This is a genomic window from Paraburkholderia caffeinilytica, assembly GCF_046030355.1.
Lineage (GTDB): Bacteria > Pseudomonadota > Gammaproteobacteria > Burkholderiales > Burkholderiaceae > Paraburkholderia > Paraburkholderia caffeinilytica_B.
In genome coordinates, this window is the sequence record NZ_JAQQCQ010000030.1 from 1 (window position 1) to 90,976 (window position 90,976).

Below are 90,976 nucleotides of genomic sequence, written 5' to 3' on the forward strand. Positions count from 1 at the left end.
TCCGCCGTGAGCATCCCGTTTCCGAAAACATCATAGCCGTGAGAACCCTGTCCGGTGCAGCTCCCGTTCTGCCACAAAAAACAGGCGCCTCACTCCTTCCCGATTCGCAGCGCGTTCGCGTAACCCGTCAGCTCCAGATAAGCACGTCCGGCATTCACGCCATCGCGACTCACTCGCACAGCACCTTCCCAATACACTGCGCCGGTCGATTGGCGGGAATCGAGTTCCTGGTCGTCCATCAACGGATCGAGGCGCCACGTAAGCGCGCCGGTTTTGAGCATCATCGAGACGGGATACGACGTGTTCGTGCGCGGCGAACGCCATGTGCGAACCGGCGTGAAATCGACCTGATCACGGCCGAACGTTGTCACCTGACCCTCGCGATTTCGTAGTGCCGCATGTGCCCACACTGCATGTCCATCGCGACTACGGACCTTGAAAGCCATCAAGGCTGAACCATCCGTCAGGTTGGCGCCGAGCCAATCCCATCCAACCGCATCGCTATCCAGCAGCGTGCTCGACCATTCGTGATCGAGCCATGCCGTGCCGGTGACGGATGTCTCACCCGTCGCTTTACTGCCTGCTACGACCGGCCGAACCACGCTGCCGCTCACGTGCAATTGAGGCTCGCTGTAGTAATAGCTCGCCTGTTCGGGGCGCGGACCTTTGCGTGAGTAGCCGCCTTCGCCCTGCACCAAAGGCGCTTGTGTCGGTGTCAGCGCGAGGTGCAGCGCGAATCCGTTAGCGTCCACTGTAACGTCGTAGTGACCGTCGGCGGCACGGACGATTTTCCATGCATCAAGTTTGACGTCGGTATTGGCTGGCTTCGCATACGCTAGCTCGAAGCCCTGACGGGCAATGCGCTGATCGTGTGCAAGATGCCCAAGTGCAGGATCACTTAAGGCGGCATGCGCGATGATCAACTGTGACGGAGCGAACGCACTCGGATCCGCAGGATCGTGACCGGTTGCCGAACGGAAGAAGGTGATCTGGAAACCGAGGGGCTGATTGTCCGGTGTCGTTAACCAGCCCGTTGCATACCACCACTCGGTGCGAAACGCGGCGTGCGCACCGGTGTCTCGCGGAAGATCGATCGGATGATCCGGCGTGACCGCAGTGAACTCGGGCGCCGCGGCGAACGCCGGCGCGATAACGAAAAAGCCCACACAAAGCCATGCGTTTAGCCGCCGTACACTCACGACGCGCGGCACCGCAGTGGGTGACGTGCGCGAGGAATCGGCCATCATCCAGAAGCGACTCGCACAACAAAAGCGAACTACTCGTTCAAAGCACGCCCCTCGACAATCTCGCACCGCACTCTCGCGCGTCGACGTCAACTCCTCCTTACGCGGCAATCTCCCCATCACCAATCCTCCTTCACCGCGCGCACCGCATCCAACGATACCGCGCCTCGTCCCGCAATCACCGCAGTCGAACACGAGGAAGCGAGCATCACCAGCGCCACCGTGCCGAGCACTGTCCATGGAACGTGCAGCGACATGCTCCAATGAAACGACTGCGGATTGACGACGAACACGAGAATCAGACTGATCGCGAATCCGAGAACGAAGCCCATCGCAATGCCACAGGCAGTGAGCATTCCGCCCTCAAGTGCGAGAATCGCGAGTACCTGCGAACGGGTCACGCCCACATGCCGCAGCATGCCGAACTCACGAGCCCGCGCGAGAGTTTGCGCAGAAAACGTTGCCGCGACGCCAAACAGGCCGATTACGATCGCGACGCCTTCGAGGAGATACGTAACGGCAAAACTTCGATCGAAAATAACCAGCGTACGCGCACGGATTTCACCTGGTTGCGACAGGCTCAGCGATGCACCGAAGGGCAGCGCACGCAGGCCGGCCATCACGCGTTCGACACTCGTCCCAGGTTGAACGGTGACCGCAACATCCGTCGCGCCGGTGTCGTCGGTCAGACGCCGGTAGTCCGCAAGCCGTATCTGGATCGCGCCGGTCTGACGCACGTAATCACGCCATATGCCGGCGACAACGAACACGTGACCGCGCTCGCCGAGCGGCAACTGCACGCGCTGAGCAAGCTTGTATCCGTACAGATCGACCATTGCTTCGGATACCCAAACAGGTATCTCATCCTTACGCAACGCAGAAGGCGGCAGAACCGGCCCGGTCATCTGCAGATTCGCACCGGGATCGGCGGCATCGATTTCACGGGCGAGCACGGCGACGTCCGGCCGTGCAGGGTCTAGCGTGAGATGCGAAGTGCGCGCAAACGCTGCGGTTTTGATGCCGGGTACGGCGCTCAGCAGCGTCTGTTCGTCGGGGCGCAAACCACCGGTGTCGCCATTCGGCGCCACACGAACGTATAGATCGGCCGAGAGCAGGTGGCCCAGCCAGTCTTCGACGGAAACGCGGAAGCTGGCCACCATGATCGCCATCGCGACGATCAGCGCGAAGCTCGACAGCACGCCGCCCATTGCGATCGATGCATGGCCCGGTGCATTCGCAAGACGCGCCAACGCCAGCGTGCTCGCCGCGCCGGCGCGCCGCCACGCGCTGAGAGCACGGCTCGCTGCGCCAAAGATCGAAGCGGTCACGCGCGGCATCAGCGCAATCCCGCCGACCAGCAATAGCGCAACGGCCAGATAGCCGCCGATAGGCGCATCGAACAACGGCGGCACCTGCGTGAGCGCAGCGGCAATCAGCAGGCATACCAACGCGGGCCAAGGCGTCGCGAGCCGCGCCAGCGCGCCTTCCTCGGAGCCGGCTTTGAGTGCGGCTGCCGGTCGCGCACGCGCAGCCTCCAATGCAGGTGCAAGACTGCCTGATACCGACACGGCGATGCCAAGCATCAGAAAGAGTGCGGTCGCCAGCGGTTCGAAGCCGACCTGCGGTTGCACGCCGGGAAAGTAGCCGCCACCCAGGTCGCTGCCGAAAAAGCGCAGCGCACCACTCGCCAGCGCATAGCCAAGAGCGAGCCCGGACAGCGAACCGAGCAGGCCAAGCAGCGCGCCTTCCATCAGGATCTGGCGCAACAACTGACCACGTGTCAATCCCAGCACACGCAGCATCGCAAACTGTGCACGGCGCCGCACGACACTCAGCGCCTGCGTCGAGAATACGAGGAAGGCGCCGGTGAAAAGCGCCACCAGCGCGAGCACGTTCATATTGATCCGATAGGCACGTGACAGACGATCGGTGCGGCTTTCGGCGTCGCGTGTTTCGGCGATCACCCATTGGCTGCCGAGTTGCGCTTGCAGGTCACGCCTGAAGCGTTCGCGATCGACACCGCGTTCGAGCTGCACGTCGATGCGAGACAGCTTGCCGACCTTACCGAACTTCCACTGCGCGGCGGCGATATCCATCACCGCGAGCCGCTGCCCGGGCCGCGTTCTCACGAGACCGCCGGCCACGCGCAAGTGCACGATCGACGTGCCGTTTTGCAGGGCTACGTCATCGCCGATTTTCACGTTCAACCATTGCTGCGCGGCCGACGAGAGAAACACCGTATCGGCCGCGAGCGTATCGAACGGCCGTTCCGGGGACGGCACGCCGATCAGATCGGGCGCAATGCGGCTTGCCTTGAAGACGTCGATGCCGAGCACGGGTAGCGCGGCGCTCTGATCCGGCACGGTGACATCGAGCGCGAGCACGGGACTCGCCAGCGCCACACCTGGCTCAGTCGACAAACGCGGATAGATGGATTCGTCGAATAAAGGTTGTGCTCCGCGCACTTGCAGATCGGCCTCGCCCGACAGGCTGCGCGCCGCCGCCGAGAATTCATTGAAGGCCGCGCTGTTGATCAATTGAACGGCGTAGCCAAGCGCGACACCCAGCGCGATCGTTGCAATCGCAACCAGTGCGCGCCCGCGATGACTGCGCCATTCGGCGCCCAACAGCCAGCGCGCGAGTATGCGATGACCTCGCCTTCGCTGCAGCGGGCGTGGGTCAGCGTGCATCATCGGCGGAACGGGCAGGGGACCGGGCGTCAGGGGCTGAGCCGGCAAAAGCGTTGTGTCCAGGCGATGCGTGCAAGCCGCCGTCGCGCAGAATCAGAATGCGGTCCGCTACTGCCGCAGCGGCTTCCGAGTGCGTGACCATGATGGTGGCCGCACCGGTTGCCTTGCTTTGCGTGCGAAACAGGCCGAGCACGTCGTGTGCGGTATCGGGATCGAGGTTGCCGGTGGGCTCATCGGCGAGAATCAGTTTTGGGCGGTGCACGAGCGCCCGCGCAATCGCGACGCGCTGCAATTCGCCGCCTGACAGTTGCCGCGGAAAATCATCGCCCCGGCCGCTCAAGCCGACGGCCGCGAGCATATCGAGCGCGCCGGCTGTGGGTAGTTCGTTTAGCAGCAATGGCAGAGCGACATTTTGCGCGAGCGTCAGATGAGGGAGGACGTGAAACGCCTGGAACACGAAGCCCAGTTTTTGCCGGCGCAACCGCGTCGCCGCGTTGTCGTCCAGACGCGAGACTGTACTGCCGTCGATGATCACGTCGCCGCTATCCGCGCTGTCGAGTCCTGCGATGAGATTCAGCAGCGTCGATTTGCCGACGCCGGAGTCACCCATGATCGCGACGAATTCGCCCGGCGCGAGCCTGAAATCGAGGTGCGCCAGCACGATGCGGCCGGCGCCGTAGGTCTTGCCAAGCCCGCGGCATTCGAGTGCGGGAACGACACCATCATCACGAAGCACCATGCGCTATCCGATAAGTCTGACCGGTGAGGGCGGCGTCCAACCGTGCGAAGAACTGCCGTGCTGCACACGCGCGTCGGCCCCTGAACCGCCGAAGTATATTCGGGTTCTGTAAGGCTCGCAGGTGAGCACGGTCATCGCCTGATATCTGCCTCGCAGCAGACAGGCAGGCAGATCGCTCCGTATTCTCGAGCGTGCGCCGGTACTTCTTTAGAGTGCTGGAACAAAAAAATTTCCTGTTCGCGGACACGCTAAATTTTCGCTGACCGCTCGAAATCGGCCTCGAAAGTATCAGAGGCGCGTGCGTGATTCATTCCACTTCAACGGTTGCGTGGAAGTGTTTCTGCAAGAGTGCTCAATCGCCAGCCAACTGCTTTCTTCTCCATGCAAAAAGCATGAGGGAAATCCCTCATAAGCGGCTTTGTGCATCTGCACATTTTTTTCCGTTTCGCAAGGGCAGACGGGGCAACAATCCATTGCCAAAGGCTCTGCAGTATTGTTGCGCTGCAAAAGTATTCTTATCTTGGTAATCTCCCACCCTTGGTCATTCGACTGCGGGTAAACGTGGAGCGGGCAGCACCGCTTCGACGTCAATTTCAGCGAAATCCAGCCTACATATCCATTTCAATGCTTTCGTTTTGAAGGCGTTGATGCGGCGTTTTGTATTTCAAGTTTTCAACCGAACACATGCCCTTGCCTCCGCTTCTTAGCCTACTCATCTGGATCCCTATTGTCGCCGGCCTGGTGGTTTTGCGTGCCGGATCTGACGCGGCACGCAGCCGCACGCGATGGCTCGCGCTGATCGGCGCGGTGGCGGGTTTCCTGCCGGTGATTCCGCTCGTGTCGAATTTCCGCAATGACGTGACGTCGATGCAGTTCGTCGAGAACTTCCGCTGGTCGCCCACGTTCGATATTGCGTGGCATGTGGGTGTGGATGGGATTTCGCTGTGGCTCGTCGCGTTGACCGCGCTGACCACGATCATCATCGTGGTCGCCTCGTGGGAGTCGATCACCGAACGCACCGCGCAGTACTTCGGCGCATTCCTGATGCTGTCGGGTTTCATGCAGGGTGTGTTCACGTCGATGGACGGCATGCTGTTCTTCATTTCGTTCGAAGCGACGCTGATTCCGTTGTACCTGCTGATCGGCACGTGGGGCAATTCGAACCGCTCGTACGCCGCGGTGAAGTTTTTCTTCGTCTCGTTCCTCGGCTCGCTGATGATGCTGATGTCGATGCTGTACCTGTACGCGCAGACGCACAGCTTCGACCTCGCGCTGTGGCGTGAAACGCGCCTCGGCACCTGGCCGCAGGTGCTGATCTTCCTCGGCTTCCTTGCTGCGTTCGGTGTGAAAGTGCCGATGTGGCCGTTGCATACGTGGCTGCCCGACGTCCACCTCGACGGCCCGACCGGCGCCGCCGTGATGATCGGCATGCTCAAGCTGGGCGGCTACGGTCTGCTGCGCTTCGCGCTGCCGATCGCTCCGCAGGCCAGCCATTTCTTCGCGCCGATGATGATCACGCTGTCGCTGATCGCGGTGATCTATTCGAGCCTGCTGGCACTCGTGCAGACCGACATGCGCCGCCTGCTCGCGTATTCGACGATCGCGCACATGGGTCTCGTGACGCTCGGCCTGTTCGTCTTCAACCGCATCGGCCAGGCCGGCGCAATCGTGCAGATGCTGTCGTACGGCGTGGTGTCCGGCGCGATGCTGCTGTGCACGGGCATGCTCTACGACCGCACGAAGACCGCTTCGATCGCCGAATACGGTGGCGTGGCGAACACCATGCCGCGCTTTGCCGCGTTCGTGATGCTGTTCTCGATGGCCAATATCGGCCTGCCGGGGACCTCGGGTTTTGTCGGCGAGTTCATGGTGCTGATGGGCACGATCCGCTTCAATTTCTGGATCGGCGCAATCGCCGCGACCACGTTGGTCCTAAGCGCGGCCTACACGCTGTGGATGTACAAGCGCGTGATTTTCGGCGCGATTGCCAATGCACGTGTCGCGAAGCTGCAGGATCTCGGCAAGCGAGAGTTCGTGTTGCTCGGCGCGATGGCGTTGCTGGTGCTGGCCATCGGCATCGATCCGAAGCCGTTCACCGATGCGATCGACCCGTCGGTCGGCACGCTGCTGGCTCAATCGGAACGGAGCACGCATCCGTCTGGCGTCGCACCGGCTGACGGTGGTGAACATCTGCAGGCTGCAGCGCCTGCTACCGTCGCGGCACGCACGCCGGGCTGACCGAAACGAGGTGCGTATCGCAGGTGCAGCATCCATCGCCTGGATGCTGTCAGTGCGGACGCGCTTTTTCGCATCGCTATACACGTCCTTGTCGAGCATTGAGCGCAGCGTAGCCATTCAGGTTGCGCTGCGTTTTAACGCTTGTTTATAGGGACTTTTGTGATCTGACGACTCTGCCGTTACTTCGCAATAGCGCATTGCGGAGCCTCATATGCGGACAGACGTGCGGCAACATGTCACACGGTGTTGCGACGCAATAGATCGTTGCGAAATTGTGTGTTTATATCCCCTTGACGAACCCCTATTATGCGATCGCTTATAAAAAGGAGAGCGGTCGAATGACGTTCGTTGAAGTCGCAAAAGAAAGGCAAGGGCTATGAAAGGAAAGACTCTGCGAGGGTCGATCAGTTTCCTGTCCACCGGCCTCATGTTGTTGCTCTCGGGTTGCAGCAACCTCGATATTTTGAATCCGAAGGGGAGTGTGGGTCTGGCCGAACGTGAGCTGATTGCCACGTCGGTCTGGGCCATGCTGATCGTGGTCGTTCCGGTTATCGCGCTCACGCTGCTGTTCGCATGGCGCTATCGCGCGTCGAACAGGAATGCCGAATACAAGCCGGGCTGGGTGCATTCCACCGGTATCGAAATCGCCATCTGGACGATTCCGACGCTGATCATTCTGTTCCTCGCCGTGTTGACGTGGAAGAGCACCCACGAACTCGATCCGTATAAGCCGCTCGAGTCGCAGGTCAAGCCGATCAACGTCGAAGTCGTCGCACTCGACTGGAAGTGGCTCTTCATCTATCCCGACCTCGGCATTGCCTCAGTGAATCAGTTGGCATTCCCGGTCGGCACGCCGGTCAACTTCGTCATCACGTCCGACACGGTGATGAACTCCTTCTTCATTCCGCAACTCGGCGGCCAGATCTATGCAATGGCGGGTATGCAAACGCGTCTGCATCTGATCGCTGACGAGGCCGGCAACTACGCAGGCACCGCGGCGAATTTCAGCGGCAAGGGTTTCTCGGATATGAAGTTCCGCGCGCTGGCCTCGTCGCCTGAGGAATTCAATGCGTGGGTCGCCAAGGTGCGTGCCTCGTCCGACCGTCTCGACATGGACCGTTATCACGCGATGTCGGCGCCTACGGAGAAGGAGCCGGTGCGCTACTTCTCGTCGGTCGATCCGAAGCTCTTTCACAACATCATTGCCCGATACAACAACGGTAACGTCCTCGACAACATGAACGACGCTAACTGTGCGCCAAAGGGTAAGGGGTAACGCATGTTCGGAAAACTCTCACTAGACTCGATTCCGTACCACGAGCCGATCATCATGGTGACGGCTGCCGGGATCGCTCTTGGCGGTGCGCTCGTTCTGGGTCTGATCACCTATTTTGGCAAGTGGCGCTACCTGTGGACCGAATGGCTCACATCGGTCGACCACAAGAAGCTGGGCGTGATGTACATCGTGGTTGCGCTCATCATGCTGTTCCGCGGCTTTGCGGACGCGATCATGATGCGTACCCAGCTAGCGTTGTCGTATAACGCGCCAGGCTTCCTGCCACCGCATCATTACGACCAGATCTTTACCGCGCACGGCGTCATCATGATTTTCTTCATGGCGATGGCGTTCATGGTGGGCCTGATGAACATCATCGTGCCATTGCAGATCGGTGCCCGCGATGTTGCGTTCCCGTTCCTCAACTCGTTGAGCTTCTGGATGACCGCGATCAGCGCGATCCTGATCAACATCTCGCTGGTGATCGGTGAATTCGCGCAAACGGGCTGGCTGGCTTATCCGCCACTGTCCGAATTGCAGTTCAGTCCAGGTGTCGGGGTCGATTATTACCTGTGGAGTTTGCAGCTCTCCGGTATCGGCACGTTGCTGACTGGCGTGAACTTCTTCGTGACCATTGTGAAGATGCGCGCCCCAGGTATGACCTGGATGAAGATGCCAGTGTTCACGTGGACCGCGCTTTGCACGAACGTGCTGATCATGGCCTCGTTCCCGATCCTGACCGTCACGCTTGCGCTGCTCGGTCTGGACCGCTACCTCGGCATGCACTTCTTCACGAACGACGGCGGCGGTAACGCCATGCTGTACCTGAACCTGATCTGGGCATGGGGTCACCCTGAGGTGTACATCCTGATCCTGCCGGCGTTCGGTATCTTCTCGGAAGTCGTGGCTACGTTCGCGAAGAAGCCGTTGTTCGGCTACAAGACGATGGTGTGGGCAACCTGCGCGATCATGGTGCTGTCGTTCCTCGTGTGGCTGCATCACTTCTTCACGATGGGTTCGGGCGCTGACGTCAATGCGTTCTTCGGTATCGCGACGATGGTCATTGCTATTCCGACCGGCGTGAAAGTGTTCAACTGGCTGTTCACGATCTACAAGGGCCGTCTGCAGTTCACGACGCCGATCCTGTGGACCCTAGGCTTCATGGTCACCTTCACGATCGGCGGGATGACCGGCGTGATGATGGCGATTCCCGGCGCGGACTTCGTGCTGCACAACAGCCTGTTCCTGATCGCTCACTTCCACAACGTGATTATTGGTGGCGTGCTGTTCGGCTACCTGGCCGGTTTCAACTACTGGTTCCCGAAGGCCTTCGGCTTCAAGCTGAACGAGAAGTGGGGCAAGGCGTCGTTCTGGTTCTGGCAGATCGGTTTTTGGGTTGCGTTCACGCCGCTGTACGTGCTGGGCTTCATGGGCATGACGCGCCGTCTGAATCACTATGACAATCCGGATTGGCATCCGTGGCTGATGTTCGCGTGGGTCGGTGCTGTGCTGATCGCCATCGGTATCGCTTGCCAGGTGGTGCAACTGGTCGTCAGTATTCGCGACCGCAACCTGCCGCAGAACCGCGACGTTACGGGCGATCCGTGGGACGGCCACACGCTGGAATGGGCAACGAGCTCGCCGCCGGCGTCGTACAACTTCGCGATCATTCCGGACGTGCGTGAACTGGACGCATTCGCCGAAATGAAGTTGCGCAAGAATCGGCCGAAGCCGGTGTATCGCGACATTCACATGCCGTCGAACACGTCCGCGGGTCTGGTTGTAGCGATGTTCTCGCTGGTGCTGGGTTTTGCCGCTGTGTGGCACATCTGGTGGCTCGCGATTGTTGGGCTGGTCGGCTCGATCGGTACTGTGATCATTTACAGCTTCCAGAAGAACGAAGGCTTTTACATTCCGGCTGCCACGGTAGCGGCGATTGAACAACAACGCTCCGGCGCCGGTGCGCAGGTCGCGATTGAAGAAAAACGCCCGGGCGCTGATGCGCAGGTCGCGTTGGAGGTGGATTGATGTCAAACAACACTCTTGCGGCGAGCTTGCATCATCACGATGCGCATCATGCCGATCACCCGCCGTCGCATTCGGTATTCGGCTTCTGGCTGTACCTGATGACGGACTGCATCATCTTCGCGTCGCTGTTTGCGGTGTTCGCCGTGATGCAGCACCAGTTCGCGGGTGGCCCGACCGGCAAGGATCTGTTCGAGATCCCGGGTGTCGCGCTTGAAACGTCGATGCTACTGCTGAGCAGCATCACGTACGGCTTCGCGATGCTGGGCGCATACAAGAACCGGAAGGGCGTGCTGCTCTTCTGGCTCGGTGTGACGTTCCTGCTGGGTCTCGCGTTCCTGGTACTGGAAATGCGCGAGTTCTCGCACCTGATCGCAGAGGGTGCGGGCCCGGGCCGTAGCGCGTTCCTGTCGTCGTTCTTTACGCTGGTTGGCACGCACGGTTTGCACGTGACCTGCGGCCTGATCTGGATGGTGGCGCTCGCCGTGCAAGTGATGCGTCATCGCGATCTGACCGAACGCGACATGATTCGCCTGACGTGCCTGAGCCTTTTCTGGCATTTTCTGGACGTCGTATGGATTGGCGTCTTCACCTTTGTCTATCTTGCGAGCGTGATCTAAATGGACCATAGCCATCACTCACATCTGGCACACCCAGGGGAAGGACACGGAGGTGAAAGTCACGGCAGCTTCGGCAGCTATACGGTGGGTTTCATTCTCTCGGTCGTGTTGACTGTCGCGGCCTTCGGCCTCGTGCTGAACGGTACGTTGACGGGTGAGAACGCATTGCTCGCGATTGCAGGCCTCGCGTTTGTGCAGATCGTGGTGCACCTGATTTTCTTCCTGCACATGAACGCGTCGTCGGCACAGCGCTGGAACGTCATGGCGTTCGGCTTTACGGTGCTCACGGCTGTGATTCTGATCGTCGGCTCGTTGTGGATCATGCATAACGTCAGCATGCACATGATGTCGCGATAGACGGTGAGCGGAGCAGGTTGAAGGGAGACCCCGCAAGGTGAAAGTCTTGCGGGGTTTTTTTATCTATTGTGGTCGATTGCCAGACGGGTGGCCGACAAATGTCGACCTTGTGCATTTTAACGTTTGCGAGGACGGCGAATCCAGAACATTGCAGCGTTCTAAACACGAATGTCATATTGGGAGCCTGCTGAAGCTGCCTTGACGGCGCCATTAAAACAACGAACGGCACACAAGGTATGGGTTGGATAGATGCGCAATCTCAATATTTCTAATATACTCGTGGCGACACGCTGCAGAGGAACGGTTTGATTGTTCTGAGTCGAGAAGACCTAATTCCATAAGAGATAGAATAATGATGAAGACCTTGATTGCTTCGGTGGTTGCATTGGCGTTGGCCACGCCTTCACTTTCGTTCGCACAGGTAGCACCTGCGCCTGTAGCAGCCGTTACTGCGGGTGCGACCGGTACTACTGCTGGCGCTGCTGGTGCCGGTGTCGCCGCTGGCTTCGCGGGCATGAGCGTCGGTGCACTGGCAGCTGTCGGTGCGGGCGTTGCTGTGGCAGCCGCTGTTGCTGTTGCTGCCAGTACGGGTGGCAACAGTTCCACTGGCACTACGGGTACCACTGGTACGCACTAACGCTATTGCGCTTATCTGCTCGGCTGAATGCAAAGGGCCCCATTGGGGCCCTTTGTTTGCGTCCATTTGTCTGCCGTATTCGAACTAAAACATGCTGGCGCGTCTGCTTTCGCTTTGCTGCATTACATTGTTATGCAGTTGCTCGACCTCGATGCAGGCCATTGTCGATGTCACCAATCTGTTTCGCCATGCCAGTGACCGTCAGATCGAGAATATTCAACTCGACAGCGAATACCGTTATCTGCGCGTGTCCATTCGTGGCCGCGCGACACTCCTGATTCTCGGCTATATCGACAACGATCCGCTTGGCCCGGTCGAAACCTGGTATAGCGGCGGTGGCAAGGAAACGGTACGACTTCAGAATGGCCGATTCGTGGGCGGCACGGGGCTGCCCGTCGAATGGGTCAGTGTCGGTCTCTCGGCACAGCCTGAATGGAGCACGGTGAAGCAAGCGGTGCAGATATCGCGTCGGCGCGACGTCATGCCCGGCTACGAGTACGGGCTTACCGACACGCTCACCGTCACGCCGATCGCCGCGCCGCGCAGTACGAATTTTTCCGGCAAGGCCGGCGACAGCGTATTGCAGTGGTTCGAAGAGTCGTCGTCCGGTAAGGCGGCGCTTCCAGCATCTCGTTACGCGGTGCAGATCATCGGCGGTGAATCGAAGGTGATCTATGGCGAACAGTGTCTAAACCAGTCCTTATGCATTAGCTGGCAACGCTGGCCCGCCAATTCATAGCATGTCCAAAAAGAAAACTGCGAGCCGCGACTGCCGCGGCTATGCGTGGCTGTCCTGCGTCTTCGCTTGTGTGCTGCCGGTGCATGCACTGGCTGGCGTGACCGAATCTGTCGTCGCCCCGGTTTATCTCGGCGAATGGCTCGCCGCCCGGCAGGCCAGCATACCGTTTGCCGTGCAAAGTGAGAAAGCCGGCGCGCTCTACGGACCGGGTTTGAGTTGGCGGTCCGGCAAGGAAGTGGACGTTCAGGAACAACGCCGGCAGCGCCTGCTCGGGCAAATCAACGCGTTGCCTGCGTTGAAGCCCGCAGCGCTTGCCGCACGCGATCGTGTTGCTGATCTGATTGCCGCTCGCCAGGCCACGGGCCGCGTCGTCGTGAAAAGCGCCGACGCACGCTGGCTGCAGACCAATCCCGCGCAAGATCCGTATCTGGAGGACGGTGACGTCATCGTCATTCCTGATCGTCCTGCGACCGTGACGGTTGTTCGCACGGACGGCACGCTATGCGTGCGCCCCCATACGCCGGACGTAGAGGCGTTGCAATACGTACTGGCATGCGACTCGGGCGCGGCGCCCGACATAGCCTGGATCGCCCAGCCCGATGGCACCGTGACGGCAAACAAGGTGGCAGCATGGAATCGCGGCGCGCAGGATCTACCCGCGCCGGGCAGCTGGATATGGGCGCCCGACCGCAGCAGCATCTGGACTCCGGATGTGTCACTCGCCATCGCAGACTTCCTCGCGACCCAGGGCGTATCGGGTTTCGACCCGGCCGGCGCACCGCTGCAACCGTCTGGTCCGGCGCCGCGTCAGCAGACGGAGTTTTTCTTTGACACCCCCACGCGCTCATCCAGTTTCCCTGTAACCGGTAGCGATTGGGGCACCGTCGGCATTCTGCAGACGCCGACAGCGCGGATGAACGAAGCAGGCGAGGCATCGATCAGCGTGAGTCAAGTCGCGCCTTATACGCGGCTCAATTTCACGCTTCAGCCGCTCGACTGGTTAGAAGTGGGTTTCCGCTACACCAACCTCAGCAATCAGCTGTATGGCCCGGCGTCGTTGAGCGGCACGCAGACCTACAAGGACAAGAGTATCGATGCGAAATTCCGGCTTTGGCGCGAGTCTGCGTACATTCCGGAGTTCTCTGTCGGTTTCCGCGATATCGGCGGAACGGGGTTGTTCTCCGGCGAATATCTTGTCGCAAGCAAACGCACCGGTCCGTTCGATTGGAGCCTGGGACTCGGTTGGGGCTACGTCGGCGCGCGCGGTGACTTGCCAAATCCTTTGTCGGTATTGAGCAGCAGGTTCAGTACACGCACAGATGATGCGACCTCCAGCGGTGGCTCATTCAGTATTGGCAGCTGGTTTCGCGGCCGTACGTCGCCTTTCGGCGGTGTGCAATACCAGACGCCATGGGAACCGCTGGTTTTGAAGCTCGAGTACGACGGCAATGATTACAAGCACGAGCCATTCGGCACTGTATTGCCAGCGAGATCGCCGATCAACATCGGCGCCGTGTATCGGGCGACCCGCAATATAGATTTGACGGTCGGATACGAGCGCGGTGAACGCGTGATGTTCGGCGTGTCGTTGCATGGCAATCTCGCTAATGCCGCGATGCCGAAGATCGGAGATCCGCCGCCCATGCCAATAACCGCACCCGCGGTCGGCGCGTCGGCGCCCGTGGTGGCGCCTTCGCCGGCGGATAGCCTGTTGTTGCCGATGTCGCGCACCGTTCCAGCCGTCTCGGAGCGGGACTGGAGCGGCACGGTCGCCGATCTGCAGAAGCAGACCGGATGGCATGTCCAAAGTGTGCGTGAACTCGGGCCTGAATTGATCGTCGAGTTCGACTATGTCGACGCTTTCTATCTGCAGGATCGGATCGACCGCGTTGCCACTATTCTGAATCGCGATGCGCCGCTCGAAGTGCGCAGCTTCCGGATCGTTCCGCTTAAGTACGGCGTGCCGGTGGCCGACTACCGTGTGCAGCGCGCACAATGGCTCGCGAGCCACACGCGCGCATTGATCCCGCAGGAGCAGGGCGTCGTCGTCACGAACGACGTGCCGCTCTCCCGTCAATCGATCAATATGCTGCCGCCGGTGTTCGAGCAGGAACCCAAGCGCTTCAATATTTCCGTCGGTCCGGCCTATCAGCAGACACTCGGCGGACCGGATGGCTTTCTTCTGTATCAACTCTCGCTGAATGCGCTGGCTGAGTTCCGATTGACGCGCGACGTCTGGCTGAGTGGTGATCTGAATGTCGGCCTTATCGACAACTACGACAAATTCAAATACACCGCGCCCAGCGATTTGCCGCGTGTGCGGACTTATATGCGCGAGTACCTGACGTCATCCCGAGTGACGATTCCGTTCCTGCAGGCGACCAAATTCGGCAAGTTCAGCAATGACCAGTACTTCAGCGTGTACGGTGGTTTGCTCGAAAGCATGTTTGCGGGCGTAGGCGGTGAGTGGTTGTACCGCCCGCAAGACAGCCGGCTTGCCATTGGCGTGGACTTGAACGCTGTGCGCCAGCGCGGTTTCCGGCAGGACTTTGCCATGCGCGACTATCAGGCGCTGACGGGTCACGTAACTGCCTATTGGAATACGGGTTGGCAAAACGTGCAGGTGAATCTGAGCGTCGGGCAGTACCTTGCTAAAGACAAGGGTGTCACGCTGGACGTTTCGCGGCACTTTCATAACGGCGTCGTTATGGGTGCGTACGCTACTAAAACGAATGTGTCGTCCGCTCAATTCGGGGAAGGAAGTTTCGACAAAGGTATCTACGTGACGATTCCGTTCGACGCGATGATGACGCGTTCGAGCGGTGGTACTGCGGACCTCCGCTGGTCTCCCCTGACGCGTGACGGTGGTGCGAAACTTGATCGCCAGTATCCGCTCTACAACATGACCGACATGAATGATCCACGCAGCCTTTGGTATGGGCCTGCCGGTGAAGCTGTCGCGCCGTAAGGCGACAAGAGTATTCAGTTCAATTTCCCTGCTGTAGCGGCATTAAATTGAGTAATTGGTGAATTGCAAACGTTTGCGTTATTGCAGCCACAGATGCGTGCTTAATTTATTGTCCAAATAGTAACAAAGAGTTACGTTTGGGAATTTTTTTGATAAACTTGCTGCACTCATTTTTGCGTTGTCGAGGCAACATAAAGCAGTAGAAAGTAATTGACTGAGAGCGTCTACATAGGCTTCGACGCCGTCTTTCTTCAGACACCCGGCATGTTATTTCCCGGACGATCCGTACGGATCGGCGGGAAGCTGTGCGCATCCATTCTCGCGGTGGATGGCATGCCGTAACTTTGCTCGGCCAGGCATTGTTTTAAGGTGAGTGCGGAAATCCGGATCGGGGGCGCAGCTGCCAGGCCGTGCTGAATGGCATGTTTTGTGGCTGAGGCAGGCGAAAAAGTAATCATAAAAAAGAGTCGTTCGATGATCGGCATAGGATTGGCATTTGCAGCATCGTTTATTGTGACGTGGGGAGTCGTGTATTTTTCGCCGCAATTCGGACGATTTCTATTCGACCACGATCTTGATGGCGTGCAGAAATTCCACGTCGCGCCAGTTCCGCGGATTGGCGGCCTTGGTATATTTATCGCAATTGTTGTGTGCGCCGGCGCGGCCGCTATGGTCGACAAGGGGCCCGGCGATGAGTTGTTCTGGCTCATCTGTTGTTCGCTGCCCGCATTCGGCTCGGGCTTCATTGAGGATCTGACCAAGAAGGTCTCGCCGCGTGTGCGTCTATTGAGCACGATGCTCGCGACGCTGTTGGCCTGCTTCGCCTTTCACGCGGTTGTCCGTCGCCTCGATTTGCCGCTCATCGACGTCGCGCTCAGCGCGGCTCCGGTTGCGTTTGGCTTTACGGTCATCGCCGTAGCAGGCATGGCCAATTCGATCAATATCATCGACGGATTCAACGGCCTCGCATCGACCGTGTCGATGATGATCTTTGCTTCGATCGCGTTTGTTGCCTATCAGGTTGGCGACCCGCTTGTGCTTATGATCGCGCTCACCATGATTGGCGCGATACTCGGATTCGTGATCTGGAATTTCCCGGCCGGCGCGATTTTTCTTGGTGACGGCGGTGCGTATTTCATTGGCTTCATGCTCGGCGAATCGCTCGTGCTACTGATCGTTCGGCACCCGGAGGTGTCGGCGTCGTATGCCATGGTCGCGCTATATCCGCTCTTCGAAACACTGTTCTCCATCTACCGCCGAAAGTTCGTCCGCGGTACTTCGCCTGGTGCGCCGGATGGCGTGCATCTGCATACGTTGATCTATCGGCGCGTGATGTTGATCGGTGCGGGCGCCTCCGTGCAGCGCACACGTACGCGCCGCAACTCAATGACGTCACCCTATTTGTGGGTGCTGAATCTTTTTGCGGTAGTGCCCGCGACATTGTTCTGGGACGATCGGGCGTGGCTTCTTGCTTCCACGGCTCTCTTTGTCGCGCTGTATGTTTCCCTGTATTCGTCCATTGTCAAATTTCGCACGCCGTCGTGGTTGATTGCACGGCGCCGACCGCCGTCACTCGTCAAGCGTGTATTCCAGGGTGGACCCGGCGAAGAAAGCCGCGAATCCACGCTCTGTGACTCCGAGTGCGTCGCCGATAAGCGATAACCCCGAATCACCCGTCTACATAGAGTGCGCGGTTGTAACGTCAACCGCGTCGCGGTACCTGCAAGCTGTTGCTTCCCACTAAAAGTTTTTGTTGTCCGAGCGATGATCGTGTTCAAGAAGCCCCGCGTTTTGCCGCATGTCCGTTTTTCCCGCCAGATCAGTCGCTTTGCAATCCGCGCGCGAATCGTCCTTGCGGTCACGCCTTGTCTCATCGCGCCTTTGTCGTATGCGCAGACTGCTGCGTCTGGAATTCCAGCGTTGCCGCCGCTGCCGGCGTCGATGCAAACCGGCGATGCGTCTTTGGTGGGGAGCGTGCCTGCCGGATTGCCGTCTATCGCACGCGATGCGCGTGCCAGTGGATCTCAATCGCCGGGCGATGGCGTCGTCAATTTAAACGATCCGGCTGGCGACAATGCGCGCTTGACCGCGCCATCGGTGGCGGAGGCGGACGCGCACCGCACGGATTGCGTGAATGGCACGAATGGCGTGAATGGCGTGAATGGTGCGGCGGCAGGATGCAAACCGGCATCCGCACCGAATGCGCCGGTGTCGCCACCGACCGAATTCGAAAGGTTCGTTACCCAGAATACGGGCAAGCGGTTGCCGTTGTTCGGCTATAACCTTTTCTCGCGCGATGCTGCGGGATACGGTGCTGTCGAGAACATGCCGGCGCCGGCAGACTACACGGTCGGACCGGGCGATGAAGTATTGCTGCATGCCTGGGGTGGCGTCGAAGGCGACCTGCATCTTGTCGTGGACCGCAACGGACAGGTCGCGATTCCCAAGGTCGGCACGGTGATGCTTGCCGGCGTGCGCGCGTCCGAACTCGATGGCGTGCTCAAGAAACAGATCGGCCGTTATTACACGAACTTCAGCGTCAACGCGACGCTTGGCCATCTCCGATCGATTCAGGTGTACGTCGTGGGGCAGGCCATGGCGCCGGGCGCCTACACCATATCGAGCCTTTCGACGCTGATAAGCGCATTATTTTCGACCGGTGGTCCCGCTCCCACGGGCTCCATGCGTGCAATTCAGTTGCGTCGCGGCGGAGCGGTGATTGGCACCGTAGACATGTATGCGTTTATCACCCAAGGCAGTGCGGCAGGCGACGTGCATCTCCTGCCCGGCGACGTGATTGTCATTCCTCCGGCTGGACCCCGTGTTGCCGTGATGGGCGCACTCGATTCTCCCGCGATCTACGAATTGCGCGGTCAAGGCGAGTCGTTGCGCGGTCTGCTCGGTTATGCGGGTGGGACTACGGCACTGACCACCCCGGACAAGGTCCAGATCGAACGGGTCAACCAGGCGAATCCTGCTGCACCGCGCTCGGTCGAAGAACGCAAGCTCGACGAACAGGGCTTGGCCAGTACTGTCAAGGACGGGGATATCGTCACGCTTTTCGGTACGAGCCCGGCGTTCGCGAATGCGGTGACGCTGCGCGGGAACGTCGCGGCACCCCTGCGCTACCCGTACAAGCCAAACATGACGCTGGCGGATCTGATCCCCGAACCGGAGGCACTTCTCACGCCCGACTACTTCCTGCGCAAGAACGTGCTGGTCCAGTTCGATGGCCAGAAGCGCGCTGACGTGGATAAGGTGGCGGGCGATATCAAGAATCTCATCGACGAACCGAACTGGAACTATGCAGTCATCGAGCGATTCGATCGCGCGACACTGACCGAGCAACTGATTCCGTTCAATCTCGGCGACGTGGTGCTGAAGAAAGATCCCCGCGCAAACCTGGCGCTGCAGCCGGGTGACGTGGTGACGATCTTCGGCAAAAAAGATCTGCGCAATCCGCTTGCGACCAGTTCCCGGCTGGTGCGAGTCGACGGTGAAGTGCGCGCACCCGGCGTGTACCAGTTGCATGCGGGCGAATCACTGCAACAGGTGCTGCAACGCGCGGGAGGCGTTACGCCACAAGCGTATCTGTTTGGCATCTCCTTTACTCGTGAAGCGACGCGCCGGCAGCAGCAACAGAATCTGAATGCTGCATTGGACCGCGCCGATCAGCAGAGTAGCAGCCAGCTTGCTGCTGTGATCGCAAATCTTCCGAACAGCAGCGACAACGCTTTACTGCAAACCCAGATCGTGAATACGCAACGCGCACAAATCGCCCGCTTGCGCTCACTTAAACCGACTGGCCGTGTGACGCTCGAACTCGATACGCGCGCCAGCCGGATCACGGATCTGCCGGATCTTCCATTGGAAGACGGCGATGCGATCTACGTACCGCCTGTGCCGGCCTATATCACGGCGATTGGAGCCGTCGACAATGAGAATGCACTGATCTGGAAGCCGCACCGCACCGTGGACGATGCGCTGAAGATTGCAGGCGTTCAGCAGGACGCGGCGGATATGCGTGCGGCGTTTCTATTGCGTGCGGACGGCAGTGTGATTTCGGCGGGCGGGACAGGGTGGCTTAGTTCCTTTGGATCGGTCGATATGATGCCGGGCGATACGGTGGTGGTGCCGGAAAAACTTGATCGCCGGTCACCGATGACTAAATTTGTTGCGGGTCTCAAAGACTGGTCGCAGGTACTTGCGAACTTTGGTCTGGGTGCAGCGGCTATTCAGGTCCTTAAATGAACACGAGCACGGAATATCAGGGCGATGCGCCCGGGAGCGCAAACGCGGCAACAGGCGTCGCGCCAAACCGGACGTTGTTGTCCGTATTAGAAGCACTCCGGTTGATTGGCCGAGGAAAGAAGATCGTCTTCAGAACAACCGCGCTTTTTACTGCAGTAGCGTTGGCAGTCGCTCTGATAAAGCCATCGACCTATACGGCCTCGACACTCATTTTGCCGCCACAGCAGTCGATTGGTGGAGCAGGGGGCTCGTTAGCGGGGCTGGGCGCCTTGGCTAGTTTCGCAGGTCCCGGACTTGGAGTGAAAAACTCCGATGAGATGTATGCAAGCCTGCTGGTGAGTGAATCGGTTCTGGACGGGTTGATCAATCATTTCGACCTCAAGACGCGCTATCGGGCCGATACCATGCAGGACGCCCGTACGCAGTTGATGAAGCGTCTGATGGTAGTCGCCGATAAAAAATCGGGGCTTCTGACGTTGAAGATCGAGGACCGCGATCCGGTGTTTGCCGCGGATATGGCAAACGAGGTTGTCCCGGAGTTTCGCCGGCTTCTAGACCGGGTAGCAGTAACCGAAGCGCAGCAGCGCCGCCGGTTCCTGGAAGAACGTGTTGCCGGAACACGTGCTCAGATTGCGGATGCGGAAATGCATCTCCGATCCGCGCAGGCGACCTCTGGTCTGCTCAGCATCGATGCCCAGACTCAGGCGGCAATTCGTCAGGCAGCCGAGCTACGTGCGGAAATCGTAGCGGTGCAGGTCAGAATGGAATCGATGTCCGCGTTTGCGACGTCTGAGAATCCTGTCATGCAGCGGTCCGCCGCAGAACTTGCCGGTCTCAGACAAAAACTGTCCGAACTCGAGTCCGGTACTGATTCCTCCGCGCCCGTCGCCGCAAGCGATGCCAAGGGGCTGGACAATGTGCGTGCTTACCGGGACCTCCGGTACCAGGAAGCAATGCTCGATACGCTGACCAAGCAGGTCGAACTCGCGCGAATTGATGAAGCGAAAGAGGGACCTCTTGTACAGACAATCGATTCTGCGCGGCCGCCGGAGAAAAAATCGGGCCCCAAGCGATTGTTGATTGTTCTCGGCGGACTGCTGGCGGGATTCTTCGTCGGTGCCCTTGCGGCTCTCTTGTCGCAAGGTGACCTGGTGGGTCCTTATACAGAAAGCCTGGGTCGAGTTCGTGAAGCATGGTCTCTTTCCCGAAAGCGCAGCCAGTAACAGGAAATGGCTGGGCGTGGCGGCAGGTGGGGCCGGTGCATTCCAGCCGACACGCAGTGAACTTGTCATCACGACACGCGGGTCACCAGCGCATAAGCCCTGCTGTTTTTGATTGGTCTTAGATTCATTAACGATTTGAAATATATACGATGAAAGTCCTTGTTACGGGTGGTGCTGGATTTATTGGCTCATGGCTGGTGGATTCGTTGATTTCCGCTGGAAACGCGGTGACGGTACTGGATAATCTGAGTCCTCAGATCCATGGCAGCGTGCCTCGGCTCGACGCAACCTGGTCGGACAGGGAAGCGGGCGTCGAATTCATCAGAGCGGATGTCAGAGATAAAGATGCACTCGATGCAGCGCTGACCTCATGCGATGCAGTGGTTCACCTCGCCGCAGAGACGGGAACCGGGCAGTCCATGTATCGCGTCTCGCACTACTATGATGTCAATCAGCAGGCAACAGCCGCATTACTGGAATTGATCGCGACGAAGCATTCTCACGTTCGTCGCGTCGTACTTGCCTCGAGCCGGTCGGTCTATGGTGAAGGCGCGTATCGGTTGGAAGACAAGATCGTGGTGCCGGGCTCCCGGGATCCGAACCGCTTGAAAGCCGGGTTGTTTGAACCCACTGATGAACATGGTAATTCGCTGACACTGATTCCTACCCCGGAATCCGCCACGCCTCAACCTTCCTCGATCTACGCCGCCACGAAGTTGGCCAATGAAACGCTTGGCCGTGTCATGGCTGAAGCATATGGAACGACGGTCGTGGCATTGCGCTTTCAGAATGTCTATGGAGAGCGCCAGTCTCTGAAAAATCCCTACACAGGGATCCTGTCGATCTTCTCGAATCGCATGCGTCAGAATTTACCGATCAACATCTTCGAAGACGGTAAGGAAAGTCGGGATTTCGTTCACGTCAGCGATGTGGTGAAAGCAATTGCGCTCGCACTTGAAGCTGAACTGCCGTCTTATACGACTATCAACGTCGGCAGCGGCGTGCCTACATCCGTACTCGATGTAGCGGCAGAGCTGCGGACCTGTCTGGATAGCCAGTCTGAGTTCCAGATTACGGGTGATTTCCGGGCTGGAGATATCCGGCACTGCTATGCGGATGGTGCGCGTGCCCGTTCGCTGCTTGGTTTCTCGCCGAAAGTATCGCTGCGCGACGGTCTGGAAGCATTTAGCCGCTGGGTGGAAACACAAGCCATTCCGGAGGATCGCTCAGCTCAGGCGCAAAGTGAAATGGCGAGTCTTGGGCTAGGCAAGATCTCGGCATGATTGCGCGTCGCCTGGCTTCCAATGCGTTTGCGAATCTGGTGACCGGCGTTAGTGCAACGGTTTTCCAGATCGGTCTCACGGCGATCGCAACACGGAGTTTCGGAAGCAAGGGATTCCCTATATGGGCGTTGGCTATGTCATTGGCCGCGCTGGTTCCGCTATTCTCGGCCAATCTCTCGACGGTCGTGACAAGAAGGTTGCTTGAACGCTCATCGACGGACGAGATAGTGGTCGTGCAGGCTGCACGGCGATACGCAAAGCACTTGAGTTGCGCCGCTATCGTCGTGATTCTGGCGATATCGACCATGCTGCATGGTTGGTCAGTCCCACTGAGGAATGTGGGTTTGCCGACATTTGTTTCACTTGTCGCGCTCCTGGTCGCAGGACAAATGTGGCAAATCATGCTGCAACCAGGATTCGGCCGCTATTTTGCCCGCGAACGGAACTGGAATGTCGCGCTTACAACGATCTTTGCGCGAGTCGGCGCATTGGCCGGCATGGGATTTCTCTGCTGGATGATATCCGGGCGTCCGGAGCTCGCGGCTGCCTCGCTTACCTTAGGGGCATGCGTCGGACTTTATCTCGTCCATCGGATTCTTAACAGCAATGAATCGCTGGAAGAAGCGCCTCCTGAGGCTATGAGAGCGGAGTGCACGGCCATGAAGCCCTTTTTGAAGGCCTTCATAGTCTGGTCGATCAGTGCCGCGGCAATCCAGTACGGACTGCCCGCCATCATGTCGATATTGTCGCCGAACGACTTCAGCGCTTTCTATCTGGCCTATACGCTGAACCTGGTCGTCGTGGGAACGGTCGCCGCTGCAGCCTCGGCGTTGCTTGCTCCGCTAGGGCGCAAGCAACTTGCGGGACATTGGGATTCGCTTGAGCGGTGGATGATGTTCGCACCGCTCGCAACCGGATTGTTACTGCTCGTATTCCTGACGATCGTCTGGTATGCGTTGCCTGTTTTGTTGAGAGTGTGGTCAGCGGGTGTTTCGCCACCAGATCAGGTTCGGCATGCGTTGTTCTGGCTCGCGCTGCAGACGATTGCACGATCAATGACCATGGTCTATTCGGTGCTTCTTTCGTCAGCTGGTCGGCCTATTCAACTGAGCCGACCCGTCATCCTGGAGTTGGGACTGAGCTGCTCGGTCGCGCTGTTTGCAGGATTCGCATTTGGGGAAACCGCCTTTCTCGCAGCGCTGGCGGTGACCGGCCTGGTGACGGCTATCTACACCGTGTGGATTACGGTGAATCTGGAAGTGTGCGCATCAATTGCACGCATCCGGCTTGTTGGGATTTTCCTGTTGTCGCAAATATTGACTTTAGGCTCATGGATTCTTGTAACGAGGTAGTCGGCTTGCAGAATCGATACGCAAATCAGCTGATCGAGGGCAGGCCCTTGGTGCGCTGGCTCAGGAGAATGCGCTGGCTGATGCGCCGTCCGAAAGGGCTGCGGCGGTTGGGCGACTCCACGCGTATTGCATTTCCTCTGCAGTGGACCAGCGGACATTGCATCGAAATCGGCGACCGTGTCGTTATGGGCCGCAACTGTCTTCTGCAGCCCATTGAGCGATATCTCGATCAGGTCTTTCAGCCGCGGCTCCTTATCGAAGACGATTGCTACGTGGGGCATGACTGTCAGTTTCACAGCGTCAATTACATTCGTCTCGGTGCCGGCAGCGTGCTCAGTGACCAGGTTTATGTCTCGGACGTCAACCATGGACTTGATCCTCGCGCGGGTTTGATCATGGATCAAAGCGTGCGAAGCAAAGGACCCGTGGACATCGGCAATGGCTCCTTTGTCGGCTTTGGCGCAGTGCTTCTGTCGGGCGTTACGCTCGGCAAGCATTGCGTGGTTGGGGCGCGTAGCGTGGTGACGCATTCGGTGCCGGACTACACCATGGTTGCCGGCAGCCCGGCTCGCGAAATAGCCACGTTCAATTTCGAAACAGGCACGTGGTCGGCAACTTCCAATTCGCGAGAGTCAGGACAATGAGCCCGAAGTCTGTTTTTTGGCGAGTAGTGTCGTTGCTTTGGTGGCGCAGGCGTCTGGGTAATCTGGGGAAAGGTTCAGTACTTTTCGCCCCACTGCTCGTAAGCTATCCGAAGTCGATTTTTATCGGCGAAAAGGTGTGCATCCGCGACGGTGCTCGTCTCGAGATCGTCCGGAATCCTGTGGCGAATTGGGACGCCCGCCTCGTCATCGGGAGCCGGGTGAACATCGAACAAGGTGCCCATATAGTGTGCCAGTCGCGTGTCGTTATCGAAGACGATGTTTCGATTACGCCTTATTGCGTGATTGTCGACACGTACCATCCGCATGACCCGCCGGATATTGGTGAAAAGATAGGGGCGCGGCTACCGGATCGGGCAACGAGTGTACGGATCGGCCAAGGCACCTTTATTGGCGCGCATAGCGTCATCCTGCCGGACGTCGAGATTGGTCGTGGTTGCGTAATCGGCGCCGGCTCAGTAGTCAGCCATAGTTTGCCGGACTATTGTGTGGCGGCCGGTTCTCCCGCCCGTGTTCTCAAGATTTACGATCCCGCTACACGGCAATGGTCGAAAGTGAATCGATTCTCTGCAGACAACCTTGCCTGACAACGAAAATATGATGCCGAATTCTTCAATGATGCCCCTGATCGGTGTCGTGACAGTGCTATTCAATAGCGACGATGTGCTTCCCGGCTTCTTTGAAAGCATGGCGCGCCAGTTGGGCGTCAGAATGCATCTGTATGTCATCGACAATAGCGCCTCGGACTCAGGCGCAGTACTCAGCCGAAAACTTGCCGACTCGCATGGGATTCAGACAACCGTGGTGTTCAAAAACGCCAACGTTGGAGTCGCACGAGGGAACAATCAGGGTATAGAACTCGCGTTGCAGGATCACTGCGATCTTATTCTTCTTGCAAACAACGATACCGAGTTCTCGCCCACGACAATCCGAACGCTGCAGGACGCCGTTGCAAATGGCTCATCTCGCGTCGCAACGCCGAAGATCATGTACTTCGACACATCTGATCTCATCTGGTACGCGGGCGGCCACGTCAATCCATGGACTATGCGCACACCGCATTACGGCGATGGACAGAAGGATCTGGGGCAGTTCGATATCGCGAGGAAGGTAGGGTACGCACCGACGTGCTTCATGATGTTCGACGCGCGCGTGTTCGGTGAGGTGGGTCGCATGGACGAGACCTATTTTGTCTATTACGACGACACGGATTTCGTGTGGCGAATGGCTGCACGGGGAATTGCTATCCACTACGTACCGCAATCGGTGGTGCTGCATAAAGTCAGTAGTTCGACCGGCGGCGGCCAATCGCCGTTCAGTCTGCGCTACGTGAATCGAAACCGTCTGTATTTCATTCGCAAGAACCTCGTGGGTTTTCAGCGGGTATTCGCTCTTGCTTACGCGTTGAGCACGCGCATTCCCAAACTGTTCTTTCTGCCTCCTTCGCTTGCATCGCACGGATGGCGTGGCGTGCGCGAAGGCCTCAAGATGGAAGTTGTCAAGGAAAAGGCATGAAGTCGCAGCCGGCCGGCGAGTCTTGCTTGCACCCGGCACCCAGAACGGTGCCGATACGCGGCTTGCTGCTACTGGTATTGTTTTTCCCGGCATTGCTCTTTTACGGCAAACTGGCGTCTTCGACTGCGCTCGGAACGGCATTGGTTGCTTGCGTCGCGATCGTGGTGTGTTCAATTTTCGATCCGCCGATTCGCTTCCGTGCTCAAGCCGGCAAGGTGATTGCGATTACAGTCGCAGTCATTCTTGCTCATCTTGCAGTGGCGGCAGTTTTCACACCGATTGATTTCGGCAGGGCGTTCGGCTCACTGTTCATTCTGTGCTTGTGTCTTGCCGGCAGCGCTGCCTTGGCAGATCTGCTGGCCACCGTGGCCAAAGATGATCTGCTCAAGGTCGCCCGTCTATGCATGGGCGCCTTCTGGTTGATTGGCTTGCTAGGATGCCTCGGCTGGGCGCAGATTGCCGGTGGAGACTATTCCAAGTCCGTTTTTCCGTTTACCGAACCTTCGCAACTGGGCATTACGTTAGCGCCGATTTTGATCTTCGCCTGTGTGACGTCGGCTGGGACGAGGCGATTGTTCTATATCTGTTCGTTTTTCGCTTTTGCTGTTGTGCTTCAAAACGTGACACTGATTGTCACCTGTCTGATTGCTACCGCCGTCTGCATCAGGTTGCGTTATGTTCTCGTGTTACTGGCGCTGCTCATCCCCATGTTGCTGAAGGCCGACCTTGGCTACTATCTGGACCGACTGGACTTTTCCGATCAAAACCAGAATCTCTCGGCGTTGGTGTTCGTTCAGGGGTGGCAATTTATCGGTGAAGCCTGGGCACGAACACATGGTCTGGGATACGGATTCCAGCAACTGGGCACGACAGAATCCAATAGCGCTGCCGGCCAACTGATCTATGCGCTGATCGGCTTCGACCTGAACGTGTTTGACGGAGGTTTTAACTTCTCCAAACTCGTTAGCGAGGGGGGGCTCCTGGGCCTGCTGCTGGGCGTCATCTACACGATCAAAGCGGCTACGGCACTCGTGTTCCTCCGGCGGGTCGCCCGGGGGCGACGTGATGCGGACGTTCTGGCTACCTTTTCCGCGAGCATGATCGCAGGGTATTTGCTTGAGATGTTCATTCGCGGCCAGGGATATTTTTCGCCAGCAGGCCTCTTGTTGATGACCTCGATCTGGATGCGGCAGTCCGCGAAAGCGCAGACGCTGAGATGTTCCGACGCTGCGTGAACACGAATCCAAAGGATATATTTAACTATGCTGTCAACACATCTTATCGATTTTGACAACATCATTTTTAACATTCAGCGCTTTGGCGGCGCGTCGACTTACTGGCGCGAACTGACGGCACGCGTGACTACGTCGCTGCCCGGAGAGGTCGTGTTTTCGACGGGAACTGTGCGTTCCCGCCTGGTGCGTCCAAAATCAGCCGCACGGATCTTTCATTCAAGTCACTTCCGCGTTTCGCGTTCAAAGCAGACGCAGAACGTAGTGACCATCCATGACCTCATCTACGAGAAAAGAATGGTGGGGGGGATCGGAGCGGCCGTGAATCTCTTTGAGAGACGCAGGGCCGTGATAAACGCAGACGCAATCATTTGCATATCCGAATCCACGAAACGCGACATGCTTGAGTACTACGGCAGGCACGTAGCAACGAAACCTGTCTGCGTGATACACCATGGGTGTGATAATTTTTCTGCGGCAGGCGCGGCTTCGATTGAGGGCACCGCGCCTTCGCCGCGCGGCGGGCAGTCGCCGTACTTCATCTATGCCGGGGGGCGCACCGGCTATAAGAATTTCGATGTTGCACTTCGGGCGTTCGCTGCCGGAGGATTTGCCGCTCGGGGTATTCAGTTGATTTGCACCGGGGCAGCTTTCTCGGCTTCTGAAATGACGCTGATCCAAAGCCTTCGGCTGGAGAGTTCGGTTAAGGCAATCGGGACGGTGACATCAGCTGCACTCGGAGGCCTGTACGGCGGAGCCTTGGCGTTGTTGTATCCGTCCTCATACGAAGGCTTTGGTTTGCCGCCGTTGGAAGCGATGGCATCCGGCTGTCCGGTTATATGTTCAGCGTCGTCGTCGTTGCCTGAAGTGGTCGGTGACGCCGGCCTGTTGGCGGAGGCGAGTTCGGTCGATTCGTTTGAAGACGCAATGAGAAGATTCACCGACGAAAACGTCAGAGCCGAATTTATCGAACGGGGATACGCGCGCGCAGCGATATTTACCTGGGATAAATCCGCGGAAAACCATATGCGATTTTATAAAACGCTGGCATAGGTTCTGATTGGCAAGGATTGTAGTGGTGCAACGTAGCGTGTGTTACGGGAGCATCCTGGTAAAGCGTCGGGCAGCTTGCCTTTTGGCACATTGATAATGTATGGCGTACAAGACGCCCAAAATTTCGGAGTGCGGGGTTGTGGAAAAGCTAGATAATCTGACGGGAGTGCGCGCGTTTGCCGCGCTTTGGGTTGTTGTGTTTCATTTCCGGCTCGGCGACGGAATGTCCGCTATTGGCGGTCCGATTCTCGATAGTGGATATATCGGGGTAGATGTATTTTTTGTTCTGAGCGGATTTATATTGTCGCATGCGTATTGCAAAAATCTTCCCCTGAATTTTTCCTTGTCATGGTACAGGGAATTTATCGTTAAAAGATTCGCGAAAATCTATCCGTTGCATCTGGTCATGTTTCTGACGATTTTGTCTGTGGTAGTTGGCGCGAGGTATATGGGATACGCATTCCAGAATACGCTCGAAAACACAGTGTGGTCGGCAATAGCGAATCTTCTTTTGATGCATGCATGGGGGGTAACTTCCAGTCTGAGCTGGAACGTTCCCTCCTGGTCAATCAGCGCGGAATGGTTTGCTTATTTCCTGGTATTCCCGTTGGCTGCGTTTTGCCTCAGGAAGATGAGCCTGTCCAGGCTGTCCTTTTTGTGTGGGGTGCTATGGAGCGCATATTTTTATGGCGCTATGCACTGGAATGACCAGTCGTTAAACGTGACAACCGCAGGGGTGGCGCGGATTATTCCTGAATTTTTGATAGGGTACACGGCTTACCAGGCACTTCAGCGGGAGAAGTTTGCAGCGGTGTCAGGTGATTTTCTCAGTATTTCTGGTATTGCATTGCTACTATTTTCCATCGTAATGGGAGGGGCCTTTCTCATTCTGGTGGCGCCCGCAATCGGAATTGCAATGACCGGTCTTTATATCGGCGGCAGTGTGTCGAATGTGGTATTTGGAAATCGCATGGTGGTTTCAATTGGGACGGTGTCGTATTCAATCTATATGACGCATTTTTTTATTGTAATGGGTGCAAACCAGTTTATCAGGCGAGTGCATTTTTTGAACGTCGAAAAACATGCCGCGGCGTTTTTGCTTTTTGAAGTTGTCATTGCTGTGGCAATTGGCCTCGTGACGCATCGTTTTGTGGAGGAGCCTCTTCGTCTGCGAGTGCTTGCGATTGCAAAGAGGCGGCGTGCGGGCACAAGCGCGATAGCCGGAGCCACCACGGGTGCCTAAGAATTACGCCGGCAGGCGAACGAGTGCCCGGCAATTCGTCAAACGCCGGGCACCTAAGTCGCGGTATCGCGTCCGCGCCGATGCGCGCGTGTGCCGGTAACCAGGGAAATATCGCTGTGAATTTGAAAGACGTGCTGACCGCCGACTTGAACAGGCTGCGAGGCTTACAGGGAAAGTCTTGTATTGGGGCTTCGTGGCTAGTATTAATCCGTGCCTGCGGCTCACTGAGATTTTTGCCAGTGGCTCTGTTTCGCTTTTCGCATGCCGCTCACTCAAGCGGATGGCGGAGGAGCGCGCAGTTGTTTTCTTTGCTGAATTTCGTTCTGCTAGGCCTTGAGGTTGCTCCCCAAATCAGGATAGGACCGGGTCTGTTCTTCCCCCATACGCGAGGAACAGTGATTGGCGCGAGATCGATCGGCGCGAATGCGACGATATTCCAGCAAGTGACAGTGGGCGCCAGCGAACTTGACATGCATTTCAACCCCGATCTTCGTCCGGTAATCGGCGATGAGGTAACTTTGGGCGCCGGGGCAAAGATATTGGGTTCAATTGAGATTGGTTGTAGGGTAATTGTGGGCGCCAATAGTGTAGTGGTGAAGGATGTACCCAGCGACACCGTGTGTGCTGGCGTTCCGGCGAAGATAGTCAGACAGCGAAATGCATCAATCGAAAATGAAAACTAAAAGTACGGTTCTCCTGATTGCCCCGTTGTACTTTGGTTACGATCAGCTTCTGGCTCAATGCCTGCGGGATCGTGACGTGGAAGTCGACTGTCTGCCCGACCGCCCTTTCAACTCGAGCGTGGGCAAGGCAATGATTCGTCTGAATCGAAATGTCGTTCTGCCTTATGCGGATAGATTCTATAAATCCAGGGTAGCTGAATTCGGACGCCAGTCTTACGACGCTATCTGGATCGTCCAAGGTGAGGCCATATCGCCGGCGCTACTGAAATGGATCAAGCGCGAATTTCCAGGCACGCCGGTTGTCTGGTATCTGTGGGATTCATTCAGAAACAAGCCGGCGTTGCTCGATAACCTGTCGTACTTCGATAGCGTGTTCACATTCGATCCGCAGGACGCAAGGCAATTCGGCATTGGCTTCCAACCCTTGTTCTTCTCTCCACAATATGCGGCTATCGAAGCCAACCCCACGCCGGCTTATGACATGTGTTTCATTGGCACAGGCCACGAAGACCGGTTTCGTGTGGTGCAATCGCTGAAAGCTGCATGTCCGGAGAAGCGTTTTTATACGTTCTTCTATCTGCAATCGCCATTGCTATATGGTACGCGTCGATTGACGGACAAAAATCTGGCAAAGACGAAACCGAGCGATTTCTCATTTAAAAAAATGGCACAGCAGGAGGTCAAGCGTATCGTAGGGGAGTCACAAACTGTCATCGACGTTCAGCATTCCGCGCAGCGCGGTTTGACCATGCGTACTCTGGAGGTACTTGGTGCGCGCCGCAAGCTCATCACGACAAATGTCGAAATTAAGGCGTATGACTTCTACGACCCCAACAACATCGCAATCGTAGACAGACGGAACCCAGCCGTAAGTGCGGCGTTTCTCGAACAGCCTTACCGGGAGATTGCGCCAGCAATTCGTTCGAAGTACAGCATCAGCGGCTTTGTTGAGGCCGTCGTGGGCAAGCATCTGTTTGCGAACAAAGGTACGGAAGTGTCGGATCCGCTGCGAACTCAGTTGACAGCCTGCGCATGAGGCATATCTGACCGTACTTTAAAACAGCAACGCCTTGTTATTTATAAGGCACGGCTAATTCAGCTTCAAACCGGTTCGTGCGATCCGAGGCCCTCCGGATCGACGCCGCCAGTGCGCCGCTGCGACACTCGACTCGACTTGACTTCACCTGATCTGATACGCTTCGCGCGTTCAGCACGCGCAGCCGCGCTTATGCCGACCGCGAGCGATACGGCGGTGGATCCGGGGCGGCCACGGCTGGGCGTGTATCATCCGACAGTCGAAGGAACAACATCTGGGCGTGGCTTTGCTCAGCTACCTTTGAACCGGCGGTGCTGCGGGCGGGACCCTGCACACCACCCATGTGCAGTTGTGAATAGGGGAGAGGCCGGGCGGTTCGCCAATTGACGAGCCACGAATGATCGGTTCGCTCATAAGTTCTTGCTGGGAGCAGGTTTTTGAGTGGTCACCCTTGGAGTTCAAGTGGGATAAGGATAGCGCACGAGGTCAGCTTATGATTATGGACCTGATTGGTGTAGCTTTCGTCATTGCCATTGTGGCGTTGGCAATTGTCGCCATCGTCGATACGTTACGGAAAAAAAAGTAAAATTCATTGAGGTATAACAGGGCTATGTCCGGAGGTCGAGCGTCACCAGTTCTGACGAACTTCTGGATGCACGGCCACTACCTCACGCTGGACATCGGCAAAATGTCGAAATCGGGCGGCGATTTCGTGCGTGAAAGGCGGGCGACGAAAGTAAACGGGCCGCCATGCTGACCCGCCTACTTTCACGCAGTCTCCCGCGTCGCCTAAAGCGGCACCACCACCGGTTCCGAGTGGCAAGGCGGCTTGCCATAGGGGACATGGACAGGCCCACAACCCCAATGAAGCGGCGGACACTCCCAGCCGCGCCGAACGACAACAGGCGGCATCATCCCGCCAGCGCAAACAGGCGGTGCTTCCCGAGTGAGGCAGGCAACACCGCCGCGTACCGATTGCGAGGCCGAGCGGTCGAGTTCATCGACGCGAGGCAAATCTTTGAGAACGAGCGCTTTCATGGTGGATCTCCGGCAAGGTTGAATTGACAGCGAGCCCGGACATCGCCGCGCTCATTGGTTTTCATTGCACACACCATGCCATCCACGGCAAAGCGGCATGCCGTCCCCATCTGCCGATCCGGCGAGCGAAAGGTGATGGAGGCAGCCCAACTCGCGACGCTACGATGTCGGCACGCTGCCAACAGCGACGCTCGCCGCGCCGCATTTGCTCGATCCAGCGGAATTCTGGGCACAATACACAATAGGCAACCCCGCACCACGCACGCACGAATCGCTGATATTGCCGATTTCCGTTAGCAAGCCAAGGAGGATGTATGAGTCAGCTTAAAGCCGTCGAATATTCCGCAGCTTCGCCCGAAGTCAAAGCCGTCTATGACGACATCAAGCAGACCCGCCAGGTCGACGACGTCAACAACTTCTGGAAATACATCGCCCAGCATCCGCCTACGCTCGCGCGTACGTGGGACAGTCTGAAGGACGTGATGGCGCCGGGCGCGCTCGATCCGCTGATCAAGGAATTGCTGTACGTCGCCGTGAGCGTGACGAACAACTGCGGTTACTGCGTCGCGAGCCATACAGCTGCGGCGCGCCGCGCAGGTATGACCGATGAAATGTTCGGCGAGTTGCTGGCGGTAGTCGGGATGGCGAACGAAACCAACCGCCTCGCAGTGGGATACCGCGTACCGATCGATCCCGCCTTCGAGTAACGCCGACTAACGGGCGCATGCCTTCAGTGCTGCATGCCGCGCCATCCGGCAAGCAGCGCGGGCAAATCGGCCATGTTCCGGAATACATGAACCGCGCCCGCGCCATGCAAGGCCGTGGCGCTGCTGTGGCTCAGCTCTTTCGGGCAATAGCCGAACACGGTGGCGCCAGCGGCCACGCCTGCCGTCACGCCCGTGACGGTATCGTCGACCACAGCGCAGCGTTGCGGTTCTACGCCCAGACTCGCGGCCGCGGCGAGATAGACATCGGGATACGGCTTGTTGCGCGGTGTTTCATGACCGCTGGAGATGCGTCCTTCGAAGCAGTCGAGAATGCCGGCCTTGGTCAGTTGCAATTCCACTTTGATGCGATCGGCGCCCGACGCGACCGCAATGCGTCCATCGAGTGCCGCGTAAAGCGCGCGCACTGCCGACGCCGCACCGTCAATCGCTACCAGCTCGCGATCGAGCGCCTCATTGCGGCGCGCACGAAACTGCATGAGCCAATCCGTCGTAATCGCGAAGCCGGTGCGCGCTTCGATGAGGGCGGCTTCATCCTTGACGGCCTTGCCGACAAAAATGCGCATTGTCTCTTCGATGCTCAATTGCCAGCCCAGCTCGCCGAGCATGTCGGTCAGCACGCGGTTGGTGATGGGTTCGGAGTCGACGAGCACGCCGTCGCAGTCGAAGAGTACGGCGTCGAAAGGGAAGTCGGCCATCGGGCAGGGTACGGAAAGTGGTCGCGGAACCGGCAAGGATACCTCACCGGCTCGCGCGACGCCGCGCAAAGACTATGCGAGCGTTTCCCTTAAACGATCAGGAACCGGCTTTATACCCGTCACTCAGCGTTTTCATGAACGCAATGATGTCCTGAATATCCTCATCCGTCATGGCCGGCTGATCGCCGAACTTGCGATCGAACGGCGCATCGGCGACGTCGACATTGGCGTGATACTGAGCCGGCAGATCGTTGTACTTCTGCACCTTGCCTGAAGCATCGCGCGGATAGATCTTCTCAGGTGCCGTATTGCGCAGGTTGTAGAAGTCCATGACCTGTTTGAGGTCGTGATAAACGCCGTTATGGAAGAACACCTTGCGCTCGGCAACATTGCGCAGGGTCGGCGTCAGGAACATCCCGCAATACTGCGTCTCCTTCGTCATGTCGTCACGGAACGGACCGCACACACCCATATCGAAGAACTTCGGATCCTTGTTGGCCGGAATGGCCGGATTGCGCGGCACGCCAAGCGCCTCGTACTGCGTATCGGTAAACACCGGCGGCAAGCCATCCTTGCTCGGCTGACTCAAATGGCAACCCGCACAATTAGCCTTGTCCTTATCGTTGAACAATTGCAAGCCATGCAGTTCAGCGTGGGTCAGCCGCGCTTTACCTTCGAGCCAGTAATCGTACTTGCTGGTAAAAGCATGAAACGACTGATCCTCGGTCTGATACCGTCCCACTGCGAACATGGCTTCCGAAATCAACAGACTCGGATTATTGACGATGCCCGGCCCGAAGATCTGTTTGAACTGGTCCACGTACTTCGTTTGCAGCAGCTTGTGCGCGACATCTGCCTCCGTCGCATTGGCCATCTCCACCGGATTCATTAACGGACCGATCGCCTGGATTTGCAACGTATCGGCGCGTCCGTCCCAGAACAGACCGCCTTGCGGCACCATCGCCGGCGCGGCGGGTGCGGCAAGCGCTGTCTTCTGTGCGCGCTGCACGCCTGCGGCTTGTGATGCCAGTTGTGTCATATCGACGGGCACGTCGGTATCGCCCTGGTCCGGCCCGATGCTGAACGGCGCCTGGCGGTACAGATACGCCAGCGAAGGCGGTGGCCGATAGCCGGCCTGATTCATGTGCGCGCCGCCGAGTTGAACCGGGAACGCGTTATCGGGCGCATACGAATGCTGTGCCGAGTGGCACGACGCACACGACTGCGTGCCCGATGCCGACAACGTCTGGTCGAAGAAAATCTGTTTGCCGAGCAGCGCAACCGCGCTCAGCGGCGCGTCTTGCGGGCGCATCAAATGAACCGGATCAGGATTCGCGCCGGTAATTTCCTCGACGATCGATCCCACTGCGGGCGGCATCCGTTCCGGGTAGACGAGCGCATACGCGCAAACCACGACGAGCGCGAGCACGATGCCGGCTACGCTCCACGCGAGCAGCCTGAGCCACGAGCGACGGGTAATGACGGGACCCGGCTCACCGCCGGCAGGCAGATGCGGGGGCAGCAGGGCGTCTGAAGGATGATTCATGGCGGTAGTGACAAGTAATTCGATCAGGTGCGATCAAAAAAGCAAAATCGAGCCAGCACGTTTGCACTGGCTCGACGCCCAACTACAGCTTGATGTGTTTACTGCTTTTCCTCGTGCTGCGCTTCATGTCGTCACGCACGAGCCGCGCGCGTGCATGACGTGACGGCAGCCGCACCGGAAGGGCAGTCCGCACGCTTCTGGCTCAGCTCGCCGGCGGTGCCGACAGCTTGATGCCCAGGTTCTGATCCAGATACACCGTCGGATTGTTGCCCGAGCCCGAGAAGTTGAACATGTTCATGATGCTGCCCGCTGATGCATCGAACGAACCGTTGCCAAGGCGTTGACCGCCGAGCCAGTTGTCCTCGATGAACTTGACCACGGACGCCTGGGTGATCGGCGTATCGTCGACGAAGTTGACCTTCGCCCACGGCGACACCACGATAAACGGCGTGCGCGTACCCGGGCCGCAACGGCCGTTCACTGCGCCACCATTCACGCCCTGCGGTTGAACCGCGCCCGTTGCCGTACACGCACCGGTGCCGCTCAGGTTGTCGCTGCCGGCCACCGTCGCGCCGCCGGCGGACTGCGTCGTGGTCGAATCGAACGACGAGCTCGTCGGCGCCTTGTAGCGGTGATCGTACCAACCGTCCGAATCGTCGTAGGCGATGATCACAGCGGTGTTCTTCCAGTCAGGCTGTTGCTGCAGGAAGTTGATCACCTTCGTGACGAATGCCTGCTCGTCGATCGGGTCCGAGTTGCCCGGGTGGCCGTCGCTGACTGCCGGCGCTTTCAGGAAGCTCACCGACGGATAGTTGCCCGCCTTCACTGCGGCGAAGAAGTCGTCGGTGTCGTACTGGTGGTGAACCGGCGTTGCGGTGTTGTCGAGCGGATCGGTCGCGCCGATCAGTGCCGTCGACGTCGGACGCGTATGCGCCAGGTTAGCCGTGGTCGGGTAGTACTGGAACCATGCGTGATGCTGCACGTAGTCGGCCTTGGTCGCGTTCAGCACTTGCGAGAATGTCGAGCGTGCGCAGCCGGTCGTGCCGTTGGCATTCGTGGTGCCCAGATTGAAGCCGCCCATGAAGCCGCCCCACGTCAGACCCTTCGCGTTGAGCAGGTCGCCGATGTTCTTGTTGTTCGACGACATTTGCCCCGTCGGCGAGCTGCCTGCCGCGATCGTGCATGCATCACCCGTGGGATCCAGGTCGCCGATCATCGTGAAGCCGCCGGTCGAATCCGGAATCGCGTTGGCCGAGGTTCCGCCCGTCACCACGACGCCGTTGTTCTGGCCCGAGACCACTTCGAGCGCGCCAGGCGTCGACGGACCGTACGTATCCGTGTAGGCGTTCTGGTTCATCGCGAAGTTCTGCGCGTAGTTCCACATCGCCGTGACCGTATTGCCGTCGAAGTAACCCAGTACCTGGCCCTTCGTGGCGAACGCGCCGGTGCTGCCGGCAATCGTCGAACCGGCCGCCGTGAACAGCGGGAACGAGTCCATCGCGCCGTTGTTATAGGCAAGCTGTTCCGCGGCGTACGCGTGGTTCTGGCTCGACGTATTGGCCTGCGAACGATCGAGACGGAACGGCAGCAGGTCGGCGGCCGGCAGGCCGAGGCCCGCGATCGTTACCGTGCCGACCGTGCGGCCTGCCGTGTTCGGCGAGGTCGACAGCGCGTTCGGGTTCGCGGTGATCAGGTTGTTGGTGCTGAGGTTGTTGACCGGCGGCGTGCCTGCGGCTGCCGTGAATTGCGGCTCGCCGACCGGGTTGCTGGCCTGCGGATAGGTTGCGAAGTAGTGGTCGAACGAAACGTTCTCGCCGAAGATCACCACCACGTGCTTGATCGGCGTGGCTGTCGTGACGGCATCCTGCGCCGACACGGCCACGGCCGGTGACGATGCGGGTGTCGACGCGGTAGCCGGCGCCGACGCCGGTGAGGTCACGCTATTGTTGCCGCATGCAGCGAGCGCAAGCATCGCGGCAAACGGAATGGGTAAGAGGGTTCTACGGAACATGTGACTGGCTCCAGATTCGACTTCGCCGTTCAGCGTTTCCAGTAATACACGTGTGGATGTTCGCTGGGGATATTGTTAGAAATACAGCTGAGGTGTCTTACCGCTAGAAACAGGGCGCATTGAAGCATCCGCTGATTAAGGTTTGAGGGCGCGAACATTACGTTACCTATCGGTCGCCATTCATTTAAATAACAATTGCTGTCGTTCTTCTTTCGTATGGCCATAAAGTGAGGGCTGTTGTGGCTGTCACGACTCGCATGCTTCCGCGCATTTCTTTCAATGAAAATCAAAGCGACGGATTTTTCGGGCTCCTGCGTTCAAGAAGAAACGCAGCCGCTTCTGGCTTCAGTCCTTTTGTGAGAAACCGACATGACATCGGGCAAACCGGTCCGTCTTCCAACTTCGGTGCTCGCGGCAGCGGCCACATGCGCTGCCGCAAGCACCGTGGTCATCGGGCCTGAACGTTGAGCACGGTGGCGCTGCGAGGCGCGCTGTGGAGCCGCCAGCCTTGAGCGAACGCGATCCCGATGCGGAATTGCTCGAGGGGGTAGCGAGGCAAGATCCGGCCGCCGTCCGTTCGCTTGTCGCGCGCAAGCTGCCGCGTCTGCTCGCGCTCGCCACGCGCATGCTGGGAGACCGCATGGAAGCGGAAGACGTGGCGCAGGAGGTCTTCGTAAGAATCTGGAAACAGGCTTCGCGCTGGCGGGAAGGCGAGGCGAAGGTCGATACGTGGGTCCATCGCGTCGCGCTCAATCTTTGCTATGACCGGTTGCGCGGCCGCCGCGAAATTCCGCACGACGACCTGCCCGACGAGATCGACCCATCCGCGTTGCCCGACGCCGCGCTCGAAGCGCGCGCCCAGGACGGGCGCGTTCGCGAGGCGCTCGCCGCGTTGCCGGCAAGACAGCGCGAGGCGCTGGTGCTCAATTATTACCAGGAGATGTCGAACGTCGACGCTGCGGCCCTGATGGGCATCACGGTCGATGCGTTGGAAAGTCTGCTGGCACGTGCGCGCCGTAATCTGCGCGCCCAACTGGCCGGCAGCGGCCTTAGCAAGGACAAGTCATGACGCCCGAAAGATTCCATCAGATCGTCGAAGCCTACGGCGCCGATCCGCGCCGCTGGCCGCAGCAGGAGCGCGCAGCGGCCGAGGTCTGGGCCGCGGCGCATCGTATCGAGGCCGACGCAGCGCTGGCGGCCGCGGCCGGGCTCGATGCATGGCTGGCCACCGACAAGGTCGATCCGGCGGACGCGGCATTGCAGCAGCGCATCATCGGCAGCGCGCCGGTACGGCGGCCGGGCGCACCGCGCCGGAAATTATGGTGGTCGGGCGCGGTGGTGGCGGGCGTCGGCGTACTGGGCGGCGTGGCCGGCGCCTTGGCGGTCTCGTTCTTTGTGTTGACGGGGACGGTTCAGCAAGGGCACGAGTCCTCTTATCTAACTTCGAGTTTCGGTGGATCATCCGCCGATTGGAGCGGCGAATGAATGGCCGGTCATGGAAAATCGTGCTGGTGGCTTCGCTGGTGCTCAACGTGTTTTTGTTAGGCGCGATTGTCGGGGCTGCTTATCAATGGTTTGCAGCGAAAGGTGCGAGCAATGCGGTGCTCGCGCAGCAACACACAGCGTTGCGCTTTGCGGCCGAAACGCTGCCGGCCGAACGCCAGAAGGCCTTCATCGACGGCTTGAAGAATGCGCGCCGCGAAGGCCGGCAGTTTGTCCGCGAGGGCCGTGAGGGGCGTCACGATGTATTGCGTCTGCTCGCTGCGCCGCAGTTCGATCGCGCTGCATTGGATGCGGCGCTGGCTCGCACGCGTGAGGCCGACAGCAGTTTGCGCGCGCAAGTGGAGGGCAGTGTCGCGGATTTTGCGGCGACGCTGTCGCCGGAGGAGCGCGTCAAATTCGCCGACAGCCTGAAGCTGCGCGGACAGTGGCGTGAACCGCAGCCGGTCGCCAATCCGGCCAGGCCGCCGCAGTCGACCGCACCAAAGGCCGCTGCGACTGATTCTTCGAGTGAATCGTCGGGCGAATAAAAAATTCTGTGCGATCGCGACGGATTGGGTCGTGAGGGTCGTTTAAAGAAATATCCAACGCCGAAGAGGATGGTATGGCCACATCACCGAACATGAATGCCGCGGCGATTGCGCTGAACCGCTTTGGCCTCGGCGCGCGCGCCGACGATACGCCGCCCGTCGACCCGAAGGGCTGGCTGCTTGCGCAGTTTGAGCAGTATCAGCCGCGGCCTGCAGCGTGGGCGGCGCAGCCTGATTCGGTGGCGCTATCCAGCGAACTGGCACAGCAGCGCATGCAGCTGAATCAACTGAACCGGCAGACTCAGCAGAACGCTAGCGAGGGCGCAGCCGCCAATCAGGCGAATGCGCAGGTCAACCCGCAAACCACCGGACAAGCCAGCACGCAAACCACCGGACAAAGCGCAACAGAAACCACCACCCAAACTGCTAAGCAAGCCGAACGAAAAGCGCTGCGTGGCGAAATTCTCGACATGTACCGTTCCTCGGTGAACGCGCGGGTTGCAAGCGCGCTGACCACGCAGACGCCTTTCATCGAGCGGCTGGTTCATTTCTGGGCGAATCATTTCGCGGTATCCACGGAAAAGCCCGGCGTCGCGGCGCTGGCCGGGTCATTCGAAGCCGAAGCGATCCGCCCGCACGTGCTCGGCCATTTCGAAGACATGCTGGTCGCGGTCGAACGTCATCCGGCCATGCAGTTGTTTCTCGATCAGACACGCTCGGTTGGACCGGACAGCATGGCGGCCATGCGCGCGGCGCAGCGCAATCCGGACATCAAACGCGGTTTGAACGAGAACCTGGCGCGCGAAATCATGGAGCTGCACACGCTCGGCGTGAGGAGCGGCTACAGCCAGGACGACGTCACCGAATTCGCCCGCGCACTGACCGGCTGGAGCCTCGCCGGCAATCCTGGCAACCCGCGCGGGCAGGGCCTGCAGCCGAACGCCGCCCCAGGCACCTTCGTGTTCCGCACCGCATTGCACGAGCCGGGCGCGCGGACCATCATGGGCCGCCGCTACGACCAGCCGGGAGAGGAGCAGGCGCTGGCGATCCTGCACGACCTCGCGAGTGCGCCGGCCACAGCGAAGCACATCGGCGGCAAGCTTGCCCGTCACTTCATCGCGGACAATCCGCCGCCGGACGTGAGCGAGCGATTGGCGAATGCATTCGCACGCAGCGGCGGCGATCTGCCGACCGTGTACCGGACTCTGCTCGACATGCCGCAAGCATGGTCGCCAGTCGCCGTGAAGTTCAAGACGCCGTGGGAATGGACCATTTCTTCGATGCGTGGACTGGGCTGGCAGGACATCGGCAACATGCAGGCCGCGCCCATCCTGACGCAACTTGGGCAGCCGGTATGGCGCCCGGGCTCGCCCGCCGGCTACGACGATATTGCCGCTAGCTGGGCGGCGCCCGACGCGCTCGTGCGCCGCGTCGAAGTGGCAGAGCGCTTTGCATCACGTGTCGGCGACCGGCTCGATGCGCGCTCGCTCGGGCAGACGTTGCTGGCCGGCTCGCTGAGTGCGCCGACTGCAACGGCTGTGTCGCGTGCTGAAAGCGCCTCGACGGCGATCGCGCTGCTGCTGGTCTCACCGGATTTTCAACGGAGATGAACGCCATGTTTTCACGCCGCAAGTTTCTGCGCGTTGCCGCTGCAGGCACGGGCGCAATTCTCGTGTCGCCGCGGATCGCGTTTGCCAGCGTTGCAACCGATCGCCGCTTCGTGTTCGTGATCCAGCGCGGCGCGGCCGACGGCCTGAACATCGTCGTGCCGTACGCCGAACCCGCCTACGCGACATTGCGCGGCGCGCTCGCTATCGATGCGTCCAAGGCGACCCGGCTCGACGGCACCTTCGCGCTGCATCCCTCGCTGGTGCAGACCGCTGCGATGTATGCGGATCGTCAAGCGCTGTTCGTTCACGCGGTGGCGTCACCGTATCGCGACCGCTCGCACTTCGATGGGCAGAATGTGCTGGAGACCGGCGGCACGTCGCCGTATCAGATGAAAGACGGCTGGCTGAACCGGCTCGTCGCATCGTTACCCGCCACCCGCGAAAACGCGATTGCTTTCGCGCCGACCGTGCCGATGGCGCTGCGCGGCAACGCGCCGGTGACCTCGTACACGCCTTCCGGGTTACCGCAGGCGCCTGACGATCTGCTCATGCGGGTCTCGCAGTTGTACGACCAGGATGCGCAATTGCGCCCGCTGTGGGAGTCGGCCATGACCGCGCGCGGACTCGCGGGCGACGCCGGAGCGCGTCAGGACCCGGCGAGCCTAGGCAAGCTCGCCGCGGGTTTTCTGTCCCGCGACGACGGCCCGCGTATCGCGATGATCGAAACCGGTGGATGGGACACCCACACTGCGCAGAACGCGCGCCTCGCCAATCAGCTGAAAGCGCTCGACACGATGCTGGCTGCGTTGCGCGACGGCATGGGTCCGTTGTGGAGCAAGACCACGGTGGTGGTGGCAACCGAGTTCGGCAGAACCGCCGCCGCGAACGGCACGGGGGGCACCGATCATGGCACGGGCTCGGTGGCGATGGTGCTGGGCGGCTCGGTAGCGGGCGGACGCGTGCTTGCCGACTGGCCCGGTCTGAAACCGGGCGACCTTTACGAAGCGCGCGACCTCAAGCCGACCCAGTCGCTGGATGCGTTGATCGCAGGCGTCGCGAGTGAAAGCCTCGGACTCGATCCGCAGCGTACGGCCGCTACGCTGTTTGGCCAGGGCGCGAGCATGCACCCGATGACGGGGCTCGTGCATGCATAAGCTGAAAAATCATTAGAACGACCGGCAGCGCCGCAGATTTCCTCTTGCAGCGCTGCCCGTCGCAACCGGTCGTCGTTGATCAATCGCGACGCGCGATCAACCTCCACCGCCGCCCTGCGTGCCGAGCGTCAGCTTGTTGTTCACCGAGGTCACGCCTGCAACGCCCTTGGCCACTTGCTCAGCTTGTGGGATTTGCGCACCATCGGGCACCGTTCCCGTCAACGTTACCGCACCGCCGCGCGCGCGGACAAATACGTTCGACACATCAAAACCCTGCGCCTTGCCCAAAGCCTTGCGCACGGCCAGCCCCAATTTGCGGTCCGTACTCTTCGTCGCTTTCGCGCTCGGAGCCGGCGCCGCCATCGCGTCGCTCGCCTGGGCATAAGCGCTGGACGCAGTCGCCACACACAATGCGATGCCGAGCGCCTTCAATAGATTGACTGTTTTCACGTTTTCTCCATTCCTCGAAAAGTTGATTTCGCATCGTTGCATGCAAAAAACACGCGCCTGCAAGCACTTTGCCGCTCGCACGGAGCACCCGGTCTTATAGAAGAGTGAGGTTGTGAAGCTCCCAGCGCGCTTAAACAATACTCCAGCAAACGCGCGAGTGTTGAAAAAACTGACCTGGCCGCCCGTCCCGCGATTCGCCTATCATGACGGCTTCGATCACCCAGGGTGTACTGCAGATGTCTGATGGCGTACAGCAAGAACTACTCGAACCGCGTACGGATGCTACCGCTTCGTCGATCGATTATGGCTTGTGGGCACTGACCTTCAGCTATGTACTCAGTCAGTTTTTCCGTAGTTATATCGCTGTGATCTCCACCCAGTTGATCGGCGATTTCCATTTCTCACCGCAAATGTTCGGCTGGTTCGCGGGCTCGTTCTTCCTTGTGTTCGCCGTCGCACAACTGCCGGTCGGCGTCATGTTCGACCGCTATGGCGTGCGCGGACCGACCGCGCTCCTGATGGGCATCGGCGCCGCGTGTGCCGGCATTCTTTCGATGACGACGAGCGCAACCGTGGCACTCGCCGCCCAGGCCGGCATCGGACTGGGTTGCGCGCCCATCTTTATGGGGCTGCTCAACTACGTACTGCGTACCGGTCACGGCACGCGCAATGTGCGCGCTATCACGATGGCGAGTGCGATCGGCATGGCGGGCGCATTGCTGGCCGCGCTTCCGCTGAGCCGGGCAACGGCCAGTTTCGGCTGGCGCCCGGTCATGGTTACCGCTGCGCTCGCCATGCTATGCGCGACACTCGGCGTCGTATGCTTCGTGCGCCGGCGCGATGCGGCCGCGCATGAGCAAAGCCTCGCTGCATCGCAACATGCGGCAGGCGCGGTGAGACGGCACACCGGTTTCTGGACCTTGATGCCGGCCTGTCTCGCACTCTCGGTCGGCAGCACGTTTCGTACGTCGTGGGGCGGGCCGTATCTGGCCGACGTCTACGGCTTCGACGTCATCGCGCGCGGCAATGCGATGACCGTCACCAGCGTGATCGGGATCGCCGCATCTTTCTGTATTCCGGTGGCCGTGCGGTTCTGCGCGCCCAAGCTTATTTCGTTGCTGTGGCTGCTTGCCGGCGTGCTGGCGGCACTGGTTCTCGCGGTCAGTCCGGCCGGTAACTGGCTTGTCAGCGTCGCGTTGATCTGCGTGTTGTTCTCCGTCGGCTCGATCCATCCGCTCGTGATGTCGCAAGCGCGCGCCATCATTGCGCCGCGCCGGCTCGGGCTTGGCCTGGGGTTGCTCAACAGCCTCGTTTTTCTCGGCGTGGCGCTGGCCAGCAGTTGTTTCGGCTGGATCGCGAGTGTCGCAAAACAGGTCCATCTATCGAACGCGGGGATTTACTCGGCGCTGTTCGCCGTGACCGTCGTGCCGCTTGCGATCGGCGCGGTTGTTTATTTTTTCAGCCCGGTGGTGACGGCGCCGACAGAAAAAGTGTGAGCCGTGCGTTGCATTGCATCGCGCTGCAAGCTGCAGAAATCGACGCTATCGCGTCTGACTCACACGTGGGTGCCGCCCGGCTATCTGATTCATTTGAAAGTGCGTGGCAAATACAGGCTTGGCATGGCAGCGTTTAGAACCACTGAGGCGCCATGCTAAGCGTCGTATCGTCGAGACTGCGCAGCGTGGCCAGCATTAGTGAGACGCGCGGCAATTCCCAATGAAAGAACCACTGGCACGCATACAGCTTGCCGCGATAGAAGTCGCTGTCGGTCTGGCTTTTCGCTTCAGGTAGCACGGCACTGGCAACGATCGCCTGCCGCAACCACGTCCACGCAATCACGATATGGCCGAACGCTTCGAGAAAAGCATTCGCGTTGGCGAGCGCGCGTTCGCTTTCGCTGGCGAGCGTGGGTAATAACGCTTCGACTGTGCTGGTCAACTCGCGCCATGCCTCGCTGAGCGAATCGGCATGCGCGTGCAGCGCCGGATGCACGCGCGCCGCATCGATACTGCGTTGTATTTCACCCGCCAGTTGCTTGAGCGCGGCACCCTGTTTCATCACGACTTTGCGGCCGAGCAGGTCGATCGCCTGGATGCCATGCGTGCCTTCGTGAATCATGTTCAGGCGATTGTCGCGGTAGAACTGCTCGACCGGATATTCACGGGTATAACCATAACCGCCGTGAATCTGGATCGCCAGACTATTCGCTTCGAGGCACCACTGTGCGGGCCACGACTTCACCACCGGCGTCAGCAGATCGAGCAGCAGGCCCGCTTCGGCGCGTGCGGTGTCGCTCTCGCCCGTGTTCTGTTCGTCGACGAGACGGGCGGCATAGAGGCAGAGCGCGTACGCGCCTTCCACATAGGCTTTTTGTGCGAGCAGCATGCGGCGCACGTCGGCGTGTTCGATTAGCGGCAATTGCGGATCGAGCGGATTCTTGTTATCCGGACGACGCCCTTGCGGCCGTTCGCGTGCGTAGTCGAGCGACGCCAGATAGCCGCGATAGCCGAGCATGACCGCGCCGAGGCCGACGCCGATGCGCGCCTCGTTCATCATGTGGAACATATAAGCCAAACCGTGATGCGGTTCGCCCACTAATTCGCCGATGCATTCGCCGCGTTCGCCGAACGACAGCATCGTCGACGTCGTGCCACGCCAGCCCATTTTGTGGATCAATCCGGCGAGCGCGACGTCGTTGCGCTCGCCGAGGCTGCCGTCGTCATTCACGTGGAATTTCGGCACCGTGAAGAGCGAGATGCCTTTGACGCCCGGCGGCCCGCCGGGAATGCGCGCCAGTACCAGATGGACGATGTTCTCGCTCAATTCGTGGTCGCCGCCCGAAATAAAAATCTTGTTGCCACGGATCGAATAGGTGCCGTCTTCGTTAGGCGTTGCACTGGTGACGAGATCGGAGAGACTCGAGCCCGCTTGCGGCTCGGTCAGCGCCATCGTGCCGAACGCGCGGCCTTCGAATAAGGCCTGCAGATATTTGCGTTTCTGCGCGGCACTCCCGAAACGTTCGATCACGTTCGCGTTCGCCGTGGTCAGCATCGCGTAAGAGGCGGTGGCGATGTTGGCGCTCTTGAAGAGCGACAGGCATGCAAAGGAAATCACCGCGGGCAACTGCATGCCGCCCCATTCGTAGTCTTTGCCTGCAGCAAGGAAACCGGCGGAGCGGAACGCGTCGAGTGCGTCCTTCACTTCGGCGGGCATCGTGACGCGTTGACCGTCGAATTGCGGTTCGTGTTCGTCCGAGAGACGATTGTGCGTTGCGAACTTTTCGGTGGCGACTGCATGCGCCGTTTCGAGCGCCGCGTTAAAGGTCTCGCGGCTGTGGTCGGCGTGGCGCGTGCGCTGCGTGAGCGTTTCGGCGTCGAGCACTTCGAACAGCTGGAATTCCAGATCACGCGAGTTGATGATCAGCGCATCTTGCATGGGAGAAGACTCGTCTAAAGGTGGAACGCTATGCATAACAACTATACGAAACGTGCAAAACGCACGCATTCGCATAGACGCGGCTCGATCGAAAAGTGCGGTATTCGGGTAAGCCCCAATGATCCGCCGATCCACAATGCGTGTCAGTTTAAATCAAAAAAGAATGATCGTGCTTTTATGGGGCTGCAAATGGGTGTTCGCGGCGGAATGGGGTAAGTGCAACACGATCTGCCGGGGATTTTTTCCCGCAGAACCTCCTTCACTTGCTTTGGCGCGACACGCTTCGCTGACCGCCTCGACACCTCAAAACCGTTGCCCAGTAAGGCTTCCCACGCAGCCCGCCAACACCCGCGCATCGACGGTGTCGCATTTCCACATGTGGTTGTCGCAAATAGTCGGCTAGGCGTACTTTTTTCTGGCAACTATGTATGCACAGCGCGGACGGCCGTCCGGCACGCAGCAAGTTTCTTGGATGGGACCCGAGTAAGCGCTAAAGCGCTAACTCAGGTCGACATAGGAGAGCATTCAATGAATTCCCCCAAGGTCGTGGTTGAAGGGTTGTGCAAAGTATTCGGCACCAACCCGAAACAGGCGATCGGCATGCTGGCAGGTGGCGCAACCAAAGAAGAAGTCTTCGCGCGCACCGGTCAGATAGTCGGCGTCCATAACGTATCGTTCGAAGTCAAGGAAGGCGAGATCTTCGTGCTGATGGGCCTCTCTGGCTCCGGCAAGTCGACACTGATTCGCCTGATCAACCGCCTCGTCGAACCGACGGCCGGCAAGGTGCTGATCGACGGCCGCGACGTGGCCAGCGTGCCGCGCTCGGAATTGACGGCGCTGCGCCGTAAGGACATGAGCATGGTGTTCCAGTCCTTCGCGTTGATGCCGCAGCGTACGGTGCTGTCCAACGCGGCGTTCGGCCTGGAAGTCGCGGGCATAGGCAGGAAGGAGCGCGAACAGCGCGCCATGACCGTGCTCGAGCAGGTCGGCCTCGCACCGTTCGCGCAAAAGCTGCCGGCCCAGCTATCCGGCGGCATGCAGCAACGCGTGGGCCTGGCGCGGGCGCTGGCGGTCAATCCGTCGCTGATGATCATGGACGAGGCGTTCTCCGCGCTCGATCCGCTCAAGCGCAAGGAAATGCAGAACGTGCTGCTCGAACTGCAACGCGAGCAGCAGCGCACCATTCTGTTCGTGTCGCACGATCTGGAAGAGGCGATGCGCATCGGCACGCGGATCGCGATCATGGAAGGCGGCAAGGTGGTGCAGATCGGCACGCCGCAGGAAATCATCACCAATCCCGCCGACGACTATGTGCGCGCGTTCTTCGATGGCATCGACACCAGCCGCTATCTGACGGCCGGCGACCTGATGCAGACCGACGCCGTGCCGCTCATGCAGCATTCGCCGCAGATCGACGCATCGAGCGTCGCCGCGACGCTCAACGGCAGCGCCGAATACGCTTTCGTGCTCGACGGCGAGCGCAAGATTCGCGGCTTCGTGTGCCGCGATGCAATGGGCAGCGCGTCGCCGCAGCTCAATCACATCGAGTGCATCCGCCGCACTACGCCCTTGGACGCCGTTGTCGAGCGCGTGGTGGCAAGCCGCGCGCCGCTGCCGGTCGTCGAAGCGGACGGCTCCTACTGCGGTTCGGTCAACAAGACGAACGTGCTGAACGTTCTCACGCGCCATCGAGGTTCCCATGTCTGAAGTCATTCCACTTGGCGCCTGGGTCGATCACGGCGTTCACTACCTGCTCGACCACGACGCAAAAACCTTCGACTCCATCGGCAAGGTCATCGAAAGCTTTGCCGCGCTGATCGAGCATGGCCTGCAAGCGGTGCCGATGTGGGCGCTGATGGCGTTTTTCGTGGGGGTCGGCTTGTGGCGGGTGGGCTGGCGCTTCGCGCTGTTCACGTTGCTGGCGATGTTGCTGATCTACGGCACGGGCTTCTGGGATCAGATGGTGATCACGCTCGGCCTCACGCTTTCGTCGACCTTGATCAGCCTGCTGCTTGGCGTGCCGCTCGGCATCTGGACCGCGAAGAGCCGCACCGTCGAAATGATGGTGCGCCCCGTGCTCGATCTGATGCAGACCATGCCCGCATTCGTCTACCTGATTCCGGCTGCGATGCTGTTCGGCCTTGGCCGCGTGCCGGGGATTCTTTCCACCGTGATCTTTGCGATGCCGCCTGCTGTGCGCCTCACGTCGCTGGGCATCAAGCATGTGAATCGCGAAATCGTCGAAGCAGGGCAGGCGTTCGGCTGCACGCCCTTGCAATTGCTCTATAAGGTGCAGTTTCCGAATGCGCTGCCGTCGATCATGACCGGCGTGAACCAGACCATCATGATGGCGCTCTCGATGGTGATCATCGCCTCGATGGTCGGTGCGGGCGGTCTCGGCAACGACGTGCTGGCGAGTATTCAACGGCTCGATATTGGCCTCGGTTTCGAAAGCGGCCTCTCAGTGGTGATGCTGGCGATCATTCTCGACCGCATCACGGAAAGCTTCGGCCGTTCGCCAGGCATGGCGCGGGCGCCGCTGCTGTCGGGCTTGCGCAGCGTGATGAAGGTGCGCCGGGCGCCGACGGCGCAGCACGGCTGAGCGGCCTATGAAGCGCGACGCGATTTCTCCGGTTGTTGAGGCCCCGGCCGATTCGCCGCTGTCCGGGCTCGCGCACTTCGGCTTTCTGACGTTGCCGAACTTTTCGATGATCGCGTTCACGAGCGCGGTCGAGGTGCTGCGTATGGCCAACTACGTGGGCCGCGCGCAGCACTACACATGGTCGGTGATTACACCGGACGGCGAGCCGGCGAGAGCGAGCAACGGCATCACGGTCAAGCCGACCACGACACTGGCCGAAGCGGGCATGCCCGACGTGCTGATCGTTTGCGCCGGCTGGCATGTGCGCGATTACGTGGACGATACGGTCATCGCGTTACTGCAGGACGTTGCGTCGAAAGGCATTCCGCTTGGCGGCATTTGCACAGGACCGTACGCGCTGCTGGCTGCGAATCTGCTCGACGGTTATCGTTGTACCGTGCATTGGGAGGACATGTCGCCGCTGCACAAAAGCTATCCGCACGTGCGTTTCGCCGATGAGCTGTTCGTGATCGATCGTGACCGGATGACCTGCACCGGCGGCACCGCGCCGCTCGATCTGATGTTGAACCTGGTCGGCATGCGCCTCGGTCATGCGGTCGCGGCGCAAGTGTCCGAGCAGTTCATCGTCGAGCGGATTCGTGGCTCGACCGATTATCAGCATATTCCCGTCGACGCGCGGGTCGGCTTCTCGCGAGCGGAATTGATCGAAGTCGTGCGATTGATGGAAGCGAATATCGAAGAGCCGTTGTCGCTCGATGAACTCGCGCGGCTCGTGCAGTTGTCGCAACGTCATTTGCAGCGGATGTTCAAGATGTTTCTGAGCGTGTCGCCCACGCACTATTACCTGACCCTGCGTTTGCGTCGCGCGCGTGAATTGCTGCGTAATACGGATGCATCGATCGCGCGGGTAACGGCTGTGTGCGGCTTTCACTCGCCGTGTCATTTCAGCAAGGCTTACCGCGCGCAGTTCGGTCACGCGCCGAGTGTAGAGCGGCGGTTGTCTGCATGAATATGACTGCATGAGTAAGGCTGCATGAGTAAGACTGCATGTGTGAGTCGACGTCAATGAAGTCGGCGCAAGAAATTGCGCCAGGAAAATCCACCCTATAAAAGCATTGAAGCATCAATCACCCTGAGGGAATGCCATGAAACGTTTGTGGGCTGCGTCGTTGTGCGTGCTGTCGGTGTCATCTGTTCTTGCCGCGGAACCTGCCACCTGCCGGGACGTCCGGTTCGCCGACGTCGGCTGGACCGATATCGCGGCGACGACCGGTCTCGCTTCGACCGTGCTCGAAGGGCTCGGCTACAAGCCGACCAAAACCATCGCTTCGGTGCCGATCACCTTCGCGGGCGTGAAGAGCAAGCAGATCGACGTGTTCCTCGGCTACTGGTCGCCGACCATGGACCCGATGATCGATCCGTTCAAAAAGGCCGGCCAGCTCACCGTGCTGCCCACGCCGAATCTGACCGGCGCGAAATACACGCTGGCCGTGCCGGACTATGCGTATCAGGCGGGCATCAAAACATTCACCGACATCGCCAAGAACTATGACAAGCTCGACGGCAAGATCTATGGTATCGAACCGGGCAACGACGGCAATGCGCTGATCAAGAAGATGATCGACAGCAACCAGTACGGTCTTGGCAAATTCAAGCTGGTGGAGTCGAGCGAGGCGGGCATGCTCGTCGAAGTGAATCGCGCGGTTCGCGACAAGAAACCAATCGTGTTCCTCGGTTGGGAACCGCATCCGATGAACGTGCAGATGAAGATCGACTATCTGTCCGGTGGTGACGACGTGTTCGGTCCAAATTACGGCGAAGCCAAGGTGTTGACGGTCACGCCGAACGATTACTCGACACGTTGCCCGAACGTCGCGAAGCTGGTGTCGAACCTGCAATTCACGACGGATATCGAGAATCACGTGATGCTGCCGATCATGAACAAGACGGATCCGAACAAGGCGGCAAAGGATTGGCTGAAGGCGAATCCAGCCGTGCTCGACAAGTGGCTTGCCGGCGTGAAGACCTTTGATGGGAAGGATGGGTTGCCGGCGGTGAAGGCTTATGTTGCGGGGAAGTGAGGGTTGAAAGTTGGGTTTAGCTTTCGCGTCGTTTCAGCGGCGCGAAAGCGTAACTGCAAAACCTGACTCATGAATTCAGCCGGCACGTCAGGGCTGAAAAACCCGGATCAAATCGCCCGAGCCCGTCCCGGAAAAGTTTCATCATAGCCCGAGCCGTCATCGACTTCAGCCGCCGTACCGCGCTGCTCACGGTACATCATCGGTGGCAGGCCGAACTGCTTGCGGAATTCGCGCCCCAGGTGTGAGGCATCGGAAAAGCCGCAACTCGACGCGATATCCGCCACCGTTTTATCCGAACTCGTCAGCAGCCACGCAGCGGTACGCAAACGCACCTGCTTCGCATACGCCTGCGGCGCCTTGCCGGTTTGAGCCTTGAAGAGCCGTTCGAGTTGACGCGGCGACAAATCGAGCTTGCGCGCCAGTTCATCGAGCGACAATGAGCGCCCCACATGCTGCTCCATCAGCAGAATCGCGCGCTTCACCTTCGGATGCGCGGCCGGCGCCAACCCAGGCGGATGAGGCTGTGGCGCATTGCCCTTCTGCATATCGTCGACCAGCAGAATCCGCAGCGCTTTTTGCACCGTAGCCGTTTCAAAGTGGCGCAACAGAATCGCGGCCGCCACATCGATCGAAGCGCGCCCGCCGGAACACGTAATCCGCCGACGGTCGATCACGAATAACCGGTCCGCCACCAACGCCTCCTCGTTGACCGCCGGAAAGCGCTCGATGAAATCCCAGTAGTGAAACCAGCTCACGCAGATCCGGTGACCCTCCAGCACACCCGCGCGCATCAGTGAGAACACGCCGGTGCACATGCCGACCAACGTGGCATCCGTGGCGGCGGCGCGGCGGATGAACGCCAGCGTTGCATCGTTCGCGGCGGGCCCGGAATGTAGCAGGCCACCCACCACGACAACGTAATCGAAGGGCTCGGCGTTGTCGAACGTCTCCCACGGGGTGATCTGGATCCCGCAACTCGCGCGTACCGGAGCGAGGGTTTCCCCTATCACGCTCCACGAACAGCGCACGGGTTTGCTGAAATCACCTTCATCGGCGGACAGGCGCAACAGGTCGACGAAACCCGAGAACGCCGTCAGCGTGAAGTTCGGCAGCAGGATGATGCCGAAGCGGATACGTTGCTTCGAGGAGCCGTCGATCGATTGAAGGGGAAGCGGTTCAGCGGAATTCATGCATGCAGCCAGCAAGGGAAAAGGTTGATTCAAGCATATCACCGGGGATGGCGGCCGCTTCATCAGGCCAATGACCGGGCTATTCATTGGGACCATTCGGCCGTGGTATCAGCATCGCCAGCCGCAACCTCCGCGCCTGTCGAAAATGCGTCAGAAGTCATCGCAAATCCGCCGCCGCGCTTGGCCGGCGGCCCGCTTGACGCCACTATCCCACTGTCATGCCGTTTTTATTCTATCGGTCCAAATTGACGTGCGGTGCAATAGGGGCTAGTTGAAACCAAACCCGGCCCAACCCGGCAACCCAGCTAATCCTGGTATCGCAACGTATAAGGCACGCCATGAACGTCAGCGTCTTCGATCTGTTCAAGATCGGCATCGGTCCCTCCAGTTCGCATACCGTCGGGCCGATGATCGCTGCATGCCGCTTCGCTTCGCATATCGAAGACGCCAATCTGCTGGGCTTCGTGCGCCGCGTCAAGGTCGAACTGTTCGGCTCGCTCGGCGCAACCGGGAAAGGGCATGGCACGGACAAGGCGGTGCTGCTCGGCCTGGAAGGCAATCTTCCCGATCTGATCGACCCGGACGTAATCGAACCGCGTCTGCAGTCGATCCGCGAAACGAAACAACTGGTGCTGCTGGGCAAGCATCCGGTCAAGTTCGACGAGCGCGAACAGCTTGGCTTCTTTCGCAAGCTGATGCCGGGCGCGCCCGGTTCGAGCATCGTGCATCCGAACGGCATGCGTTTTCAGGCCTTTGACGAAAACGGCCAGCTGCTGGTGGAGAAAGAGTATTACTCGATCGGCGGCGGCTTTGTGATCAATCGGGAAGGCGATCGCGTCAATGGTCTGCGCGCCGGCGCGGACGTGCCGTATCCGTTTCGTACCGGCGACGATCTGATGCGGGTGTGCCGCGAAACGGGTTTGTCGATTGCCGAAGTGACGCTGCACAACGAATGCGCGTCGCGCACGGAACAGGATGTGCGCGATGGCCTGCTGACGATCTGGCGCACCATGTCCGCTTGCGTGGAACGGGGCTGCAAGGTGCGTGGCGAATTGCCCGGCCCGATGCACGTGAAGCGCCGCGCGGCCGATTTGTGCGCGCAATTGCGTTCGCGTTCGGAAGAGTCGCTGCGTGATCCGCTGTCGATGCTCGACTGGGTCAATCTCTACGCGATGGCCGTGAACGAAGAAAACGCCGCGGGCGGGCGCGTCGTCACGGCGCCGACCAATGGCGCGGCCGGTGTGATTCCCGCCGTGCTGCATTACTACGTGAAGTTCATGCATGCGTCGAACGACGAGGGCATTGTCACGTTTCTGCTGACGGCGGCGGCGATCGGCATCATCTACAAGGAAACCGCCTCGATCTCGGGCGCCGAAGTGGGCTGCCAGGGCGAGGTGGGCGTGGCGTGCTCGATGGCCGCCGCGGCGCTCGCCGCCGTGATGGGCGGCACGCCGACGCAAGTCGAAAACGCCGCCGAAATCGGCATGGAACACAACCTCGGCATGACCTGCGATCCGGTTGGCGGACTCGTGCAGATTCCCTGTATCGAACGTAACGCGATGGGCGCGATCAAGGCGCTGAACGCAGCACGCATGGCGATGAAGGGCGACGGCCAGCACTACGTGTCGCTCGACAACGTGATCAAGACGATGCGCGAAACCGGCGCGGACATGAAGACCAAATACAAGGAGACGTCGCGCGGTGGACTCGCCGTGAACGTCATCGAATGCTGAACGAGTCAGGACGCAAAAAGTATCAACAGGACCCAAAGGACCAACAATGAGCCGCTATTCGATATTCAGCCTGTTGCGTAACGGGATGTCGTATCACGAGAACTGGGAGCGTCAGTGGAAGAGCCCGGAGCCTAAGCGTGAGTACGACGTCGTGATCGTCGGCGGCGGCGGGCATGGTCTCGCCACGGCCTATTACCTCGCCAAGGAGCATGGCGTGCGCAATATCGCCGTGCTGGAGAAGGGCTGGATCGGCGGCGGCAATACCGCGCGCAATACGACCATCGTTCGATCGAATTATCTGTGGGACGAATCGGCCGCGCTCTACGAAAAGGCCATGAAGCTGTGGGAAGGTCTGTCGCAAGACCTCAACTACAACGTGATGTTCAGCCAGCGTGGCGTGATGAATCTCGCGCACACCTTGCAGGACGTGCGCGACACCGAGCGCCGTGTGAATGCAAACCGGCTGAACGGCGTGGATGCCGAATTCCTCACGCCGGAGCAGATCAAGGAAATCGAGCCGACCATCAATCTGAACAGCCGCTATCCGGTGCTCGGTGCGTCGATCCAGCGACGCGGCGGTGTGGCGCGCCACGACGCGGTGGCGTGGGGCTTCGCGCGCGGGGCGGATCAACATGGCGTCGACATCGTCCAGAACTGTCAGGTCACGGGCATTCGCCGTAACGGCAGCCAGGTGGTCGGCGTGGATACCACCAAGGGGTTCATCAAGGCGAAGAAGGTGGCGGTGGTGGCAGCGGGCAACACGTCCACACTCGCCGATATGGCTGGCATCCGTTTGCCTTTGGAGAGCCATCCGTTGCAGGCGTTGGTGTCCGAGCCGATCAAACCGGTCGTCAATACGGTGGTGATGTCGAACGCGGTGCATGCGTACATCAGCCAGTCCGACAAGGGCGATCTGGTGATCGGCGCGGGCGTCGATCAGTACACGGGTTTTGGGCAGCGCGGCAGTTTCCAGATCATCGAAGGCACGCTCGAAGCGATCGTCGAAATGTTCCCGGTGTTTTCGCGCGTGCGGATGAACCGCCAGTGGGGCGGCATCGTGGACGTGTCGCCGGATGCATGCCCGATTATCAGCAAGACCGACGTCAAAGGGCTTTATTTCAACTGCGGCTGGGGTACGGGTGGTTTCAAGGCGACGCCCGGGTCGGGTTGGGCCTATGCGCACACGATCGCGAAGGACGAACCGCATCCGCTGAACGCGCCGTTCTCGCTGGACCGCTTCTACACCGGTCACCTGATCGACGAGCACGGCGCCGCCGCTGTGGCCCACTAACTTCGCAATGAATTGCGTGGGACCGGAGTCAGCGCTTTAGCTGTCGGCCAGAGTTGGTGCTTTAGCGCTTACTCCGGTCCCATGCAAAGCACTCATTCCGGTCGACAACGAGGAGAACCAGATGCTGCTGATCGAATGCCCTTGGTGCGGGCCACGCGCCGAAACCGAATTTTCCTGCGGCGGCGAAGCGGACATTGCCCGTCCGCTCGATACCGACAAGCTCACCGATAAAGAATGGGGCGACTACCTGTTCATGCGCAAGAATCCGCGCGGCGTGCATCGCGAGCAATGGATGCACACGCAAGGATGCCGCCGCTGGTTCAAGGCTCAGCGCGACACGGTGAGCTACGAGATTCAGGGCTACGAGACGTTCGAACGTCCGCTGCTCGCGATGGACAGCAACGAGCCTAAGGCACAAGACAAGGCACAAGAGGGCAAGACACCATGAGCCAGAAAGATCGACTCCCCAGCGGTGGGCGCATCAACCGCGCGATCGTACTGAACTTCACGTTCAACGGGCGCAAGTATCAGGGCTTTCAGGGCGACACGCTCGCGTCCGCGCTGCTCGCGAACGGCGAGCATTTTGTGGCGCGCAGCTGGAAGTATCACCGGCCGCGCGGCATTGTGACAGCGGGTGTGGAAGAACCGAATGCGATCGTCCAGCTAGAAACCGGTGCCTACACGGTGCCGAACGCGCGTGCGACTGAAGTGGAGTTGTATCAGGGGCTCGTCGCAACCAGTGTGAACGCGAAGCCGAGCATCGAAAAAGACCGCATGGCGATCAACCAGAAGTTCGCGCGCTTCATTCCGGCGGGCTTCTACTACAAGACCTTCATGTGGCCGCGCAAGTTCTGGCCGAAGTATGAAGAAGTGATCCGCGATGCGGCCGGCCTCGGCAAGGCGCCCGAACACACCGATGCGGACCGCTACGACAAGTGCTTTGCGCATTGCGACGTGCTGGTGGTCGGCGGTGGCCCGACGGGTCTGGCGGCCGCGCATGCGGCGGCGTTATCAGGCGCTCGCGTGACGCTGATCGACGATCAGCCGGAACTCGGCGGCTCGCTGCTGTCCTGCCGGGCGGAGATCGACGGCAAACCGGCGCTGCAATGGGTCCACAAGATCGAGGACGAGTTGCGGCAGATGCCGGACGTGAAGATTCTGTGCCGCAGCACCGCGTTCGGATATCAGGACCATAACCTTGTCACCGTCACGCAGCGGCTCACCGAACATCTGCCGGTGTCGCAGCGAAAGGGTACGCGCGAACTGATGTGGAAGATTCGTGCGAAGCGCGTGATTCTCGCAACGGGCGCGCACGAGCGGCCGATCGTGTTCGGTAACAACGATCTGCCAGGCGTGATGCTGGCTTCGGCGGTGTCGACCTATCTGCATCGCTATGCGGTGCTGCCGGGCCGCAATGCCGTCGTGTTCACGAACAACGACGATGGTTATCAATGCGCGCTCGATCTGAAAGCGGCCGGCGCCCAGGTGACGGTCGTCGATCCGCGCACGGGCGAATCGAAGGGGACGCTGCCCGCGCTCGCACGGCGCTACGGCGTCAAGGTGATGAACGGTGTGGCTGTCACAGCGGCGCACGGCAAGCTGAGGGTTGCCTCGGTCGAGGTAGCGTCGTATTCGAAAGGACAAGTCGGTGCAAAGCAGAGCACGCTGCCCTGCGATCTGCTCGCGATGTCCGGCGGCTGGAGCCCGGTGCTGCATCTGTTCGCGCAGTCGGGAGGAAAGGCGCACTGGCATGACGACAAGGCCTGCTTCGTGCCGGGCAAGGCGATGCAGGCGGAAACCAGCGTCGGCGCGTGTGCGGGCGATTTCACGTTGGGTCAGGGGATTCGTTTCGCGGTCGACGCCGGTGTCGAGGCGGCGCGGGCGGCCGGGCACATCGTGGCGCGGCCGAATCCCGTGCAGGTGGCCGAGATTACCGAAGCGAAAATGCAGCCGCTGTGGCTCGTCGGCGGCCGTGAACTCGCAGCGCGCGGACCGAAGCAGTTCGTCGACTTCCAGAACGACGTGTCGGCGGCCGATATTTTCCTCGCGGCGCGCGAAGGTTTCGAATCGGTCGAGCACGTGAAGCGCTATACGGCCATGGGCTTCGGCACCGATCAGGGCAAGCTCGGCAACATCAACGGCATGGCGATTCTCGCGCAGGCGCTCGGCAAGACGATTCCCGAAACCGGTACGACGACGTTCCGTCCGAACTACACGCCGGTTACGTTTGGCACGTTTGCGGGCCGCGAGCTGGGTGAGTTTCTCGATCCGGTGCGCAAGACAGCGGTGCACGAATGGCACGTGGAAAACGGTGCGGCATTCGAGGACGTAGGCAACTGGAAGCGCCCCTGGTACTTCGCGAAGGCCGGCGAGGACATGCATGCCGCGGTCGCGCGTGAGTCGCTTGCCGTGCGCACGAGCGTCGGCATTCTCGACGCTTCGACACTTGGCAAGATCGATATTCAAGGCCCCGATGCGGCGAAGCTGCTGAACTGGGTCTACACGAATCCGTGGAGCAAGCTGGAAGTCGGCAAGTGCCGCTACGGCCTGATGCTCGACGAAAACGGCATGATCTTCGACGACGGCGTAACCGTGCGTCTCGCCGATCAGCACTACATGATGACCACGACCACCGGCGGCGCAGCGCGCGTGCTCACGTGGCTCGAACGCTGGCTGCAAACCGAGTGGCCGGATATGCGCGTGCGGCTCGCTTCCGTGACGGATCACTGGGCGACGTTTGCCGTGGTCGGTCCGAACAGCCGTAAGGTTCTGCAGAAAGTCTGCCACGACATCGACTTCGCGAACGCGGCGTTCCCGTTCATGAGCTATCGCGAAGGCACCGTGGCGGGCGCGGCATCGCGTGTGATGCGGATCAGCTTCTCCGGCGAACTGGCTTATGAAGTGAACGTCCCCGCGAATGTCGGTCGCGCGGTATGGGAAGCGTTGATGGCCGCAGGCGCGGAATTCGACATCACGCCGTATGGCACGGAAACCATGCACGTGTTGCGAGCGGAGAAGGGTTACATCATCGTCGGCCAGGATACGGACGGTTCGATGACGCCGTACGACCTCGGCATGGGCGGCCTCGTTGCGAAATCGAAAGACTTTCTCGGCAAGCGTTCATTGACGCGGACGGACACCGCAAAGGCTGGACGCAAGCAACTGGTCGGGCTGCTCGCGGACGATCCGTCGTTCGTGATTCCCGAAGGCTCACAGATCGTCGCCGGTCCGTTCCAGGGCGATACCGCGCCGATGCTCGGCCACGTCACGTCGAGCTATTACAGCCCGATCCTGAAGCGTTCGATTGCCATGGCGGTGGTGAAGGGCGGTCTCGACAAGATCGGCGAAACGGTCACGATTCCGCTCGCGAGCGGCAAGCAGATTGCGGCCAAGGTCACCAGTTCGGTGTTCTACGACAGCGAAGGAGCACGTCAACATGTGGAATGAAACAAGAGGGACGGTGTCGGCGGTGGATCGCGCTGTCGGCAAGCAAACAGGCGTGTGGCAGGAGTCGCCGCTGGTGGGCGCGGATACGCTGCTGAAGAAGCATCAGGCGACGGTGTCGGCGGCTTTCAGATTGAGCGAGCGGCCGTTTCTCGAACTCGTGAACGTGCGCGGCGATACGCGCGACGCAGCGTTCGTCAGCGCGGTGGAAAGCGTGATCGGCTGCCAGCCGCCCGAGAAGGCGAACACCATTGCGCGCGGCCATGGCTACGACATGCTGTGGCTCGGTCCCGATGAGTGGCTGGTGCGCTCGGCCATGGCGCACGACGCGGCGCGTACCGCGCCGTTGCAGACGAAGCTCGGTGCGGCATTTGCGGGCGTGTTCGCGTCGGCGGTGGATATCGGCAGCGGCTATACGGTGCTCGAAATCAGCGGCACACGTGCGCGTGACGTGTTGGCGCGTGGCTGCCCGCTCGATCTGCATGCGAAACTGTTCGGCGAAGGGCAGTGTGCACAGAGCCACTACTTCAAGGCGTCGATGACGCTGGTGCCTACCGGTGCGGACAGTTTCGATATCGTCGTGCGCCGCAGTTTTGCGGACTACTTTGTGAAGATCATGCTCGACGCGGCCGAGCCGCTTATGTCGTGAAGCGCGGCGAGCGATGTCTCGCTGAGGCATCGCTCGCGGCTTTCCCGGCCACCGACTGACATGACGTCGACACGTCTAGCCACCGCGCGCCTCACCGAGCGCGCGTGCCATGAGGGTGATGCCCACGCTGCGCTCGCGTTGCTCGATCAGAGCATCGTATTGCGGCACCGGCGCATCGCTCTGATCCGCTATCTCCTCGCGCAGCAGCTGGGCGCACCGCTGCAGTCGCGGCATCATGAGTACGTTGGGAAAATCGCCGCGCGTTTGAGTGCGGAGGCGCTCGCGCGCATCGCCGGCGCTGCGCGTGCGCGATTGCGAGCGTGAGACTCGGTTCCGCGTTCGCGCTGCTTCAGTGTCGAAACGCGTCTCGCGTGCGTTCTCTGGAGCACAAGCATTGACGGAACGACGCCCCCGTTCCATCCCCATGACGTATTCCTTCTATGTCGCCGATTTATGTCGGCGTCTACTGAAAACGCACTGATCGGAACGTCCACGCGGCAGCCGCCGCATCAACGAGGGGATGACATGTCTACCGCTTTTCAGCCTCGCGCGAGCGCAGCCGCCAGACTCGAGCGACTGCCGTTCTCCGGATATCACCGGACCATTTTCATCATCATCGCGGTCGCATTCTTTTTCGACTCGGTCGATCTCGGCACGATGACCTTCGTGCTAGGCTCGATCAAGAGCGAATTCCATTTGTCGACCGCGACGGCGGGGCTGGTGGCAAGCGCGAGTTTCTTCGGCATGGTGATCGGCGCCGCGGTTGCCGGCTTGCTGGCCGATCGCCTCGGACGACGCCCGGTGTTCCAATGGAGCATGGTGCTATGGGGGCTCGCATCGTATCTGTGCTCGACCGCGCAGAGCGTCGAAGCACTGATTTTCTATCGGGTGCTGCTCGGTTTTGGCATGGGCATGGAGTTTCCCATTGCGCAGACGCTCCTGTCCGAATTCGTGCCGGCAGCGTCGCGCGGACGGCTGATTGCGCTGATGGACGGCTTCTGGCCGCTCGGATTTATCACGGCGGGCGTGGTGTCGTACTTCGTGCTGCCGGCGTTCGGGTGGCGCACGGAATTCGCGCTGCTGGCGATTCCCGCCGTGTTCGTGCTGATCGTGCGCCGCGTCGTGCCGGAATCGCCGCGCTGGCTCGAACATCGAGGACGTCTCGCCGAAGCCGACAAGATCCTCGCCGAAGTCGAAGTGAAGGTCATGAAAGCGGCTGGCCTGAGTCAGTTGCGTGCACCGGTGATGTTGCAGGAACCGGTGGCCGCGAAAGGTACGAGCGCGTTTCGCGAGATCTGGAGCGCGGCCTACCGGCGCCGCACGATCATGGTGTGGACGCTGTGGTTTTTCGCGTTGCTCGGATTTTATGGGCTGACGTCATGGCTTGGCGCGTTGATGCAACAAGCGGGTTTTGCGGTGACGAAGTCGGTGCTGTATACGGTGCTGATTTCGCTCGGCGGAATTCCGGGTTTCATCTGCGCAGCGTGGCTGGTCGAACGCTGGGGACGTAAGCCGACCTGTATCGCGTCGCTGGCCGGCAGCGCGGTGATGGCCTATGTCTACGGACAAACCGCGCTGCACGCGCAAACGCCGACGCTGCTGATCTGCGCCGGCCTTGCCATGCAGTTTTTTATGTTTGCGATGTGGGCGGTGCTTTACACCTATACGCCTGAGCTTTATGGCACGGGAGCGCGCGCCACGGGATCGGGCTTTGCATCGGCGATTGGCCGGGTGGGCTCCCTGATCGGCCCTTACGTGGTGGGTGTCGTGTTGCCGATGTTCGGCCAAGGTGGCGTGTTCTCGCTCGGCGCGATGTGTTTTGTGATTGCCGCAGCCGCGGTGTGGATCATGGGAATCGAGACGCGTGGGCTGGCGCTGGAGGTTTTAGTGTCGGAAGCGGTTGAACCGGACGCGCAGGGCGTGTTGAGTCCTGCGCGAGAGTGACACTGGTGAATTGTCGAGTCATGCGGGGGATTGGCGCTTGCCGAGTGTTCTGTCCCGTTCGAGATTGACCGCTTACGCCTTGAGCAAAAAAATAAAAATGCCGCGAAATATTCGCGGCATTTTTACTGGCGTCTGGTTCGACAGTTTGACTCGATGCGTACTAAACCGACGCCACTTCGCGTTTCCGCGAAACCATCCCATTCGCCACGAAGTACGGCGTCTCCACCCGCGCCAACGCCTCCCGTCCGCGAATCCGATCGGCGATTTTCTCCGCGAGCATGATTGTCGGCGCATTCAGATTGCCGGTTGTGATCTGCGGCATGATCGACGCATCGACCACACGCAGCGCTTCCACGCCATGCACGCGGCCTTCGTTGTCCACCACCGCCATATCGTCGTAACCCATCTTGCACGAGCACGACGGATGGAACGCCGTCTCCGCACGCATCCGCACAAACGCGTCGAGTTGCTCGTCCGTCGTCAACTCCGCGCCCGGATTCAACTCCCGGCCGCGATAGCGATCCAGCGCCGGTTGCCGCATGATGTCGCGCGTAATACGGATACCGTCGCGGAATTCACGCCAGTCGAGCGGATCGGCCATGTAATTGAACAGGATGCTCGGATGCGCGGCCGGATCGCGTGACGTGAGCTTCACACGGCCGCGGCTCGGCGAACGCATCGAGCCGACGTGTGCCTGAAAGCCATGCATTTTGATCGCGTTCGAACCGTTGTAGTTGATCGCGACAGGCAGGAAGTGATACTGGATGTTCGGCCACAGATCGTCGTCGCGGGTACGGATGAAGCCGCCCGCTTCGAACTGATTGCTCGCGCCGATACCCGTGCCGTTGAGCATCCATTCAAGCCCAATGGCAGGCTGATTCCACCATTGCAACGCGGGATACAGCGAGACCGGCTCCTTGCATTCGTACTGGATGTACATCTCCAGATGATCCTGCAAATTTTCGCCGACGCCCGGGAGATCGTGCACGAGCGGCACGTCGAGTTTACGCAGCCACGTCGAGCGGCCGACGCCCGAGCGTTGCAGCAATTGCGGCGAGGCAATCGCACCACTGCACACCAGCACTTCGCGGCGCGCGTGCGCAGTCACCGCGTGGCCATGATGCAGATACGCGACGCCAATCGCACGCTTGCCCAGGAACAGCACGCGATCGGTCATGGCATGCGTGACGATGGTCAGATTCGGACGCGTCTTCGCGCGATCCAGATAGCCGCGTGCGGTGCTGGCGCGCCGGCCGTTCGCGGTGACCGTGCGATCCATCGGGCCGAAGCCTTCCTGCTGATAGCCGTTGAGGTCGTCGGTACGCGGGAAACCCGCCTGCACGCCGGCCTCGACCATCGCTGCGAACAAGGGATTGTTGCCGGGCTTGCTCGTCGTCACATGGACCGGACCGTCGCCGCCGTGGTACGCATTCGCGCCCACGTCGCGCGTTTCGGCTTTGCGGAAATACGGCAGGCAATCCAGATAGGTCCAGTTTTCCAGCCCAGGGCGGCCGGCCCAGCCGTCGTAGTCGAGCGCATTGCCGCGGATGTAGCACATGCCGTTGATCAGCGACGAACCGCCGAGTCCCTTGCCGCGCCCGCACTCCATGCGACGATTGTTCATGTGCGGCTCGGGATCGGTTTCGTACGCCCAGTTGTAGCGCCGCCCTTGCAACGGAAAGGCGAGGGCGGCGGGCATCTGCGTACGGAAGTCGAAACGGTAGTCGGGGCCGCCTGCTTCGAGGAGCAGCACGGTCACGTCCGCGTCTTCGGTGAGGCGGGAGGCAAGCACGTTGCCTGCCGAGCCCGCACCGACGATGATGTAGTCGTATTCGTTCGAAGCCATCGCCACCCCTCCTTAGAACACCGGTTGATACGGGCCGAGTTCGACCTGCACCGACTTGATGCGCGTGTAGTGTTCAAGCGTGGTGATGCCGTTTTCACGACCCACGCCCGATTGCTTGTAGCCGCCCACCGGCATTTCCGCGGGCGACTCGCCCCACGTATTGATCCAGCAGATACCCGCTTCGAGCCGATGAATCACGCGATGCGCGCGCGCCAGATTCTCGGTGACCACGCCGGCGGCCAAACCGTACGCGGTGTTATTTGCCCGCGAAATCGCTTCGTCTTCATCGTCGAAAACGAGAATGCTCATCACTGGGCCGAAGATTTCTTCGCGCACGATACGCATCGCGTCATGGCAGCCGGTGAAAACCGTCGGTTCGACGTACTGGCCGTTACCGAAGTGGCCTTCCGTCAGCCGTTTGCCGCCTGCGATGAGCCGTGCACCTTCCTGCACGCCGCTTTGGATATAGTCGAGCACTTTCTGTAATTGTGCGGCGCTGACGAGCGGGCCGAAGTTGGTGTCGGCATCAGTGGGCGCGCCGACGCGAATCCGTTTGACACGTTCCAGCACCAATGCTTCGAACCGCTCCAGCACACCGCGCTGCACGAATACACGTGTGCCGTTCGTGCAGACTTGACCGGAGCTGAAGAAGTTGGCGCTCATCGCGATGTCGGCGGCGCGTTCGAGGTTGGCGTCGTCGAAGACGAGCAGGGGAGATTTGCCGCCGAGTTCCATCGTCACTTCTTTCAGCGACGATGCACCCGCCAGCGACATCACTTTCTTGCCTGTTTCTACGCCGCCGGTGAACGAAATTTTCTCGATGTCCGGATGCGCGGCGAGCATCGCCCCAACACGTCCGTCGCCTTGTACGACATTGAATACGCCGTCCGGTACACCCGCCTCGGTATAAATCTCCGCGAGCTTCAACGCGGACAGCGGCGTGATTTCGCTCGGCTTGAAGATCATGGCGTTGCCGGCTGCCAACGCGGGCGCCGATTTCCAGCACGCAATCTGGATCGGATAATTCCACGCGCCGATCCCTGCGCACACGCCCAGCGGTTCGCGCCGTGTATAAACAAACGACGACGGCCGCAGCGGAATCTGCTGGCCTTCGATAGCGGTTGCCAACCCCGCGTAATACTCGATCACGTCCGCACCCGTAACGATATCAACGGCCCGCGTCTCCGCGATCGCCTTGCCGGTGTCGCGTGTTTCGAGCGCGGCGAGTTCGTCATTGCGCTCACGCAGAATCTCGACCACGCGGCGCAGGATGCGCGAGCGCTGCATCGCCGTGAGCGTGGCCCATTCGCGTTGGCCGTCACGCGCGGATTGCACCGCGCGATCGACGTCGGCCGCCGAAGCCTGTTGCACGGCCGCGAGCGTTTCGCCGGTGGCGGGGTCGAGCGTGTCGAAAGTCTCGCCACTGGTCGCGTCGACGTAGGCGCCGCCAATATAGAGACGTTGCGTTGCGAATACCGCCATGACTTACTCCTTGTCTGAAATGTCGCCGTTCTGGACGCGTGCTAGTTGCGTGCTGCCAGAAGCAGATCGATGTAGTCGTTCGCCACGCGCAGCGCGGCTTTCGTATCGAAGGGCTCACCGGACAACGCGCCGCGCAGCCACAGTCCGTCGATCAACGCCGCGAGGCCGCTTGCCGCACGGCGCGCCGCCGGACGCGGCAAGGCTTTGGAAAAATCCGCGCACAGATTCGAGTTCAACCGGCGCGTGTTGACATATTGAAGCCGCCGCAATTGCGGCTTGTGCATGCTCTCGGACCAGAACGCGAGCCACGTTTTCATCACGGGGCTGCTGGTTTGCTCAGCGTCGAAATTCGCCGCGACGACCGCGCGCAGTTTCGAGCGCGGATCCGCCTTCGCCGCGCGGCGCCGTCTCGACGTGGCCTGCCACAGATCGCGCAGCACGTGGCGCATGGTGGCTTCGAGCAACCCGTCCTTGTCGCCGAAATAGTGGCTGACGATGCCGGTGGAAATACTCGCGCGCTGCGCGACCGAGGCGAGAGTCGCACCGGCCAGGCCGGTGTGGTCGATGGTCAGCAGGGTGGCGTCGATCAGTTGAGCGCGGCGGATTTCGCGCATTCCAAGTTTGGGCATGGGGCTAGAGGTGGCAGGCGCAGACCGGCCGCCCAAGTATTCGATGGGCCATGTTATTTTTTTTATATTGAATGGTCAATCAATAAAAACCGGGTTGCATCAAGGTGGACACGGGTTGCGCCAAGCGTGTCGGTTCCGGCCAAACCGGTGTCGCGTTCGGTACATGTCCTTTGTTTCAGCGGGCGCTACGCTCGTTGAACGGCGCGTCACGTAGAGTCAGGCGCGCCGCTCACGAGACATGGAGACAGACAAATGAGCAGCAATCGCGGCGTCGTGTATCTAGGGCAGGGCAAGGTGGAAGTGCAGTCGATCGATTTTCCGAAGATGGTCGATCCGCGTGGCCGGTCAATCGGCCACGGCGTGATCCTGAAGGTGGTAAGCACGAATATTTGCGGCTCCGATCAGCACATGGTGCGTGGCCGCACAACCGCCGAGGTCGGCCTCGTGCTCGGTCACGAGATTACCGGCGAGGTGATCGAGGTGGGCCGCGACGTCGAGACGTTGAAGATCGGCGACCTGGTGTCGGTGCCGTTCAATGTTGCCTGCGGACGCTGTCCGACCTGCAAGGCGCAGCACACCGGCGTGTGCCTGAACGTGAATCCGTCGCGGGCGGGCGGTGCTTATGGCTACGTGGACATGGGCGGCTGGATTGGCGGTCAGGCCGAGTATGTGCTGGTGCCGTATGCCGACTTCAATCTGCTGAAATTCCCCGACCCTGCTCAGGCCATGTCGAAAATCCGCGACCTCACGTGTCTGTCCGACATTCTGCCGACCGGCTATCACGGTGCGGTGATGGCGGGCGTGAAGCCGGGCGCTACCGTCTACATTGCGGGCGCGGGTCCGGTAGGGATGGCGGCGGCCGCATCGGCGCGATTGCTGGGCGCGGCCTGCACGATCGTCGGCGATATGAACGAGGCGCGTCTCGCGCACGCGCGCAAGATGGGTTTCCAGACCATCGATCTGTCGAAGGACGCTACCCTCGGCGAGCAGATCGAACAGATTCTCGGCAAACCCGAAGTGGATTGCGCGGTGGACTGCGTCGGTTTCGAGGCGCACGGCCACGGCAGCAGCGGCTCGCACGAGGAGGCGCCGGCCACGGTTCTCAATTCGCTGATGGAAATCACCCGCGCCGCGGGCGCGATCGGCATTCCGGGCCTGTACGTAACGGACGATCCGGGCGCGACCGATGCTGCCGCCCGCAAAGGCAGCCTGAGCATTCGTTTCGGCCTCGGCTGGGCCAAGTCGCACTCATTCCACACCGGACAGACGCCGGTGATGAAGTACAACCACAATCTGATGCAGGCGATCTTGTGGGACCGGTTACCGATTGCGGACATCGTGAACGTGACGGTCGTCTCGCTCGACCAGGCCCCGGACGGTTACCGGCAGTTCGATGGCGGCGCGCCGAAGAAGTTTGTGATCGACCCGCACGGGCTGTTGAAGGCAGCGTGAGGACGCGGGAAGGGACCGCGTTCGCGGTCCTGTCTGAGACGATGACGCAAGGATGAACAGCCTGAGCGATCACAACACAATGCGTTGAGCGGGAACCTGCTCAACGCATTGCGTTTTCAGCCTGTGAAGTTATCAATCAGTGCGGCGGTCGATTTAAGCCGCCAACACCGGCACCGCCGCCAGCGACGGCGCCTGCTTGCGCCGCTCGCGCGTCGGCGCGGTGCCGAACGCGTCGCGATAGCTCTTCGAGAAGTGGCAAGCCGACTGGAAGCCGCAAGCCATCGTGATATGCATGATCGACATGTCGGTCTGCAGCAGCAACTCGCGGGAGCGCCGCAAGCGCAGCGTCAGATAGTAGTGGGTCGGCGTCATTCCCAGATGTTCGCGGAACAGGCGCTGCAACTGCCGTTGTGACATGCCGGCAAGCCGCGCGAGTTCTTCGCGCGAAAGCGGCTCTTCGATGTTGTTCTCCATCAGCGAGATCACTTCGAAGAGCGACTTGTTGGCTGAACCGAGCCGCGCCACCAGCGGCATTTTCTGTTGTGCGCTGTTATCGCGCACATGTTCGACGATGAACTGTTCCGCGATCTGCGTGACCCGTGCCGTGCCGACACGCGGTGCAATCAGGTTGAGCATCATATCGAGCGGCGCCACGCCACCGGTGCACGTGACGCGATCGCGATCGATCACGAACAGTTCTTTCAGAAAGCGCGTGTCGGGAAACTCTTCCTTGAGCGCCGACATGTTCTCCCAGTGAATCGCACACGCATAACCGGCCAGCAAGCCGGCACGCGCCAGCGCATACGTGCCCGTGCACAGGCTGCCGAGCACGCTGCCCATGCGGGCGAAGCGGCGCAGGGCGACGAGATGGGCGGGCGTGGTGGCGCGCTGCACATCGATGCCGCCAACCACGAACACGATATCGGGCTGACCGACACATTCAACCGGACCGGTATCGACCGAGAGGCCGTTGCTTGCCGTCACCGGGCCGCCTTCGGGGCTCACGATCGACCAGCGGTAAAGCGTTTGTCCCGTCAGGTAGTTCGCCATGCGGAGGACTTCAATCGCGTTGGTGAACGCGATCATCGTGAAGTTCGGCATCGGCATGAATGCAAAGTGCGACAGCGACGCCGTGCGATCGGTGGACATGGGGGAAATGATTCCTTCGAATCTGTAATGTCGCGTCGCCGTGGGGAGCGGCGACTCCTGCAATTTTGAGGACTAGCGCAACTAGCGTGCCATCAGGCTAAACCCTCGGTTGCCCATCAATGAGGCCGGATAGCTAAACAAATGGCACCAGAACGGCGCTGCACGGCTTCGCACACGCACCTGAACCGCGCACAACGATCAGCTGCAGTGCAGCATGAGCGCGAACGCTAACGATCGTTCGAAACCTGCTGTCGCGACTTGTCGAAAAAGGACGCTCATGGCGGAAAAGGCAAAGAACGCGTCTGAATTCGTAAATTGGCGCGCGAGGCGAGAGTCAAGAATAGACGCAATGCAGACCGGTGGCAGCAGGGCTTCACGGCTCGATCAACAGCCCGCTTCATAGCCCCTTGATAGCCCGCTTGACAGCCGCTTCCGGTCTTTCGCCAACCACCCCACGGACCTTCCATGTCGAACCCGAATCCTTTCTTCGAAGAATCGCTCGCCACGCGTGACGCGGCGGTGCGCGGCGCCATTTTGAAAGAGCTGGAGCGCCAGCAGTCGCAAGTCGAATTGATCGCGTCGGAAAACATCGTGTCGCGCGCAGTGCTCGAGGCGCAGGGCTCGGTGCTGACCAACAAGTACGCCGAAGGGTATCCGGGCAAGCGTTATTACGGTGGTTGCGAATACGTCGACGTGATCGAAACGCTGGCCCTCGATCGCATCAAGCAGCTTTTCAACGCGAAATTCGCCAACGTGCAGCCGCATTCCGGCGCGCAGGCCAATGGCGCGGTGATGCTTGCCCTGGTGAAGCCGGGCGAGACGGTGCTCGGCATGTCGCTCGATGCGGGCGGCCACCTGACCCATGGCGCGAGGCCGGCAATGTCGGGCAAGTGGTTCAACGCGGTTCAGTACGGTGTGAATCGCGACACGATGCTGATCGACTACGAGCAGATCGAGGAGCTCGCGCAGCAGCACAAACCGGCGTTGCTGATCGCGGGCTTCTCTGCTTATCCGCGTGCACTGGATTTCGCACGGCTGCGCGCAATCGCCGATGGCGTAGGCGCGAAGCTGATGGTGGACATGGCGCACATCGCCGGGATTATCGCGGCCGGGCGTCATCAGAATCCGGTCGAGTACGCGCACGTCGTTACGTCCACCACGCACAAGACGCTGCGCGGTCCGCGCGGCGGCTTTGTATTGACGAATGACGAAGACATTGCCAAGAAGATCAACTCCGCCGTGTTCCCGGGCTTGCAGGGCGGCCCGCTGATGCATGTGATCGCCGGTAAGGCGGTTGCCTTTGGCGAGGCGCTGCAACCGGGTTTCAAAACCTACATCGATAACGTGCTCGCGAATGCGCAGGCGCTCGGTGAAGTGCTGAAAGCCGGCGGCGTCGATCTGGTGACGGGCGGCACGGACAACCATCTGCTGCTGGTCGATCTTCGCCCGAAGGGCCTCAAAGGCAACCAGGTCGAGCAGGCACTGGAACGCGCAGGCATCACCTGCAATAAGAACGGCATTCCTTTCGACACCGAGAAGCCGACGGTCACGTCCGGTATTCGCCTCGGCACGCCGGCAGGCACGACGCGCGGCTTCGGCGTGAGCGAATTCCGCGAAGTCGGACGGCTGATCGTCGAGGTGCTCGACGCGCTGCGCGACCACCCGGAAGGCGATGCGGCAACCGAACAACGCGTGCGCCGCGAGATTTTCGCGCTGTGCGAACGCTTTCCCATCTACTAAGCACGCCTGGAGCAAACGATGAGCACTTTGCACGACAACAGCATCATCATCGACGGTCTGAACATTTCGAAGTTCGAGCGCTCGGTGTTCGAAGATATGTGCAAGGGCGGCGTAACCGCGGTGAACTGCACGGTGTCGGTCTGGGAAAGCTTCCAGAAGACCGTCGACAACATCGCCGAGATGAAGCAGCAGATCCGCGAGTACGGCGAAATCCTGACACTCGTGCGCACCACTGACGACATCCTGCGCGCGAAGAAGGAGAACAAGACCGGCATCATTTTCGGCTTTCAGAACGCGCATGCGTTCGAAGACAACCTCGGCTATATCGAGGCTTTCAAGGACCTCGGCGTGAACGTGGTGCAGCTTTGCTACAACACGCAGAACCTGGTCGGCACGGGCTGTTATGAACGCGACGGCGGTCTGTCGGGCTATGGACGTGAAGTGATTCAGGAGATGAACCGCGTCGGCATCATGGTCGATCTCTCGCATGTGGGCGGCAAGACGTCGTCCGAAGCGATTGCCGCATCGAACAAGCCGGTGTGTTACTCGCATTGCTGCCCATCGGGGCTGAAAGAGCATCCGCGCAACAAGAGCGATGAGCAACTGAAAGAGATTGCCGATGCCGGCGGTTTTGTTGGCGTGACGATGTTCGCGCCGTTCCTGAAGCGCGGCCCGGACGCCACCGTCGACGACTATATCGAAGCGATCGAATATGTGGTGAATCTGATCGGTGAAGACCAGGTCGGCATCGGTACGGACTTCACGCAAGGCTATAGCACCGAGTTCTTCGACTGGATCACGCACGACAAGGGCCGTTATCGCCAACTGACGAACTTCGGCAAGGTGGTGAATCCGGAAGGCATCCGCACGATTGGCGAGTTTCCGAACCTGACGGCCGCGATGGAACGCGCCGGCTGGAGCGAAACTCGCATCAAGAAGATCATGGGTGAAAACTGGGTCCGCGTGTTCGGCGAAGTGTGGAAGGTCTGATTCTCCATTCACCGAACCTGAACCTATAAAAACGGAGTCCCACATGCAACCCCAACTGCCTATCGACGTCGATCCGAACACCGGCGTCTGGACCACCGACGCGCTGCCGATGCTCTACGTGCCGCGTCACTTCTTCACGAACAATCACACGGCCGTCGAGGAAGCGCTCGGCATCGACACTTATGCCGGGATTCTCTACAAGGCCGGCTACAAGTCCGCGTATTTCTGGTGCGACAAGGAAGCGAAACAACACGGCCTTACCGGCATGGCGGTGTTCGAGCATTACCTGAACCGTCTGTCGCAACGCGGCTGGGGCATCTTCACGATCACGGAAGCCGATCCGTCCAGCTCGCGTGCCCGTATTGAGTTGCACCACTCGTCGTTCGTGCTCGCGCAGCCGGGTAAGGAAGGCAAGCTTTGCTACATGTTCGCCGGCTGGTTCGCGGGTGCGATGGACTGGGTCAACGACACCGCGCCGGACGGACAGCGCAAAGGTCCGCCGTCCCATTCGAAAGAAGCGCGCTGCGCGGCCGAAGGCCACGATCACTGCGTGTTCGAAGTATCGCCGCTCGCGTCGTAACGACAAACGCACACAGCCGCACACAGCCTATTCATTCCGAGGTCGATCGCGATGCGTTACCCGAACCTTTTCAAACCTCTCACGCTGAACAAGCTGACTTTACGCAATCGTATCGTCAGCACCGCGCACGCGGAGGTGTATGCGGAACCGGGTGGCCTGCCCGGCGACCGTTATATCCGTTACTACGAAGAGAAGGCCAAGGGCGGTGTCGGCCTCGCCGTGTGCGGCGGCTCGAGCCCGGTGTCGATCGACAGTCCGCAAGGCTGGTGGAAATCGGTCAATCTCTCGACCGACAAGATCATCGACCCGCTCGCGCGGCTCGCCGAAGCGATGCATCGGCACGGCGCGAAAATCATGATTCAGGCGACGCATATGGGGCGCCGCTCGGCATTTCATGGCGAACACTGGCCGCATCTGATGTCGCCTTCGGGCGTGCGTGAGCCGGTGCACCGCGGCAACGCGAAGATCATCGAAGTGGAAGAAATTCGCCGCATCATCTCGGACTTCGCCGCGGCCGCGAAGCGCGTGAAGGATGCCGGCATGGACGGCATCGAAATCTCGGCGGCGCACCAGCATCTGATCGATCAGTTCTGGAGCCCGCGCACGAATTTCCGCACCGACGAATGGGGCGGTTCGCTCGAAAACCGTCTGCGCTTCGGCACGGAAGTGTTGAAGGCCGTGCGCGAAGCGGTCGGCGCGGATTTTTGCGTCGGTCTGCGCATGTGTGGCGACGAGTTCCACGAAGATGGTCTCGATCACGAGCAACTGAAAGAGATCGCCCAGGCGATGAGCGAAACCGGCCTGATCGATTACCTCGGCGTGATCGGTTCCGGGGCAGATACGCACAATACGCTGGCGAACTGCATGCCGCCGATGGCGTTGCCGCCTGAACCGTTCGTGCATCTCGCGGCCGGTATCAAGTCGGTGGTGAAACTGCCGGTGATGCATGCGCAAAGCATCCGCGATGCGGGCCAGGCGGAACGTCTGCTCGCGAGCGGCATGGTCGATCTGGTCGGCATGACGCGCGCGCAGATCGCCGATCCGCATATGGTGATCAAGATCCGCGACGGTCGCGAGGACGAGATCAAGCAATGCGTCGGCGCGAATTATTGCATCGACCGCCAGTACAACGGGCTGGACGTGCTGTGCGTGCAGAATGCCGCGACGTCGCGCGAAGAAACCATGCCACATGTGATCGCGAAGACGCGTGGGCCGAAGCGCAAGATCGTCGTGGTCGGCGCGGGGCCGGCCGGACTGGAAGCGGCGCGCGTGGCGAAGTCGCGCGGCCATGACGTGGTGCTGTTCGAGAAGAACGACTATGTCGGCGGTCAGATCATGCTCGCCGCGAAAGCGCCGCAGCGCGAGCAGATGGCGGGCATTGTGCGCTGGTTCGATATGGAAACGAAGCGCCTCGGCGTCGATCGGCGTCTCGGTGTCGCCGCAGACGAAAAAACCATCATGGCTGAGAAGCCGGACATCGTCGTGCTGGCCACGGGCGGTTCGTCGTTCACGTCGCAAGTCGCGGCGTGGGGCGTCGAAGAAGGGCTTGCGGTCAGTTCATGGGATGTGCTGTCGGGCAAGGTCGAACCGGGCAAGAACGTGCTGGTTTATGACGGTGTCAGCACGCACGCTGGCGCGGGTGTCGCGGATTTCATGTCGAGTCGCGGCTCGAATGTCGAGATCGTCACGCCCGACGTGAAAGTTGCCGACGACGTGGGCGGCACCACGTTCCCGATTTTCTATCGCCGCCTGTATGCGCAAGGGGTGATTCACACGCCGAACTACTGGCTCGATAGGGTGTACGAGGAAGACGGCAGGAAGATCGCCGTGATCCGTAACGAGTACACGGAAGAGCAGGAAGAGCGCGCGGTCGATCAGGTGGTGATCGAGAACGGCAGCACGCCGAACGATCAGCTTTACTGGACGCTCAAGCCGGAGTCGGTGAATCGCGGGCAGGTGGACGTGCATAAGCTGTTCGCGTCCGAGCCGCAACCGTCGCTCAGCGAAGAACTTGGTAACGGCCGCTTCCTGCTGTTCCGGGTCGGCGACTGCATTTCCATGCACAACATTCACGGCGCGATCTATGACGCGCTGCGCCTTTGCAAGGATTTCTGACGATGAGCCCCGTGTTTGTCATCACTGTCCTGTTGTGGTTGTCGGTGGCGGGTCTTGCGTTCGCGCTCGCCAAACGCGCTGCGTACTGGCGCGAAGGGCGCGCCACGGCGGCGGGTGCGTATGGCTGGGCCAATCTGCTGTCGATTCCCAAGCGCTATTTCGTCGACCTGCACCACGTGGTTGCACGCGACCCGTACATTGCGAAGACGCACGTCGCGACGGCAGGCGGGGCGATCCTCGCGATGGCGCTGGTGTTCGTCAATTACGGGCTCGCCATTTACTCGCCGTGGCTCGACAAGCTGATCTTTCTGGCCGCGCTGGTGATGCTGGTCGGCGCGGTGTTCGTCTGGCGCCGGCGGCATGGCGCGAAGGCGGTGCCGGCGCGGCTTTCGCGTGGGCCGTGGGATCATTTGCCGCTGCTGCTTGGGTCGTTCGCGCTCGGTTTGGCGCTGTTCATCGCGTTGCCGGCGGCGGCGATGTCGGGTGCTTTGGCAATTGTCGTCGCGTTGCTGATCGCAGTGGGCGCGTTCACGATGACGTTCGGCGCGGCGCGTGGCGGTCCGATGAAGCATGCGCTAGCGGGTCTGCTGCACCTTGCATTTCATCCGCGCCAGGAGCGCTTTGCTGAGCGCAACGACAACGATGTCGTGCCGCCGACCGCGCTGAAGGTGCCGCTGCTCGACGCAAAAGAATACGGTGTCGGCAAGCCGGTCGAGTTTCGCTGGAACCAGTTGCTGAGCTTCGACGCCTGCGTGCAGTGCGGCAAGTGCGAAGCGGCGTGCCCCGCGTTTGCCGCCGGTCAGCCGCTCAATCCGAAGAAGCTGATTCAGGATCTCGTTACAGGCATGGTTGGTGGCACGGACGAGGCTTATGCCGGCAGCCCGACGCCTGGCATTCCGGTCGGCAAACACGGCGGCGCGCCGGGCAAGCCGCTCGTGTCGAGTTTGATCGAAGCGGACACGCTGTGGTCGTGCACCACCTGCCGCGCCTGCGTGCAGGAATGCCCGATGCTGATCGAGCACGTCGACGCGATCGTGGACATGCGCCGCAACCAGACCTTGGTCGAAGGCGCTGTGCCCGGCAAGGGACCGGTTACGCTCGCCAATCTGCGTGAGACCGGCAGTTCGAACGGCTACGACATCGGCGCACGTTACGACTGGGCGGTCGACCTGCAGGTGCAGGTTGCGCAGCCGGGCCGGCAGGTGGACGTGCTGTTGATTGCCGGCGAAGGCGCCTTCGACATGCGCTATCAGCGCACGCTGCGCGCGCTGATCAAGGTGCTGAATCGGGCTGGGATCGACTATGCGGTGCTCGGCGGCGTCGAAACGGATACCGGCGATACGGCACGGCGCCTCGGCGACGAAGCGACTTTCCAGCAACTCGCGCATCGGCTGATCGGCACGCTCTCACAGTACTCGTTCCGCAAGATCGTCACTGCAGATCCACACGTGCTGCACAGCCTGCGCAACGAATATCGTGCACTCGGCGGTTTCTACGAGGTCCAGCATCACACGGCGCTGATCGAAGAACTGGTATCGAGCGGCAAGCTGTCGCCGAAGGCGGTCGCCGCGTTCGCGGACCGCAAGATCACGTATCACGATCCGTGCTATCTGGGCCGCTATAACGGTGAGACGGAAGCGCCGCGCCGTTTGCTGAAAACCATCGGCATCAAGGTGGTCGAGATGGAACGCAATGGGTTGCGTGGGCGTTGTTGCGGCGGTGGCGGCGGTGCGCCATTGACCGACATCCCCGGGAAAAAGCGCATTCCGGATATTCGCATCGACGACGCCCGCGCGATCAACGCGGAGATCGTCGCGGTGGGTTGTCCGAATTGCACGGCGATGCTCGAAGGCGTGGTCGGTCCGCGTCCGGAGGTGCTGGACGTCGCCGAACTGGTTGCTGCAGCGCTGGAGTAACGCGATGAACACGCTCAAACGAATCGATCCGCGCCGGCCGTTCACGATCACGGCGGACGGCCTCAAGCGCATCACGCTCGGCATGACCGGCGTTGCAGGCTCGACGGAACTCGCGGCGCATGGCTCGACGGCGTCGGCGCATCGCGAGCATGCAAAGGCGCGTCGCACGACGGCGGCGTCACAGCGTGTGCTGCTGGTGGCCGCTCACGCGGACCGCGGCGCGCTGGATGATCACGCGCGCCAGACGCTGGCCGCCGCCGCACTGATCGCCGACATGACAACCGAAGTCGTATTGCTCGTATTCGGCGAGTTCAGCGGCGACGCCGCTGAATTCGGCGCCGACAAGCTGATCGAGTTGCCGATGTTCGACCGCCGCGTTTTCGCACCGATGGACGAACTGAACGCACTGGCCGCGTGTGTCGCGGCTTACGCGCCGGTGCATATTTTTCTGCCCGACAACGCGACCGGCGACGGCGACCTCGGCCGCCGTTATGCGGCAGCCGCGAATGCGAGTGTGGCGACACATGTCGTCGAAATCGATGCGGTCCATGTCGCGGCTTATATCCAGACGAATACGGCGTTCGCCGCGCGCTCGCTGCCCGAGGTCGTTTTGCTGGCGCCGAATACAGTCGATCCGAAGTTGCCGTTTGTCGGCGCGGGTGAGCGCGTGGTGTGGCGTTTCGATGGCGAACCGGCGTCGTCCAAGGGCCTTGTGCGCGATCTCGGCATCGAGGAAATCGACGCCGCGCAGCTCGCGCTCGAAGAGGCGGATTTCATCGTCTCAGCAGGCAATGGCGTCAGTGACGTGCCCGCGTTCGAGCGTCTTGCCGGCACCTTGGGCGCCGCGATAGGCGCAAGCCGCGTCGCGGTGGACGACGGCAAGTTCACCCGCGACAAGCAGATCGGTGCCACCGGCAAGACGGTCGAAGCGAGTGTGTATATCGCGTTCGGCATTTCTGGCGCAGTTCAGCATCTGCAGGGCATCAAGGATTGCCGCCATGTGATCGCCGTGAATCTCGACGCCAGCGCGCCGATCGCCAAGCGCGCGAACCTGACCGTTATCGCCGACGCGCAGGAAACCATCGCAGCGCTGAACGAAGCCGCGGCGGCTGCGCGTACGGCACGCGGCACCGGTGCGGCGCTATTGAATTCAACGGCTCTTGCGGAAGGAGTGCCAGCATGAAAATCGCCGTACTGGTTTCCGTGGGACGGCATCCGGTTAGTGGCACTGCACGCTACAGCCGCAACGATGCCGCCGCGCTGACGATCGCGCTTTCGCTCGCCAAAACGCACGACGCGGCGCTCGACGTGTTGCACGCGGGCGATCCGTCGAATCCTGCGCTCAAGGAGTATCTCGCGCTCGGTGCGCGCACTGTCGAGGTGCTGGACGTGTCGGCAACGCCTGAATTGCAGGGCGATGCGGTAGCGCCGCTCGCCGCACGTCTACGGGGTTATGACCTTGTCTTGACGGGCACCCGCGCCGAAGGCGCATTCGATAGCGGCATGCTGCCGTATCGCGTGGCCAGTGCGCTGGATATGCCGCTGGTCGGTGCAGCAGTCGATCTGACGCTCCGCGACGGTTGCGCCGAAGTCAGACAATTCATGCCGAAAGGCTTGCGCCGCCGCGTCGAAGTGCGGTTGCCGGCGTTGATCGCGGTGCACCCGATGGCCAACACAGCACCAAGCTACGCCTACGCAAGACTGCGCGAAGGCGCGATCCGTCCGGTCGCAACAGAAGCGCCCGGAACCCCGGCCGCAGCCAACCCCCACGACCACGCCTGGACGATCCGTCCCGCGACCGCCAAACCCGTGCGTCTCGCCGCTGCCGAAAAGCGCTCCGGGCATGCCCGCATGCTCTCGGCGACGACGACCGAAAGCCGTGGCGGCAGCGTCGTAATTGAAGGGAGTTCCGTCGAAAAAGCACAAGTGATTCTCGCGTATTTGCGCGAGCATCAACTCGTGGATTACTGATTTCCGGTTCGGGCGAGCATGCGACCAGGAGGGCCTGGCGCAGCGCCAGACGTGACATGCAACGGAGCAAAAAATGAAAGTTTCGGCAGACGTTCGCGCAATGATCGAACGCCGTAAAAGGAATCACACGCTGGAAGCGCCGTTCTATACGGGCGAGGAGATTTTCGCGCTCGACATGGAGGCGATTTTCCGCAAGCACTGGATTCAGGTTGCGGTGGAACCGGACGTGCCGGAGCCGGGCGACTACATCACAGTGGAAATCGGCAACGATTCGATTCTGATCGTGCGCGACGACGATATGCAGGTGCGGGCATTCCACAATGTTTGCCGCCATCGCGGCGCGCGTTTGTGCAATACGGACAAGGGTTCGCTCGGCAATATCGTTTGCCCGTATCACAGCTGGACGTACAACCTGAACGGCGACCTGATGTTCGCCGAGCATATGGGCGACCAGTTCGACCGCTGCAAGCACAGCCTGAAAGCGGTGCATCTCCAGAATCTCGCCGGCCTGATCTTCATCTGTCTGGCGGACGAACCGCCCGCCGATTTTGCGGTGTTGCGCGCCGCGATGGAACCGTATTTGTTGCCGCATGACCTTGCGGGCTGCAAGGTTGCCGCATCGATCGACATCATCGAAGAGGGCAACTGGAAACTCACGATGGAGAACAATCGCGAGTGCTACCACTGCGTCGCGAACCATCCCGAGTTGACGATTTCGCTTTACGAATACGGCTTTGGCTATCAACGCACGCCCGCCAACGAAGAAGGCATGGCCGCGTTCGAGGAGACCGTGGCGCGCCGTACCGCGCAATGGGAGGCGATGAAGCTGCCATCGGCGGAAATCGATCATCTGGCGGATCTGGTTACCGGTTTCCGCACGCAACGCCTGCCGCTCGATCGCGACGGCGAATCGCAGACCATGGACGCGAAGGTGGCGTCGAAGAAACTGCTCGGCGGTTTCGAGCAGGCCGATCTCGGCGGACTGTCGTTCTGGACACAGCCGAATTCGTGGCATCACTTCATGAGCGACCACATCGTCAGTTTTTCGGTGATTCCGTTGTCGGCCGGCAAAACGCTGGTGCGCACCAAGTGGCTCGTCCACAAGGATGCGCGCGAAGGCATCGATTACGACGTGAACAATCTCACGGCCGTATGGCGCGCCACCAATGATCAGGACCGCGCGCTGGTGGAGTATTCGCAACGTGGCGCGACCAGCAGCGCTTACGAGCCGGGACCGTATTCGCCGTTCACGGAAGGGCTCGTCGAAAAGTTCTGCGAGTGGTACATCGGCCGTATTGCGGAGTACAGCAATGCGCCCCAAACCCATGATGCCGGTGATACACCGGTTTCGCACGGCGAAAAAGTCGTGTCTTTCATGCGCTGAGCGCGATACCGCAACCATGAGCGGGAGAAAATAATGATGCGCGATCAGGCGACGCTTCAGCTCAGCCCCGAGCCGGCTCCAAACCGCGAGGCGTCGGGCCGCGAGACTTCCGGCCATGAGACGGTGAGCCGGGTCACGCAGCCGCGATTCTGGGAGACGCTGCCGGCGCGTTGGAACAGCGATACCGACGAGACGCTGGTGTGCTGCCAGGTCCGTCAGGAAACCCACGACGTCAAGAGCTTTTTCTTTCGCGCACCGTCCGAGCGGGCGTTTGTGTTCGAGCCGGGGCAGTTCATCACGCTGGAGTTGGAGATCGACGGCGAGGCGGTGAATCGCTGCTATACGATCTCCTCGCCGCCTACGCGTCCGCACACTATTTCCATTACCGTGAAGCGTGTGCCGGGCGGCAAGGTCTCGAACTGGCTGCACGACAATCTGCACGCGGGTATGCAGGTTCGTGTGCTCGGGCCGTCTGGCGAGTTCACCTGTGCGCGGCATCCGGCGCGTAAGTTTCTGTTTTTGTCGGCAGGTTCGGGCGTTACGCCGCTGATGTCGATGAGCCGCGCACATCATGAACTCGGTGAAGATAGCGACATCGTATTCGTGCACAGCGCCCGTACGCCGGACGACATCATCTTCGCGCGCGAGCTCGACCTGATTGCCTCGAATCAGGCCCATTTCCGCACGGCGTTCGTCTGTGAGCGGCTGGGAGCACGCACGAACTGGCCTGGCGTCACGGGCTTTCTGACCTTGCCGCTGCTAAAGCTCATCGCGCCGGATTTTCTCGATCGCGAGATTTTCACGTGCGGTCCCGCGCCCTACATGCAGGCAGTCCGTCATCTGCTGGATGAAGGAGGGTTCGATTGCAGCCATTATCACGAGGAAAGCTTCTCGTTCGAAACGATCAGTGAAGTGGCCGCGCAATTGACGACCGCGCATGTCGCCGATGCATTGCAGGCACCTACGGCCACTGCGGAGAGCTTTGCCGAAACGCGTGAACATGCGGCTGGATTTGCACCCGCGCAAGTGCCGGTCGCGCCGGTGGAAATAGAAACGACGTTCAAGGTGAGCTTCGCCAAAAGCAATCGCGAGATCGAATGCGGCAGCGGTCAGCACGTACTCGACGCCGCGAAGAAGGCCGGCATACGGCTCCCATCCTCGTGCACGCAGGGTATGTGCGGCACCTGCAAGGTAAAGCTGGTGTCCGGTGAAGTCGCCATGAAACACGCCGGCGGGATTCGTCAGCGCGAAATCGATCAGGGCATGGTGCTGCTGTGCTGCAGCAAGCCGTTGAGCGATCTCGTCGTCGATAAGTAAGACAAGGGCGGGACCCCGGCTCGCGGTCGAAGTCGCCTGCGGACAACTGGATGTCGGAAAACAACGCTACCCGGCAATTCTGGTTGGCGATTCTAAATGCTCAATGGGTAGTTTGAACGGCAAACGGGAGAGCGGCGATGAGACTGGTCAAGAAGATACTGGTGTTGAGCGCGTTGGGCGCGGCGCTGGCGGCAAGCAGCGTGAATGTGTCGGCCGATGCGAAGCCGACCATCAAGATCGGCTATGTGGAAGGGTGGGACGACAGCGTTGCGACCTCCAACGTCGCGGCGCGTGTGATCGAAAAGCGTCTCGGCTATCAGGTTCAGCTCGTGCCGGTTGCGGCCGGTGTGATGTGGCAAGGCGTGGCGCGCGGCGACCTCGACGCGACGCTGTCCGCGTGGCTGCCGGTCACGCATGGCGCGTACTGGAACAACTTCAAGGACAAGGTGGTCGACCTGGGGCCCAACTTCAACGATGCGAAGATCGGCTTGATCGTGCCGGATAACGCTGACGTGAAGAGCGTCGGCGATCTGGAAGCGAAGAAAACGGAATTCGGCTCGCGTATCGTCGGTATCGATGCCGGCGCCGGCGTGATGCAGAAAACCAGCGAAGCGATCAAGGCGTACGGGCTCGACTATCAGCTGATGCCGAGCTCGGGCAGTGCGATGACCGCGGAACTGGCGCGTTCGGAAGCGGCAAGCAAGCCGATCATCGTGACTGGCTGGAAGCCGCACTGGATGTTCGCGAAGTACAAGCTCAAATTCCTCGACGATCCGAAGAAGGTGTTCGGCGAAGCGGAGCACGTGGATAGCGTGGTGAATCCCGAACTGGAGACGAAGGCGCCGACGGTCGTCGCCTTTCTCAAGAAGTTTCAATGGAAGCCGGGCGAGATCGATAGCGTGATGCTGGCGACGCAAAACGGTGAGAAGCCGACGGCCGCTGCCGATGCGTGGATCGGCGCGCACGGCGACCGTGTGGATAGCTGGGTGAAGTGATTGGGTGCTTCGCGTGAATGAGCTGCCGCTTGTTTTGAGCGGCAGCGCCTGCAAAAAAATGCCGCTTTCCAGCGGCATTTTTTATTGCGGCACGATTGTCATGACGGTCATTGCAGCACGACAGTCCGATCGCCGTTGATAAACACCCGTCGCTCGATAAACGCCTTCACGGCCCGCGCAAGCGTGATGCATTCGACGTCGCGTCCCGTTGCAAGCAGCCGCTCCGGACTGTACGAGTGATCCACGCGCTCCACGACCTGTTCGATGATCGGGCCTTCGTCGAGATCGTCGGTGACGAAGTGCGCCGTTGCGCCGATCAGTTTCACGCCGCGCGCATGTGCCTGGTGATAAGGCTTCGCGCCTTTGAAACCGGGCAGAAACGAATGATGGATATTGATTGCACGGGCCGCGAGCGCCCGGCTCGTTGCGCCGGAAAGAATCTGCATATAGCGCGCGAGGATCATCAGCTCAGCGCCTGATGTTTCGAACAGATCAAGCAAACGTGCCTCCTGTTGCGGCTTCGTGTCGGCGCTGATCGGCAGGTGATGGAACGGCAAGCCGTGCTGTTGCGCAAGCGGTTCGAGATCGCGATGATTCGAAGCAATGCCCACAATATCCATTTTCAGCTCACCCATGCGCCAGCGGAACAGCAGATCGGCGAGACAGTGTTCGAGTTTCGACACCATGATCAACACCTTCGGCCGCATACCGACGTCATGCATCGCCCATGTCATCTGAAAGCGCTCGGCGATCGATTCGAATTCGCGCTTGAGCGCCGCGATGTGCAGGGTCTCGTTGGTGTCGACGCCATGAAACACGCAGCGGACGAAGAAACGCTCGCTGAGGTCGTCGTCGAAGACGGTCAGTTCGTCGATATAGCAATGATGCCGGTCGAGAAAGCCGACGACGGCGGCAACCTGGCCCGCCGCGCTCGGACACGCGACGGTGAGAACCAGTTGATCGGGACGGGAATCGGCGGACATGCGCTCTCCACTTTGGCGATAGGGCAACGCCGCGGGGCGCGGCATGCATCATCGCAGTAGAGCAAATCAGCAGGTCACGGGGATAGAAGCTAACCGCCGTCGCGCTGGAATGGGAGCGTCAGGGGAGTGGGGCGGGGCGCGCGGCCCAGGCACAAATCAATCTCAGGCGTGAGCAGGCGCCGCGTGCAGTTCCAGACCGAGGGCACGGATCACCTTGATGATCGTCGCAAAGCTCGGATTGCCATCTTCGGACAGCGCCTTGTACAAGCCCTCACGCGAGATTCCGGTATCGCGGGCGAGCTGCGCCATGCCACGCGCACGCGCGATCACGCCCAACGCATGTGCGAGGAATGCAGGGTCGTCACCGCCTTCAAGCAGACAGGCCTCAAAGTATTCAGCCATGTCCGTTTCGGTCTTCAGGTGTTCGGCCGAATCCCATTGCCGGGTTTTGATCTTTTCCATAGTTCACTCCGATTCAAGGTTCGCCAGCATCTTGTGTGCGGCTTTGATATCTGCGGGTTGAGTCGACTTGTCTCCCCCACACAGCAGGATCACCACTACTGCGCCGCGCTGCACGTAGTAGACGCGATAGCCGGGACCGTGATCGATCCGCAGTTCGGTAATTGGCGCGCCTGCGGAATTCGTGTCGCCGGGATTGCCCATCGCCAGACGGTCGATGCGGGCCTGAATGCGGCGCTTGGCGATCCGGTCTCTCAAGCTGTCGAACCAGGCGTCAAAGGTCTCAGTGGTGCGGATATTCAACATTCAGAAAGTGTAATCCATGGATTACACTCTTGTCAACCATGGTTGACAGTCAATCCTCGCTTTTCGGAGGCGACTTCGTCATTCAGCATCGAGCCCGCATTCGCCGAGCAGCCACTGGCGGAATGCGCTGACCGCCGGTGTCGCCGCGCGTTGCGTGACGAGCAGGTAACCGCGTTCCGTGGCCACGGGCGTGTCGAACGGTTCGACGAGTTGCCCTGTGGCGAGGAGTTCGTCGACCAGTGGCGCCCAGCCGAGCCCGACGCCCTGGCCCATGATCGCTGCGTGGGCCACGAGCGTAAAGCTGTTGAACGTGATGCCGCGATGCGCCGCGGGCGCATCGAGACCTTGCGCCGTGAACCAGTCAGCCCACGATAGCCAGCGCGCCGGCTGCGTGGGTTCGAGATGCAGCAGCGGCAAATTCAACAGATCGGACGGCGTGCGTAATTGCGGATGCGCAGTGAGAAAAGCCGGACTGCACACGGGGGTGACCCGCTCGGGGAATAGCTTGAGCGCACCTCGTGCGGTCCAGTCCGCATCTTCATCGCCGAACGCAATCACAACGTCCGCCTGATCGTGCGATGGATCGCGCGCCGGGTCGAATACGCTTTGCGATGTGCTGATCTTGACGTCGACGTCTGGCATCAGCGCCTTGAATTGCGACAGGCGCGGCATCAGCCAGTAAGTCGCGAAACCGAAATCCGTGGAGAGCGTGAGCGTTTGCGGCGTGCGCCGCGCGCGGATTTCACTGGTGGCGAGACGGATGGTGTCGAGGGCATTGCGTACCGCTTCGAAGAGGCGCACGCCGTCTTCCGTCAGCGTGACGCCGCGATGGCCGCGCTCGAAAAGAGATGTACCGAGTGCTTCTTCGAGTTGCACCACGCGCTGACTGACCGCAGGCTGCGTCGAGCCCAGTTCGCGTGCGGCTGCCGTGAAGCTCGCGAGACGCGCCGCCGATTCGAACATCGTCAACGCCTGCATGGGCGGCAAGCGATCCTGCCTCGGCATAAGTCCCCCTTATAGGCACATAACGATTTGCCGTCTTCACAGCGGCGAATTGGACAGCAATAGTGGTGTCCACGCGGGACCGGGACGCCGGCTATCGCGCTTGCAACGACACGCGCACCCCTAGGTGCGATTCTATTCGAGGCACGCTCCAATGCATGACACGAAACAGAATATCCTTATTCTGATGGCCGATCAGATGACCCCGTTTGCGCTTGCTGCATACGGACATCGCTTAACAAAAACCCCCAATCTCGATCGCCTCGCGAAACACGGCGTGGTATTCGATTCGGCGTACTGCGCCAGTCCGCTGTGTGCACCATCGCGCTTTTCCTTTCTATCGGGCAAGTTGCCGTCCGCAATTGGCGCCTATGACAACGCAGCAGAATTTCCGTCGCAAACGCTGACGTTCGCGCATTATCTTCGTGCCGAAGGGTATCGCACCATCCTGTCCGGCAAAATGCATTTCTGCGGCGCCGATCAATTGCATGGTTTCGAAGAGCGGCTCACAACAGATATCTATCCCGCCGATTTCGGCTGGACACCGAACTGGGACGACTTCGAAACGCGTCCCACGTGGTACCACAACATGAGTTCAGTGATCGACGCGGGCCCCTGCGTGCGCACGAACCAACTGGACTTCGACGATGAAGTCACGTTCACCACGCGCCAGAAGCTCTTCGATATCGCGCGCGAGCGGCATGCCGGTAAGGATGCCAGACCATTCTGCCTGGTCGCCTCGTTGACGCATCCGCATGATCCGTACGCGATTCCGCAAAAGTACTGGGACATGTATGCGGATGAAGACATTGCGATGCCTGTGCATCGCGATTCGTTCGCTGAAGCCGATCCGCATTCGAAGCGCTTGCGCCACGTGTGCGAAACCGATCGCACACCGCCGACCGACCAGCAGATCCGCAATGCGCGGCGCGCCTATTACGGCGCGATCTCTTACGTCGATGACCAGTTCGGCGCGATCCTCGAAGCGCTCGAACAGTCGGGGCTCGCGAAAGATACCGTTATCGTCGTGACGTCCGATCATGGGGAGATGCTCGGCGAGCGAGGACTCTGGTACAAGATGACGTTCTTCGAGGGAGGGTGCCGCGTACCGTTGATCGTCCACGCGCCGCAACGGTTCGACGCGCATCGCGTGCACGAGTCGGTCTCGCATCTCGATCTGCTGCCCACGCTGGTGGAATTGGCGCGCGGCGAACAGCCCACGGTCTGGCCGGACTCGCTCGATGGTCAAAGTCTCATACCGCATCTCCGTGGAACCCAGGGCGGCCACGACGAAGCGATCGGCGAATACCTGGCCGAAGGCGCGATAGCGCCGATCGTGATGCTGCGCCGCGGGCGCTTCAAGTTCATTCACACACCGGCCGATCCCGACCAACTGTACGACGTTGCAGCGGACCCGCTGGAACGAGCGAACCTCGCCGCGCGCCCCGACTATACGTCACAGGTCTCTGCATTTCGCGAGGAGATCGCGCGGCGCTGGAACTTCGCCGCGCTGCACAACGAAATACTGAAAAGCCAGCGCCGCCGCCGTTTCCATTTCGAAGCCACCACGCAAGGCGCGGTCGCGTCATGGGACTGGCAACCGCATGTCGATGCGAGCCAGCGCTACATGCGCAATCACATCGACCTCGACACGCTTGAAGCGATGGCGCGGTTTCCCGCTGTCACGTGTTGATCGCCCCGCTTACGATTCAATCCACCTAAAGGAAGCCGACACGATGAAAAAGCTCTTCAAGCAAGCTGTATCCGGCGTTGCGCTGTTGTGCGCGGCGGCCACTTTCGCTGCGGCCGCCGAGCCGCAGTCATGCACACAGGTCAACATGGCGGGACCCGGCTGGACTGATATCGACGCGACCAATGCGATGACTGGTGTGCTGTTAAAGGCGCTCGGCTACCATCAGAACGTAGCGAACCTCTCGGTGCCGATCACCTATCAAGGCCTCAAGAAAGGGCAGATCGACGTGTTTCTCGGCAACTGGATGCCGGCGCAAGCGCCGGTCGTCAAACCGTTCGAAGATGAAAAGTCGATCGAAGTCGTGCATCCGAATCTGAGCAACGCGAAGTTCACCCTCGCGGTGCCCGACTACGTGGCGGCCGCGGGTGTGCATTCATTCGCGGACCTCGCGAAGAACGCGGACAGGTTCGACAGCAAGATCTATGGCATCGAACCGGGGGCGCCGGCCAATCAGAACATCAAGAAGATGGTCGACGACAAGGCATACGGGCTCGGTAGCTGGAAGCTCGTCGAATCGAGCGAGACTGGGATGCTCACGCAAGTCGAGCGCGCGGTGCGCGAGAAGAAATGGATCGTGTTCCTTGCGTGGGAGCCGCATCTGATGAACACGAAGTTCAAGCTGACCTACCTCGACGGCGGCGACAAATACTTCGGGCCGAACTATGGCGGCGCCACGGTTAATACCGTTGCGCGCAGCGGATATGCCGAGCAGTGTCCGAATGTCGGCCGCCTGTTCAGGCAACTCACGTTCAATGTCGATCTGGAAAATGGCGTGATCACCGAGGTGCTGGAGAAGAAAACCGGCGTCGATGTAGCTGCCACCGAAGCGCTCAAGCGCCACCCCGAATTGCTGAAGTCATGGCTCGACGGCGTCAATACCGCAAGCGGTGCCAACGGCTTGCAAGCGGTACAAACCGCGCTTGGTGTGAAATAACCGCAGCATTCCTGACAACAAGGTCGCTACTCGACAGATTCATGTCGCATCCGGTCGAATCCTTATAAATCTGGACACTTATTCTTGATCCGTCGATGCAGGCATGCAGATGATCGTATGCAGTGCCGATAGCTTCAATCAGCCTGGCCGGCTGAGTCAGCTTAGCCGGTCTGATCAGCCTGTCTGATCAGCATTAGTGAGCTTCAATCCGTTTCAATCAGTCTCAGCCGATTTCGAACTGCCCGTCATGCGAGAAGCGCCGCGCGTTGGAAGACAGCACGCAGCGGGGATCGCTTTATCCAACGAAATACGCAGGCAAAGAGCAGGGGAGAATTAGATGAAGAAGAAAAGTGCCGTTAGTCTTTCGGGACTCGCCCTCGCGGCAAGCGCGGTTTGTGCGCCAACGGCGGCTCATGCGCAAAGCAGCGTCACCCTGTACGGGATTCTGGACGCCGGCATCACCTACGTGAACAATGCCGGCGGCGCACACCAGTTCAAATTCGACGACGGCATTTCGTACGGCAACCGGATCGGCTTCAAAGGCGTGGAAGATCTCGGTGGCGGCCTGCAGGCGGTTTTCGTGCTCGAATCGGGTTTTCACCTCGGCAATGGGCAATATGCATTCGGTGGCGCTGAATTCGGACGCCAGGCTTATGTCGGCATCAAGAACTCATGGGGGACTTTCTCGTTCGGTAACCAGCTCGATATGACCGAAGAGTTTGTTTTCCTCTACAACATTTCCGCATGGGCGAGCGGCTATGCGATTCACCAGGGCGACTTCGACCGGATGAACGGTGACCGTCTGCCGAACTCGGTGAAGTTCCTGTCGAACGATTTTGCCGGCTTCACCTTCGGCGGCATGTATTCGTTCGGCAATACCGCCGGCGACTTCCATCAAAAAAGCGCGTGGAGCGTGGGCGCGCACTACGACCATGGCCCGTTCAACATGGGCGTGGCGTATACGCAGTTGAACAATCCGTTCGGCATCTACGCTTTCGATCCGTACGCGATGATCGGCACGCGCACCTTCCTCGGCCAGCCGACCGTCTCCGTCGATCCGGCCACCGGTGCGGTGACCGATCTGTATAGCTCGTCGGCATTTCCGGTGGATAAGCAGGGCGCGTTCGCCGTCGGCGCAGCCTATACGATCGGCAACCTGATGCTCACCGGCGACTTCACTTACACAACGATCAAGGGCTTCGGGCAGACCTCGCACATGCAGGTTTATGAAGGAGGCGCGTCGTATAACTTCACGCCTGCGTTGTCGTTGTATGGCGGTTATCAGCACACGAGCTTCGAAGGGAATCACTGGAACCAGGGCTCGCTCGGATTGCACTACCTGTTGTCCAAGCGGACCGATGTGTATATTTCCGGCGACTATCTGCGTGCGTCGGACGGCGTGAATGCGGTGATCGGCTACAGCTTCGCGCCGTCGTCGTCGAATACGCAGTCCGATGTGCGGATCGGGATGCGGCATTCGTTCTGACGTATCCACGGTAGGCTGGCACTTATGTGCCAGCCAGGCGCCCGGGTTGCCAGTGCAACACTGCGCATCCGGGCCGGTTACTGCGCCGCGCTGTCGCCCTGTTTCTTGTGCTGCGCCGCCAGCCGCTCCTGCTGGGCAGCGGGCGCAGGATCGTAGTGACTGAGCTGGATGCTGTAGTTGCCGTGGCCGCCAGCGATGGCATTCAGCCGCGACTGATAGTCGTTGAGTTCGGACAATGGCACCTGGCCCGCGACGACCACCGCGTTGCCGGCGGCCGTGCGGGTGCCGTGGACCTGCCCGCGCTTTGCGGAGAGGTCGCCGATAATGTCGCCCATCGCGGCTTCGGGCGTCATCACCTCGATGTCCACGATCGGTTCGAGCAGGACAGGTTGCGCTTTCAGCACCGCGTCGATGAACGCCTTACGCCCGGCGGAAACGAATGCCACTTCCTTGGAGTCGACGGAATGGCTCTTGCCGTCGAAGACAGTCACGCGCACGTCCTGCATCGGGAAGCCGGCAAGCGGCCCGCTCTCGATGACTTGCAGGATGCCTTTTTCCACGGCAGGCATGAACTGGCCCGGGATGGCGCCGCCTTTGACGGCGTCGACGAACTCGAAACCCGTGCCGCGCGGCAAGGGTTCCACGCGCAGCATCACTTCGCCGAATTGCCCGGCGCCGCCGGTTTGCTTCTTGTGGCGATAATGTCCTTCCGCCTTGGCGCCAATGGTTTCCCGATAAGCGATTTTCGGCGGACGAGTCACGACTTCGAGCTTGTATTGCTCGGCTAGCCGCTCCAGCATGAGCCGCAGATGCAATTCGCCCAGACCTCGCACCACCGTCTCATTGGTGCCGACCGGGTGTTCGATGCGCAGACACGGGTCTTCCGCACTCAACTTTTGCAGAATCTCCCAGAGGCGTTGCTCGTTGCCCCGGCGCGCGGGTTCGATCGCCAGTCCATAGATGGACGTGGGGAAGTCGAGCGGCGTCAGGTGGATGTTGCCGTCCTCGGGGGCGTCGTGCAGCACGGCGTCGAAACCGATCTCATCGATTTTGGCTGTGGCGCAGATATCGCCGGGACCCGCTTGTGGGACATCCACGTGTTCCTTGCCCTGCAGCATCATCAGATGGGCGACTTTGAACGGCTGGCGCGCGTCACCGATATAGAGCTGGCTATCGCGTCTGATCGTGCCCTGATGGATGCGGAATACGGCCATCTTGCCGATGTACGGGTCCATGACGATTTTGAAAGCGTGGGCCAATACATGTTTGTCGGCGACCGGTTCGGCATGCACGACTTCCTGGCGGCCACGAGCATCGCGGTAGAAGAGCGGCGGGTTGCCTTCCATGGGATTGGGCAGGAGCCGCACGAACACGTCGAGCAATTCCGCGATGCCGGCGCCGTTGGCCGCTGACGTGAAGCAGATCGGTATCAGATGACCTTCCCGCAGCGCCCGCTCGAAGGGCTCGTGCAACTGCTCCGGGCTGATGGCTTCGCCTTGCTCCAGGTAAAGCTCCATCAATGCGGGATCGATCTCGATCACTTGATCGATCAGCGCATTGTGCGCCGCGGCAACGGACAGGAAGTCGGCGTCACCGGCGGGGTTGAAAAAACAATCCACCACCTGGCCGCCACCTTGCGCAGGCAAATTGATGGGCAGGCACTCCTTGCCGAAGGCCTCCTGGATTTGCGTCAGCAGCGCTGGCAGATCGATCTTTTCGCGATCGATACCGTTCACGATGAGCATTCTGCAGAGCTTGCGTTTTTCCGCCCACGCCATCATGCGGCGGGTGGTCATTTCGATGCCAGTCTGTGCGTTGATGACGATGGCTGCGGTTTCTACCGCGGGCAGGGCGCTGATCGACAGGCCGGAAAAGTCCGGATAGCCGGGCGTATCCAGCAGATAGATGCGGGTATCCCGGTAGTGCAGGTGGGCGAGGGCGGAGTTCAGCGAGTGGTGATATTTACGCTCGAGCGGATCGAAATCGCAGACCGTGGTGCCGCGCTCCACGCTGCCGGGTGAGCGTAACTCGCCGCTGTGGTGCAGCAGGGCTTCGACAAGCGATGTCTTGCCACATCCGGCATGCCCGACCAGAGCGATGGTGCGGATGGCGTCGGGGCTATAACGCATGATCGCCCTCGTCCAGTAGTGGATGTGGGGCCATTATTGGCGAAAACGGCGCCGTGTGCCATACGATGGCCTCAGGGTGGACCCTTAAGCGCGTGGTCATCGTGTGCACGAGCCATTGGGCCGCGTTGAAGGCGAGGCCGATTTGCGTTCGCTTACGTCGAACGAGGCGCACAATCGAATCGTCCGGTGGAAACCAGGTGTAGCTCTGCTGGAGAGCTTGCGCGATCATCAGGGGAGGCCACAATGATCGATTTCAAGGAGGCTCGTGAACGGATGGTTGTGCTGCAAATCGCGGGGCGGGGCGTCCGGGATTCCAACGTGCTATCCGCGATGAGACGTGTGCCGCGTGAGGAATTCGTCCCGGCGCAACTCCGCGAATTCGCGTACGACGATAGCGCGTTGCCCATCGCGAGCCGGCAGGCGATTTCGCAGCCCGCCATCGTCGCGCAGATGCTGGAGGCGGCCGAACTGGGTCCGCGCGACCGGGTGCTCGACGTGGGTACGGGGTCGGGCTATGCCGCAGCCATTGCGGCGGCAATCGTGGCGCACGTCCATTCGGTTGAACGCGATCCGACGCTCGCTGAGACTGCTCGTGAGACGTTGGCGCGCTTAGGCATTGCTAACGTGACGGTTCATCTCGGCGACGGCACGATCGGTTTGAGCGCCTACGCGCCGTATGACGCGATTATCGCGGGTGCCGGCGGCCCACGTATTCCGCAGGCGTGGCGTTCGCAACTCTCGATTGGTGGCCGGATCGTTATGCCGGTGGGACGCGAGCTTCATCATCAGCGATTGATCAGACTGGTGCGTCGTGGTGAACAGGATTATCACGAGAACTGGTTGGGCGACGTGAGCTTCGTGCCACTGATTGGTGAGGACGGTTGGGGGGATTATTAGGTTGAGGGTGTGGGCTAGACCTGGCTGACGATCGGCGCCTCGAGAAGGCAACCAAATTCGCGGGCAAAGTCGACAGAGACGCGAGCGTGGACGGCGCCTTGCTTGTCAAAGAACCGCTGGGTTCCTTCGAGCGTGAATACACCTTCATGCCAGATGTTTGGATGGATGTAGAGACCCTGCCGTCCATCGAAACGAAAGCATATGAACTTCTCCGGCGCGATGTCGTCCCCGGGCAATGCTAATGGAACGTAGAACGGGCGATGGTCGAGTGGGAAGAACAGCTGTCCGCCGTCAGGGTGGTAGTTCGCGTGCCAAAGCAGCATGCGTTCCGGTGCATTGGCGCTGTCGTCGCGGGCTGCTTCAGGCTCGGTTGCGTAGGCAAGGATGTAGTGACCGCCTACAGCCTCGTTTCGACCGTAGAGAATGTCCCCGCGCCATTCACTCACGAATGTGCCCTCGGTTGTACCCGCTTCATTACCGGTTCCGGGGTCTATGGGTCTTGCCCCGACTGCCGGCCATTGCACAATCTCGATCGGGCACTCGCTCGGATCGTTCACGAGCCGGCCGAATCCATTGAGGGTTTCGGGCGTTGCGTTGACCACCGGCATCGACACGCGGCGGAGGCCTGGGGGCAGAGCTGGGTTGAGGTAGTCGATTTCTTGAGGCATGCGGGGAGTTTATACGAGTTGGAGAAGATGCCGATTGCGGATGCTCGAAGTGGGCTTGCTGGATGGTGGCGCGTCATTGTTGTGATTTGACATAAG

Annotated in this window: 75 protein-coding genes; 54 read left to right on the forward strand and 21 right to left on the reverse strand. The window is 60.3% G+C overall.

All coding sequences use genetic code 11. The annotated features are described in order from the left end of the window. Nucleotides 1-89: 89 nt before the first annotated feature. The 3 genes from PQQ95_RS31900 to PQQ95_RS31910 all read right to left on the reverse strand — a co-directional run bounded on the left by PQQ95_RS31900 (nucleotide 90) and on the right by PQQ95_RS31910 (nucleotide 4,673). Nucleotides 90-1,247: a lipocalin-like domain-containing protein gene (locus PQQ95_RS31900; RefSeq protein WP_408445076.1), complete on the reverse strand. Its 1,158-nt coding sequence runs from the start codon at nucleotides 1,245-1,247 to the stop codon at nucleotides 90-92. 116 nt (nucleotides 1,248-1,363) lie between these two features. Then, nucleotides 1,364-3,937, reverse strand: a complete 2,574-nt coding sequence (locus PQQ95_RS31905; protein ID WP_408445079.1) for an FtsX-like permease family protein — start codon at nucleotides 3,935-3,937, stop codon at nucleotides 1,364-1,366. Beyond that, the gene (locus PQQ95_RS31910) at nucleotides 3,924-4,673 is read right to left on the reverse strand and encodes an ABC transporter ATP-binding protein (RefSeq protein ID WP_408445082.1); all 750 of its coding nucleotides are present in this window, start codon (nucleotides 4,671-4,673) and stop codon (nucleotides 3,924-3,926) included. The genes PQQ95_RS31905 and PQQ95_RS31910 overlap by 14 nt, the downstream gene beginning before the upstream one ends. Before the next feature lie 684 nt (nucleotides 4,674-5,357). On the opposite strand from PQQ95_RS31910, the gene PQQ95_RS31915 reads away from it, so the two are divergent. The 7 genes from PQQ95_RS31915 (at nucleotide 5,358) to PQQ95_RS31945 (ending at nucleotide 15,533) form a co-directional block, all read left to right on the forward strand. Further along, nucleotides 5,358-6,911, forward strand: coding sequence for an NADH-quinone oxidoreductase subunit M (locus PQQ95_RS31915; protein WP_408445085.1), 1,554 nt, complete (start codon nucleotides 5,358-5,360; stop codon nucleotides 6,909-6,911). 376 nt (nucleotides 6,912-7,287) lie between these two features. Next, nucleotides 7,288-8,187 (forward strand): ubiquinol oxidase subunit II, encoded by a 900-nt coding sequence (cyoA, locus tag PQQ95_RS31920; protein WP_408445086.1) that lies wholly within the window; start codon nucleotides 7,288-7,290, stop codon nucleotides 8,185-8,187. Nucleotides 8,188-8,190: 3 nt separating this feature from the next. Beyond that, nucleotides 8,191-10,215 (forward strand): cytochrome o ubiquinol oxidase subunit I, encoded by a 2,025-nt coding sequence (gene cyoB, locus PQQ95_RS31925; protein ID WP_408445089.1) that lies wholly within the window; start codon nucleotides 8,191-8,193, stop codon nucleotides 10,213-10,215. Then, complete coding sequence (gene cyoC / locus PQQ95_RS31930; protein ID WP_408445091.1) at nucleotides 10,215-10,832, forward strand: cytochrome o ubiquinol oxidase subunit III; 618 nt, start codon at nucleotides 10,215-10,217, stop codon at nucleotides 10,830-10,832. Before cyoB ends, cyoC begins: the two co-directional genes overlap by 1 nt. Further along, entirely contained in the window at nucleotides 10,833-11,189 is a 357-nt protein-coding gene (gene cyoD / locus PQQ95_RS31935; protein ID WP_408445093.1) for a cytochrome o ubiquinol oxidase subunit IV, read from the forward strand. A gap of 728 nt (nucleotides 11,190-11,917) precedes the next feature. Further along, a complete protein-coding gene (locus PQQ95_RS31940; protein WP_408445096.1) occupies nucleotides 11,918-12,565 on the forward strand; it encodes a hypothetical protein in 648 nt (215 codons plus the stop codon). 1 nt (nucleotide 12,566) lies between these two features. Further along, complete coding sequence (locus PQQ95_RS31945; protein WP_408445099.1) at nucleotides 12,567-15,533, forward strand: YjbH domain-containing protein; 2,967 nt, start codon at nucleotides 12,567-12,569, stop codon at nucleotides 15,531-15,533. 251 nt (nucleotides 15,534-15,784) lie between these two features. Here PQQ95_RS31945 and PQQ95_RS31950 read toward each other — a convergent pair whose 3' ends face one another. Then, nucleotides 15,785-16,018: a hypothetical protein gene (locus tag PQQ95_RS31950; RefSeq protein WP_408445101.1), complete on the reverse strand. Its 234-nt coding sequence runs from the start codon at nucleotides 16,016-16,018 to the stop codon at nucleotides 15,785-15,787. Here PQQ95_RS31950 and PQQ95_RS31955 point away from each other — a divergent pair. The 14 genes from PQQ95_RS31955 (at nucleotide 16,008) to PQQ95_RS32020 (ending at nucleotide 31,652) form a co-directional block, all read left to right on the forward strand. After that, entirely contained in the window at nucleotides 16,008-17,195 is a 1,188-nt protein-coding gene (locus PQQ95_RS31955; RefSeq protein WP_408445102.1) for an MraY family glycosyltransferase, read from the forward strand. The two genes, PQQ95_RS31950 and PQQ95_RS31955, sit on opposite strands and share 11 nt — an antisense overlap. A 108-nt stretch (nucleotides 17,196-17,303) precedes the next feature. Continuing rightward, the gene (locus PQQ95_RS31960) at nucleotides 17,304-19,784 is read left to right on the forward strand and encodes a polysaccharide biosynthesis/export family protein (protein ID WP_408445105.1); all 2,481 of its coding nucleotides are present in this window, start codon (nucleotides 17,304-17,306) and stop codon (nucleotides 19,782-19,784) included. Next, nucleotides 19,781-21,007 (forward strand): GumC family protein, encoded by a 1,227-nt coding sequence (locus tag PQQ95_RS31965; RefSeq protein WP_408445108.1) that lies wholly within the window; start codon nucleotides 19,781-19,783, stop codon nucleotides 21,005-21,007. Before PQQ95_RS31960 ends, PQQ95_RS31965 begins: the two co-directional genes overlap by 4 nt. A gap of 149 nt (nucleotides 21,008-21,156) precedes the next feature. Then, nucleotides 21,157-22,290 carry an NAD-dependent epimerase/dehydratase family protein gene (locus tag PQQ95_RS31970; RefSeq protein ID WP_408445111.1) on the forward strand — a complete coding sequence of 378 codons (1,134 nt, stop codon included), beginning with the start codon at nucleotides 21,157-21,159 and terminating at the stop codon, nucleotides 22,288-22,290. After that, nucleotides 22,287-23,642 (forward strand): polysaccharide biosynthesis protein, encoded by a 1,356-nt coding sequence (locus PQQ95_RS31975; protein ID WP_408445113.1) that lies wholly within the window; start codon nucleotides 22,287-22,289, stop codon nucleotides 23,640-23,642. Before PQQ95_RS31970 ends, PQQ95_RS31975 begins: the two co-directional genes overlap by 4 nt. Nucleotides 23,643-23,710: 68 nt before the next feature. Then, nucleotides 23,711-24,286, forward strand: coding sequence for an acyltransferase (locus tag PQQ95_RS31980; RefSeq protein ID WP_408445116.1), 576 nt, complete (start codon nucleotides 23,711-23,713; stop codon nucleotides 24,284-24,286). Continuing rightward, on the forward strand, nucleotides 24,283-24,891 hold the full coding sequence (locus PQQ95_RS31985; RefSeq protein WP_408445119.1) for an acyltransferase: 609 nt from the start codon (nucleotides 24,283-24,285) through the stop codon (nucleotides 24,889-24,891). The genes PQQ95_RS31980 and PQQ95_RS31985 overlap by 4 nt, the downstream gene beginning before the upstream one ends. Continuing rightward, entirely contained in the window at nucleotides 24,884-25,819 is a 936-nt protein-coding gene (locus tag PQQ95_RS31990) for a glycosyltransferase family 2 protein (RefSeq protein ID WP_408445122.1), read from the forward strand. The genes PQQ95_RS31985 and PQQ95_RS31990 overlap by 8 nt, the downstream gene beginning before the upstream one ends. Further along, entirely contained in the window at nucleotides 25,816-27,054 is a 1,239-nt protein-coding gene (locus PQQ95_RS31995) for a hypothetical protein (RefSeq protein ID WP_408445125.1), read from the forward strand. Before PQQ95_RS31990 ends, PQQ95_RS31995 begins: the two co-directional genes overlap by 4 nt. 27 nt (nucleotides 27,055-27,081) lie before the next feature. Further along, on the forward strand, nucleotides 27,082-28,104 hold the full coding sequence (locus PQQ95_RS32000) for a glycosyltransferase family 4 protein (RefSeq protein ID WP_408445127.1): 1,023 nt from the start codon (nucleotides 27,082-27,084) through the stop codon (nucleotides 28,102-28,104). Between the two features lie 139 nt (nucleotides 28,105-28,243). After that, nucleotides 28,244-29,347, forward strand: coding sequence for an acyltransferase family protein (locus PQQ95_RS32005; RefSeq protein ID WP_408445130.1), 1,104 nt, complete (start codon nucleotides 28,244-28,246; stop codon nucleotides 29,345-29,347). Nucleotides 29,348-29,646: 299 nt separating this feature from the next. Then, on the forward strand, nucleotides 29,647-30,030 hold the full coding sequence (locus tag PQQ95_RS32010; protein WP_408445133.1) for a serine O-acetyltransferase: 384 nt from the start codon (nucleotides 29,647-29,649) through the stop codon (nucleotides 30,028-30,030). After that, on the forward strand, nucleotides 30,005-31,066 hold the full coding sequence (locus tag PQQ95_RS32015) for a WaaS/CpsH family glycosyltransferase (protein WP_408445135.1): 1,062 nt from the start codon (nucleotides 30,005-30,007) through the stop codon (nucleotides 31,064-31,066). The genes PQQ95_RS32010 and PQQ95_RS32015 overlap by 26 nt, the downstream gene beginning before the upstream one ends. Before the next feature lie 397 nt (nucleotides 31,067-31,463). After that, nucleotides 31,464-31,652 (forward strand): hypothetical protein, encoded by a 189-nt coding sequence (locus PQQ95_RS32020; RefSeq protein WP_408445138.1) that lies wholly within the window; start codon nucleotides 31,464-31,466, stop codon nucleotides 31,650-31,652. A gap of 203 nt (nucleotides 31,653-31,855) precedes the next feature. On the opposite strand, the gene PQQ95_RS32025 is transcribed toward PQQ95_RS32020, so the two are convergent. Continuing rightward, nucleotides 31,856-32,104 (reverse strand): hypothetical protein, encoded by a 249-nt coding sequence (locus PQQ95_RS32025; RefSeq protein ID WP_408445140.1) that lies wholly within the window; start codon nucleotides 32,102-32,104, stop codon nucleotides 31,856-31,858. A gap of 314 nt (nucleotides 32,105-32,418) precedes the next feature. On the opposite strand from PQQ95_RS32025, the gene PQQ95_RS32030 reads away from it, so the two are divergent. Next, complete coding sequence (locus PQQ95_RS32030) at nucleotides 32,419-32,811, forward strand: carboxymuconolactone decarboxylase family protein (RefSeq protein ID WP_115777533.1); 393 nt, start codon at nucleotides 32,419-32,421, stop codon at nucleotides 32,809-32,811. 23 nt (nucleotides 32,812-32,834) lie between these two features. On the opposite strand, the gene PQQ95_RS32035 is transcribed toward PQQ95_RS32030, so the two are convergent. The 3 genes from PQQ95_RS32035 to PQQ95_RS32045 form a co-directional block, all read right to left on the reverse strand. Further along, the gene (locus PQQ95_RS32035) at nucleotides 32,835-33,527 is read right to left on the reverse strand and encodes an HAD family hydrolase (RefSeq protein WP_408445142.1); all 693 of its coding nucleotides are present in this window, start codon (nucleotides 33,525-33,527) and stop codon (nucleotides 32,835-32,837) included. Between the two features lie 97 nt (nucleotides 33,528-33,624). Further along, nucleotides 33,625-35,073: a cytochrome-c peroxidase gene (locus PQQ95_RS32040; RefSeq protein WP_408445144.1), complete on the reverse strand. Its 1,449-nt coding sequence runs from the start codon at nucleotides 35,071-35,073 to the stop codon at nucleotides 33,625-33,627. 202 nt (nucleotides 35,074-35,275) lie between these two features. Beyond that, nucleotides 35,276-37,084, reverse strand: coding sequence for an alkaline phosphatase family protein (locus PQQ95_RS32045; protein WP_408445146.1), 1,809 nt, complete (start codon nucleotides 37,082-37,084; stop codon nucleotides 35,276-35,278). A 508-nt stretch (nucleotides 37,085-37,592) separates the two neighbouring features. On the opposite strand from PQQ95_RS32045, the gene PQQ95_RS32050 reads away from it, so the two are divergent. The 5 genes from PQQ95_RS32050 to PQQ95_RS32070 all read left to right on the forward strand — a co-directional run bounded on the left by PQQ95_RS32050 (nucleotide 37,593) and on the right by PQQ95_RS32070 (nucleotide 41,878). Further along, nucleotides 37,593-38,153, forward strand: coding sequence for an RNA polymerase sigma factor (locus PQQ95_RS32050; protein WP_408445148.1), 561 nt, complete (start codon nucleotides 37,593-37,595; stop codon nucleotides 38,151-38,153). Next, on the forward strand, nucleotides 38,150-38,569 hold the full coding sequence (locus PQQ95_RS32055; RefSeq protein ID WP_408445151.1) for a hypothetical protein: 420 nt from the start codon (nucleotides 38,150-38,152) through the stop codon (nucleotides 38,567-38,569). The genes PQQ95_RS32050 and PQQ95_RS32055 overlap by 4 nt, the downstream gene beginning before the upstream one ends. Further along, nucleotides 38,566-39,114, forward strand: a complete 549-nt coding sequence (locus tag PQQ95_RS32060; RefSeq protein ID WP_408445153.1) for a periplasmic heavy metal sensor — start codon at nucleotides 38,566-38,568, stop codon at nucleotides 39,112-39,114. Before PQQ95_RS32055 ends, PQQ95_RS32060 begins: the two co-directional genes overlap by 4 nt. A 74-nt stretch (nucleotides 39,115-39,188) precedes the next feature. Beyond that, nucleotides 39,189-40,724, forward strand: coding sequence for a DUF1800 domain-containing protein (locus PQQ95_RS32065; RefSeq protein ID WP_408445155.1), 1,536 nt, complete (start codon nucleotides 39,189-39,191; stop codon nucleotides 40,722-40,724). 5 nt (nucleotides 40,725-40,729) lie between these two features. Further along, nucleotides 40,730-41,878 (forward strand): DUF1501 domain-containing protein, encoded by a 1,149-nt coding sequence (locus tag PQQ95_RS32070; RefSeq protein ID WP_408445158.1) that lies wholly within the window; start codon nucleotides 40,730-40,732, stop codon nucleotides 41,876-41,878. Between the two features lie 96 nt (nucleotides 41,879-41,974). Here PQQ95_RS32070 and PQQ95_RS32075 read toward each other — a convergent pair whose 3' ends face one another. Then, nucleotides 41,975-42,328, reverse strand: coding sequence for a BON domain-containing protein (locus tag PQQ95_RS32075; RefSeq protein WP_408445160.1), 354 nt, complete (start codon nucleotides 42,326-42,328; stop codon nucleotides 41,975-41,977). 203 nt (nucleotides 42,329-42,531) lie between these two features. Between PQQ95_RS32075 and PQQ95_RS32080 the strand changes: the two genes are divergently transcribed. Next, the gene (locus tag PQQ95_RS32080) at nucleotides 42,532-43,824 is read left to right on the forward strand and encodes an MFS transporter (protein WP_408445163.1); all 1,293 of its coding nucleotides are present in this window, start codon (nucleotides 42,532-42,534) and stop codon (nucleotides 43,822-43,824) included. A 133-nt stretch (nucleotides 43,825-43,957) separates the two neighbouring features. On the opposite strand, the gene PQQ95_RS32085 is transcribed toward PQQ95_RS32080, so the two are convergent. Beyond that, the gene (locus tag PQQ95_RS32085; protein ID WP_408445166.1) at nucleotides 43,958-45,763 is read right to left on the reverse strand and encodes an acyl-CoA dehydrogenase; all 1,806 of its coding nucleotides are present in this window, start codon (nucleotides 45,761-45,763) and stop codon (nucleotides 43,958-43,960) included. Between the two features lie 528 nt (nucleotides 45,764-46,291). Between PQQ95_RS32085 and PQQ95_RS32090 the strand changes: the two genes are divergently transcribed. The 4 genes from PQQ95_RS32090 (at nucleotide 46,292) to PQQ95_RS32105 (ending at nucleotide 50,446) form a co-directional block, all read left to right on the forward strand. After that, complete coding sequence (locus tag PQQ95_RS32090) at nucleotides 46,292-47,470, forward strand: quaternary amine ABC transporter ATP-binding protein (protein WP_408445168.1); 1,179 nt, start codon at nucleotides 46,292-46,294, stop codon at nucleotides 47,468-47,470. Then, on the forward strand, nucleotides 47,463-48,365 hold the full coding sequence (gene choW, locus PQQ95_RS32095; RefSeq protein WP_408445170.1) for a choline ABC transporter permease subunit: 903 nt from the start codon (nucleotides 47,463-47,465) through the stop codon (nucleotides 48,363-48,365). Before PQQ95_RS32090 ends, choW begins: the two co-directional genes overlap by 8 nt. A gap of 7 nt (nucleotides 48,366-48,372) precedes the next feature. Further along, a complete protein-coding gene (locus tag PQQ95_RS32100; protein WP_408445173.1) occupies nucleotides 48,373-49,374 on the forward strand; it encodes a GlxA family transcriptional regulator in 1,002 nt (333 codons plus the stop codon). A gap of 136 nt (nucleotides 49,375-49,510) precedes the next feature. Next, the gene (locus PQQ95_RS32105) at nucleotides 49,511-50,446 is read left to right on the forward strand and encodes a choline ABC transporter substrate-binding protein (RefSeq protein WP_408445175.1); all 936 of its coding nucleotides are present in this window, start codon (nucleotides 49,511-49,513) and stop codon (nucleotides 50,444-50,446) included. A gap of 107 nt (nucleotides 50,447-50,553) precedes the next feature. Here the strand turns inward: PQQ95_RS32105 and PQQ95_RS32110 are convergent, their stop codons facing one another. Next, on the reverse strand, nucleotides 50,554-51,636 hold the full coding sequence (locus PQQ95_RS32110) for a GlxA family transcriptional regulator (RefSeq protein WP_408445178.1): 1,083 nt from the start codon (nucleotides 51,634-51,636) through the stop codon (nucleotides 50,554-50,556). Between the two features lie 338 nt (nucleotides 51,637-51,974). On the opposite strand from PQQ95_RS32110, the gene PQQ95_RS32115 reads away from it, so the two are divergent. The 7 genes from PQQ95_RS32115 to PQQ95_RS32145 all read left to right on the forward strand — a co-directional run bounded on the left by PQQ95_RS32115 (nucleotide 51,975) and on the right by PQQ95_RS32145 (nucleotide 60,697). Then, nucleotides 51,975-53,369, forward strand: coding sequence for an L-serine ammonia-lyase (locus PQQ95_RS32115; RefSeq protein ID WP_408445180.1), 1,395 nt, complete (start codon nucleotides 51,975-51,977; stop codon nucleotides 53,367-53,369). Between the two features lie 46 nt (nucleotides 53,370-53,415). Continuing rightward, a complete protein-coding gene (locus PQQ95_RS32120; RefSeq protein ID WP_408445182.1) occupies nucleotides 53,416-54,660 on the forward strand; it encodes a sarcosine oxidase subunit beta family protein in 1,245 nt (414 codons plus the stop codon). A 121-nt stretch (nucleotides 54,661-54,781) separates the two neighbouring features. Then, a complete protein-coding gene (locus tag PQQ95_RS32125) occupies nucleotides 54,782-55,108 on the forward strand; it encodes a sarcosine oxidase subunit delta (RefSeq protein WP_408445185.1) in 327 nt (108 codons plus the stop codon). Beyond that, nucleotides 55,105-58,107, forward strand: a complete 3,003-nt coding sequence (locus PQQ95_RS32130) for a sarcosine oxidase subunit alpha family protein (protein ID WP_408445188.1) — start codon at nucleotides 55,105-55,107, stop codon at nucleotides 58,105-58,107. The genes PQQ95_RS32125 and PQQ95_RS32130 overlap by 4 nt, the downstream gene beginning before the upstream one ends. Then, the gene (locus PQQ95_RS32135; protein ID WP_408445190.1) at nucleotides 58,097-58,753 is read left to right on the forward strand and encodes a sarcosine oxidase subunit gamma; all 657 of its coding nucleotides are present in this window, start codon (nucleotides 58,097-58,099) and stop codon (nucleotides 58,751-58,753) included. Before PQQ95_RS32130 ends, PQQ95_RS32135 begins: the two co-directional genes overlap by 11 nt. Before the next feature lie 60 nt (nucleotides 58,754-58,813). After that, complete coding sequence (locus PQQ95_RS32140; protein ID WP_408445193.1) at nucleotides 58,814-59,077, forward strand: hypothetical protein; 264 nt, start codon at nucleotides 58,814-58,816, stop codon at nucleotides 59,075-59,077. Between the two features lie 201 nt (nucleotides 59,078-59,278). Further along, a complete protein-coding gene (locus PQQ95_RS32145; RefSeq protein WP_408445195.1) occupies nucleotides 59,279-60,697 on the forward strand; it encodes an MFS transporter in 1,419 nt (472 codons plus the stop codon). A gap of 160 nt (nucleotides 60,698-60,857) precedes the next feature. Here the strand turns inward: PQQ95_RS32145 and betA are convergent, their stop codons facing one another. Genes betA through betI form a run of 3 tightly spaced genes read right to left on the reverse strand, consistent with a single transcriptional unit; the run spans nucleotide 60,858 to nucleotide 64,654 of the window. Beyond that, nucleotides 60,858-62,543: a choline dehydrogenase gene (gene betA, locus PQQ95_RS32150; RefSeq protein WP_408445198.1), complete on the reverse strand. Its 1,686-nt coding sequence runs from the start codon at nucleotides 62,541-62,543 to the stop codon at nucleotides 60,858-60,860. 12 nt (nucleotides 62,544-62,555) lie between these two features. After that, complete coding sequence (betB, locus tag PQQ95_RS32155; RefSeq protein WP_408445199.1) at nucleotides 62,556-64,025, reverse strand: betaine-aldehyde dehydrogenase; 1,470 nt, start codon at nucleotides 64,023-64,025, stop codon at nucleotides 62,556-62,558. A gap of 41 nt (nucleotides 64,026-64,066) precedes the next feature. Further along, a complete protein-coding gene (gene betI, locus PQQ95_RS32160; RefSeq protein WP_408445201.1) occupies nucleotides 64,067-64,654 on the reverse strand; it encodes a transcriptional regulator BetI in 588 nt (195 codons plus the stop codon). A 252-nt stretch (nucleotides 64,655-64,906) separates the two neighbouring features. Between betI and fdhA the strand changes: the two genes are divergently transcribed. Further along, entirely contained in the window at nucleotides 64,907-66,106 is a 1,200-nt protein-coding gene (fdhA, locus tag PQQ95_RS32165; protein ID WP_408445203.1) for a formaldehyde dehydrogenase, glutathione-independent, read from the forward strand. A 153-nt stretch (nucleotides 66,107-66,259) separates the two neighbouring features. Here fdhA and PQQ95_RS32170 read toward each other — a convergent pair whose 3' ends face one another. Continuing rightward, on the reverse strand, nucleotides 66,260-67,255 hold the full coding sequence (locus tag PQQ95_RS32170) for a GlxA family transcriptional regulator (RefSeq protein ID WP_408445206.1): 996 nt from the start codon (nucleotides 67,253-67,255) through the stop codon (nucleotides 66,260-66,262). Nucleotides 67,256-67,720: 465 nt separating this feature from the next. On the opposite strand from PQQ95_RS32170, the gene PQQ95_RS32175 reads away from it, so the two are divergent. From PQQ95_RS32175 to PQQ95_RS32220, 10 genes are all read left to right on the forward strand, one after another. Further along, nucleotides 67,721-68,995, forward strand: a complete 1,275-nt coding sequence (locus tag PQQ95_RS32175; protein ID WP_408445208.1) for a serine hydroxymethyltransferase — start codon at nucleotides 67,721-67,723, stop codon at nucleotides 68,993-68,995. Between the two features lie 18 nt (nucleotides 68,996-69,013). Continuing rightward, nucleotides 69,014-69,985: a dipeptidase gene (locus PQQ95_RS32180; RefSeq protein ID WP_408445209.1), complete on the forward strand. Its 972-nt coding sequence runs from the start codon at nucleotides 69,014-69,016 to the stop codon at nucleotides 69,983-69,985. Nucleotides 69,986-70,028: 43 nt separating this feature from the next. Beyond that, nucleotides 70,029-70,565 carry a DUF5943 domain-containing protein gene (locus PQQ95_RS32185; protein ID WP_408445211.1) on the forward strand — a complete coding sequence of 179 codons (537 nt, stop codon included), beginning with the start codon at nucleotides 70,029-70,031 and terminating at the stop codon, nucleotides 70,563-70,565. A gap of 51 nt (nucleotides 70,566-70,616) precedes the next feature. Then, nucleotides 70,617-72,680, forward strand: a complete 2,064-nt coding sequence (locus tag PQQ95_RS32190) for an oxidoreductase (RefSeq protein ID WP_408445213.1) — start codon at nucleotides 70,617-70,619, stop codon at nucleotides 72,678-72,680. Between the two features lie 2 nt (nucleotides 72,681-72,682). Then, complete coding sequence (locus PQQ95_RS32195; protein WP_408445216.1) at nucleotides 72,683-74,596, forward strand: (Fe-S)-binding protein; 1,914 nt, start codon at nucleotides 72,683-72,685, stop codon at nucleotides 74,594-74,596. Nucleotides 74,597-74,600: 4 nt separating this feature from the next. Next, nucleotides 74,601-75,779: an electron transfer flavoprotein subunit alpha/FixB family protein gene (locus PQQ95_RS32200; RefSeq protein ID WP_408445219.1), complete on the forward strand. Its 1,179-nt coding sequence runs from the start codon at nucleotides 74,601-74,603 to the stop codon at nucleotides 75,777-75,779. Next, the gene (locus tag PQQ95_RS32205; protein ID WP_408445221.1) at nucleotides 75,776-76,567 is read left to right on the forward strand and encodes an electron transfer flavoprotein subunit beta/FixA family protein; all 792 of its coding nucleotides are present in this window, start codon (nucleotides 75,776-75,778) and stop codon (nucleotides 76,565-76,567) included. The genes PQQ95_RS32200 and PQQ95_RS32205 overlap by 4 nt, the downstream gene beginning before the upstream one ends. 73 nt (nucleotides 76,568-76,640) lie before the next feature. Further along, the gene (locus PQQ95_RS32210; RefSeq protein WP_408445224.1) at nucleotides 76,641-77,951 is read left to right on the forward strand and encodes an aromatic ring-hydroxylating oxygenase subunit alpha; all 1,311 of its coding nucleotides are present in this window, start codon (nucleotides 76,641-76,643) and stop codon (nucleotides 77,949-77,951) included. A gap of 36 nt (nucleotides 77,952-77,987) precedes the next feature. Beyond that, nucleotides 77,988-79,268 carry an FAD-binding oxidoreductase gene (locus PQQ95_RS32215; protein ID WP_408445251.1) on the forward strand — a complete coding sequence of 427 codons (1,281 nt, stop codon included), beginning with the start codon at nucleotides 77,988-77,990 and terminating at the stop codon, nucleotides 79,266-79,268. A gap of 137 nt (nucleotides 79,269-79,405) precedes the next feature. Then, nucleotides 79,406-80,263: a glycine betaine ABC transporter substrate-binding protein gene (locus tag PQQ95_RS32220; RefSeq protein ID WP_408445226.1), complete on the forward strand. Its 858-nt coding sequence runs from the start codon at nucleotides 79,406-79,408 to the stop codon at nucleotides 80,261-80,263. A gap of 107 nt (nucleotides 80,264-80,370) precedes the next feature. On the opposite strand, the gene purU is transcribed toward PQQ95_RS32220, so the two are convergent. The 4 genes from purU to PQQ95_RS32240 all read right to left on the reverse strand — a co-directional run bounded on the left by purU (nucleotide 80,371) and on the right by PQQ95_RS32240 (nucleotide 83,016). Further along, nucleotides 80,371-81,246 (reverse strand): formyltetrahydrofolate deformylase, encoded by an 876-nt coding sequence (purU, locus tag PQQ95_RS32225; protein WP_408445228.1) that lies wholly within the window; start codon nucleotides 81,244-81,246, stop codon nucleotides 80,371-80,373. Between the two features lie 162 nt (nucleotides 81,247-81,408). Beyond that, nucleotides 81,409-81,708 carry an addiction module antidote protein gene (locus PQQ95_RS32230; protein WP_201080708.1) on the reverse strand — a complete coding sequence of 100 codons (300 nt, stop codon included), beginning with the start codon at nucleotides 81,706-81,708 and terminating at the stop codon, nucleotides 81,409-81,411. A 3-nt stretch (nucleotides 81,709-81,711) separates the two neighbouring features. Continuing rightward, nucleotides 81,712-82,011 carry a type II toxin-antitoxin system RelE/ParE family toxin gene (locus tag PQQ95_RS32235; RefSeq protein ID WP_408445231.1) on the reverse strand — a complete coding sequence of 100 codons (300 nt, stop codon included), beginning with the start codon at nucleotides 82,009-82,011 and terminating at the stop codon, nucleotides 81,712-81,714. A gap of 78 nt (nucleotides 82,012-82,089) precedes the next feature. Next, nucleotides 82,090-83,016, reverse strand: coding sequence for a choline sulfate utilization transcriptional regulator (locus tag PQQ95_RS32240; RefSeq protein ID WP_408445234.1), 927 nt, complete (start codon nucleotides 83,014-83,016; stop codon nucleotides 82,090-82,092). A 151-nt stretch (nucleotides 83,017-83,167) separates the two neighbouring features. Here PQQ95_RS32240 and betC point away from each other — a divergent pair, with 151 nt between their 5' ends. The 3 genes from betC to PQQ95_RS32255 all read left to right on the forward strand — a co-directional run bounded on the left by betC (nucleotide 83,168) and on the right by PQQ95_RS32255 (nucleotide 87,186). Next, nucleotides 83,168-84,706 carry a choline-sulfatase gene (betC, locus tag PQQ95_RS32245; protein WP_408445237.1) on the forward strand — a complete coding sequence of 513 codons (1,539 nt, stop codon included), beginning with the start codon at nucleotides 83,168-83,170 and terminating at the stop codon, nucleotides 84,704-84,706. A gap of 43 nt (nucleotides 84,707-84,749) precedes the next feature. After that, nucleotides 84,750-85,700: a choline ABC transporter substrate-binding protein gene (locus PQQ95_RS32250; protein WP_408445239.1), complete on the forward strand. Its 951-nt coding sequence runs from the start codon at nucleotides 84,750-84,752 to the stop codon at nucleotides 85,698-85,700. Nucleotides 85,701-86,037: 337 nt separating this feature from the next. Beyond that, nucleotides 86,038-87,186 carry a porin gene (locus PQQ95_RS32255; RefSeq protein WP_408445242.1) on the forward strand — a complete coding sequence of 383 codons (1,149 nt, stop codon included), beginning with the start codon at nucleotides 86,038-86,040 and terminating at the stop codon, nucleotides 87,184-87,186. Between the two features lie 77 nt (nucleotides 87,187-87,263). Here PQQ95_RS32255 and fusA read toward each other — a convergent pair whose 3' ends face one another. Beyond that, entirely contained in the window at nucleotides 87,264-89,315 is a 2,052-nt protein-coding gene (fusA, locus tag PQQ95_RS32260) for an elongation factor G (protein WP_408445244.1), read from the reverse strand. 243 nt (nucleotides 89,316-89,558) lie between these two features. On the opposite strand from fusA, the gene PQQ95_RS32265 reads away from it, so the two are divergent. Next, nucleotides 89,559-90,212 carry a protein-L-isoaspartate(D-aspartate) O-methyltransferase gene (locus PQQ95_RS32265; protein ID WP_408445246.1) on the forward strand — a complete coding sequence of 218 codons (654 nt, stop codon included), beginning with the start codon at nucleotides 89,559-89,561 and terminating at the stop codon, nucleotides 90,210-90,212. 14 nt (nucleotides 90,213-90,226) lie between these two features. Here PQQ95_RS32265 and PQQ95_RS32270 read toward each other — a convergent pair whose 3' ends face one another. Continuing rightward, the gene (locus PQQ95_RS32270; RefSeq protein WP_408445248.1) at nucleotides 90,227-90,880 is read right to left on the reverse strand and encodes an ureidoglycolate lyase; all 654 of its coding nucleotides are present in this window, start codon (nucleotides 90,878-90,880) and stop codon (nucleotides 90,227-90,229) included. Nucleotides 90,881-90,976 lie beyond the last annotated feature (96 nt).

Bases quoted from the DNA above. Each gene is read 5' to 3' on its own strand.
- PQQ95_RS31900 (WP_408445076.1), bottom strand. From the start codon at position 1,247: ATGATGGCCGATTCCTCGCGCACGTCACCCACTGCGGTGCCGCGCGTC.
- PQQ95_RS31905 (WP_408445079.1), bottom strand. From the start codon at position 3,937: ATGATGCACGCTGACCCACGCCCGCTGCAGCGAAGGCGAGGTCATCGC.
- PQQ95_RS31910 (WP_408445082.1), bottom strand. From the start codon at position 4,673: ATGGTGCTTCGTGATGATGGTGTCGTTCCCGCACTCGAATGCCGCGGG.
- PQQ95_RS31915 (WP_408445085.1), top strand. From the start codon at position 5,358: ATGCCCTTGCCTCCGCTTCTTAGCCTACTCATCTGGATCCCTATTGTC.
- cyoA (WP_408445086.1), top strand. From the start codon at position 7,288: ATGAAAGGAAAGACTCTGCGAGGGTCGATCAGTTTCCTGTCCACCGGC.
- cyoB (WP_408445089.1), top strand. From the start codon at position 8,191: ATGTTCGGAAAACTCTCACTAGACTCGATTCCGTACCACGAGCCGATC.
- cyoC (WP_408445091.1), top strand. From the start codon at position 10,215: ATGTCAAACAACACTCTTGCGGCGAGCTTGCATCATCACGATGCGCAT.
- cyoD (WP_408445093.1), top strand. From the start codon at position 10,833: ATGGACCATAGCCATCACTCACATCTGGCACACCCAGGGGAAGGACAC.
- PQQ95_RS31940 (WP_408445096.1), top strand. From the start codon at position 11,918: ATGCTGGCGCGTCTGCTTTCGCTTTGCTGCATTACATTGTTATGCAGT.
- PQQ95_RS31945 (WP_408445099.1), top strand. From the start codon at position 12,567: ATGTCCAAAAAGAAAACTGCGAGCCGCGACTGCCGCGGCTATGCGTGG.
- PQQ95_RS31955 (WP_408445102.1), top strand. From the start codon at position 16,008: ATGATCGGCATAGGATTGGCATTTGCAGCATCGTTTATTGTGACGTGG.
- PQQ95_RS31950 (WP_408445101.1), bottom strand. From the start codon at position 16,018: ATGCCGATCATCGAACGACTCTTTTTTATGATTACTTTTTCGCCTGCC.
- PQQ95_RS31965 (WP_408445108.1), top strand. From the start codon at position 19,781: ATGAACACGAGCACGGAATATCAGGGCGATGCGCCCGGGAGCGCAAAC.
- PQQ95_RS31970 (WP_408445111.1), top strand. From the start codon at position 21,157: ATGAAAGTCCTTGTTACGGGTGGTGCTGGATTTATTGGCTCATGGCTG.
- PQQ95_RS31975 (WP_408445113.1), top strand. From the start codon at position 22,287: ATGATTGCGCGTCGCCTGGCTTCCAATGCGTTTGCGAATCTGGTGACC.
- PQQ95_RS31980 (WP_408445116.1), top strand. From the start codon at position 23,711: ATGCGCTGGCTGATGCGCCGTCCGAAAGGGCTGCGGCGGTTGGGCGAC.
- PQQ95_RS31985 (WP_408445119.1), top strand. From the start codon at position 24,283: ATGAGCCCGAAGTCTGTTTTTTGGCGAGTAGTGTCGTTGCTTTGGTGG.
- PQQ95_RS31995 (WP_408445125.1), top strand. From the start codon at position 25,816: ATGAAGTCGCAGCCGGCCGGCGAGTCTTGCTTGCACCCGGCACCCAGA.
- PQQ95_RS32000 (WP_408445127.1), top strand. From the start codon at position 27,082: ATGCTGTCAACACATCTTATCGATTTTGACAACATCATTTTTAACATT.
- PQQ95_RS32015 (WP_408445135.1), top strand. From the start codon at position 30,005: ATGCATCAATCGAAAATGAAAACTAAAAGTACGGTTCTCCTGATTGCC.
- PQQ95_RS32020 (WP_408445138.1), top strand. From the start codon at position 31,464: ATGATCGGTTCGCTCATAAGTTCTTGCTGGGAGCAGGTTTTTGAGTGG.
- PQQ95_RS32025 (WP_408445140.1), bottom strand. From the start codon at position 32,104: ATGAAAGCGCTCGTTCTCAAAGATTTGCCTCGCGTCGATGAACTCGAC.
- PQQ95_RS32030 (WP_115777533.1), top strand. From the start codon at position 32,419: ATGAGTCAGCTTAAAGCCGTCGAATATTCCGCAGCTTCGCCCGAAGTC.
- PQQ95_RS32035 (WP_408445142.1), bottom strand. From the start codon at position 33,527: ATGGCCGACTTCCCTTTCGACGCCGTACTCTTCGACTGCGACGGCGTG.
- PQQ95_RS32040 (WP_408445144.1), bottom strand. From the start codon at position 35,073: ATGAATCATCCTTCAGACGCCCTGCTGCCCCCGCATCTGCCTGCCGGC.
- PQQ95_RS32045 (WP_408445146.1), bottom strand. From the start codon at position 37,084: ATGTTCCGTAGAACCCTCTTACCCATTCCGTTTGCCGCGATGCTTGCG.
- PQQ95_RS32055 (WP_408445151.1), top strand. From the start codon at position 38,150: ATGACGCCCGAAAGATTCCATCAGATCGTCGAAGCCTACGGCGCCGAT.
- PQQ95_RS32060 (WP_408445153.1), top strand. From the start codon at position 38,566: ATGAATGGCCGGTCATGGAAAATCGTGCTGGTGGCTTCGCTGGTGCTC.
- PQQ95_RS32065 (WP_408445155.1), top strand. From the start codon at position 39,189: ATGGCCACATCACCGAACATGAATGCCGCGGCGATTGCGCTGAACCGC.
- PQQ95_RS32070 (WP_408445158.1), top strand. From the start codon at position 40,730: ATGTTTTCACGCCGCAAGTTTCTGCGCGTTGCCGCTGCAGGCACGGGC.
- PQQ95_RS32080 (WP_408445163.1), top strand. From the start codon at position 42,532: ATGACGGCTTCGATCACCCAGGGTGTACTGCAGATGTCTGATGGCGTA.
- PQQ95_RS32085 (WP_408445166.1), bottom strand. From the start codon at position 45,763: ATGCAAGATGCGCTGATCATCAACTCGCGTGATCTGGAATTCCAGCTG.
- PQQ95_RS32090 (WP_408445168.1), top strand. From the start codon at position 46,292: ATGAATTCCCCCAAGGTCGTGGTTGAAGGGTTGTGCAAAGTATTCGGC.
- choW (WP_408445170.1), top strand. From the start codon at position 47,463: ATGTCTGAAGTCATTCCACTTGGCGCCTGGGTCGATCACGGCGTTCAC.
- PQQ95_RS32100 (WP_408445173.1), top strand. From the start codon at position 48,373: ATGAAGCGCGACGCGATTTCTCCGGTTGTTGAGGCCCCGGCCGATTCG.
- PQQ95_RS32105 (WP_408445175.1), top strand. From the start codon at position 49,511: ATGAAACGTTTGTGGGCTGCGTCGTTGTGCGTGCTGTCGGTGTCATCT.
- PQQ95_RS32110 (WP_408445178.1), bottom strand. From the start codon at position 51,636: ATGAATTCCGCTGAACCGCTTCCCCTTCAATCGATCGACGGCTCCTCG.
- PQQ95_RS32115 (WP_408445180.1), top strand. From the start codon at position 51,975: ATGAACGTCAGCGTCTTCGATCTGTTCAAGATCGGCATCGGTCCCTCC.
- PQQ95_RS32120 (WP_408445182.1), top strand. From the start codon at position 53,416: ATGAGCCGCTATTCGATATTCAGCCTGTTGCGTAACGGGATGTCGTAT.
- PQQ95_RS32125 (WP_408445185.1), top strand. From the start codon at position 54,782: ATGCTGCTGATCGAATGCCCTTGGTGCGGGCCACGCGCCGAAACCGAA.
- PQQ95_RS32130 (WP_408445188.1), top strand. From the start codon at position 55,105: ATGAGCCAGAAAGATCGACTCCCCAGCGGTGGGCGCATCAACCGCGCG.
- PQQ95_RS32135 (WP_408445190.1), top strand. From the start codon at position 58,097: ATGTGGAATGAAACAAGAGGGACGGTGTCGGCGGTGGATCGCGCTGTC.
- PQQ95_RS32140 (WP_408445193.1), top strand. From the start codon at position 58,814: ATGACGTCGACACGTCTAGCCACCGCGCGCCTCACCGAGCGCGCGTGC.
- PQQ95_RS32145 (WP_408445195.1), top strand. From the start codon at position 59,279: ATGTCTACCGCTTTTCAGCCTCGCGCGAGCGCAGCCGCCAGACTCGAG.
- betA (WP_408445198.1), bottom strand. From the start codon at position 62,543: ATGGCTTCGAACGAATACGACTACATCATCGTCGGTGCGGGCTCGGCA.
- betB (WP_408445199.1), bottom strand. From the start codon at position 64,025: ATGGCGGTATTCGCAACGCAACGTCTCTATATTGGCGGCGCCTACGTC.
- betI (WP_408445201.1), bottom strand. From the start codon at position 64,654: ATGCCCAAACTTGGAATGCGCGAAATCCGCCGCGCTCAACTGATCGAC.
- fdhA (WP_408445203.1), top strand. From the start codon at position 64,907: ATGAGCAGCAATCGCGGCGTCGTGTATCTAGGGCAGGGCAAGGTGGAA.
- PQQ95_RS32170 (WP_408445206.1), bottom strand. From the start codon at position 67,255: ATGTCCACCGATCGCACGGCGTCGCTGTCGCACTTTGCATTCATGCCG.
- PQQ95_RS32175 (WP_408445208.1), top strand. From the start codon at position 67,721: ATGTCGAACCCGAATCCTTTCTTCGAAGAATCGCTCGCCACGCGTGAC.
- PQQ95_RS32180 (WP_408445209.1), top strand. From the start codon at position 69,014: ATGAGCACTTTGCACGACAACAGCATCATCATCGACGGTCTGAACATT.
- PQQ95_RS32185 (WP_408445211.1), top strand. From the start codon at position 70,029: ATGCAACCCCAACTGCCTATCGACGTCGATCCGAACACCGGCGTCTGG.
- PQQ95_RS32190 (WP_408445213.1), top strand. From the start codon at position 70,617: ATGCGTTACCCGAACCTTTTCAAACCTCTCACGCTGAACAAGCTGACT.
- PQQ95_RS32195 (WP_408445216.1), top strand. From the start codon at position 72,683: ATGAGCCCCGTGTTTGTCATCACTGTCCTGTTGTGGTTGTCGGTGGCG.
- PQQ95_RS32200 (WP_408445219.1), top strand. From the start codon at position 74,601: ATGAACACGCTCAAACGAATCGATCCGCGCCGGCCGTTCACGATCACG.
- PQQ95_RS32205 (WP_408445221.1), top strand. From the start codon at position 75,776: ATGAAAATCGCCGTACTGGTTTCCGTGGGACGGCATCCGGTTAGTGGC.
- PQQ95_RS32210 (WP_408445224.1), top strand. From the start codon at position 76,641: ATGAAAGTTTCGGCAGACGTTCGCGCAATGATCGAACGCCGTAAAAGG.
- PQQ95_RS32215 (WP_408445251.1), top strand. From the start codon at position 77,988: ATGCGCGATCAGGCGACGCTTCAGCTCAGCCCCGAGCCGGCTCCAAAC.
- PQQ95_RS32220 (WP_408445226.1), top strand. From the start codon at position 79,406: ATGAGACTGGTCAAGAAGATACTGGTGTTGAGCGCGTTGGGCGCGGCG.
- purU (WP_408445228.1), bottom strand. From the start codon at position 81,246: ATGTCCGCCGATTCCCGTCCCGATCAACTGGTTCTCACCGTCGCGTGT.
- PQQ95_RS32230 (WP_201080708.1), bottom strand. From the start codon at position 81,708: ATGGAAAAGATCAAAACCCGGCAATGGGATTCGGCCGAACACCTGAAG.
- PQQ95_RS32235 (WP_408445231.1), bottom strand. From the start codon at position 82,011: ATGTTGAATATCCGCACCACTGAGACCTTTGACGCCTGGTTCGACAGC.
- PQQ95_RS32240 (WP_408445234.1), bottom strand. From the start codon at position 83,016: ATGCCGAGGCAGGATCGCTTGCCGCCCATGCAGGCGTTGACGATGTTC.
- betC (WP_408445237.1), top strand. From the start codon at position 83,168: ATGCATGACACGAAACAGAATATCCTTATTCTGATGGCCGATCAGATG.
- PQQ95_RS32250 (WP_408445239.1), top strand. From the start codon at position 84,750: ATGAAAAAGCTCTTCAAGCAAGCTGTATCCGGCGTTGCGCTGTTGTGC.
- PQQ95_RS32255 (WP_408445242.1), top strand. From the start codon at position 86,038: ATGAAGAAGAAAAGTGCCGTTAGTCTTTCGGGACTCGCCCTCGCGGCA.
- fusA (WP_408445244.1), bottom strand. From the start codon at position 89,315: ATGCGTTATAGCCCCGACGCCATCCGCACCATCGCTCTGGTCGGGCAT.
- PQQ95_RS32265 (WP_408445246.1), top strand. From the start codon at position 89,559: ATGATCGATTTCAAGGAGGCTCGTGAACGGATGGTTGTGCTGCAAATC.
- PQQ95_RS32270 (WP_408445248.1), bottom strand. From the start codon at position 90,880: ATGCCTCAAGAAATCGACTACCTCAACCCAGCTCTGCCCCCAGGCCTC.